The organism is Stutzerimonas sp. S1 (genome assembly GCF_025966695.1).
Lineage (GTDB): Bacteria > Pseudomonadota > Gammaproteobacteria > Pseudomonadales > Pseudomonadaceae > Stutzerimonas.
Map to the genome: position 1 here is coordinate 1 of NZ_JAOEIY010000005.1, position 115,343 is coordinate 115,343.

The 115,343-nt window shown below is 63.2% G+C and carries 93 protein-coding genes, 1 tRNA gene and 1 pseudogene (1 of these 95 running past the window's edge); 49 read left to right on the plus strand and 46 right to left on the minus strand.

Annotated elements, in window-relative coordinates:
- Positions 1–47 precede the first annotated feature (47 nt).
- From N8H22_RS11470 to N8H22_RS11500, 7 genes are all read right to left on the minus strand, one after another.
- Positions 48–269, minus strand: coding sequence for a hypothetical protein (locus tag N8H22_RS11470; RefSeq protein ID WP_264590649.1), 222 nt, complete (start codon positions 267–269; stop codon positions 48–50).
- Between the two features lie 23 nt (positions 270–292).
- Positions 293–520, minus strand: a complete 228-nt coding sequence (locus N8H22_RS11475) for a hypothetical protein (RefSeq protein ID WP_264590650.1) — start codon at positions 518–520, stop codon at positions 293–295.
- Positions 517–693 (minus strand): hypothetical protein, encoded by a 177-nt coding sequence (locus N8H22_RS11480; protein WP_264590651.1) that lies wholly within the window; start codon positions 691–693, stop codon positions 517–519. The genes N8H22_RS11475 and N8H22_RS11480 overlap by 4 nt, the downstream gene beginning before the upstream one ends.
- Positions 694–708: 15 nt before the next feature.
- On the minus strand, positions 709–1,080 hold the full coding sequence (locus N8H22_RS11485) for a hypothetical protein (protein WP_043298734.1): 372 nt from the start codon (positions 1,078–1,080) through the stop codon (positions 709–711).
- Between the two features lie 175 nt (positions 1,081–1,255).
- A complete protein-coding gene (locus N8H22_RS11490; RefSeq protein WP_264590652.1) occupies positions 1,256–1,636 on the minus strand; it encodes a hypothetical protein in 381 nt (126 codons plus the stop codon).
- Between the two features lie 4 nt (positions 1,637–1,640).
- The gene (locus N8H22_RS11495; RefSeq protein WP_264590653.1) at positions 1,641–1,979 is read right to left on the minus strand and encodes a DUF5447 family protein; all 339 of its coding nucleotides are present in this window, start codon (positions 1,977–1,979) and stop codon (positions 1,641–1,643) included.
- A gap of 39 nt (positions 1,980–2,018) precedes the next feature.
- Complete coding sequence (locus tag N8H22_RS11500; protein WP_125881902.1) at positions 2,019–2,234, minus strand: DNA-binding protein; 216 nt, start codon at positions 2,232–2,234, stop codon at positions 2,019–2,021.
- Between the two features lie 134 nt (positions 2,235–2,368).
- Between N8H22_RS11500 and N8H22_RS11505 the strand changes: the two genes are divergently transcribed.
- Together N8H22_RS11505 and N8H22_RS11510 are read left to right on the plus strand one after the other, a co-directional pair.
- Positions 2,369–2,629 (plus strand): DNA-binding protein, encoded by a 261-nt coding sequence (locus tag N8H22_RS11505; protein ID WP_256051866.1) that lies wholly within the window; start codon positions 2,369–2,371, stop codon positions 2,627–2,629.
- A gap of 58 nt (positions 2,630–2,687) precedes the next feature.
- Entirely contained in the window at positions 2,688–3,353 is a 666-nt protein-coding gene (locus tag N8H22_RS11510) for a hypothetical protein (RefSeq protein WP_264590654.1), read from the plus strand.
- A gap of 345 nt (positions 3,354–3,698) precedes the next feature.
- Here the strand turns inward: N8H22_RS11510 and selB are convergent, their stop codons facing one another.
- From selB to N8H22_RS11545, 7 genes are all read right to left on the minus strand, one after another.
- Entirely contained in the window at positions 3,699–5,615 is a 1,917-nt protein-coding gene (gene selB / locus N8H22_RS11515; protein WP_264590655.1) for a selenocysteine-specific translation elongation factor, read from the minus strand.
- Entirely contained in the window at positions 5,612–7,021 is a 1,410-nt protein-coding gene (selA, locus tag N8H22_RS11520) for an L-seryl-tRNA(Sec) selenium transferase (RefSeq protein WP_264590656.1), read from the minus strand. The genes selB and selA overlap by 4 nt, the downstream gene beginning before the upstream one ends.
- Positions 7,018–7,935, minus strand: coding sequence for a formate dehydrogenase accessory protein FdhE (gene fdhE / locus N8H22_RS11525; RefSeq protein WP_264590657.1), 918 nt, complete (start codon positions 7,933–7,935; stop codon positions 7,018–7,020). The genes selA and fdhE overlap by 4 nt, the downstream gene beginning before the upstream one ends.
- A 122-nt stretch (positions 7,936–8,057) precedes the next feature.
- Entirely contained in the window at positions 8,058–8,678 is a 621-nt protein-coding gene (locus N8H22_RS11530; protein ID WP_264590658.1) for a formate dehydrogenase subunit gamma, read from the minus strand.
- Between the two features lie 60 nt (positions 8,679–8,738).
- Positions 8,739–9,674 carry a formate dehydrogenase subunit beta gene (fdxH, locus tag N8H22_RS11535; protein WP_264591024.1) on the minus strand — a complete coding sequence of 312 codons (936 nt, stop codon included), beginning with the start codon at positions 9,672–9,674 and terminating at the stop codon, positions 8,739–8,741.
- Positions 9,674–12,748 (minus strand): formate dehydrogenase-N subunit alpha, encoded by a 3,075-nt coding sequence (gene fdnG / locus N8H22_RS11540; protein ID WP_264590659.1) that lies wholly within the window; start codon positions 12,746–12,748, stop codon positions 9,674–9,676. The genes fdxH and fdnG overlap by 1 nt, the downstream gene beginning before the upstream one ends.
- Positions 12,749–12,926: 178 nt before the next feature.
- Complete coding sequence (locus tag N8H22_RS11545) at positions 12,927–13,763, minus strand: AraC family transcriptional regulator (RefSeq protein ID WP_264590660.1); 837 nt, start codon at positions 13,761–13,763, stop codon at positions 12,927–12,929.
- A gap of 118 nt (positions 13,764–13,881) precedes the next feature.
- On the opposite strand from N8H22_RS11545, the gene N8H22_RS11550 reads away from it, so the two are divergent.
- Positions 13,882–14,310, plus strand: coding sequence for an organic hydroperoxide resistance protein (locus N8H22_RS11550; RefSeq protein WP_264590661.1), 429 nt, complete (start codon positions 13,882–13,884; stop codon positions 14,308–14,310).
- Between the two features lie 38 nt (positions 14,311–14,348).
- The gene (locus N8H22_RS11555; RefSeq protein ID WP_264590662.1) at positions 14,349–15,299 is read left to right on the plus strand and encodes an alpha/beta hydrolase; all 951 of its coding nucleotides are present in this window, start codon (positions 14,349–14,351) and stop codon (positions 15,297–15,299) included.
- Positions 15,300–15,463: 164 nt separating this feature from the next.
- On the opposite strand, the gene N8H22_RS11560 is transcribed toward N8H22_RS11555, so the two are convergent.
- The 3 genes from N8H22_RS11560 to uvrD all read right to left on the minus strand — a co-directional run bounded on the left by N8H22_RS11560 (position 15,464) and on the right by uvrD (position 19,858).
- A complete protein-coding gene (locus N8H22_RS11560) occupies positions 15,464–16,306 on the minus strand; it encodes a TIM44-like domain-containing protein (protein ID WP_264590663.1) in 843 nt (280 codons plus the stop codon).
- A gap of 185 nt (positions 16,307–16,491) precedes the next feature.
- Complete coding sequence (locus N8H22_RS11565; protein ID WP_264590664.1) at positions 16,492–17,595, minus strand: TRAP transporter substrate-binding protein; 1,104 nt, start codon at positions 17,593–17,595, stop codon at positions 16,492–16,494.
- 73 nt (positions 17,596–17,668) lie between these two features.
- Positions 17,669–19,858: a DNA helicase II gene (uvrD, locus tag N8H22_RS11570; protein ID WP_264590665.1), complete on the minus strand. Its 2,190-nt coding sequence runs from the start codon at positions 19,856–19,858 to the stop codon at positions 17,669–17,671.
- A 249-nt stretch (positions 19,859–20,107) separates the two neighbouring features.
- Here uvrD and N8H22_RS11575 point away from each other — a divergent pair, with 249 nt between their 5' ends.
- The 9 genes and pseudogenes from N8H22_RS11575 to N8H22_RS11615 all read left to right on the plus strand — a co-directional run bounded on the left by N8H22_RS11575 (position 20,108) and on the right by N8H22_RS11615 (position 32,150).
- Positions 20,108–22,966 carry a bifunctional diguanylate cyclase/phosphodiesterase gene (locus N8H22_RS11575; protein ID WP_264590666.1) on the plus strand — a complete coding sequence of 953 codons (2,859 nt, stop codon included), beginning with the start codon at positions 20,108–20,110 and terminating at the stop codon, positions 22,964–22,966.
- A 138-nt stretch (positions 22,967–23,104) separates the two neighbouring features.
- Positions 23,105–25,159, plus strand: a pseudogene (locus N8H22_RS11580) (type VI secretion system tip protein VgrG); the annotation flags it as partial.
- 428 nt (positions 25,160–25,587) lie between these two features.
- Positions 25,588–26,013, plus strand: coding sequence for a hypothetical protein (locus tag N8H22_RS11585; RefSeq protein ID WP_264590667.1), 426 nt, complete (start codon positions 25,588–25,590; stop codon positions 26,011–26,013).
- Positions 26,010–26,891: a DUF4123 domain-containing protein gene (locus tag N8H22_RS11590; RefSeq protein WP_264590668.1), complete on the plus strand. Its 882-nt coding sequence runs from the start codon at positions 26,010–26,012 to the stop codon at positions 26,889–26,891. Before N8H22_RS11585 ends, N8H22_RS11590 begins: the two co-directional genes overlap by 4 nt.
- Positions 26,888–27,631 carry a hypothetical protein gene (locus tag N8H22_RS11595; RefSeq protein WP_264590669.1) on the plus strand — a complete coding sequence of 248 codons (744 nt, stop codon included), beginning with the start codon at positions 26,888–26,890 and terminating at the stop codon, positions 27,629–27,631. The genes N8H22_RS11590 and N8H22_RS11595 overlap by 4 nt, the downstream gene beginning before the upstream one ends.
- Before the next feature lie 59 nt (positions 27,632–27,690).
- On the plus strand, positions 27,691–28,428 hold the full coding sequence (locus N8H22_RS11600; RefSeq protein ID WP_264590670.1) for a hypothetical protein: 738 nt from the start codon (positions 27,691–27,693) through the stop codon (positions 28,426–28,428).
- Positions 28,429–28,487: 59 nt separating this feature from the next.
- A complete protein-coding gene (locus N8H22_RS11605) occupies positions 28,488–29,207 on the plus strand; it encodes a hypothetical protein (RefSeq protein ID WP_264590671.1) in 720 nt (239 codons plus the stop codon).
- Between the two features lie 59 nt (positions 29,208–29,266).
- Complete coding sequence (locus N8H22_RS11610) at positions 29,267–29,995, plus strand: hypothetical protein (RefSeq protein WP_264590672.1); 729 nt, start codon at positions 29,267–29,269, stop codon at positions 29,993–29,995.
- Positions 29,955–32,150, plus strand: coding sequence for a lipase family protein (locus N8H22_RS11615; RefSeq protein WP_264590673.1), 2,196 nt, complete (start codon positions 29,955–29,957; stop codon positions 32,148–32,150). The genes N8H22_RS11610 and N8H22_RS11615 overlap by 41 nt, the downstream gene beginning before the upstream one ends.
- A gap of 95 nt (positions 32,151–32,245) precedes the next feature.
- On the opposite strand, the gene yegQ is transcribed toward N8H22_RS11615, so the two are convergent.
- From yegQ to zwf, 8 genes are all read right to left on the minus strand, one after another.
- The gene (gene yegQ / locus N8H22_RS11620) at positions 32,246–33,616 is read right to left on the minus strand and encodes a tRNA 5-hydroxyuridine modification protein YegQ (RefSeq protein WP_264590674.1); all 1,371 of its coding nucleotides are present in this window, start codon (positions 33,614–33,616) and stop codon (positions 32,246–32,248) included.
- 127 nt (positions 33,617–33,743) lie between these two features.
- A complete protein-coding gene (locus N8H22_RS11625) occupies positions 33,744–33,962 on the minus strand; it encodes a YdcH family protein (protein WP_264590675.1) in 219 nt (72 codons plus the stop codon).
- Between the two features lie 178 nt (positions 33,963–34,140).
- Positions 34,141–35,571 (minus strand): aspartate kinase, encoded by a 1,431-nt coding sequence (locus tag N8H22_RS11630; RefSeq protein ID WP_264590676.1) that lies wholly within the window; start codon positions 35,569–35,571, stop codon positions 34,141–34,143.
- 154 nt (positions 35,572–35,725) lie between these two features.
- Positions 35,726–36,634 (minus strand): ectoine hydroxylase, encoded by a 909-nt coding sequence (thpD, locus tag N8H22_RS11635; RefSeq protein WP_264591025.1) that lies wholly within the window; start codon positions 36,632–36,634, stop codon positions 35,726–35,728.
- A 68-nt stretch (positions 36,635–36,702) separates the two neighbouring features.
- Complete coding sequence (locus N8H22_RS11640; RefSeq protein ID WP_264590677.1) at positions 36,703–37,104, minus strand: ectoine synthase; 402 nt, start codon at positions 37,102–37,104, stop codon at positions 36,703–36,705.
- A gap of 15 nt (positions 37,105–37,119) precedes the next feature.
- Positions 37,120–38,397: a diaminobutyrate--2-oxoglutarate transaminase gene (gene ectB, locus N8H22_RS11645; RefSeq protein ID WP_264590678.1), complete on the minus strand. Its 1,278-nt coding sequence runs from the start codon at positions 38,395–38,397 to the stop codon at positions 37,120–37,122.
- Positions 38,394–38,909, minus strand: a complete 516-nt coding sequence (gene ectA, locus N8H22_RS11650) for a diaminobutyrate acetyltransferase (RefSeq protein WP_003297792.1) — start codon at positions 38,907–38,909, stop codon at positions 38,394–38,396. Before ectA ends, ectB begins: the two co-directional genes overlap by 4 nt.
- A gap of 629 nt (positions 38,910–39,538) precedes the next feature.
- On the minus strand, positions 39,539–40,981 hold the full coding sequence (zwf, locus tag N8H22_RS11655) for a glucose-6-phosphate dehydrogenase (RefSeq protein WP_264590679.1): 1,443 nt from the start codon (positions 40,979–40,981) through the stop codon (positions 39,539–39,541).
- A gap of 145 nt (positions 40,982–41,126) precedes the next feature.
- Here zwf and hexR point away from each other — a divergent pair, with 145 nt between their 5' ends.
- Together hexR and N8H22_RS11665 are read left to right on the plus strand one after the other, a co-directional pair.
- Positions 41,127–41,990 carry a transcriptional regulator HexR gene (hexR, locus tag N8H22_RS11660; protein WP_264590680.1) on the plus strand — a complete coding sequence of 288 codons (864 nt, stop codon included), beginning with the start codon at positions 41,127–41,129 and terminating at the stop codon, positions 41,988–41,990.
- 95 nt (positions 41,991–42,085) lie between these two features.
- A complete protein-coding gene (locus N8H22_RS11665) occupies positions 42,086–42,298 on the plus strand; it encodes a hypothetical protein (RefSeq protein ID WP_264590681.1) in 213 nt (70 codons plus the stop codon).
- On the opposite strand, the gene N8H22_RS11670 is transcribed toward N8H22_RS11665, so the two are convergent.
- The gene (locus N8H22_RS11670; protein WP_272890783.1) at positions 42,243–43,202 is read right to left on the minus strand and encodes a LysR family transcriptional regulator; all 960 of its coding nucleotides are present in this window, start codon (positions 43,200–43,202) and stop codon (positions 42,243–42,245) included. The genes N8H22_RS11665 and N8H22_RS11670 overlap by 56 nt on opposite strands.
- Positions 43,203–43,454: 252 nt before the next feature.
- Between N8H22_RS11670 and N8H22_RS11675 the strand changes: the two genes are divergently transcribed.
- From N8H22_RS11675 to N8H22_RS11695, 5 genes are all read left to right on the plus strand, one after another.
- A complete protein-coding gene (locus N8H22_RS11675) occupies positions 43,455–44,870 on the plus strand; it encodes an acetyl-CoA carboxylase biotin carboxylase subunit (protein ID WP_264590682.1) in 1,416 nt (471 codons plus the stop codon).
- A gap of 10 nt (positions 44,871–44,880) precedes the next feature.
- On the plus strand, positions 44,881–46,692 hold the full coding sequence (oadA, locus tag N8H22_RS11680) for a sodium-extruding oxaloacetate decarboxylase subunit alpha (RefSeq protein ID WP_264590683.1): 1,812 nt from the start codon (positions 44,881–44,883) through the stop codon (positions 46,690–46,692).
- A gap of 104 nt (positions 46,693–46,796) precedes the next feature.
- Entirely contained in the window at positions 46,797–47,738 is a 942-nt protein-coding gene (locus tag N8H22_RS11685; protein WP_264590684.1) for a sodium-dependent bicarbonate transport family permease, read from the plus strand.
- A gap of 1 nt (position 47,739) precedes the next feature.
- Positions 47,740–48,042: a transcriptional regulator gene (locus N8H22_RS11690; protein ID WP_237263703.1), complete on the plus strand. Its 303-nt coding sequence runs from the start codon at positions 47,740–47,742 to the stop codon at positions 48,040–48,042.
- 31 nt (positions 48,043–48,073) lie between these two features.
- Positions 48,074–48,772 carry a carbonic anhydrase gene (locus N8H22_RS11695; RefSeq protein WP_264590685.1) on the plus strand — a complete coding sequence of 233 codons (699 nt, stop codon included), beginning with the start codon at positions 48,074–48,076 and terminating at the stop codon, positions 48,770–48,772.
- Positions 48,773–48,776: 4 nt separating this feature from the next.
- Here N8H22_RS11695 and N8H22_RS11700 read toward each other — a convergent pair whose 3' ends face one another.
- A complete protein-coding gene (locus tag N8H22_RS11700; RefSeq protein WP_264590686.1) occupies positions 48,777–49,586 on the minus strand; it encodes a transporter substrate-binding domain-containing protein in 810 nt (269 codons plus the stop codon).
- 314 nt (positions 49,587–49,900) lie between these two features.
- Here N8H22_RS11700 and N8H22_RS11705 point away from each other — a divergent pair, with 314 nt between their 5' ends.
- The 3 genes from N8H22_RS11705 (at position 49,901) to N8H22_RS11715 (ending at position 57,228) form a co-directional block, all read left to right on the plus strand.
- Positions 49,901–52,591 (plus strand): AMP-binding protein, encoded by a 2,691-nt coding sequence (locus N8H22_RS11705; RefSeq protein ID WP_264591027.1) that lies wholly within the window; start codon positions 49,901–49,903, stop codon positions 52,589–52,591.
- 58 nt (positions 52,592–52,649) lie between these two features.
- Entirely contained in the window at positions 52,650–54,596 is a 1,947-nt protein-coding gene (locus tag N8H22_RS11710; RefSeq protein WP_264591028.1) for a sugar phosphate isomerase/epimerase and 4-hydroxyphenylpyruvate domain-containing protein, read from the plus strand.
- A 124-nt stretch (positions 54,597–54,720) separates the two neighbouring features.
- Positions 54,721–57,228, plus strand: coding sequence for an ATP-binding protein (locus N8H22_RS11715; protein WP_264590687.1), 2,508 nt, complete (start codon positions 54,721–54,723; stop codon positions 57,226–57,228).
- A 14-nt stretch (positions 57,229–57,242) separates the two neighbouring features.
- On the opposite strand, the gene N8H22_RS11720 is transcribed toward N8H22_RS11715, so the two are convergent.
- Both N8H22_RS11720 and N8H22_RS11725 read right to left on the minus strand, forming a co-directional pair.
- A complete protein-coding gene (locus tag N8H22_RS11720) occupies positions 57,243–58,235 on the minus strand; it encodes an asparaginase (protein WP_264590688.1) in 993 nt (330 codons plus the stop codon).
- Positions 58,236–58,293: 58 nt separating this feature from the next.
- Complete coding sequence (locus N8H22_RS11725) at positions 58,294–59,730, minus strand: alanine/glycine:cation symporter family protein (protein ID WP_264590689.1); 1,437 nt, start codon at positions 59,728–59,730, stop codon at positions 58,294–58,296.
- 150 nt (positions 59,731–59,880) lie between these two features.
- Between N8H22_RS11725 and N8H22_RS11730 the strand changes: the two genes are divergently transcribed.
- Positions 59,881–60,705 carry a helix-turn-helix transcriptional regulator gene (locus N8H22_RS11730; protein ID WP_264590690.1) on the plus strand — a complete coding sequence of 275 codons (825 nt, stop codon included), beginning with the start codon at positions 59,881–59,883 and terminating at the stop codon, positions 60,703–60,705.
- Between the two features lie 164 nt (positions 60,706–60,869).
- Positions 60,870–62,024: a hypothetical protein gene (locus N8H22_RS11735; RefSeq protein ID WP_264590691.1), complete on the plus strand. Its 1,155-nt coding sequence runs from the start codon at positions 60,870–60,872 to the stop codon at positions 62,022–62,024.
- Between the two features lie 83 nt (positions 62,025–62,107).
- On the opposite strand, the gene N8H22_RS11740 is transcribed toward N8H22_RS11735, so the two are convergent.
- Positions 62,108–63,532 (minus strand): aspartate ammonia-lyase, encoded by a 1,425-nt coding sequence (locus N8H22_RS11740; RefSeq protein WP_264590692.1) that lies wholly within the window; start codon positions 63,530–63,532, stop codon positions 62,108–62,110.
- Positions 63,533–63,704: 172 nt separating this feature from the next.
- On the opposite strand from N8H22_RS11740, the gene N8H22_RS11745 reads away from it, so the two are divergent.
- Positions 63,705–64,628, plus strand: coding sequence for a LysR substrate-binding domain-containing protein (locus tag N8H22_RS11745; RefSeq protein ID WP_264590693.1), 924 nt, complete (start codon positions 63,705–63,707; stop codon positions 64,626–64,628).
- A 69-nt stretch (positions 64,629–64,697) separates the two neighbouring features.
- Here the strand turns inward: N8H22_RS11745 and N8H22_RS11750 are convergent, their stop codons facing one another.
- On the minus strand, positions 64,698–66,083 hold the full coding sequence (locus N8H22_RS11750; RefSeq protein WP_264590694.1) for a hypothetical protein: 1,386 nt from the start codon (positions 66,081–66,083) through the stop codon (positions 64,698–64,700).
- A gap of 356 nt (positions 66,084–66,439) precedes the next feature.
- Between N8H22_RS11750 and purE the strand changes: the two genes are divergently transcribed.
- The 5 genes from purE (at position 66,440) to N8H22_RS11775 (ending at position 69,683) form a co-directional block, all read left to right on the plus strand.
- On the plus strand, positions 66,440–66,928 hold the full coding sequence (purE, locus tag N8H22_RS11755) for a 5-(carboxyamino)imidazole ribonucleotide mutase (protein WP_264590695.1): 489 nt from the start codon (positions 66,440–66,442) through the stop codon (positions 66,926–66,928).
- 60 nt (positions 66,929–66,988) lie between these two features.
- A complete protein-coding gene (locus N8H22_RS11760; protein WP_264590696.1) occupies positions 66,989–68,074 on the plus strand; it encodes a 5-(carboxyamino)imidazole ribonucleotide synthase in 1,086 nt (361 codons plus the stop codon).
- Between the two features lie 85 nt (positions 68,075–68,159).
- Positions 68,160–68,411, plus strand: a complete 252-nt coding sequence (locus N8H22_RS11765) for a GlsB/YeaQ/YmgE family stress response membrane protein (RefSeq protein ID WP_264590697.1) — start codon at positions 68,160–68,162, stop codon at positions 68,409–68,411.
- Between the two features lie 47 nt (positions 68,412–68,458).
- Positions 68,459–68,989 carry a DUF3299 domain-containing protein gene (locus N8H22_RS11770; protein ID WP_264590698.1) on the plus strand — a complete coding sequence of 177 codons (531 nt, stop codon included), beginning with the start codon at positions 68,459–68,461 and terminating at the stop codon, positions 68,987–68,989.
- Between the two features lie 4 nt (positions 68,990–68,993).
- Positions 68,994–69,683: a uracil-DNA glycosylase family protein gene (locus N8H22_RS11775; RefSeq protein WP_264590699.1), complete on the plus strand. Its 690-nt coding sequence runs from the start codon at positions 68,994–68,996 to the stop codon at positions 69,681–69,683.
- 3 nt (positions 69,684–69,686) lie between these two features.
- On the opposite strand, the gene N8H22_RS11780 is transcribed toward N8H22_RS11775, so the two are convergent.
- A complete protein-coding gene (locus tag N8H22_RS11780) occupies positions 69,687–70,694 on the minus strand; it encodes an NAD(P)-dependent alcohol dehydrogenase (protein WP_264590700.1) in 1,008 nt (335 codons plus the stop codon).
- 402 nt (positions 70,695–71,096) lie between these two features.
- On the opposite strand from N8H22_RS11780, the gene glgP reads away from it, so the two are divergent.
- Positions 71,097–73,598 carry an alpha-glucan family phosphorylase gene (glgP, locus tag N8H22_RS11785; RefSeq protein WP_264590701.1) on the plus strand — a complete coding sequence of 834 codons (2,502 nt, stop codon included), beginning with the start codon at positions 71,097–71,099 and terminating at the stop codon, positions 73,596–73,598.
- A gap of 35 nt (positions 73,599–73,633) precedes the next feature.
- Positions 73,634–73,990, plus strand: a complete 357-nt coding sequence (locus tag N8H22_RS11790; protein WP_264590702.1) for a diacylglycerol kinase — start codon at positions 73,634–73,636, stop codon at positions 73,988–73,990.
- A 1-nt stretch (position 73,991) separates the two neighbouring features.
- Here N8H22_RS11790 and N8H22_RS11795 read toward each other — a convergent pair whose 3' ends face one another.
- Both N8H22_RS11795 and N8H22_RS11800 read right to left on the minus strand, forming a co-directional pair.
- The gene (locus tag N8H22_RS11795; RefSeq protein ID WP_264590703.1) at positions 73,992–74,888 is read right to left on the minus strand and encodes a hypothetical protein; all 897 of its coding nucleotides are present in this window, start codon (positions 74,886–74,888) and stop codon (positions 73,992–73,994) included.
- Between the two features lie 132 nt (positions 74,889–75,020).
- Positions 75,021–76,967, minus strand: a complete 1,947-nt coding sequence (locus tag N8H22_RS11800; RefSeq protein ID WP_264590704.1) for a DNA topoisomerase III — start codon at positions 76,965–76,967, stop codon at positions 75,021–75,023.
- 412 nt (positions 76,968–77,379) lie between these two features.
- Here N8H22_RS11800 and N8H22_RS11805 point away from each other — a divergent pair, with 412 nt between their 5' ends.
- The 12 genes from N8H22_RS11805 to N8H22_RS11860 all read left to right on the plus strand — a co-directional run bounded on the left by N8H22_RS11805 (position 77,380) and on the right by N8H22_RS11860 (position 94,345).
- The gene (locus tag N8H22_RS11805) at positions 77,380–78,393 is read left to right on the plus strand and encodes a hypothetical protein (protein ID WP_264590705.1); all 1,014 of its coding nucleotides are present in this window, start codon (positions 77,380–77,382) and stop codon (positions 78,391–78,393) included.
- Between the two features lie 279 nt (positions 78,394–78,672).
- Positions 78,673–78,993 carry a hypothetical protein gene (locus N8H22_RS11810; RefSeq protein ID WP_264590706.1) on the plus strand — a complete coding sequence of 107 codons (321 nt, stop codon included), beginning with the start codon at positions 78,673–78,675 and terminating at the stop codon, positions 78,991–78,993.
- Positions 78,994–79,096: 103 nt separating this feature from the next.
- A complete protein-coding gene (locus tag N8H22_RS11815) occupies positions 79,097–82,378 on the plus strand; it encodes a helicase-related protein (protein WP_264590707.1) in 3,282 nt (1,093 codons plus the stop codon).
- A 32-nt stretch (positions 82,379–82,410) separates the two neighbouring features.
- Complete coding sequence (locus N8H22_RS11820; RefSeq protein ID WP_264590708.1) at positions 82,411–82,944, plus strand: hypothetical protein; 534 nt, start codon at positions 82,411–82,413, stop codon at positions 82,942–82,944.
- Between the two features lie 23 nt (positions 82,945–82,967).
- Positions 82,968–83,735, plus strand: a complete 768-nt coding sequence (locus tag N8H22_RS11825; RefSeq protein ID WP_264590709.1) for a DUF4391 domain-containing protein — start codon at positions 82,968–82,970, stop codon at positions 83,733–83,735.
- A gap of 10 nt (positions 83,736–83,745) precedes the next feature.
- The gene (locus tag N8H22_RS11830; protein ID WP_264590710.1) at positions 83,746–85,695 is read left to right on the plus strand and encodes a site-specific DNA-methyltransferase; all 1,950 of its coding nucleotides are present in this window, start codon (positions 83,746–83,748) and stop codon (positions 85,693–85,695) included.
- Between the two features lie 11 nt (positions 85,696–85,706).
- Positions 85,707–87,389 carry an RNA-binding domain-containing protein gene (locus N8H22_RS11835; RefSeq protein WP_264590711.1) on the plus strand — a complete coding sequence of 561 codons (1,683 nt, stop codon included), beginning with the start codon at positions 85,707–85,709 and terminating at the stop codon, positions 87,387–87,389.
- A 102-nt stretch (positions 87,390–87,491) separates the two neighbouring features.
- Positions 87,492–90,593, plus strand: a complete 3,102-nt coding sequence (locus N8H22_RS11840; RefSeq protein ID WP_264590712.1) for a DEAD/DEAH box helicase family protein — start codon at positions 87,492–87,494, stop codon at positions 90,591–90,593.
- Between the two features lie 225 nt (positions 90,594–90,818).
- Positions 90,819–91,469 (plus strand): conjugative transfer protein MobI(A/C), encoded by a 651-nt coding sequence (gene mobI / locus N8H22_RS11845; RefSeq protein ID WP_264590713.1) that lies wholly within the window; start codon positions 90,819–90,821, stop codon positions 91,467–91,469.
- Between the two features lie 209 nt (positions 91,470–91,678).
- The gene (locus N8H22_RS11850; RefSeq protein WP_264590714.1) at positions 91,679–91,960 is read left to right on the plus strand and encodes a helix-turn-helix domain-containing protein; all 282 of its coding nucleotides are present in this window, start codon (positions 91,679–91,681) and stop codon (positions 91,958–91,960) included.
- The gene (locus N8H22_RS11855; protein WP_264590715.1) at positions 91,950–92,831 is read left to right on the plus strand and encodes a toprim domain-containing protein; all 882 of its coding nucleotides are present in this window, start codon (positions 91,950–91,952) and stop codon (positions 92,829–92,831) included. Before N8H22_RS11850 ends, N8H22_RS11855 begins: the two co-directional genes overlap by 11 nt.
- The gene (locus N8H22_RS11860) at positions 92,828–94,345 is read left to right on the plus strand and encodes a YfjI family protein (protein WP_264590716.1); all 1,518 of its coding nucleotides are present in this window, start codon (positions 92,828–92,830) and stop codon (positions 94,343–94,345) included. The genes N8H22_RS11855 and N8H22_RS11860 overlap by 4 nt, the downstream gene beginning before the upstream one ends.
- A gap of 1,646 nt (positions 94,346–95,991) precedes the next feature.
- Here N8H22_RS11860 and N8H22_RS11865 read toward each other — a convergent pair.
- From N8H22_RS11865 to N8H22_RS11890, 6 genes are all read right to left on the minus strand, one after another.
- Complete coding sequence (locus N8H22_RS11865) at positions 95,992–96,216, minus strand: AlpA family phage regulatory protein (RefSeq protein ID WP_264590717.1); 225 nt, start codon at positions 96,214–96,216, stop codon at positions 95,992–95,994.
- A gap of 132 nt (positions 96,217–96,348) precedes the next feature.
- A complete protein-coding gene (locus tag N8H22_RS11870) occupies positions 96,349–97,668 on the minus strand; it encodes an integrase arm-type DNA-binding domain-containing protein (protein WP_264590718.1) in 1,320 nt (439 codons plus the stop codon).
- 162 nt (positions 97,669–97,830) lie between these two features.
- Positions 97,831–97,906, minus strand: a tRNA-Thr gene (locus tag N8H22_RS11875).
- Between the two features lie 86 nt (positions 97,907–97,992).
- Positions 97,993–99,201 carry an SAM-dependent methyltransferase gene (locus tag N8H22_RS11880; RefSeq protein ID WP_264590719.1) on the minus strand — a complete coding sequence of 403 codons (1,209 nt, stop codon included), beginning with the start codon at positions 99,199–99,201 and terminating at the stop codon, positions 97,993–97,995.
- A gap of 101 nt (positions 99,202–99,302) precedes the next feature.
- Positions 99,303–100,679 carry a TRAP transporter large permease subunit gene (locus N8H22_RS11885; RefSeq protein ID WP_264590720.1) on the minus strand — a complete coding sequence of 459 codons (1,377 nt, stop codon included), beginning with the start codon at positions 100,677–100,679 and terminating at the stop codon, positions 99,303–99,305.
- Positions 100,672–101,220, minus strand: coding sequence for a TRAP transporter small permease subunit (locus tag N8H22_RS11890; RefSeq protein WP_264590721.1), 549 nt, complete (start codon positions 101,218–101,220; stop codon positions 100,672–100,674). Before N8H22_RS11890 ends, N8H22_RS11885 begins: the two co-directional genes overlap by 8 nt.
- Positions 101,221–101,541: 321 nt before the next feature.
- Here N8H22_RS11890 and N8H22_RS11895 point away from each other — a divergent pair, with 321 nt between their 5' ends.
- Positions 101,542–102,648: a TRAP transporter substrate-binding protein gene (locus N8H22_RS11895; protein ID WP_264590722.1), complete on the plus strand. Its 1,107-nt coding sequence runs from the start codon at positions 101,542–101,544 to the stop codon at positions 102,646–102,648.
- 84 nt (positions 102,649–102,732) lie between these two features.
- Here N8H22_RS11895 and N8H22_RS11900 read toward each other — a convergent pair whose 3' ends face one another.
- The 4 genes from N8H22_RS11900 to N8H22_RS11915 all read right to left on the minus strand — a co-directional run bounded on the left by N8H22_RS11900 (position 102,733) and on the right by N8H22_RS11915 (position 110,120).
- Entirely contained in the window at positions 102,733–103,158 is a 426-nt protein-coding gene (locus N8H22_RS11900) for an OsmC family protein (RefSeq protein ID WP_264590723.1), read from the minus strand.
- A 75-nt stretch (positions 103,159–103,233) separates the two neighbouring features.
- The gene (locus tag N8H22_RS11905; protein WP_264590724.1) at positions 103,234–103,545 is read right to left on the minus strand and encodes a DUF2388 domain-containing protein; all 312 of its coding nucleotides are present in this window, start codon (positions 103,543–103,545) and stop codon (positions 103,234–103,236) included.
- A gap of 64 nt (positions 103,546–103,609) precedes the next feature.
- The gene (locus tag N8H22_RS11910; protein WP_264590725.1) at positions 103,610–108,331 is read right to left on the minus strand and encodes a PAS domain S-box protein; all 4,722 of its coding nucleotides are present in this window, start codon (positions 108,329–108,331) and stop codon (positions 103,610–103,612) included.
- A 187-nt stretch (positions 108,332–108,518) separates the two neighbouring features.
- Positions 108,519–110,120, minus strand: a complete 1,602-nt coding sequence (locus tag N8H22_RS11915; RefSeq protein WP_264590726.1) for a L,D-transpeptidase family protein — start codon at positions 110,118–110,120, stop codon at positions 108,519–108,521.
- A 214-nt stretch (positions 110,121–110,334) separates the two neighbouring features.
- On the opposite strand from N8H22_RS11915, the gene N8H22_RS11920 reads away from it, so the two are divergent.
- Complete coding sequence (locus N8H22_RS11920) at positions 110,335–111,048, plus strand: murein L,D-transpeptidase catalytic domain family protein (RefSeq protein WP_264590727.1); 714 nt, start codon at positions 110,335–110,337, stop codon at positions 111,046–111,048.
- Between the two features lie 65 nt (positions 111,049–111,113).
- Here the strand turns inward: N8H22_RS11920 and N8H22_RS11925 are convergent, their stop codons facing one another.
- Both N8H22_RS11925 and N8H22_RS11930 read right to left on the minus strand, forming a co-directional pair.
- Positions 111,114–112,898: a GspE/PulE family protein gene (locus tag N8H22_RS11925; protein ID WP_264590728.1), complete on the minus strand. Its 1,785-nt coding sequence runs from the start codon at positions 112,896–112,898 to the stop codon at positions 111,114–111,116.
- A 111-nt stretch (positions 112,899–113,009) separates the two neighbouring features.
- A complete protein-coding gene (locus N8H22_RS11930) occupies positions 113,010–114,374 on the minus strand; it encodes a CYTH domain-containing protein (protein WP_264590729.1) in 1,365 nt (454 codons plus the stop codon).
- A 112-nt stretch (positions 114,375–114,486) separates the two neighbouring features.
- On the opposite strand from N8H22_RS11930, the gene N8H22_RS11935 reads away from it, so the two are divergent.
- Both N8H22_RS11935 and N8H22_RS11940 read left to right on the plus strand, forming a co-directional pair.
- Positions 114,487–115,164, plus strand: coding sequence for a TIGR00153 family protein (locus tag N8H22_RS11935; RefSeq protein WP_264590730.1), 678 nt, complete (start codon positions 114,487–114,489; stop codon positions 115,162–115,164).
- A gap of 38 nt (positions 115,165–115,202) precedes the next feature.
- On the plus strand, positions 115,203–115,343 hold the beginning of the coding sequence (locus N8H22_RS11940) for an inorganic phosphate transporter (protein WP_264590731.1). 1,125 nt of this gene lie beyond the right edge of the window; 141 of the gene's 1,266 nt are visible here — the first part of the coding sequence; the start codon lies at positions 115,203–115,205; its stop codon lies beyond the right edge, outside the window.

The window sequence follows — 115,343 nt, forward strand, 5'->3', positions numbered from 1 at the left end:
GCTAAGAGAAAGGCCGGCACTAGGCCGGCCCGGGTTGCTGGTGAGCGTTACGAACGCAGGAAGCCGAGGACGACGCGGGCACCCTTGATGCCGGCGTATACCGCTGCCAGCAGGGCTGCGACGGCGAGGACACCGGTGGCGATGGTCGAGAAGTCCACGCCATCGGTAAGGGTGCTGTAATCCCAGCCGGCAGCGTGGGAGGCGGAAGCCGCGATGGCGAAGGGAACGGCCAGGGCCAGATCGCGGGAGATGCGTTTGATGTTGTGCATGGTGGTCACTCCAAATGGGTTTTTCAGGCGTGCTTGATGAAGTCGAGTACGGCCTTACAGCCGATGCCGATCAACAGCACAGTGGTTACGAGCGTGAATCCGATCCCGAACACCTGGGCCAATACCGCGGGGTCCAGTTGGCTCGGGTCGAACTGTTCTGGAAGCTGGACCAAGACCCAGCCCCCGGAACACAGGGGCGCCCCGCCTGCATCGACCGAGACGGCGCCGTCGCAGGTGAGCGCGTAAGTCATTCGCCGGCCTCGAGGTCGGCGGTTTTTTCGGAGGGTTCGCAGTCAGGGCAGACGGCGAAGTGGGGCGGCAGGCTGAGGTCGGGCAGCAGGTCGCTTTGCGGCGCGGGCAGCGCCATGAGCTTGCCCATGTCGTTGCCGCAGCAATCGCAGTACACCCGGTCATCGATCAGCATGGCCGCCCCTCCCGGTTAGTTCGCTTTGGCCGGTTCCGGCTGGGTGCCGGCTGGCTTGGCGGTCGGGGTCGGTTGCTGGGTCGGCTTGGGGGCTTGAGCGGCGGCTGCCTTCACGGGTTCAACATGCAGGACGATAAACTTGCCGGCGTTCTTGGAGCCTCGCTCGATCTCGGTGGTGACGCGGATCGGCTCAAGCACATCGAGGCCTTCGCAGGCGGACCACACTTCGTCCAGGGCTTCTTCGGAGACATTCATCGACAGGATGGAAATGCCGAGGTCACGCTTGCCGTCCGGCTCGTCACCGACAAACAGCTTCACCAGCTTCACGTTGTCGAACTCGACTTTCTCGGCGCTGAGAAATGCAACTTCCATGATCGAACGTGCCATTTGTGTTTCCTCTCTCTAGTTGCGCTTTATTGCGCTGCTTTGCTTTCTGCAGGCCGAGCGATCCCGAACCGGTGAACTCGCAAGTTCGCCGAGGTGATCTGTTACTTGGCCTACCGGTTAAAACGTCGCGTCGTGTGTGTTCTCTAGTTGGTTAACACCAAGGGCTTTGCCCTTGTCATCCCACTCTTGCCGCCGAGGGCTCGGGAGCGCGGGGCGGTGAAGCTGCCCCACACTCACGAGCGGAGGCTGTTTCTGTTCGTGCAGGGTCAAGGGTGCGCTCCGCCCGTGCTTCCGTTCGCCGGATCGGTGAAGCGTGATCCGACGAGCCGGGAGCGCGGCCCTGGACCTGTTCGGCTTCGGCGGGGGCGGCTTGGTCTTGGGTCGTGCATTGCTCGACCAGTTGAGTCGCTGCCGCGAGCCATTGATGGTCGACCGACTCCAGCACCTTGATGATCTGCACAGTTGCCAGCGCGGAGCCGATAGCGAACCCGATGATTGCCGGGGGCGCCCAATGCCAGAGCAGGGCGAGCAGGTAGCGACTGATCGAGCGGCTCATGCCATCACCCCACCAGCTCGAACGGTTTGTGAATCGGCACGTAGGGCGTTGGCTTGCCCGGGTCGTAGATAACGCTCCACCACTTCGCGGGGCGGTCGGGTGGCGTGTGCTTCTCGCAGATAAAGGCCGGCTCCACTGTCCACTCCGAGACCAGAGGCTTCCAGACACCACCGACGCGGCCCATTTGCAGCGTGCGAATCGGCCGCGCAGAGGCGGGGCGGCATTGGGCGCAGCGTGTGGACGGGGAGGGAGCGGGCTTCTCCATTTCGCGTCTGGACCAGCAGACAGAGCAGTCGCAGTCCTGGGCGTGCGGAAGGCGTAGATAGCTGGTCGGCTTCTGCATAGGTCATCCCGTCCCCTGGCTTTCCGTGAGCGGCGCGGATCATTCGTCCCACTCCTTTTCCATGAGCTGCTTAACCAGCAGCGCCACGTTGACCATCACGTACTTGCCGACCTTGTGCGACGGGATGTAGCCGTTGCGAATCCAGCCCCACACCACGTCGTGTTCATCGCCCATGCGAATCCAGTCCGCGAACTGGCGCCACGGCATGACCGGGGGCGCGTTGAGCAGGTCTATCGGCGGTAGGTTTCCTTCCATGTCCTCGGCCTTTGTTGCACTATGTTGGTCTTCTTTGGAGCTAAACATATGGAATAAATCCATATGGACAGTATCCATATCTCATTGGATTATGGCAATAGTCCATACGATTCATTTTGATAATGACTGCCCGAATGCTTGATAGAGCCCTTAAATTGCTTGAGGCGACGAGCCTGAAAGACCTTGCCGAGGTGAACAGCAAGGAATACGTCAGGTGGCAGAGCATCAAGCGTGGGAAAGCGCGTATGAGCGCAGAGGAGATCGAGCAGCTGGGTCTGCTGTACCCAAGCTATCGGTGGTGGCTGATGACCGGGGAAGTCATGCCGGACAAAGGCCAGACCAGCCCCGACTACGACGAGGCCAACCGAAACTTGACCAGTCAAGACGCGGGATAGCGATCACCAAGGAAGTGACTAGGCGCTGGTACGCCCGAAGGACAGGAGAGGGAAGGGAATGAAAGCTAGCAGGGATGATATGCCGGAGTATCTACGCACTAGAAAGAAAGCGGGGCCCTGGCGCTTTTTAGCACTGCTCGGTTTGGGCTCTGCGATGTTCTGGGTGCTGACTTTGATGTTCGGTAAAGAGATCATCATCGACATCAATCAGATCAAGAGCGGCATCAGATTCGCAGACAAGCCTGTATTCGAAGCTGAGCCGGAGCTCCCGCAGGTATCGGCCCTCGAAGAGCGACAAGTTAGCGTTGACCGCAAAGCGATGGCACTTGCCGAGATGCTCTCCGCACAGAAGCAACCTGCTATCCGGCAAACGTCCTTCAACGATCAAAACTATCAGCCGACAGGCGCGATCAACACAATACCGGCCCCGAAGCCGACGCTGTACGCGGCCAACACTCAATCAAAGAGAGTGCCGCACAAGCCAGTGCTACAGACAGACTATTGGACGTGGACGGGCGCCGATAGAAAGAGAACTCAGCGCAAGATCCAATGGCAAACAGTGAACGGCTGGATTCAATATCACACCGTATGCCAGAACGAACGTCGTGGATCAATTGAATACCGAGATTGTCGAAAAGCCGCTAAGGAATACTTCATACATCGCTGCCGCACCGAAAAGCGTAAGGCGTTTTGTGCCGCAGAAAATAACTACAACCCACTATGACCTTTTTTCTGGCTTTTCGGCGGCGTTCTAGCTTTTTGATTTCGTTGGACATGGATGCCCTAATCCTTGGCGCGATGGCAGACTGTCAATTTGCCATATGGAATTCTTTGAGGGTAGGGGCAAGAAGCGTGGTGTCGAAAAAGTGTCGAAATCATAGGCCGAAAATGACCTATAAAGGCTGGAATAGCCAAGCAGTGCACACCTGAATGACCAGCACTTTCCAACATAGGCCCCTGACAACTGAAGCAAAAACAGGATTTGAAGCCCGGCCGCACCACCGGGTGCGATTGCCTTCCGTTGCGAAAGGGATGGTCGTTGACCGATGGATCAACGACCGCTGCCAGCCTACCCGAGCGGCGGCTGCGCCGCCAAGGCGTTGTCGCGTCGGATCTTGCGTTCGTTGCCGAAGCGGCGAGTGAAGCCGATACGGTCGAAGTGTTCGAGCAGCTGGATGCAGCGTTTGCGTCCGAGTTTGATCTGGTCGCGGAAGGCGGCGGCGCGGATCACGCCGCTTTGCGCTTCCAGCTGCAATACATGCCCCGCGAGTTGGCGAATGGTGAACTCGGGGTAGAACAAATCCTTCACCACCTGTTGCAACAGACCGAGGCGTGCCAGTTTGCGCAGCAGCTGGCGCATCTGCGCTTCATCAACGCCAAGGTCGCGGGCCAGGTCGCGGACCCAGGGTGGGTCGAATTGGCCGGCTTCGAGCAGCGGCCACAGGCGTTCCTTCAGTGATTCTTCTGCGTCGCTCAGGCGTACCCGGTGATCGGGACGGTGCAGCCAGGGGCCGCTGGTTTCGATGCTGCCAGCGGCCAGTGCCTGTTCCAGCAGGGCGATGAAAACCGGTCGTTCCAGTTGCGGCAGGGCATAGCGGCGCAGGCGGTCGCGGTCGGGGCCGAGCTCGTCGGGTTGTTCTTCGTGAAAGCGCTGCAGCGCCGCGAGCAGAGTTGCTTCGAGCTCGTTCCAGCCTGCCTGGTCGTAAAGCCGGGGTCCCAACCGGGTGCCGATTTCCACCACGCCTGCCGGCAGCTGCCAACCGTCGCGCGGGCGGTTGAACTGGCGTTCCAGCGCCTGGGGATCGATGCCATTGGCGGCGCTGGCGAGCAGCGGCGGCAATGCCTGCTCCAGGCTCGGCTGGGCGAGGGCGCGAAGTTGCTCCAGTCGTGCAGCACGGCGGCGATTGCGTGGCGGTGCCAAGGGGTCGAGCACGCGACCGCCGCCAAGGGTGCGCTGGGCGGACTGGTCGCGCAGGACGATGCGGTCGCCGTGCACCGCATGGCTCGGTGCATTCAGCAGCAGCTGGGCGAACATGCGTGCACCCGGCGCCAGGCTTTCCCCTTCGAGCAGGGCGATGCGCGCGGTAACGTCCTGGGCGCCGAGGTGCACGTGTACCGGCGTCCAGTGCTTGAGTTCGTGGGCTTCGCCGGGCAGTAGCTGGAAGTCGATGTCGATGCGCTGGGTCGGCGCATGCAGCAGCGGGTTTAGCAGCCAGTCGCCGCGGTGGATTTGCTCCACTGCCAGGCGCTCACCGGCAAGATTCAACGCCACGCGCTGGCCGGCATGGGCTTCGTCCGCTTCGCGGTTCTGCGCGTGCAGGCCGCGGACGCGCACGCGTTTGCCTGCGGGGCTAAGCAGCAGTTCGTCGCCGACGCTCACACACCCGGCGAATGCGGTGCCGGTCACCACCACGCCGGCGCCGGTGACGCTGAAGGCGCGGTCGATGGCCAGGCGGAAATAGCCGCTGTCACCACGGGCGGCGGTGCGTGTGGCCTCGTCGATCAGTGCGCTGCGCAGGGTGTCGATGCCCTCGCCGCTGAGGCTGGAAACCGGATACACCGGCGAGCCCGCGAGCGGGCCGGCACCCAGCAGGTTGGCGATCTCCTGCTCGACTTCGGCGATGCGCGCAGGCTCGACGCGGTCGGTCTTGGTCAGCGCGACCAGCGCCCGGCGGATGCCGAGCAGTTCGACGATCGCCAGGTGTTCGCGGGTCTGCGGCATCACGCCGTCGTCGGCGGCGACCACCAGCAGCACGCAATCGATGCCGCTGGCGCCGGCCAGCATGTTGTGCACGAAGCGCTCATGGCCTGGCACGTCGATGAAGCCCGTGAGGTTGCCTTCACCGAGGTCGGCGTAGAGGTAGCCGAGGTCGATGGTGATGCCGCGTTCGCGCTCCTCGCGGCGGCGGTCGCCCTGTTGGCCGGTGAGGGCGTGCAGCAGTGCGGTCTTGCCATGGTCGATATGGCCGGCGGTCCCGACGATCAACGGGCCAGTTCCTCTTGCAGATGCACCAGTTGCTGAAGGAAGGCCGCTTCGTCGTCGAGCTGGCGCAGGTCGAGCCAGAGGGCGTCGTCGTCGATGCGCCCGAGCACCGGAATCGGCAGGCAGCGCAGGGCTTCTTCCAGCTGGTGCAGGCTGCGGCCGCGCAGGCGCTTGGGCTGCTGCGGACGGATGCACAGCGCGGCGCTGGGCAGGCGGGCCACCGGCTGCGCGCCGCTGCCGATCATGCCCAGAGCATCGGTTACCGCGACTTGCCAGCTCTCGCCGAGCACGGCGGTCAGCGCCGGGGCGATGCGTTCGGCCTGGGCGCGAATGTCCGTCTGCGGGCGGCTGAGCAGGCGCAGGCTGGTGAGGCGTTCGGCCAGGCGGTCGGGGTCGCGGTAGAGGTTGAGCACCGCTTCCAGCGCGGCGAGGGTCAGCTTGTCGACACGCAGGGCGCGCTTGAGCGGGTTCTTCTTGATCTTCTGAATCAGCGCCTTGCTGCCGACGATCAGCCCGGCCTGCGGGCCGCCGAGCAGCTTGTCGCCGCTGAAGGTAACGATGTCGGCACCGTCGCGCAGCGCTTCCTGCACAGTGGGTTCTTTCGGCAGACCCCAGCGCGAGAGGTCGAGCAGGCTGCCGCTGCCCAGGTCTTCCAGCAGCGGCAGGTCGTGGGCATGGGCGATGCGCGCCAGTTCGGCGGTGGCGACGCTGGCGGTGAAGCCCTGCACGCTGTAGTTGCTGGTGTGCACGCGCATCAGCAGGCCCGAGCGGGGGTTGATGGCCGCTTCGTAATCCTTGGCGTGGGTGCGGTTGGTGGTGCCGACTTCATGCAGCTTCACGCCGGCGCGGGCCATGATGTCGGGGATGCGGAAGGCGCCGCCGATCTCGATTAGTTCGCCGCGAGAGATGATGCCTTCCTTGCGCGTGCCGAGGCTGTTCAGTGCCAGCAGCACGGCGGCGGCGTTGTTGTTGACCACGGTGACGGCCTCGGCGCCGGTCAGCTCGCGGATCAGCCCTTCGATGAGATCGTCGCGGTCACCGCGCTTGCCGGTGGCCAAATCGAATTCCAGGTTGAGCGGGTAGCGCGCGGCCAAGGTGATCGCCTCGATCGCCTCCTCCGGCAGCAGCGCGCGACCGAGGTTGGTGTGCAGCACCGTGCCGGTGAGGTTGAACACGCGGCGTACGTGGCTGCGGTGCTGGCTGGCCAGGCGTTCGCCAGCGCGCCCGGCGAGCACCGCTTCGGACAGCTCAAGAGCGGCGAGCTGGCCGTGGCGGGCGGGCTCGCGCAGTTCGTCGAGCAGGTCGCGCAGGGTGCTCAGCAATGCCTGGCGACCGTAGCGCTGCTGCAAAGGCGCACAGGCCGGGTTACGCAGCAGCTTGTCCACCGACGGCAGGTGCGTGCTGCTCATCCTTCGCCTCCCGGTGCGAGGAGCAGGTTGGGCGCCTGGCGTTGGAAGCCCTGTTCGGCCAGCAGCATGTCCAGATCCAGCGTGGCGAGATCGGCCGATAGTGTCTCGCCGTCCGGAGCCAGTTCGAGGTAGAGCTGTTTGAGATAGCCGTTGCAGGTTGGGCAGACCTCAGCCTTGATGCCCAGCGGTGCGCCCTCGAAGTGCATGTAGTCGAGCTTCTTGGTGCTGCGGCAGTGGCTGCATTTCAGGCGTACGTAGTGCCATTCGCTGGAGCACAGCGAGCACACGAGGTAGCGCAGGCCATTGAGTTGTCCGCGATGGCGAATCACACCCGCCATTGGAGGAGCGCCGCAGCAGGGGCAGAGGGTTTGGTCCTCGCGTTCACGCATGTCGGCTGGGTCGATTGCCAGGGCCATGTGGCTCCAGGCCACCTGCAGCGCGGCACCGAGGAAGGGCACCAGCGCGGCCGGCAGGCTGTCGTACTGGCCGCTGATCAGCGCCACAGCCCAGGCCTTGCGCTGGCCGCTGTCGGCGCGACGCAGCTGCTCGATAGCGGCCGCCACGGTTGGATTGTCCGGAACGCCGAAGACGTCCAGCCAGGCTTCGAGCACCGCCAGCCAGGCATCTTCACGAACCAAGGTGTCGGCGGCGAGTGGTGGAACATTATGCGCCAGGCATTCGCGGGTGCGACGGGCATCCAGCGCCGGGAGCGGCGGCGGATTGTCGAGGACCTGTTGCTGGGCTCGGCAGACCCCGGCCAGCAAGCGCAGATAGTCACCGAAGGGATGGTTTTCAGCGAGCTTTTCCAGCCGTTCGGCGCGCAGTACGAACAGTTCGCGCGGGGGATGGGTGAAAAAGGGCGGTTTGCTGGCAGCGGCTTCGATCTGCCCGGGTTCGAGAATGGTGCCTGCCACGCAGGACTCCTTTTCTTATGGTTTTGCGGAACAGCATAGCCCGTGGTGGGGCAGCTGCATGCGTCAAGTGCGTTCCGGCCGGTGGCTGTTCAATCACCGGTCGGAACACTACGACTGGACGTTCACTTGCGCTCGTTGATCTCCCGATACCAGGCAGGGTGGTGCTTGCGCGCCCAGGCGCGGCTCACCGTGCCGTAGAGCATCGAACCCATCGAGCCTTTCAGCCAGATCGCCGCGTAGATATGCACGATGATGCTGACGATCAGTACGAAGGCGGCCGCCGCGTGCAGTACGCTGGCCCAGCGCAGGGTGACGATGCCAAAGGCACTGGCGAAGTATTCGCGCCAGATGACGATGCCGCTGAGCAGCAGTACCAGCATGCAGAGGATCAGCGTCCAGAACAGTACCTTCTGCCCGGCGTTGTAGCGCCCGACCTCTGGTAGCCGGTCCTCGCGGTTATGCACCACGTCGTTGATCTGCTTCAGCCACTGGCGATCCCTTGCCTCGATGCGGTTATGCGAGGCGAAGCGCAGCGCTAGTACCAGGAACAGCACGAACATCGCGACCCCGATGAACGGATGCAGGATGCGCGTCCAGGTACCACCGCCGAACAGCCCGGACAGCCCGAACAGCGCCGGATGGAACAACGCCAGGCCCGACAGTGCGGCAAGCACGAAGAGAATGGCGACCGCCCAGTGATTCGATCGCTGGGACGGTGTGTAGCGTACGATTTCGTTTTTCATCGCTGGCTCCTTGAGCAGTCGGCATCCCGAAAAGCGGCCCTGCAGGCAGGGCCGCGGGCTTCAGGGGCGCGGCTCCTTCGGATCGACCACATGCACCGTCGGATCGACCTGGTGCACAACCGGTTCGCTGAGTTCGCCTTCGGACCCTTCCTCCACCCGCACCGGACCGACGCGCGTGTAATGGAAGAAGCCGGCCAGTACTGCGGCGCCCATGCCGAGCAGAGCCAGCGGTTTGGCGACCCCTTTCCACAGACTGACCAGCGGACTGATGGTCGGCTCGTCGGCGAGGCCGCTGTACAGCGATGGCTGGTCGGCGTGGTGCAGCACGTACATCACATGCGTACCGCCGACGCCGTCAGGGTCGTACAGCCCGGCCTGGTCGAAACCGCGTTCCTTGAGGTCGGCGATGCGCCCGGCGGCATGTTCCTTCATGTCCTCCTTGCTGCCGAAGACGATCGCCCCGGTAGGGCAGGTCTTCACGCAGGCCGGCTCCAGCCCTACCGAGACGCGATCGGAGCAGAGCGTGCATTTGTAGGCTTTCTTGTCCTTCTCCGAGATGCGTGGGATGTCGAACGGGCAGCCGGTAATGCAGTAGCCGCAGCCGATGCACTTGTCCTGATTGAAGTCGACGATGCCGTTGGCGTACTTGATGATCGCCCCGGGCGCCGGGCAAGCCTTGAGGCAGCCCGGGTCGGCGCAGTGCATGCAGCCGTCCTTGCGGATCAGCCATTCGAGGTTGCCGCTGTCGGGGTTCTCGTATTCGGCGAACTTCATCACCGTCCAGGATTCGGCAGTGAGGTCGATCGGGTTGTCGTAGGTCCCGGCGCTGGTGCCGACCTCGTCGCGCAGGTCGTTCCATTCCGAGCACGCTACCTGACAGGCCTTGCAGCCGATGCACTTGGAGGTGTCGATCAGTTTCGCCACTTCGCCGATCTCGCGGATCGACGGCCGCTCGGTGGTCGTAGCGGAGCGGGCAATCACGTCTTGGGTAGCCATCATGCCTTCTCCACGTTGACCAGGAACGACTTGAACTCCGGCGTCTGGGTATTCGCATCACCCACGAACGGCGTCAGGGTGTTGGTTAGATAACCGTTACGCGCCACCCCGGCGAAGCCCCAGTGCAGTGGAATGCCGACGTGGTGCACCGTCTTGCCATCGACGGTCAGCGGTTTGATGCGCTTGGTTACCACCGCCACTGCCTTGATATAGCCGCGATTGGACGACACCTTGACCCGCTCGCCGGCGACGATGCCGAGCTCCTTGGCCAGCGCCTCGCCGATCTCGACGAACTGCTCGGGCTGGGTAATCGCGTTGAGCCGGCAGTGCTTGGTCCAGAAGTGGAAGTGCTCGGTGAGGCGGTAGGTGGTCGCCGCGTAGGGGAATTCCTCCGCGGTGCCGAACAGCTCCATGTCGTTCTTGAATACCCGCGCAGCCGGGTTGCTGACCGCCTGCGGATTGTCCGGGTGCATGGGGTTGCGCCCGATCGGCGTCTCGAACGGCTCATAGTGTTCGGGGAATGGCCCCTCGTTCATCTTGTCCACGGCGAACAGTCGTGCCACGCCTTCCGGGTTCATGATGAACGGGTTCATGCCGGCTTCCGGTGGCGAGTCGACCTTGAAGTCGGGCACGTCGGTGCCGCCCCAGGCTTTGCCGTTCCACCAGACCAGCCGCTTCTTCTCCGGGTCCCACGGCTTGCCGGATACATCCGCCGAGGCGCGGTTATAGAGAATCCGCCGGTTGGCCGGCCAGGACCACGCCCAGCCGAGGGTCTGACCCATGCCGTAAGGATCGGCATTGTCGCGCCGCGCCATCTGATTGCCGGCCTGGGTCCAGGCACCGCTGAAGATCCAGCAACCACAGGCAGTGGAGCCATCGGCGCGCAGCTGGGCGAAGCCGGCCAGCTGTTCGCCGGCCTTGGCCAGCGTTGCGCCGGTAGTCGGATCCGTCACGTCCGCCAGCGCCTTGCCGCTGAATTCGCGGGCGATTTCTTCCGGGCTTGGCTCTTCGGGGCGCAGATAGGACCAGTCGATGTTCAGCAACGGTTCGGCGTAGGCGCCGCCGTCCTTCCGATACATCGCACGCAGACGATGGAACAGCCCGCCCATGATCGCTATGTCGGTACGCGCCTGCCCCGGCGGCTCGGCGGCTTTCCAGTGCCATTGCAGCCAGCGTCCGCTGTTGACCAGCGAGCCGTCCTCCTCGGCGAAGCAGGTGGTCGGCAGACGGAACACGGTGGTCTGGATGCTGGCGGTGTCGACATCGTTGTACTCGCCGGCGTTGCGCCAGAACTCCGAGGTTTCGGTGGCCAGCGGGTCCATGATCACCAGGAACTTCAGCTTGGCCAGGGCCGCGCTGACCTTGGCCTTGTTGGGGAACGAGGCGATCGGGTTGAAGCCCTGGCAGAAGTAACCGTTGACCTGGCCCTGATACATCATGTCGAAGTACTTGAGCACGTCGTAGCCGGGAATATCCAGCTTCGGCAGCCAGTGGAAACCCCAGTCATTCTCGGCGGTGGCGTTCTTGCCGTACCAGGCCTTCATCAGGCTGACGTGGAACTTCTCGTAGTTCTGCCAGTAGGACAGTTGCCCGGGCCGGATCGGCTTGGCGGTGCGCTTGGTGATGTACGCGGCATAGTCCTGTTCCATTTCCTGCGGCACGGTCAGGTAGCCCGGCAGCAGGTTGGACAGCAGGCCGAGGTCGGTCAGGCCCTGGATGTTGGAGTGCCCGCGCAGGGCATTCATGCCGCCGCCGGGCATGCCGATGTTGCCCAGCAGCAGCTGAACCATCGCGCCGGTACGGATCATCTGTGAGCCGATCGAATGCTGGGTCCAGCCCAGCGCGTACATGACGGTCATGGCCTTGCCGGGCGCGGATGTCTCGGCAATGGTCTGCCAGACCTGCAACATCTTGTCCTGCGGTGTGCCGCAGATGTTGCTGACCACTTCCGGGGTGTAGCGGCTGTAGTGCTGCTTGAGCAGCTGGAACACGCAGCGCGGGTGCTGCAGGGTCGGGTCGACCTTGGCGAAGCCCTGCTCGTCCAGTTCGTAGCCCCAGGCCGACTTGTCCGGGTAGCTGCGCTTGTCCGCATCGTAGTCGTTGAACAGGCCGTTCTCGAAGCCGAAGCCTTCTTTGACGATGAAGGAGACGTCGGTGTAGTTGCGCACGTACTCGTGCTGGATCTTGTCGTTTTCCAGCAGGTAGTTGATCAGCCCGCCGAGGAAGGCGATGTCGGTGCCGGTACGGATCGGCGCATAGAGGTCGGCCACCGAGGCCGAACGGGTAAAGCGCGGATCGACCACCACCAGCTTGGCCTTGTTGTGGGCCTTGGCTTCGGTCACCCATTTGAACCCGCACGGATGCGCTTCGGCGGCATTACCGCCCATGATCAGGACCAGGTCCGCATTCTTGATGTCGGACCAGTGGTTGGTCATGGCGCCGCGGCCAAACGTCGGGGCAAGACTTGCCACCGTCGGGCCGTGTCAGACACGTGCTTGGTTATCGAATGCCAGGATGCCGAGTGAGCGTACTACCTTGTGGGTGATGTAGCCGGCCTCGTTGGAGGATGCCGAGGCGGCGAGGAATCCGGTGGTCAGCCAGCGATTGACGATCTGGCCCTTGTCGTTGCGTTCGACGAAATTGGCGTCACGATCTTCCTTGACCAGCTTGGCGATGCGATCGAGGGCTTCGTCCCATTCGATGCGCTTCCACTCGTTGCTGCCGGCTTCGCGGACCTCGGGGTACTTCAGCCGGTTCGGGCTGTGGACGAAGTCCAGCAGACCGGCGCCTTTCGGGCAGAGCGTGCCGCGGTTGACCGGATGATCGGCGTCGCCCTCGATGTGGATGATCTCCTGGGTGACGTTCAGGCCCCCGCTGCCCTGGCTGTACATGATCAGGCCGCAACCGACCGAGCAGTAGGGGCAGGTGTTGCGCGTTTCCCGTGTGTTGGTCAATTTGAAATGCCGGATCGACTCGGCATACGCCGTCGGCGGGGCCATGCCCAATGCCGCCATGCTCGACGCCCCAAGGCCCACACCGCAGACCTTGAAGAACTGTCGACGGTTCATGTCCATCGCTGTTCTCCTTCTTACCAGGCTGGAACGCCGATGCATTGCCGGCGTCTGTTAAGCAGCTTAGCCAAGCTTCAGAAAAGTGAAGGATTAATGCAGCGTTTCGCTGCGCGACTTGGGCAGCGGAGCACCTTGCCCGTCGTGCACCTGGCGATGGGCGGGTAAGAGCCGGTCTTGGTGTTCAGGCGTTGTTCGCCTCGGATAGCTGGCTTTTCCACTCCCGAGGCGAGAGTCCGGCTTGCGCCTTGAACGCGCGGGAGAGCGCGGCTTCGCTGCCGTAGCCAACCTCGGTCGCGATCATCTTCAGGGAGCGTCCGCGGCGCAGGGCTTTCTGCGTCAGCCGCACGCGCCAGCCCTGCAGATACTGTCCCGGCGTGACACCGACCGTCTCGCGGAAGGTTGTGGCGAACGCGCTGCGCGACATCCCGGCAACGCCGGCAAGCTCTTCAAGCGTCCATTCCTTTGCGGGCGCCTCATGCATCGCCACCAGTGCATTGCGCAGGCGAGGATGCGCCAGTCCGGACAGCAGTCCGCCATTCACTTCGCCGCTTTCCATCAATTGGCGCAAGACCTGAATCATCACCACCTCGAGCAGGCGTTCGACCAGCGCCACCCGTCCGCAGCGCTGTTCGAAGGCTTCCTCGAACAGCAGCGAAAGGATCGGCTCGGCACCCCATACCTGGTCCAGCGGCAGGCAGACCAGATCGGCCAGCGCCGAGGCAATCGGGTTACTGGTGCCGCCCTCGAACGCCAGGTTCGCGCAGACCATGTCCACCTCACAGCCGGGCGCGGTGATGAAACGGTGGGTCAGCGGCCGCGGGAACAGCAGCAGGCTCGGTTGCGTGACGTGCAGTGTCTCCCGGCCGTAGCGGACCTCCACCTCACCGCGGCGAATCAGGTGCAGCTGCCCGTGCACGCCATCGCTCTGCAGGGTGTTGATGCCGCACAGCGGCCCGGTATTGAACACCTGGGCACGCATCGGGAAGTGCGTCATCAGTGCGGCTAGCCGGTCGGCCATCTTCGTACTCCTGATCAAGTTATACGGATTTTACGTCACCAATAGTTCTCCTTGGTGAGCAGAATAGTTCTCACCGGGCAACAACGCCCTGGCCTACCAGCAGAACAGGAACGAAGCCATGTCCATCGAGAAGATCCTCTATACCGCTACTGCCACCGCCACAGGCGGCCGCGAAGGCCGCGCCACTTCGTCCAACCAGGCGCTCGACGTGCAGCTGTCCACGCCGCGAGAGCTGGGCGGTGCCGGTGGTGCCGGGACCAACCCCGAGCAGTTGTTCGCCGCCGGTTATTCGGCCTGCTTTCTCGGTGCGCTGAAGTTCGTCGCCGGCAAGCAGAAGGTCGCCCTGCCGGCGGATACCCGCGTCACCGGCAAGGTCGGCATCGGCCAGATTCCCACCGGCTTCGGCATCGAGGCCGAGTTGACCATCAGCGCGCCCGGCATCGCCCGTGACGTGCTGCAGGCGCTGGTCGAGCAGGCTCACGTGGTCTGCCCCTACTCCAACGCCACCCGCGGAAACATCGACGTGACGCTGATCATCGCCGACTGAGCCTGACTGACCACCCTTTCGAACAGGAGACCCATGCCATGAACCTCATTACCCGCACCTTCGCCATCAGTCTGCTGGCCCTCGCGCTGCAACCCACCTTCGCTGCCCAGGCCGCGCAACCGGCGAAGTCCGGCAGCACCGCCGTCGCCGCTCAGACCGCCAGCACCATTACCATCGCCGATGGCGTGCAGCTCTACTACAAGGACTGGGGCCCGAAGGACGGCCCGGTGGTCACCTTCAGCCACGGCTGGCCACTCAGCTCGGATAGCTGGGAGTCGCAGATGCTGTTTCTTGCCTCGCAGGGCTATCGCGTGGTCGCCCATGACCGCCGCGGTCACGGTCGTTCCAGCCAGCCGTGGGAAGGCAACGATATGAATCACTACGCCGACGACTTGGCCGCGGTGATCGAAGCGCTCGACCTGAAGGACGTCACCCTGGTGGGCTTCTCCACTGGTGGCGGCGAGGTGGCCCGCTACATCGGCCGCCACGGCACCAGGCGGGTGAAGAAGGCCGTGCTGGTCAGCGCCGTGCCGCCGATGATGCTGAAGACCGCGGATAACCCGGGCGGCCTGCCGCTGGAAGTGTTCGACGGCATCCGCAAGGCTTCGCTGGAAGACCGCGCGCAGTTGTATCTGGACCTGGCTTCCGGCCCGTTCTACGGCTTCAACCGTCCGGGCGCCAAGGTGTCCCAGGGGCTGATCGACAACTGGCGGGCCCAGGGCATGCAGGCCGGGCACAAGAACACCTACGACTCCATCGCCGCGTTCTCGGCCACCGATTTCCGCGAGGACCTGAAGAAGTTCGACGTGCCGACGCTGGTGATCCACGGCGACGATGACCAGATCGTGCCGCTGGAGAGCTCCGGCAAGGCCTCTGCCGCTCTGATCAAGGACGCGCAACTGATCGTCTATCCCGGTGCGCCGCACGGCCTGACCGACACCCACAAGGAGCGCTTCAATCAGGACCTGCTGGATTTCCTCAGGAAATGATCGGAATGTGTCGTTGCGCCGGCCGCGGTTAGCTCCGCGGCCGGTTTTTTTGCCGCTGCAAAAGTGGTCGTGCCGATGCCGAGGCAGAAACGAAAAACCCCGCCGGGCGGGGTCTTCGTGGCCTGTCCGGAGGCAGGCCGGTGTGGGTTCCGGAACGACGCCGATCAGGCGTTCTGGCGGATACCGGCCACCAGCCAGGGCTGGTTCTCGCCCTGCACACGCTCCATGCGCCAGCTCTCGCTGAAGGGCTCGCCCTGGTCGAAGCGAGAAGTCTTGGCCACGCCGCTGAAGGTCAGAGTCGCGGTGGTCTTCTCGGCGTTGTCGTCGACGCCGTCGAGCTGGATCTGCAGATCGTCGATGTAGGTCGACTGATAGGCATCACCGATCTCGGCGCGTTCCTGCTTGAGGAAACCCAGCAGCTGCGGGGTGACGAACTCGGCGATCTTGTCCATCTCGTTGGCGTCCCAGTGCTGCTGCAGCGAGAGGAAGTGCTCGCGCGCCGCGGCGACGAAGCTCTGCTCGTTGAACCACGCCGGGGCGTTGATCACCGGAGCGGCGGCGGCCGGGGCGGCGCTGCCACCGAAGATGGAGGTCGCGGGTTGCTGCGGCATCTCGCGCTGCATTGGCGCGTGACCGGCCATGGCCGGTTGCTGCTGGCGGCGACGGGCAGCGAGGAAGCGGAACAGCAGGAACGCGATCAGGCCGAAGATCAGGATATCCATGAACTGGATGCCTTCGAAGCCATCGCCCATGAACATCGAGGCGAGCAGGCCGCCGGCGGCCAGACCGGCCAGCGGGCCGAGCCAGCGCGAGGCGCCGCTGGCGGCAGCGGGCGTCTGACGGCCAGCCTGATTCGGTGCGGCCTGGGTCTGCTGGGGCGCCTGGCGGGTCTGGTGGCTGGGCGCCGAGCCGAAGCTCTTGCCGCCGCCAAAGCGCTTGGCGTGGGCGTCCAGCGCGAAGGTCAGGCTGATACACAGCGCCATGAAAATGCTAAGCACACGTTGCATTGAGTGTTCCCGCTTGAATTAAGTGGAGGTACGCGCGCCATCCTGCCGAGCCAGGCAAGGGTTGGCGAGGGGCAGTATGTTACGAGCTTTTGCTTGCGACCGTTGGTCGCGTCCGGTCAGGTCGACCAAGAATCGGCTGGCCCTGATCGGCGCGCGGTCCCCGGCGGCTCCGCGCGCACGGCAGGTCAACGCCAGTTGTACAGTTCCTTCTCGGAAATCTCGTGCATCGGCTTGACCTGCGCCTGGAAGGCTTTCATCGACGCCCAGATGCGGCCGTTCAGTTCGCTTTGCGCGGCCAGCTCGCCGAGCACCAGCTCCGACTGCTCCTGCATGGCGCCGAGCACTTCGTCAGGGAAGCGCTTGAGCTCGACGCCCTGCTGCTTGAGCTGATCCAGCGCCAGAGCGTTGTTGTAGACGTAGTCGTCGAGCATGTCGCGGCTGGCCGCGCGGGTCGCCTCGGTGAGGATCGCCTGCAGATCCTCGGGCAGGGTGTCGAGCGCCTTCTGGTTGACCAGCAGTTCGAGCACCGCCTGCGGCTCCTGCCAGCCCGGGTAGTAGTAGTACTTGGCGGCCTTGTGCAGGCCGAAGGCCAGGTCGTTGTACGGGCTGACCCAGTCGGTGGCGTCGATGGCGCCGGTCTGCAGCGCGGTGAACACCTCGCCGCCAGGCAGGTTCACGGTGGTCGCGCCGAGACGAGTCAGCACTTCGCCGCCGAGGCCCGGCATGCGGATCTTCAGCCCCTTGAGGTCGTCCAGCGAATTGATTTCCTTGTTGTACCAGCCGCCCATCTGCATGCCGGTGTTGCCGACCACCATCGGCTTCACGCCGAAGGGGGCGTAGGCCTCGTCCCAGAACTTCTGGCCTTCGCCCTTGCTCAGCCAGGCGTTCATCTCGATGGCCGACAGGCCGAACGGCACGGAGGTGAAGAACTGCGCGGTGGGCACCTTGCCTTTCCAGTAGTAGGCAGCGCCATGGCCCAGTTCGGCGGTGCCACGGGAGACGGCATCGAACACTTCCAGCGCCGGCACCAGTTCGCCGGCGGCGTAGACCTTGATGGTCAGGCGACCGTCACTCATCACCTTGACCCGCTCGGCCAGGCGTTCGGCGGCGGTGCCCAGGCCCGGGTAGTTCTTCGGCCAGGCGGTAACCATCTTCCAGGTGTAGGTCTTGGCCGGTTCGCTGGCGGCCTGCTGGCCGGAGGTTTCGACTTTGTTGTCGTCATTGCAACCGGCGAGGCCGAGGGTGGCAAGCAAGGCAGCGGCAGCACCGAACAGATGGCGGCGTTTCATGGGGCAATTTCCTTGGAAGATTCTTCTTATAGGAATGGCTTGTTGGTATGACGGGTTGACGTTAGCGTCAGCCTCACAGGGCTTCAAGTTTTGCGTAGCTGAGCATCAGCCACTTGCTGCCCTCGTCCTCGAAGTTCACCTGCACCCGCGCCTGGGCGCCGGAGCCTTCGAAGTTGAGGATGGTGCCTTCGCCGAACAGCGCATGGCGTACGCGCTGACCGAGGTTGAACGGAGTGTCCGGTACGCCGGCACCGTCGAACAGCGACGAGCCGCTCATGCTCTTGCCGCTGAACGAGCGCGTCACGGTGTTGCCCAGCCGCACTTCCTGCACCAGCGCCGGCGGGATTTCGCGGACGAAGCGCGAGATCTTGTTGTAGGTCTCGCTGCCGTAGAGTCGGCGGGTTTCGGCGTAGGTGATTACCAGCTGCTGCATGGCGCGGGTGATGCCGACATAGGCCAGGCGGCGTTCCTCTTCCAGACGACCGGATTCCTCCAGGCTCATCTTGTGCGGGAACAGGCCTTCTTCCATGCCGACCAGGAACACCAGTGGAAACTCCAGGCCCTTGGCGCTGTGCAGGGTCATCAGCTGCACGCTGTCCTCGTGGTCGCCGGCCTGCTGCTCGCCGGCCTCCAGCGAGGCGTGGTCAAGGAAAGCCGCCAGCGGCGACTGGATGTCGTCGTCCTCTTCGCTGTAGCTGTCGAAGGCGCGCGCGGCGGAAACCAGTTCCTCGAGGTTTTCCACCCGCGCCTGGGCCTTCTCGCCTTTCTCGTCGCGGTGATAGGCCAGCAGCCCGGACTGCTCGATGACCAGCTGCGCCATGTTGTGCAACTGCATGCCCTCGACCTTCAGCGCCAGGGTGTCGACCAGCTCGACGAAGGCGTTCAGCGCGCTCGCCGCTCGCCCAGAAACCGCCTTGGTGCCGACCGCCTGATGCAGCGCCGCCCACATCGACAGACCCTGTTCACGTGCCAGCTGGCGCAGTGACTCGACAGTCTTCTCGCCGATGCCGCGGGCCGGCACATTGATCACCCGTTCCAGCGCCGCGTCGTTGTCGCGGGTCTGGATCAGGCGCAGGTAGGCCATGGCGTTCTTGATCTCGGCGCGCTCGAAGAAGCGTTGGCCGCCATAGATGCGGTAAGGAATCTTCTCGCGCAGCAGCGCTTCTTCCAGCACCCGCGACTGGGCGTTGGAGCGGTAGAGGATGGCGATCTCGCTGCGGCTCATGCCGTCGCGGATGGCCTTCTCAATGCTCTCGACCACGTAGCGCGCTTCGTCGTGCTCGTTGAACGCGGCGTACAGGCTGATCGGCTCGCCCTCGCAACCGGAAGTCCAGAGCTCCTTGCCGAGACGGCCCTGGTTGTTGGCGATCAGCGCGTTGGCGGCCTTGAGGATGCAGGCGGTGGAGCGGTAGTTCTGCTCCAGGCGGATGGTTTCGGCATCCGGGAAGTCGGCGCTGAACTGGTGCAGGTTCTCGATCCGCGCGCCGCGCCAGCCGTAGATCGACTGGTCGTCGTCGCCGACCACCATCAGGCTTTCGCCGCCCTTGGCCAGCAGGCGCAACCAGGCGTACTGCACGGCGTTGGTGTCCTGGAATTCGTCCACCAGCACGTGGCGGAAACGCCGCTGGTAGTGCTCGAGCAGGCCCGGGTGGTCGCGCCACAGGTCCAGGGCGCGCAGCAGCAGCTCGGAGAAGTCGATCACCCCCGCGCGGGCGCAGGCTTCCTCGTAGGCTTCGTAGATCTTCAGCTGGGTGGCGAGGAACAGGTCACCGCCGGCCTGGATGTTGCGTGGGCGCAGCCCTTCGTCCTTCTGCGCGTTGATCCACCACTGCGCCTGGCGCGCCGGCCAGCGCTGCTCGTCGAGGCCGAGCTCGCGGATCACCCGCTTGACCAGCCGTTGCTGGTCGTCGGAATCGAGGATCTGGAAGTTCTGCGCCAGCTTCGCTTCCTGCCAGTGCGCGCGCAGCAGGCGGTGGGCCAGGCCGTGGAAGGTGCCGACCCACATGCCCTGCGGATTGACGTGCAGCAGCTGCTCGATGCGCTGGCGCATCTCGGCGGCGGCCTTGTTGGTAAAGGTCACCGAGAGGATCGAGTGCAATGATGCGCGCTCGACCTGGTGCAGCCAGGCGATGCGGTGCACCAGCACGCGGGTCTTGCCCGAGCCGGCGCCAGCCAATACCAGCTGACGGCCAAGCGGCGCGGCCACGGCCTGGCGCTGGGCGTCGTTGAGGGAATTCAGGAGGAGAGAGAGATCGTCATGCATCGCGGCATTCTATTGGAAATGCCCTGCTTGCGCTCGTCCTGTGGTCCTGCCAGCGCGGCTGCCTGCGTCGATCGGACGCGCTGATGTGGGACCAATGGCCGGGTTGACAGCGCGGCCGTTGGTCGGAGAGCGTGCGCGCTGTCGTTTTTTCGGCCGGATCGCCTGTGACGCGATGCTATCAGCATGCCATTATCGCGAAGTTCGGGTCGTCTGACGGCCGTTCTGGGGATCACTACAAGAAAAACAGCCATGACCGATTCTGTCCGAGCCGTTTGCCAGGCCTCGCCAACCGCCATCCCGAGCCGCGAATCCTTGCCGCTCGAGTCGGGTGATGGTGCCGAGCGCACGCGCCTGCTGTACCGTGGCTCACGCATTCCCGCCCTGCTGATGCTCGCTGCCAGCCTGGTATGTGTGCTGCTGTTGTGGCCGGAACATGGCGGCGTCGAACTGGGCGGCTGGTTTCTCTGGATGGCCACGCTCGGGTTGCTGTGGCTGCAACAGGTCAACGCTTTCAACCAGGCGCCGCCTACCGAGCAGGTAGCGCCGCACTGGTACCGACGCTTCCTGCTCGGCAGCGTCGCCTCGGCACTCAGCCTCGCCTATGCGATGGTGGCGCTGGTGCCGCCCGCTGCGTTCTTCGAACAGGCGCTGCTGTACGGCCTGATCGGCTCGGTGGTGATCGTCGCCAGCGTCGGCTATGGCGTCAGCCTGCCGGCGTTCCTCTGTTTCGCCGTGCCCTGCCTGCTGCCGGCCGGCGTGCTTCTGCTCAGTGCCGCGAATCCCTTGCAACAGGGCTGGGGTCTGCTCGCACTGATCGTATTGGCAACCCTCAGCCTGATCGCCTGGCAGATCAGTCGGATCGTCGGCGACGGTCTGGCGCAGCGTCTGCACAAACTGGTGCTGATCGAGCGGCTGGGCAAGTCGGCGCGGCAGGCCGAGCAGCTGAATGCCGAGCTGGCGCGCGAGGTGGAGCAGCGACGCAGCGCCGAGCTGAAGCTGCGCCGTGCCTATGACGGCTTGGAGCAGCGCGTCGCTGAGCGCACCACCGAACTCGCGCGGGTGGCCGATGAGCTGCGCCAGAGCGAGGCGCGTTTGAGCATGGCGCTGGAAGCCAGCGATCTGGGCTTGTGGGACTGGGACCTGGCGCAGGACAAGGTGCATTACTCGCGCCTGGAGGTCGCCTTCGACGTGGATGCCCAGCGCCTGGATGCTTCTGGCCGGCCGCTGCCCGATCTGCATCCGGATGATCTGCCCGGTGTTCGCGCCAAGCTGATTGCGCACCTGAAGGGTGAAACCGAGCTCTACGTCGTCGAATATCGCGCGCTGAAAGACGATGGCAGCCATCTGTGGGTCGAGGATCGCGGCCGGGTGATCCGCCGCGACGCAAACGGGCGTGCGTTGCGGATGATCGGTACTCGGCGCGACATCAGCGACATTCGCCACCAGGCCGAGCAGCAGCGCCTGGCGGCCACGGTGTTCGAAGCGGCCGGCGAAGGCATGGTGATCATGGATTCGCGCTTTCGCATCCTGGCGATCAACGATGCCTGCTGCGCGCTGTCCGGCTATTCGCGCGAGGAGTTGCTCGGCCGCAGTGCGGCGCGCCTGGCCAGCTCGGCGGAATCGCAACGCCAGTACGCCACGCTACGCGAGGCGCTGGCGCGCGATGGTGCCTGGCAGGGCGAGCTGATCGAGGTCCGCAAGAACGGCGAGGTCTATCCGCAATGGGTGCAGCTGCGCGAGGTGCGCGACGCCCTGGGTGGCACCACTCACGTGGTGGGTTTCCTCTCCGATCTGACTGTACGTCGCCAGGCCGAGGAGCGGCTGCGCTACCTGATGCACTACGACAACCTCACCGGGTTGGCCAACCGCAGCCTGCTCAAGGAGCGTCTGCACGCGGCCTGTCAGCGGGCGCAGCAGAGCGGACGCAACCTGGCAGTGCTGTACATCGATCTGGACCGTTTCAAGAACCTCAACGAAAGCCTCGGTCACGAGGCCGCGGATCGTCTGCTCAGCGAGATGTCCCGGCGCCTGACCCAGACCCTGGCCGAAGCCGACACCATCGCGCGGCTGTCCGGCGACGAATTCGTCGTGCTGCTCGAAGGCTACGGCAGTCTGTCCAACCTGGCCCATCTGGGCAGTCGTCTGCTGACACGGATGCGCAAGCCGGTGACGGTCGGCGGCCAGGAACTGGTGATCAGTGCCTCGATCGGGGTCAGCCTGCTGCCGGACAACAGCCGCGAAGCGGCGACCCTGTTGCGTCAGGCCAACCGGGCCATGCAACAGGCCAAGCATCTGGGTGGCGATACCCTACAGTTCTTCACCGACCGCGAGCAGATCTCCAGCTTCGACTACCTGCAGATGGAGAATCAGCTGCGCAAAGCGCTTGCCGAGGGACAGCTGGAAGTCTTCTATCAGCCGCGCCTGAGTCTGCTTGGCGATCGCCTGGAGGCGGCCGAGGCCCTGGTGCGCTGGCGCCATCCACAGCAGGGACTGGTGGCGCCCGGGCGATTCATCCCGCTGGCGGAGGAGACCGGACTGATCATCCCGCTCGGCGAGTTCGTGCTGCGTGAAGCCTGCCGGCAGGCACGCGACTGGCAGCGCAGCGGCCTGGCGGATATCCGCATCTCGGTGAATCTGTCGGTCAAGCAGCTGCGCCAGGGCAACTTCGTCAGCCTGGTGCGTCAGGTGCTGGAGGAGAGCGGCCTGCCGGCGTCGATGCTCGAGCTGGAGCTCACCGAGAGCCAGCTGCTCGACGACATCGACAACGCCATCAGCATCAGTCGCCAGCTGCGCGCGTTGGGGGTCAAGCTGGCGATCGACGATTTCGGCACCGGCTATTCGTCGCTGAGTTACCTAAAGCGCTTCCCGGTGGATTACGTGAAGATCGATCGCTCGTTCATCTGCGAACTGGAGCATTCGGCCGAGGATGCGGCGATCGTCCGCGCGATCATTGCCATGGTCCACAGCCTGGAGCTGCAGGTGGTTGCCGAGGGCGTGGAAACCCAGGCGCAGATGGATTTCCTCAAGGCGCATCAGTGCGACGAAATCCAGGGCTACCTGCTCAGCCCGCCGGTGCCGGCCGAGCAGTTCGCCGAGTTGCTGGGTTAGCCAACGGCGGAAAATCGCGCAGGTTTTGCGCGGCAAGAAGCGTGATTCCGGTCATGCGGTCGTCCCGCCATCATTGAATCGGGCATCGAGGTCGTTCAACCTTCGGCCTTCGCCTGACTCAAGGATGGAGGCCAAGGCATGCTGGATGCCAATCAAGCGCATATCACCCTCGCCGTTGCCGGCGTCGAAACCGACCTGCAAGTGCTCAGTTTCGACGGCCACGAAAAACTCAACCAGCCCTACCGCTTCGACATCGAGGTGGTCAGCGCGCGCACCGATCTCGATCTTGAAACCCTGCTGCATCGCCCGGCGTACCTCGCCTTCGGCCCGGCCGGCAAGGGCGTGCACGGGGTGCTGCAGCGCGTCCGCCAGGGTGAATCGGGCAAGCGACTGACGCGCTATAGCCTCAGCCTGCGCCCGCAGCTGGCCTACCTGGCGCATAGCCACGACCAGCGCATCTTCCAGCATCTCGGCGTGCCGCAGGTCATCGCGCAGGTGCTGGAAGCCCATGGCATCCAGGCCGATGCCTATCGCTTCCAGCTCGGTCACGCGTATCCCCAACGCGACTATTGCGTGCAGTACGACGAGAGCGACCTGCACTTCATCCAGCGACTGTGCGAGGAGGAGGGCATCAGCTTCCACTTCCAGCACAGCGAAGCCGGCCATGTGCTGGTGTTCGGCGACGATCAGACGGTGTTCGCGAAGCTGGCGCCGCTGGCCTACCAGCAGGATTCCGGGCTGGTCGCCGAGCGTGCGGTCGTCAAGCGCTTCGGCGTACGCCTGGAAACCCGCAGCAGCCACGCCAGCCTGCGCGACTACGACTTCGAGCAGCCCAGACTGCGGCTGGAAGCCGGCCATGGCAGCGAGTTCGCGCCGATACTGGAGGCCTACGACTATCCCGGGCGCTTCACCACCCGCGAGCGCGGCAAACACCTGGCCAAACGCAACCTGCAGCGCTTGCGCGCGGACTACGCGCTGGCCGAGGGCGCCAGCGACGCCTATCTGGCGAGCGGTCACTTCCTCGCCCTCACCGACCATCCGCGACCGTCGTGGAACGACCTCTGGCTGCTCACCGAAGTGTTCCATCAGGGCCGACAGCCACAGGTGCTGGAAGAGTCGATCAGCACTGCCACGCCGGAAAGTGGCGACGCCGACTTCCATCAGGGCTATCGCAACCACTTTGCCGCCACGCCGTGGGATGTCTTCTACCGCCCGCCGCGCGAACATCCCAAACCCAAGGTTCTCGGCAGCCAAACCGCCGTGGTCACCGGCCCACGCGGCGAGGAAATCCACTGCGACGAGTACGGCCGGGTGAAGGTCCAGTTCCACTGGGATCGCATCGGTGCGGCCGACGACAAGACCAGCTGCTGGCTGCGCGTCAGCTCCAGCTGGGCCGGTGATCGCTATGGCGGCATCGCCATCCCGCGGGTCGGCATGGAAGTGCTGGTGACCTTCCTCGAAGGCGACCCCGATCAACCGCTGGTGACTGGCTGCCTCTATCACAAGGAACACCAGGTCCCCTACGACCTTCCGGCGAACAAGACCCGCACGGTGTTCAAGACGCTCAGCTCGCCCGGCGGTGGCGGCTACAACGAACTGCGCATCGAAGACCGCAAGGGCGCCGAGCAGATCTACCTCCACGCCCAGCGCGACTGGGACGAGAACATCGAGCACGACCAGAAGATCCGCGTCGGCCACGAACGTCACGACACCGTCGAGGCCAACAGCTACAGCGAATTCAAGGCCGAGGAACACCGCACGACGCACGGCGACCGCAAGAGCGAAATCAGAGCCAGCGATCACCTCACCGTCGGCGACACCCAGCACGTCAGGATCGGCAGCGGACAGTTCATCGAAGCCGGCGATGAGATCCACTACTACGCCGGCTGCAAGGTCGTCATCGACGCCGGCATGGAACTTACCGCCAGCGGTGGCGGCAGCTTCCTCAAGCTCGACCCCAGTGGCGTTACGGTGAGCGGCGCGACGATCAAAATGAACTCGGGTGGCGCACCCGGTAGCGGCTCGGGGCTGAAGGTGCTTGCCTCCGCCCTGCCCAATGCGGCGGACAAGGCCCGCGCCGGCGCCAAGCCGAAACTGGCGTTGGCCAACACCCAGCTGATGATGGCACGCAAGGCGCGGCAGATCGGCGCCAGCCGCTGCCCGATCTGCGAGGCCTGCAGGGACGGCGTTTGTGCAGCGCAACCTGCCGCATCGACTGCGTCGACAACAGCAGTGTTATCCGTTGTTGAGCCTCAAGTACCAACATCCGCGCAACGCGGGCCCGGAAAGTGGGTTACGCAAGAAATTGTCTACGACGGTATGAGTAATTCACTAAAAATGCTCATGAACCGCCTGGGTTCATTTGGCGATGAAGGTCGGGTTTTTGGCTCTGACGGCAAGGATTTCCAAAACACCACCCGCAAAATTATCCAAGTCTGGCGAGCGTTAGACGAGAGTGAAAAGCATCTGGTTGAAAATTCAGCTGTTTACCTCTACGGCCAACAACGCACTGTTACTCAGCGCTATCTGGAGGGCAATGATAGCTGGCAAGTCTCTGGCAAGTCATGGCACTGGCAGCCAGTAACCGCGAACACTGTATATGAGAAAAAAGGCACCAAACCATGAAATTCGCGGAAACAACAAGTAAGCGCAGCATGATTTGTCTCGTTTGGGGGGGCTTGGATGCCTTTTACATCGTTTGGTATTGCATCAATAGCTGGCTGGGCGGACGCACGCCTTATCTCAGCGACCTCAGCTCAACCATCGCATTGCTCGAGCACCAAGGTGGAGTCAACGTTGCCACAGCACTACTCTCTTGGACGCTGCAGCTGTCGATCATCCTTTCATGCTTTATGTTCCTGTTGCGGGCTCGTGGGGTGAAATATCTCGCCTATGGACAGATTCCTTTTCGTTTGTTTTTCCTCATTCCCTCAATTTCGGCACTGTTGCTTGCTGCGCAGTTATTACCAGGACTCAGCGTCGTACTTCTAACGATGATCATAGTTTCCGAAGCCTTGAAAGCCTGGTCTATGTGGAAGTTCGCATGATGGAGGCCGAGCAAGCGACTCACCAGGAAACCTCTTTAGATAAGTGGCTCTCTGACCAGTTTGGTCAACAACGCGAACTGGTGCTGATCATTGATCGTCTCGCAGAGCTGGATCCTGTCCAAATGCTATTCAGGACAGACCTGATGCACGATTACGTCAATCTCTACCACGGAACCGAGTTTGCCGACCTGGCGGATATCGGTCCGTGGCTGGTCGCTTTGAACGAGTTCGACATCGCGCGGATCCAGCCGTTGCTCGATGCGCCCGAGCGCAATTGGGGCTGGTTGGCCAGCGCCGACCGCGTCGAGCTGCCTGTCCTCGCGCAGCATTGGCGCGAACGTATGCAGGTAGATGATCAGGGACAGCGCTCGCTGTACCGATTTCAGGACAACCGGGTCATCGCGCGTCACCTTGCCGAGCTTGCAACGCACCAGCAACCGTTGCTGCTTGGGCCTCTGACGAGCGCTATGTGCTGGGATGGTGAGCGCTGGCGGTGTTTCGATAACCCTCGGCCGGGACAGTACGCCGCACCGTTCGAAGCCGCCTGGTTGGCCCTGCCCGAACCGGACAGCGTCGTGCGGGAAGTCCACCGTCATAACCTGACGCTTTGGCTGTGGCAGAACCATGCGGCGGCCACCGCGCGCCTCGCCGAAACCCGCGTGCTCAGCGATTGGCTGAGTGAGCAGCTGGATAAGGCCGGCGTCTGGGGATGGCGGTCGCTGGAACACCTACAGTTCCTGCTGCGTTATCAGCTCGACCCGGAACTCGCGGACCATCCCGCCTGGATTCCCGAAGAGCGGGAATCGCCTGAAACGCATTTCGCGAGGCTCAGCCAGGTGCTGCTAGCCACTTCTACTGCTCGGGATCAACAGTTATGAATCATTACCTCAAGGCATCCCGCATTCATGTGCTCTCACCGTTGCTGCTGGGACTCTCCCTGAGTGCCTGCAGTGCACTGGGTTCGTTCGGCGGTGAAACCTTTATCTTTGAAGGCGAGTTACCGGCTGATTTCTCGCTCAAGGCGCAAGCGGAATATGACGTCGCCAACGAATGTAACGGCAGTTGGCAGATCAAGACGTTCCAAACGAATTTCGAAAGTACTCCACAACAATACCGTTTCAAAATACCGGTCAACTACCGCTCCGGATTATGCGAAATGCAATTGGCAAAGGTGAAACTGACTATAAACGGACGTTATGGCGAAAAAGAGTGGCAGCAAACCTATGACAACGGGGGATTGATCATAGTCGATAAACTTCCAGAGGGTGCTCCGGCGTTCGGAGTAGATCGGGTTCTTGCCAAGACGGCGGTGTGTTCTTGGTGGTTCCAGCTTAGTAAGGCTAAATCACGACAGGGTCAAATCAGCAAATTGCTCCACTGCAGGGGGGGCGGGGCGTACCTAGTTAGAGACGAGCTACCAGGGGGAAAAGTTAAGCTGTCTTTTCTAGTGAACGCAGAAGAAGAGCCATCACACGATGATACTTGGGTGAAATTCCCGACTGGATGGAAACCGTGTCTGCCGAAGCCAGGCTGGCAGAGCTGCCAGCGGCCCCCGGTCTTTAAAACATTCAAGATGAATGGCCGTGAATGCACGGTCTACCCTAACTGCACTGATTGATTTGCAAAGTGAACGGCTTCAGTTGCGATGTCGGCCGCCATTAGTTTAGTAGGTTAATAATGTCAGATATTTGGCGGGGTTTATGGGTTCTTATGGCTGGTGTATCTCTGAGTGCCTGCAGCGCGCTCGGTTCATTCGGCGGTGAAACCTTCATCCTTGAGGGCGGGTTACCGGCCGATTTCTCGCTCAAGGCGCAAGCGGAATATGACGTCGCCGATGCATGCAATGGCCGCAGCCAAAGCAAGACATACAAGAAGGATTATGAAAGTGCTCCGCATCAGTATCGTTTCCAGATTCCGGTCAACTACCGCTCCGGATTATGCGAAATGCAATTGGCAAAGGTGAAACTGACTATAAACGGACGTTATGGCGAAAAAGAGTGGCAGCAAACCTATGACAACGGGGGATTGGTCATAGTCGATAAACTGCCGCAAGGTGCTTCAGCCTTCCAGACAAACGGGTCGTTTACCAAAACTGCGAAATGTTTGTGGTTGTTTCAGCTAAGTAAGGCGAAATCGCGACAAGGCGAGATTAGCAAGCTTTTGAGTTGCAAGGGGGCAGGAGATCATCTCGTATCCAATCAGCTTGCACAAAAAACCGTACGGTTAAATTTTGAAGTAAGCAAGGAAGAAAAACCGTATATGAGGGGGTATTGGCTAAAGACTATGCGCGGTTGGAAGCCCTGTACTGGACGTTGGGGGACGAGCTCTGAAGAGCTTTGTATGGACCCGCTGCAGTTTCGCACGTTCATGATGAACGGTCGTGAATGCGCCGTTTACCCAAATTGCACTGATTGATTTGCAAAGTGAAAGGCCTCAGTTGCGATGTCGGTCGCCATTAGTTTAGTAGGTTAATAATGTTAGATATTTGGCGGGGTTTATGGATTCTTATAGCTGGTGTATCTCTGAGTGCCTGCAGCGCGTTCGGTTCATTCGGTGGTGAAACCTTCATCCTTGAGGGCGGGTTACCGGCCGATTTCTCGCTCAAGGCGCAAGCGGAGTATGACGTCGCCAACGAATGTAACGGCAGTTGGCAGATCAAGACGTTCCAAACGAATTTCGAAAGTACTCCACAACAATACCGTTTCAAAATACCGGTCAACTACCGTTCCGGATTATGTGAAATGCAACTGGCAAAGGTGAAACTGACTATAAACGGACGTTATGGCGAAAAAGAGTGGCAGCAAACCTATGACAACGGGGGATTGGTCATAGTCGATAAACTTCCAGAGGGTGCTCCGACGTTTGGAGTAGATGGGGTTATCGCTAAGAGCGCTATGTGTACATGGTGGTTTCAGGAGAGCAAGCTCTATTTGGAGATATCCAAACTTCTTAACTGTAGAGGCGCTGGCGCATATCTCGTCAGAGATGAGTTGCCAGGCCGAAGAGTTATGCTCTCTTTTCTAGTGAACGCAGAAGAAGAGCCATCACACAATGATACTTGGGTGAAATTCCCGACTGGATGGAAACCGTGTCTGCCAAAACCAGGCTGGCAGAGCTGCCAGCGGCCCCCGGTCTTTAAAACATTCAAGATGAATGGCCGTGAATGCACGGTTTACCCTAACTGCACTGATTGATTTGCAAAGTGCAAGGCCTCAGTTGCGATGTCGGTCGCCATTAGTTTAGTAGGTTGATAATGTCAGATATTTGGCGGGGTTTATGGGTTCTTATGGCTGGTGTATCTCTGAGTGCCTGCAGCGCGCTCGGTTCATTCGGCGGTGAAACCTTCATCCTTGAGGGCGGGTTACCGGCCGATTTCTCGCTCAAGGCGCAAGCGGAGTATGACGTCGCCGATGCATGCAATGGCCGCAGCCAAAGCAAGACATTCAAGAAGGATTATGAAAGTGCTCCGCATCAGTATCGTTTCAAGATTCCGGTCAACTACCGCTCCGGATTATGCGAAATGCAATTGGCAAAGGTGAAACTGACTATAAACGGACATTATGGCGAAAAAGAGTGGCAGCAAACCTATGACAACGGGGGATTGGTCATAGTCGATAGACTTTCGGACGGTGCTCCGACATTCCAAGCTGATGGGGCTTTTACCAAGAGAGCCAAATGTACATGGACTTTTCAAATAAGCAAACTTTATTTAGAAATTTCTAAACAGCTTAGCTGTAGCGGGGCAGGTGCTTATCTGGTGCGTGAGAATTTACCCGATAAGGTCGTACGCTTGGGATTTGAATTAAGTAGTAAAGAGCATCCTTATCTAAATGGCTATTGGTTAGAAACTTCAACAGGGTGGAAGCCTTGCACTGGGCGCTGGGGAACTCGGTTCGAAGAGCTTTGCACCGAGCCGCCACAGTTTCGCACGTTCAGAATGAATGAACGTGAATGTACTGTTTATCCAAACTGCACAGAGTGATACACGAATGAATGGCTTGGCTAATGCCGTCAGGCTCGAATGCCCATTTCGCAGCGGCGGGATCAGCTTCCGATTAGTAGATGAACACGGAAGCGGTAGACCTTTTTCCGGCCTTTCCTACCAACTTGTGGGCAGCCAGGGACAGGAATGCACGGGTGTATTGGATAGCGAAGGGTACGCCCGAGTAAAGCAGCTTTATTGTGGGCTGATTGTTTTACGGATATCAGCTGCTTATACGGGAAGCGATGAGTGGTACGCGAGGATTTCCCGTCGGGATAAGTTCACGCTTCCCTTGACTGCTCTGCAAGTAGCGGCTGAATCATCTCCGTCTGGCCCTCGCCGTGCTGACGGCGAAACCTATCTAGCGGAAGCACGCGCATCGCAAGAGGATGCGCGTTTTTTTCGAGTGGAAGTTAGTGATTTTTCCGAAACTGCTGGCCATCTACCCGAGGCAGACAAGACATGGCAGCCGCGCCCTCCAGCCATTCCAAAACGAAATGTCGGTTTGCCGGAAGAGCAACCGGGTATCGTGTTAATGGCAGAAAGCACGCATTACGTACTCGAAGTCAAAGCCCTGCGCGCCTATAGCCCACTGTTTTCTAGGGATAAGGAGTTCTGTGCGTTGAACGCCTATCACCTGGCGGTGATGAGTGCCTTTGTCTACGCGCCGTTCAGCAGGGAGCCGGGATCGTTCGAGCGTTATGAATCGTCGCCGCCACCCTACACGGCGCTCGGTAGCATCGGTCATGTGTTGCAGAATCAGCTGGGGCGCCTGGTCAAGCCGACACAATTTAACGCCGCCGGGCCATACCATTTGCTCTGTGAGGAAGTGCCTTATTCCAAGCGCCTGGAAATCATGCCGTACGATCCCGAGCGCTATGTGACGGAGGCGGAGGAGGGCTGGAAGAATCCTGAGGACGTGCACTTTCTCTACGACAAGGATTCCAGTACCCAGGCGTTCATCACCCACAACGACAAGATCGTGCTGATTTCAGTGCGTGGCACCCAAGAGGTGCTCGCCGACACCGGACGTGATCTGGACGCGCGCCAGGTACCCTACGAAGGGAAAGGCCAGGTGCACCGAGGCTTTCATGGCGGCTTCCTGGCGGTGAAGCCTTTTGTCGAGCGCTACTTCGACAGCTTTTATACTGGCGAGCAGACACTCATCGTCTGTGGTCACAGCCTCGGCGGTGCTATCGCCCTGCTGCTGGCAGAATGGCTGCGTTGCCTACCGGCCGGCCCCGATGTCGTTCTCTATACCTTCGGCGCACCTCGCGCCGGCGACCGTGCGTTCGTCCGGGCCGCCCAACCGCTGACCCACCATCGCATCGTCAATCACGACGATCCCATCCCGGCCTTGCCGCTGCCGTGGATGGATGCGGAGTGGAGGCTGGCGTTGCCCGGTACTGCGCTGCTGTTCAGCTCGCCGGTGGCGGGCATCGTGCTGTTGCTCGCAGGACTGGTGAATCTGCACGGCGATCCCTACGAGCATCATGGAGAGCAGCGGCACTTCATGCCGCGCAAGCCGGGTGGCGGAAGCGAGGCAGCCATTCTCTGGCAGCCGGGCTGTGCGCTGATCGACGAGCAGACCTGTGCGCGGTACATGGGTGAGATCGCCCTGGACGGGGATATGCCAGAGCGTGTGCCGCTGTCCGGGGCGCATCACTCCAGCGATAGCGGTTATGCGCGCGCAGCGTTGACGACGCTGCTGCGCTGGCATGACAGCGTCGAAAAACGCCAGGGCGCATTGTTCACCGACAGTGAAGTCCGCGATATCCACGCCCAGGTGAGGAATGTCCGGCAGCTTCTCGAGAGTTGGCAGCCGCGCTCCTTCAACGAGTTCCGCTGGGAGGTCCGGCGCAGCGGCGACATGCGCTTCTATGGCAAGAGCGATCTGGAGCTGCGAGCCATCTACGCCGACGCGCTGCAGAAAGGCGAGCAGCTTCGCAACGAGCAGGAACAGGCTTTGTCGCGGGCGCAGCAGCGTCTGTTGGCTCAAGCCGCGCGTGTGGTTACGCCGCGCAGCGTCCTGGGTGAATTTGCCGGGCGGGCGGACGTGGTCGAACTGTTTGCCCAGTGGCAGACCCTGAAAGAGCACCAGGCGGCGCAGAAGCTGGCGGGAGTCGCTGCCAGACCGACACCCAGCTACGCCTAGCGGCTCGACGCAGTTGGGCGCGCTCGCTGAAGCCGGGCGCGCCGAACACGGTGCCGGAATTATCGGTTCGGCTGGCGATGGCAGTACGTGCCGACTTACCCTCTCGTCGTGCCGCCCTCCAGTTCGCGCATCAGCAGCCCGTAGGCCAGCTCGACGTTCTCGGGCACCGGCAGGTAGACGGTGTGGCCATCGCCCGGCGCGACGTCGATGGCTTCGCCCCGGCTGTTTTCCAGACGCTCCATGCGCAGGTTGAGATTGCCCTGCGGGGTCATCAGCTCCAGCCGGTCGCCGACGGCGAAACGGTTCTTCACCTTCACCTCGGCCAGGCCGTTGCGGCGTTCGCCGGTCAGTTCGCCGACGAACTGCTGGCGCTCGGAGAGCGAGAAGCCGCGCTCGTAGTTCTGGTACTCGTCGTGCACGTGACGGCGCAGGAAGCCTTCGGTGTAGCCGCGGTGCGCCAGCGATTCCAGCGTGTCCATCAGCGACCTGTCGAACGGTCGGCCGGCCAGTGCGTCGTCGATGGCCTTGCGGTAGACCTGTGCGGTGCGCGCCACGTAGTAGTGGCTCTTGGTGCGGCCCTCGATCTTCAGCGAGTGCACGCCCATCTGCACCAGACGCTCGACGTGCTGCACGGCGCGCAGGTCCTTGGAGTTCATGATGTAGGTGCCGTGCTCGTCCTCGGTCGCCTCCATGAATTCGCCGGGGCGCGAGATGTCTTCGAGCAGGAACACCTTGTCGGTCGGTGCGCCGACGCCCAGCGTCGGATTGTCCTGTGTCTCGACTTGCTGCACGGCGATGGGCTCGTAGAGGTGAACCGAGTTGCCCAGTTCATCCTCCTTGGCCTCGTGGGTCTTGTATTCCCAGCGGCAGGCGTTGGTGCAGGTGCCCTGGTTGGGGTCGCGCTTGTTGATGTAGCCCGACAGCAGGCAGCGGCCGGAGTAGGCCATGCACAGCGCGCCGTGGACGAAGACTTCCAGCTCCATGCCCGGCACCTGCTCGCGAATCTCGCCGATCTCCTCCAGCGACAGCTCGCGCGAGAGGATCACTCGGCTGACGCCCTGGCTTTCCCAGAACTTCACCGTGGCCCAGTTCACCGCGTTGGCCTGTACCGAGAGGTGGATGGTCTGCTGCGGGAAATGCTGACGAACCAGCATGATCAGGCCGGGATCGGACATGATCAGCGCGTCCGGCCCCATCGCTACCACTGGCTCCAGATCCTTGATGAAGGTCTTCAACTTGGCATTGTGCGGGGCGATGTTGACCACCACGTAGAACTGCTTGCCCAGCGCATGGGCTTCGTCAATGCCGAGCTTGAGATTGGCGTGGTCGAACTCGTTGTTGCGCACGCGCAGGCTGTAGCGCGGCTGCCCGGCGTACACCGCATCGGCGCCGTAGGCGAAGGCGTAGCGCATGGATTTCAGCGTGCCGGCAGGCGACAGCAGCTCGGTGCGGTTGGGGGTGTGCATGGTGCGGACTCGCAGGGGCGTCGAACAAGCGCGGCATTTTACTGTGCTTGCCCGTTGATTGCGCGTCGTCTGCGATGGGTTGGAAAAAAGAGCTGACGGCGCCCCGCGAGGGCGGGGCGCAGGTGGATCAGGCCGCGGATGCGTCCTTGAGCATCTCGTAGAGGCGATCCTTGAGCTGCAGCTTTTCCTTCTTCAGGTTCTCGACCTCGCTGTCGGTGCCCGGGATGATGCGTGCTTCGATGTTCTTGACCCGTTGATCCAGCTCGTTGTGTTCGTCGAACAGGCGGGCAAAGGTCTTGTTTTCCGCCTTGAGGCGGGTGATTAGGTCACGGTACTCGGGGAACATGGCAACTCCTGCGGCATGGATGAGCGGATGGGCAGGTCAGGCGATCGTACCCGGCTGTCCTCTGTTTCCATGGTGGGCCCGGTGCTTGTCGGCGGTATTGATCGGTGTCAGGCCGGGGCGACGAAAGCCGGACAGCAGAACGCCGGGACGAGCCCGGCGTTTTGGTCTTGTGCCTGGATCAGGCCGCGGCGATCACGTCGCCGTGGTTCTCCGGCTCGATCAGTGCGCGGTGCAACGCAACGATTGCCGCGACGTAGTCTTCCTCGTTCACCACGCACTGCATCTCCACTTGGCGGATCGACTGGTGGATCGCCTGGATGCTGATGCCCGCTTCGGCCAGTGCGGCGACGGTCTTGGCCAGGATGCCCTTGACCTTGAGGTCCGAACCGATCGCCGAAACGATGGCCAGGTTGTGCACGGTGACCTCCGCAGCCGGGTACTGCTCCTCGATCAGCTTGGCCGCGCGGTTGATCAGCTTGCGCGAGCCGGAGGTGTAGTAGGTGATGCTGTTGGCGTCGGAGTCCTTGTTCACCACATAGAGCTTGAGCTGCTTGAGCAGCTTGCTGATTTCCATGTCGTGGCCGATGTCGCCGAGCATGTCCTGGTCGAACACCTCGATGCCGAAGACATCCTTGCGCCCGGCGATGATCTCCACGCAGGGCTTCTCGCTCTTGTAATCCTGGCTGATCAGTGTGCCGCCATGCTCAGGTTCGAAGGCATTCTTGATGCGCAACTCGACACCGGCGCGACGCAGGGTCTTGGCCGCGCGTGGGTGGATCGCTTCCATGCCGAGGTTCGACAGCTGGTCGGCGACGTCGTAGTTGGTGCGGCCGATGGTGACCACCTTGTCGGCACCGACCAGGTTCGGGTCGGCGGAAGAGAGGTGGAATTCCTTGTGAATGATCGCCTCGTGGGCGCCGGTGGCGGCGGCGATCTGAGCGAAGGTGATCTCACTGTAGCCGCGGTCGAAGGTGTTCATCAGGCCTTCGGCGCAGTGCGTGTAGCCGGTGGCGACCACCAGCTCGCGGCTGAGGTCGAAGCCGGCGAAGTGGCTGGCGATCATCTCCTCGAACGGCAGCGGTGCTTCCTGCTGCCAGCCGGTGAGGTCGGCCAGGCGGGCATTGACGCCGCGCTGCTTGAGCGCCAGCACCGAGTTGAAGGCACTGTGCGCTTCACCGAGGGAGGCGAGCATCTCGCGCACCTTCATCAGGTGCTCGGAGAGCTGGAAGTGGCCGTAGGCGCAAAGCTTCTGCAGGCTGTGCATGCACTCGCTGGCATCGTCGATGCGCGAGTTGATGAACTGGTTGGCGGCGTGCAGCTCGTACTCGGAGCTGAACAGCTCGGCGTTCTTGTCCAGCATGCGCTGGCGCACGGTCTCCAGCGCCTCGCGCCAGGCGCCTTCGCTCTGGGCGTCGGCGAAACGCTGGTAGACGCCGGGCTCGCCGGTTTTCTTGTGTTCCAGCAGCAGGTTGGTCATGCCGCTGTAGGCCGAGACGACGAAGATGCGCTGGTACAGCGCGGCGCCTTCCCGGTGGCCGATGAAGATATTGTCGAGGACTTCCTCGAAGCGGCTCATCGACGTGCCGCCGATCTTTTCTACGGTATGCATCTTTATATTGCGTCCGAATCTGGCAGGCCGTTGACGGGCCCGGCGCGGCTGGCGCACCTGTCGATCAACGAGCTGAAGTGAATTCATCCCTGGGCCGGTAATCGGATCGGCCAAGCCGGGGGATCGGGCCCGTCATCAGACGCGCCCGATCGCCTCAGAGATACTGTTGCGGCCGAATGTCCAGCGGCTTGAAGTTCTCGCGTTCGGCGACGAAGGCCGGGCGCGGTTTCTGCTCGCAGAACGGTGGCTGCACGGCATTATCCACGTGGTTGTAGACGTAGAACAGATTGCTCCGCGCGCTCGGCGTGATGTTGCTGTTGGAGCCGTGCATGGTGTTGCAGTCGAAGAACACCACGCTGCCGGCCGGGCCGGTGGCGCAGTCGATGCCGAAGCGGCTGGCGAGCTCGCTCAGGCTGTTCTGGTCGGGCACACCGAACTCCTGCTTGCGCAGGGACTTCTCGTAGTGGTTCTCCGGCGTCGCGCCGACGCAGCGCACGTAGTGCTTGTGCGAGCCGGGCATCAGCATCAGCGGACCGTTGTGCGGCTCGTTGTCGGTCAACAGGATCGAGCAGGACAGGCAGCGCATGCGCGGCATGCCGTCCTCAACGTGCCAGGTCTCGAAATCCGAGTGCCAGTAGAACTCCTTGCCGGTGAAGCCGGGCTTGAAGTTCATCCGCGACTGATGCACGTAAAGGTCGCCGCCGAGGATGAAGCGGGCGATGCCGGCGGTGCGCTGGTCGGCTGCTACACGGGCAAACAGCTCGTTGTCGCTGTGAATGTCGAACACCGAGCGGATCGCGCCGCTGTCGGGTTCCTTGATGGTCTTGCCGGAGCCGGCGACGGCCGGGTCCTGGCGCATGCGCTCGAGTTCGGCGCGGAATACCGCCACTTCATCGGCGCTGAACAGGTTGGGGATGACCAGGTAGCCGTCGCGCTCGAAACGCTCGATCAGCTCCGCCGCTATCGGCGCATTCTCCAGGTCGCTGCGGTAGACGACCGGATCCAGGCGTTCTTGCCAGCTGGGCTGGTCTTCCTGGCGCGAGGGATACAGGTCGGCTTGCATAGGGTTCACGCTTACCTCCTTTTCTGGTGATGGCGGGACGGCGCGGTGGCCGCCCCGGTAAACCGGTATCAGACGGTTTCGGCCTCCAGCGGATAGACGCCGCTCTCGTCGTGCACTTCGCGGCCGTTGAGCGGCGGGTTGAAGACGCAGGCCAGCTTCAAGTCTTCGCTGCCGCCACGCAGCAGGTGCTCGTCATGCTTGTCCAGCACGTACAGCGTGCCCGGCTCGATCTTGTAGATCTTGCCGTCGGCGATGGTCTCGATCTCGCCGTTGCCGCTGATGCAGTACACCGACTCGAAGTGGTTCTGATAGTGGATGTGCGTCTCGCTGCCGGCGTAGATGGTGGTTATGTGGAACGAGAAGCCCACCTTGTCGTCCTTGAGCAGCATGCGCGTGCTGTCCCAGGTGCCGGTCTGGCTGTGGACCTTGCGGTCGGTCTGCTCGCACTCGGCGAGGGTTCTTACGATCATTGTTCGGTCCTCGAATCAGGAAGCTTGGTTTTCGGTCTGCTCGCTCATCACGGCGGCGAAGGCCTTGTCGAGGATGGCGAGCGCCTTGTCGATCTGCTCTTCGCTGATGATCAGCGGGCAGAGACACTTGACCACTTCGCTATGGGCGCCGCTGGTCTCGATTACCAGGCCGTTGTCGAAGGCGTGGCGGCAGACGGCGGCGGCGATATCGCCATCCGGGCAGCTGATGCCGAGCATCATTCCGCGGCCTTTGAGGAACAGCGAATCAGGGCCGTGGCGGCGGATGATGCGTTGCATGCCGTCGGCGATGCGCTTGCCCTTGGCCTTCACGCTGTTGGCGAACTCGTCGTTCTGCCAGAAGTGCTCGACGGCCGCGGCGGCGGTGACGAAGGCGTGGTTGTTGCCGCGGAAGGTGCCGTTGTGCTCGCCCGGCTTCCACTGGTCCAGCTCCTGGCGCAGCAGCACCATGGCGAACGGCAGGCCGTAGCCGGACAGCGACTTGGACAGGGTCACGATGTCCGGCTGGATGCCCATCTCCTCGAAGCTGAAGAAGGTGCCGGTGCGGCCGCAACCGGCCTGGATGTCATCGACGATGAGCAGCATCTCGTGCTTGCGGCAGAGCTTCTCAAGCTTGCGCATCCACTCGGTCGACGCGGTGTTCAGACCGCCTTCGCCCTGAACGACCTCGACGATCACCGCGGCGGGCTTGTCGATGCCGCTGGAAGGGTCGGAGAGCAGCTTGTCCATCATGCCGATGGTGTTGGTCTTGTCGCCGAAGTAGTTGGCGTAGGGCATGCGGCTGACATCGGTGAGGCTGATGCCGGAGCCGCCGCGGTGGTGCTGGTTGCCGGTCGCGGCCAGCGCGCCGATGCTGCAGCCGTGGAAACCGTTGGTGAAGCTGATGATGTTGTTGCGCCCGGTGACCTTGCGCGCCAGCTTCATCGCTGCTTCGACCGCGTTGGTGCCGGTCGGGCCGGTGAACTGCATGCGGTAGTCGCCCATGCCGCGCGGTTCGAGGATCAGACGGTTGAAGGTTTCGAGGAAACGCTCCTTGGCCGCGGTGTACATGTCCAGGCCGTGGGTGATGCCGTCGTTCTCGATGTACTCGAGCAGCGCCTGCTTGAGTACCGGGTGGTTGTGCCCGTAGTTGAGCGTGCCGGCGCCGGCGAGGAAGTCGATGTAGCGCTTGCCGTCCTGGGTGACCAGTTCGGCGCCCTGGGCCTGGTTGAAGACCACGGGGAAGGAACGGCAGTAGCTACGAACCTTGGATTCGTTCAGTTCAAAAGTTTTCATGCGTGCTCCTTGAGCTCTTCTTCTAGATGGGAAACGGTGAACGGGCCGGCGCGGTAGAGCACCTCGTCCTCGTGCTGACCGCCAAAGTGCGCGGCGCGGGAAAACAGCGTGCGCGTGGTGCAGTCGGCACCCAGCCGGTCGAAGGCCCGCTTGAACAGTGCCTGCGACGCCGCGTTGTCCGGGGAAATGGTGGTTTCCATGAAGCGCACGTCGTGCTCACGGGCCACACGGGCCGTCAGCGCCAGCAGCATGCGCAGGGCCAGGCCCTGGCCGCGCATCGAACTGTCGACGGCGACCTGCCAGACGAACAGGGTGTCCGGGCGGGCAGGGGGGCGGTAACCCGAGATGAAACCAACCAGTTCGCCCTGAGCATTCTCGGCGGCGATGGCGGTGTCAGCGAAATCGGAACACTGCAGCAGGTTGCAGTAGACCGAATTGGTATCGAGGGGCTGGCAGCGCGCTACCAGCTGATGGAGGTTGTAACCGTCGCCGTCGGTTGGGCGACGGAGCATTACGGTGGGGAAACTCAAAACAATGCCTTTGGGGTTGTTGATTGAATTCCTTTTTAGGGTAGGCATATCTGGAAAAGTTTCTCAACCCGAACTTCTGAATATGCGAAGTTCAGGGTGCTGCATATATCGCTCGATCCCGCGTAATTACGGTGATTGCGCCGTGGATGTTTCAGTCTGTTTCATTTCGCCAGGCTGGCGATGAAGACTGATAGTTACGGGGAAGTTTCTGGAGTGTCGCGAGAAGTTCGATGGCGGTGATGCGCAGAAGTTCGCCCTGGGTGACCATGGCGTAGCTGCAAGCGGCGTGAATAGTAGGTTTGCTGTGGTTGATCGATGCCCGAGCCGTTCGCTATGCACGCGCTGTTGGGCATGGCGTGCTGCGGATAAGTGTGCAGGGAAGAATCAGGCGGAGAATCGACGCGGAAATAGCACTAAATGGCGGAGTGAACTACCGATGATATTTAGCCGATATGACGTCTGTATGTCGACGAGATCTGGCCACGGCCGAGCTAGTTGCTCGGGATAGTTGCCAGGGTCGCAACGTCATCATCAGCAAAGTCTGCCAATCGGCTCTAACTCGCATTATTCGGGGCTGCAGCGAAGTTCGCGGAAGTTGTTCCGGCGGCACTTCAGTGCCACCAGTTCCGGCCCTGGCGTTCGATGAATTGGTGGGCCTGTTCCGGGCCGTCGCTGCCGGCCGGGTAGGGACGTGGTTTGCGGTAGTGACCATGCCAGCCACGCAGAATCGGGTCGACCCAGCGCCAGGCTGCTTCCACCTCGTCGCGGCGCATGAACAGCGTCGAGTCGCCCTCGATGACATCGAGCAGGAGGCGCTCGTAGGCCTCCCAGCGGCGGCTGCTGCTGAACGCATGCGCGAGGTTCAGATCCAGCTCCACCGGCTCCAGCTGCATGCCCTTGCCGGGGGCCTTGGCCATCAGCTGGAGGCTGATGCATTCCTCCGGCTGCAGACGGATCACCAGACGGTTGGTTTCGCCCTTCTTGAACAGCAGATGCGGCACCGGCTTGAAGGTGATGACGATCTCCGAGCGCTTCTTCGCCATGCGCTTGCCGGTACGCAGGTAGAACGGCACGCCGGCCCAGCGCCAGTTGTCGATCTCGGCCTGCACGGCGACGAAGGTTTCGGTATCGCTGTCATTGTCGATGTTGTTCTCGAAGTAGTAGGCCGGCACGTCATGCCCGCCGATCTCGCCGGCGCCGTACTGACCACGCACCGTCTTGTCCAGCACGTCCATGCCGGTGATCGGCTTGAGCGCTTCGAGCACCTTGACCTTCTCATTGCGCACCGACTCGGCGGTGAAGCGCACCGGCGCCTCCATGGCCACCAGGCAGAGCAGCTGCAGCAAGTGGTTCTGCAGCATGTCGCGCATGGCGCCGGCATGGTCGTAGTAGCTGCCGCGATTCTCCACGCCGAGGGTCTCGGCCACGGTGATCTGCACATGATCGATGTGCCCGGCGCGCCAGATCGGCTCGAACAGCGCATTGGCGAAGCGCAGCGCCATGAGGTTCTGCACGGTCTCCTTGCCCAGGTAATGGTCGATCCGGTAGATGCGTGGCTCGGCAAATACCGCGCCGATCGCCGCGTTGATCGCCTGCGCCGACTCCAGCGAATGACCGATGGGTTTCTCCAGCACGATGCGTGCGTTTTCCCCGGCAAGCCCGGCGCTTTCCAGATTGGAGGCGATGGGCTCGAACAGGTCCGGGGCGGTGGCCAGGTAGTAGACGCGTATGCGGCCCTCGGCATGGCCGATGTGATGGGCCAGGCGGACGAACTCGCCGCGTTGGCTGGCGTCCAGGGTGAAGTAGTCGAGGCGCTCGGCGAAAGCCTGCCAGACCTCGGTGTTGAAGTCGGCGCGCGTCACCTGGGCGCGGCAATGCCGTTCGGCCAGGGCTAGGTAAGCATCACGGTCGAGCTTCTTGCGCGCCAGGGCGAGGATGCGCACATCGCTGTGCAGGCGGCCGTCGCGGTGCAGGTGATAGAGCGCCGGCAGCAGCTTGTGCAGGGCCAGGTCGCCGGTGCCGCCAAACACGAGCATGTCACAGGAAATCGACACGGAATCACTCCTCAGGGCCGGATAATTGGGCGTCAGGGCTGGCCATGTAGTATAACTACCGGCCCACTACAACCCAGCTGGCAGGCCGAGCGAGCATCATGCGCCCGTTGACGGCCGTCAGACGCGATCATAGCGAGTCCTCACCGTGAATCTGCTGCAACACATCGCCCAATCGAGAAGTCTGCTGCGAAAGTCGGAGCTGAAGGTGGCCGACCATGTGCTGCTCGATCCGGCTGCGGTGATGCACAGCTCCATGGCTGATCTCGCCCATGCCGTGGGTGTCAGCGAGCCGACCATCGTGCGCTTCTGCCGTGCCATTGGCTGTCTGGGCTTTCAGGACCTCAAGCTGAAGCTGGCGCAGAGCCTGGCGGCCGGCGCCAGTTTCGGCCAGTTCGCCATCAGTGAGAACGATTCTGTGGCCGACTTTGCCTTGAAGATCTTCGATACGACCCTGCACACCCTGATGGAAGTGCGCGAACGGCTCGACCCGGAGGCGCTGCAGCGCGCCATCACCGCGATGGCCAATGCCGAGCGGGTGGAGTTCTACGGTTTCGGCGCCTCGGGCGCGGTCGCCACCGACGCCCAGCACAAGTTCTTCCGCCTGCTGCTGTCGGCGGCAGCCTATTCCGACCCGCACATGCAGGCGATGTCGGCGGTGACGCTCAAGCCCACCGACGTGGCGATCTGCATCTCGCAGTCCGGGCGCTCCAAGGACCTGCTGATCACCGCTAACGTGGTGCGCGAATCCGGCGCCACGCTGATCACTCTGTGTCCGAGCCAGACGCCGCTGGCGGAGCTGGCCACCATCAACCTGGCCATCGACGTGCAGGAAGACACCGAGATCTACACGCCGCTGACCTCGCGCATTGCCCACCTGGTAGTGATCGACGTGCTGGCGATGGGGGTCGCCATGGCGCGCGGGCCGAGCCTGGTCAACCACCTCAAGAGCGTCAAGCGCAGCCTGCGTAGCCTGCGCCTGTCGCCGAAGACGGTGAAGCACGAGGACTGAGCAGGCGGTTTCATCGCCTGGTCAGCAGGCTGTCTTCATAGCGTCATCTGTCGGTTCGATGCTGGTCTCCCGTTACCTGTTCTGGGAGACCGCTCATGCACCAGTACACCGACGTCCTTCCCCTGTCCGACTCCAAGGCGCGCCGCAAGGAGCAGGACGTGCGCCGCATGCAGTTCCGCCGCGCCATCGAGAGCTATGCCGAGCAGCGCCAGCTGCATGCGCTGCTGGATCCTTTCGCCGAACCCTCGGCGTTCAGTGCGCAGCAGGCTTGGGCGGAGAACCGCCGAAGCGCGCCGCCAGCGCACTGACCTGCGCGCGCTGGTCACGGATGAAGGCGAAGAACGCCTGGGCTACCGGGCTCAGGCGTTTGCCGCGGGCGTAGGCGATGCACCAGCTGCGGTAGAGCGGTAACTCGTCCACCGGCAGCTCGCGCAACAGGCCGTGGGCCAGCTCGAGGGTCACCGCATGGCGCGGCAACAGCGCCACGCCGAGGCCGGCGATCACCGCTTCGCGCAGCGCATCGAGCGAGGCGATCTGCACGGTCTGGGCAAAGTGCGCGCGCTTCTGCTGGAAGTATTCCTCGCACGCCTTGCGCGTGCCCGAGCCGGGTTCGCGCACCAGCAGCGGATAGGCCGCCAGGTCCTGCAACGACAGCCGGCTAGCCCGACACAGCGGATGCTCCGGCGGCGCCACGGCGATGATCGGGTTGTTGAGGAAGGGCAGGAATTCCAGCGCGATTTCCGAGGGCATCAGCGACATGATCACCAGATCGTCGCGGTTGTCCGACAGGCGCTTGATCACCTGTGCTCGGTTCACCACGCTCAGCTGCAGGCTGACTTCCGGGTGCTGACGGCGGAAGGCGGCGAACAGATGCGGTACGAAGTACTTGGCGCTCGATTCCACCGCCAGGTTCAGCTGGCCCTGCAGCGAGCCCTGCAGGTCTGACAGCTGCATGTCGAGGCTGTCGAGACGGGCGAAGATATCGCCGCTGGCGCGCCTGAGCGCCTCGGCTGCTTCGGTCAGGTAGAGCTTCTTGCCGACGTACTCGAACAGTGGCTGCCCCACCAGCTCTTCCAGTTGGCGAATCTGCAGGCTCACTGCCGGCTGGGTCAGCGCCATCTCCTCGGCCGCGCGGCTGTAGGAACGGCTTTCGCAGACGGCGCCGAACACCTGCAGCTGGCGCAGCGTGATGCGCATCAGGGACTTTCGCATCGCGTCTCCTTTGGGGGTGGTCGCGGCCCGTTCAGTCCGCCGAAATTAGCTGTTCAATCGGTCAGCTGCCGACGCGAAGGCCCTGCAGGGCCGGCCGCTCCGGCTATGTATAAGTTTCTCCTTATGGCAAAGCAAACAATTATTCATTTTCGGTAATCGAAGGCCGCGGCGTAGGGTAAAAAACGCTCGCTCAAGGCGGGCATCCTCGACCCCGCCTGTGGGTCGCCTGCTCATCGATCCGAGGAAGACAGCGTGATCAAGAAGCTGCTGATCGCCAACCGCGGGGAAATTGCGGTGCGCATCGTGCGTGCCTGTGCCGAAATGGGCGTCCGCTCGGTGGCGGTATTCTCCGAGGCCGACCGCCATGCGCTGCACGTCAAGCGCGCCGACGAGGCGCATTTCATCGGCGAAGACCCGCTGGCCGGCTATCTGAACCCGCGCAAGCTGGTGAACCTGGCGGTGGAAACCGGCTGCGACGCCCTGCATCCGGGCTACGGGTTCCTCTCCGAGAACGCCGAACTGGCGGAAATCTGCGCCGAGCGCGGAATCAAGTTCGTTGGCCCGAGCGCCGAAGTCATTCGCCGCATGGGCGACAAGACCGAAGCCCGGCGCAGCATGATCAAGGCCGGCGTGCCCTGCACCCCCGGCACCGAAGGCAACGTCAAGGACCTCGCCGAGGCGTTGCGTGAAGCCGAACGCATCGGCTACCCGGTCATGCTCAAGGCCACCTCCGGCGGCGGCGGACGCGGCATCCGGCGCTGCAACTCGCCGGCGGAACTGGAATCGGCCTACCCGCGGGTGATCTCCGAGGCGACCAAGGCCTTCGGCAGCGCCGAGGTGTTCCTCGAGAAATGCATCGTCGAGCCCAAGCACATCGAGGCGCAGGTACTGGCCGATTCGTTCGGCAACACCGTGCACCTGTTCGAGCGCGACTGCTCGATCCAGCGCCGCAATCAGAAGCTGATCGAGATCGCGCCCAGCCCGCAGCTCACGCCTGAGCAGCGCGCCTATATCGGCGACCTCGCAGTGAAGGCGGCCAAGGCGGTGGGTTACGAGAACGCCGGCACCGTGGAGTTCCTGCTCGCCGATGGCGAGGTGTACTTCATGGAGATGAACACCCGCGTGCAGGTGGAGCACACCATCACCGAGGAAATCACCGGCATCGACATCGTCCGCGAGCAGATCCGCATCGCCTCGGGGCTGCCGTTGTCGGTCAAGCAGGAGGACATCCAGCATCGCGGCTATGCCCTGCAGTTCCGCATCAATGCCGAGGACCCGCGCAACAACTTCCTGCCGTGCTTCGGCAAGATCACCCGTTACTACGCGCCCGGCGGCCCGGGCGTGCGCACCGACACGGCGATCTACACCGGCTACACCATCCCGCCGTACTACGACTCCATGTGCCTGAAGCTGGTGGTCTGGGCGCTGACCTGGGAAGAGGCGTTGGCGCGTGGCTCGCGCGCGCTGGACGACATGCGCGTGCAGGGCGTGAAGACCACCGCCACCTACTACCAGCAGATTCTCGCCAACCCGGATTTCCGCAGCGGCCAGTTCAACACCAGCTTCGTCGACAACCATCCGGAGCTGCTGCACTACTCGATCAAACGCAAGCCGGGCGAACTGGCCCTGGCCATCGCCGCTGCCATTGCCGCCCACGCAGGCCTGTGAGGAACGACCCATGACTGCTCAGAAGAAAATCAGCGTTACCGACACCATCCTGCGTGATGCCCACCAGTCGCTGCTGGCGACCCGCATGCGCACCGAAGACATGCTGCCGATCTGCGACAAGCTCGACCGCGTCGGCTACTGGTCGCTGGAAGTCTGGGGCGGCGCCACCTTCGACGCCTGCGTGCGCTTCCTCAAGGAAGACCCCTGGCAGCGTCTGCGCCAGCTCAAGGCCGCACTGCCCAACACCCGCCTGCAGATGCTGCTGCGCGGGCAGAACCTGCTCGGCTACCGCCACTACAGCGACGACGTGGTCGAGGCGTTCGTCGCCAAGGCGGCGGAGAACGGTATCGACGTGTTCCGCATCTTCGACGCGATGAACGACGTGCGTAACCTGGAAACCGCCATCCGCGCAGTGAAGAAGGCCGGCAAGCACGCCCAGGGCACCATCGCCTACACTACCAGCCCGGTGCACACCATCGACGCCTTCGTCGAGCAGGCGCGGCAGATGGCGGCGATGGGCGTCGACTCGATCGCTATCAAGGACATGGCCGGCCTGCTCACGCCGTACGCCACCGGCGCACTGGTCAAGGCGCTGAAGGAGGCGCTGCCGCAGCTGGACGTGGTGGTCCACTCCCACGACACCGCCGGCGTTGCCAGCATGTGCCAGCTCAAGGCCGTGGAAAACGGTGCCGACCGCATCGACACCGCCATCTCGTCGATGGCCTGGGGCACCAGCCACCCGGGCACCGAGTCGATGGTCGCCGCGCTGCGCGATACGCCGTACGACACCGGCCTGGACCTGGAACTGCTGCAGGAGATCGGCCTGTACTTCTACGCGGTGCGCAAGAAGTACCACCAGTTCGAGAGCGAATTCACCGGCGTCGACACCCGCGTGCAGGTCAACCAGGTGCCCGGCGGGATGATTTCCAACCTCGCCAACCAGCTCAAGGAGCAGGGCGCCCTGCATCGCATGGACGAAGTGCTGGCGGAGATCCCCAAGGTGCGCAAGGACCTCGGCTTCCCGCCGCTGGTCACGCCGACCTCGCAGATCGTCGGCACCCAGGCGTTCTTCAACGTGCTCGCCGGCGAGCGCTACAAGACCATCACCACCGAGGTGAAGTACTACCTGCAGGGCCGCTATGGCAAGGCGCCGGCGCCGGTCAACGAGCACCTGCGCTTCCAGGCCATCGGCAGCGAAGAGGTGATCGAGTGTCGCCCGGCGGACCTGCTCAAGCCCGAGCTGGACAAGCTGCGCCAGGAGGTCGGTGCGCTGGCCAAGAGCGAAGAGGACGTGCTGACCTACGCCATGTTCCCCGACATCGGCCGCAAATTCCTCGAAGAGCGCGAAGCCGGCACCCTGCAGCCCGAGGCGCTGCTGCCGATCCCGGGCACTGCCACCAGCATCGCCCAGGAAGGCGTGCCGACCGAATTCGTCATCGACGTGCACGGTGAAAGCTACCGCGTCGACATCACCGGCGTCGGCGTCAAGGCCGAAGGCAAGCGGCACTTCTACCTGTCCATCGACGGCATGCCGGAAGAGGTGGTGTTCGAGCCGCTCAACGAGTTCGTCGGCGGTGGCGGCAGCAAGCGCAAGCAGGCCAGCGCGCCGGGTGACGTCAGCACCACCATGCCGGGCAACGTGGTCGACGTCCTGGTCCAGGTGGGCGATGCCGTCAAGGCCGGCCAGCCGGTGCTGGTCAGCGAGGCGATGAAGATGGAAACCGAGATCCAGGCGCCGATCGCCGGCACCGTCAAGGCGGTGCACGTTGGTAAAGGTGACCGCGTCAATCCTGGCGAAGTCTTGATAGAAATCGAGGCCTGAAACATTCGTGGATGAACCGGGGAGCCCGCGCGGCTCCCTTTTTTCAGGCGCGAATTTTGATCCGCAACGGTGCTCGGGTTCCTTTGCTCTGCCAGGAGAAACAAATGGGTATCGACCCCGTCGTATTGTTCTTCGTCTTCGGCCTGTGCGCCGGGCTGCTCAAGAGCGAACTGAAGCTGCCGCCGGCGCTGTACGACACGCTGTCCATCGTGCTGCTGCTGGCCATCGGTCTGCACGGCGGCGTCGAGCTGGCCGAGCAGGCCAGTGCCGCGTTGCTCGGCCAGTCGCTGCTGGTGCTGGCGTTGGGCATGCTGCTGCCGGTGCTGGCGTTCGGTCTGTTGCGCGGCCTGCGCTTCGACCGCATCAACGCGGCGGCCGTGGCGGCGCACTACGGCTCGGTCAGCGCCGGTACCTTCGCCGTGGTGGTGGCGTACCTGGCCGCCCGCGAGATCTTCTTCGAAAGCTACATGCCGCTATTCGTGGCCATTCTCGAGATTCCGGCGATCCTGGTGGGCATCCTGCTGGCCAAGGGCGTGTCGCGCGATACCCATTGGAAGGCGCTGGGTCGCGAGATCTTTCTCGGCAAGAGCATCATGCTGCTGCTTGGCGGTCTGCTGATCGGCGCGATCGCCGGCAAGGAGGCGATCAAACCGCTGGAGCCGCTGTACACCAGCATGTTCAAGCCGGTGCTGGCGTTCTTCCTGCTGGAGATGGGCCTGATCGCCTCCGGCCAGCTCGCTTCGCTGAAGCGCTACGGCATCAAGCTCGCGGCCTTCGCGCTGGTGATGCCGTTGCTCGGTGCGCTGGTCGGCGCGTTGTTGGCGCGCTTCATGGGCCTGTCGCTGGGCGGCACGGCGATGCTCGCCACGCTGTCGGCGAGCGCCTCGTACATCGCGGTGCCAGCGGCGATGCGCCTGGCGGTGCCGGAGGCCAATCCGTCGCTGTCGCTGACCGCCTCGCTGGGCATCACCTTTCCCTTCAACATCCTGATCGGCATCCCGCTCTATCTGGCGCTGGCCGAGCGACTGATCGCCTGGGGACTCTGAGATGAACGCACACACCCGCACCCTGCTCACGGTGATCTGCGAAGCGGCGCTGGAGCACAAGCTGGAAGCCGATCTGCAGGCACTCGGCGCACCCGGCTGGACCCTGTCCGACGCCCGCGGCAGCGGCAGCCGTGGCGTACGCAGCGCCGAGTGGAACACCGACGGCAATATCCGCCTGGAAGTCATCTGCAGCCGCGAGATCGCCGAGCGCATCGCTGAACACCTGCAGGCCCGTTATTACGAAAACTTCGCGATGGTCTGTTACCTCGCCGAAGTACAAGTGCTGCGTCCGGAGAAATTCTGAGGCGCGCCAATACACCTTGCGAGAGTCGAACATGAGCAATCCACAACGCAACGAAAGTGCCCAGGAGGCGCTCGATCACATCATCGGTGGGGTCAAGCGCTTCCGCGAGGAGATCTATCCCCAGCAGCGCGAGCTGTTCGAGAAGCTCGCCTTCGAGCAGCAGCCACGGGCGATGTTCATCACCTGCGCCGACTCACGGATCATTCCCGAGCTGATCACCCAGAGTTCGCCGGGCGACCTGTTCGTCACCCGCAACGTCGGCAACGTGGTGCCGCCCTACGGGCAGATGCTCGGCGGCGTCTCCACCGCGATCGAGTTCGCCGTGGTGGCGCTCGGCGTGCAGCACATCATCATCTGCGGGCATTCGGACTGCGGCGCGATGAAGGCGGTACTCGACCCGGCACCGCTGCAGCGCATGCCCACGGTGAAGGCCTGGCTGCGCCACGCCGAGGTCGCCCGGCATGTGGTGGAAGAGAACTGCGGCTGCGCCAACGAGCACACCCTAGGCATCCTCACCGAGGAAAACGTGGTCGCCCAGCTCGACCACCTGCGTACCCACCCGTCGGTCGCCGCGCGCCTGGCCAGCGGCCAGCTGTTCATCCACGGCTGGGTCTACAACATCGGCAGCAGCGAGATCCGCGCCTACGACGCGGAGAAGGGCGAGTTCCGCCTGATCGGCGACGGCCCGCTGCCGATGGCGACACCGCGTCCGCGCTACCTGCAGTCCTGAGCCTTCAGCGCGCGGTCGCCAGCGCCTTGCCGCGGTCCTGGATCAGATAGCACAGCTCCGGCGTGTCGCTGCAGCCGGCATAGCCTTCGCCGATCACCTCTTCGAGCGCCCGCTGCAGGCGCTCGACCGCTTCGTCCGGGGTCGACGGGCTGAGCGCCAGGTAGAGCGGCTCGTGGCGAAAATTCAGCACCACCTGCAGTTCATCCTCGCCCACCCCTTGCAGGCGTGCATGGTAGCGCCAGACCGGATCGGCCACGGCCCATAGATCGATCCGGCCGCCGAGCAGCTTGCGCAGGTTTTCCGCGTCGCTGAGGCTGTCGTCGGATTTCATCCCCTGACTCTCGAGATAGAGGCTGACGCTGCCGTGGCTGTGGCCGCCGATCGCATAGCCCTTGGCTTGCTCCAGGTGCGTGAACGCCAGGCCGCGTGCCGGCAAGGCAAGCAGCACGCTGTCGTGATGCGCCAGCGGCCCGACCCACTTGAACAGTGCGGCGTTCTGCTCGGTACGGGCGACCGAGAACAGCCCGTGATTGGCCTGCTGCCGGGTCTGGTCGTAGAGGCGGCTCCAAGGGGCGCGCAGGGTGAGGCTGTAGGCGATGCCGGCGCGCTTGAAGATCTCGCGCACGGTGGCGCTGCTGATGCCTTGCACCTCATCGCCGCGGGCGAAGTTGCTGGCATTCGGGGCCATGTTGAAGGGTGGGAAGTTGTCGCTCTGCAGGGTGATCTCGAAGTTGCTCGGCAACTCGGCGCGGGCGCTGGTGGCGGCCGTCACGAGAAGGGCGAACAGCACGACGGCTGCACGGGGTCTGGCCATGACATCGGCTCCTTGATGCAATTTGTTTTTATTGTTGGCGGCCCAAGGGTAGCCGCCACGCTCGCGCCTCGCTAGCCGTCCGCGACGTGCCAGCCAAGATCCTCTCGCACCGGCGATGGGCTTTGATCGACGAAGTTGTTTGGAAAGCGCTGCGCAGAACGCCTTTTCATTGCTTATGTCGATATCTTCGTCGAAGGCCGGCAACTTTTTCGGCAACTGCTGTCTGAGGAGCCAGTGAGGACAAGCGGCCCCGGCCGAGCCTCAGCCAAGGATAGATAGCAGTGAACTACCCTTTTGACCCGCTCGACTTCACCGTGAAGCCGGCATCCCCTTTGCCCGATGCTGGGCCCGCCGCGAACGCACCGCGCAACCTGTATGCCGTACTGGCGCAGCTGGCCGACGCCGCTGGCGAACGCCCGGCGCTTACCGCCACCCGCTTTGCTCCGCTGGATTACGCGGCCTTGCGCCGCGAGCTCGAGGATGCCCGCCGGCAGCTGCGGCGTGCCGGTTTCGGTCGCCAGGCGAAAATCGGCGTGCTGATTCCGGAGCCCGCGCAGGCGGCCGTCGGCATCCTGAGCGTCGCCTGCTCGGCGGTTGCGGTTCCACTCGACCCGCGCCTCGGGCCAGCGGAGCTGGACCAGTTCCTCGGCCTGTTGCAGTTGGACGCACTACTGATCATCGACGGTGGCCCCGAGGAGGGCTTTCGCGCCGCCGAGCGCCACGGCATTGCGCTGATCGTCGCCGAGCCTCGCGAGGACGGCACGCCGGGCCTGCAGCTGAACGCGCCAGCGGCGGCCATTGCTGCCGCCGACGAGGAACCGGAGGCGGATGCGCCAGCGTTCATCCTGCGCAGTTCCGGCACCACCGCGTTGCCCAAACTGATCCCCTTCAGCCACCGCAACATGCTGGCGGCCGCATATAAGTGGCGAACCTGGTTCCGCCTGACGCCGGATGATCGCTGCCTGTGCGTGTCGGCGCCCTACTACTCGCACGGGCTGAAGGTGACGATCCTGACGCCACTGCTCAGCGGCGGCAGCGTGGCCTTCCCGCTCAGTCCGGCGGCGGTGGATCTGCATGAATGGTTCGAAACCCTGCAGCCGACCTGGTACTCCGCTGGTCCGGCGCTGCACCGGGCAATCCTCGAGGCCACGCACAGCCGTCCCGGTTCGTTCGTCCAGCAGCGGCTGCGCTTCGCCTCCTCCGGCGGCGCGCCGCTGCCGCGCGAGATCATCGAGGGTTTCGAGAAGGCGCTGGGCGTTCCGCTGCTGGAGCATTACGGCTCCAGCGAGGCGGCGCAGATCGCGGTGAACACGCCATTCCCCGGCGGCCACCGGACCGGCACGGTGGGGCGGCCCTGGCCCGATACGGTGCGCATTGTCGACGAGGCCGGCGCGCCGGTTGCGCTCGGGGAGCGTGGCGAGATCCAGCTCTGCGGGCCGACACTGACGGCCGGCTACCTCGGCGATCCAGCGCTCAACCAGGCAGCTTTTCGCGACGGCTGGTTTTGCAGCGGCGACCTCGGCAGTTTCGATGCAGACGGCTTCCTGCGGCTGCATGGGCGTTTGCGCGAGGTGATCAACCGTGGCGGCGAGAAGGTCAGCCTGCAGGAGGTCGACGACGCCCTGTTGCGTCATCCGGCGGTGGCCGAAGCGGCTGCCTTCGCCGTGCCGCATCCACGCCTCGGCCAGGACGTGGCGGCGGCGGTGGTGCTGCGCCCGGGCATGAGCGTGGGCGCGGATGCGCTGCGCGAGTTCCTGCGCGACGAACTGGTCTACTTCAAGATTCCGCGACGCATCCAGCTGCTTACCGAGCTGCCCAGGGGGCTGACCGGCAAGGTGTTGCGTCATCGTCTGAGCGATGACCTGCTGGCGCAGCGGGCCGAGAAGGCAGGCGTCGGTGCGCGGGCGCCGGAGCCGCAGCTGTCACCGCTCGAACGCGACGTGCTGGATGTCTGGCGGCGCCTGCTCAAGACCGAGGCGGTCGGCCCGGACGACAACTTCTTCGACTGCGGCGGCGACTCCCTGCTCGCCACCGAGATGCTCGCCGAGCTCGAGCAACTGCTCGGGCGGATGATTCCCGAGTCGGTGCTGATCGAGGAGACCGCGCGCCAGCTGGCGGCACGCCTGCACGACCTCGCCGGCCAGGTCATCCCAGTGATCGACTTCAACCCGGATCCGCACCGCACCCCGTTGTTCTGGTTCCACGGCGATTTCGCCCAGGGTGGCTACTACATTCGCCGCCTGGCCAAGCTGCTCGGCTCACGGCAGCCGCTGATCGCCATCGCCCCGCACGGGCTGGGCAACGAGCCGATCCCCGAGTCGGTGGAACGGATGGCCCGCGAACGCCTGCCGCTGATCCTCGAACGCCAGGCGCGCGGTCCTTACCGCATCGGCGGCTACTGCAACGGCGCGCTGGTGGCGTTCGAAACCGCGCGCCTGTTGATCGAGGCCGGTGAGGAGGTGGAGATCGTCGCGCTGATCGACCCGCCGACCGCCAACGTGCGGCCTTGGTCGCGCGTCATCCTGCGCAGCGCCGACGTGCTGCTGTCGGAAACGCTGCTGGCGCGCACCTACGAAGCACTGAGCCGCTTCGGCGAGACCAGCAAATGGCCCTATCCCAAGCGCATCGCCAACCTGTTGCACAAACTGGGCAGCAACGGCCTGCTAGCGCTGCGGCGCCGGTTTGGCCAGGCCGCCGCCGCGCCCTCGGCACGGGATCTGGAGGTGCGTGAGCGCTTCCAGCGCTATTCGCTGGCGATGGCGCGTTACCTGCCCGCACGCCTGGCGGCGCCGGTGGTGTATTTCTCCGCCGATTACACCAGTCACGCCTGGCGCAACATGGGCATGCGCTTCGAGAGCTACGACGTGCAGGGTGGCCATCACCGCTGCGTGAAGGACTACACCGCGTCGATCGCCACGCCGCTGCGCGCCCTGCTGGAACAGGCCGATCCGGGCCCACTGGTCAACCTTAGCGAGTCCACTGAACATGATCGCGCCACTCAGTAAGCGGCCCGCGGCCGCGCCGAGCGCCACTGGCCTGACAGCGGCCGCGCGCCCGTGTGGGATGCAGCCGGGCGCGACGCCGGTCTGGCTGCGTCCGAACCAACGAGGCGGGCGCTGGCCGCGGGCGATCTCCACCGTCTCGCTGAGCGGCAGCCTGCCGGAGAAGCTGCGGGCCATCGCTGCCGCCGGATTCGACGGCGTCGAGCTGTTCGAGAGCGACCTGCTGCACTACGCCGGTAGCCCCGGCGAGGTGGGCCGGTTGTGCACGGAACTGGGCCTCGCCGTCTCGCTGTTCGAGCCGTTCCGCGACTTCGAAGGCGGCCCGCGCGAGCGCCTGCAGCGCAATCTCGACCGCGCCGAACGCAAGTTCGATGTGATGCAGGCGCTGGGCACCGATCTGATGCTGGTGTGCAGCAATGTCCAGGCTGATGCATTCAGCGAGCCGGAGATTCTCACTGCCGACCTTGCGCTGCTCGCCGAGCGCGCCAGTGCGCGTGGCCTGCGGATCGGCTACGAGGCGTTGGCCTGGGGGCGGCACGTGCGCACCTGGGGTCAGGCGTGGGCGCTGGTGCGTGGCGCCGACCACCCGGCGCTGGGCATCGTCCTCGACAGCTTCCATACCCTGGCACTGCGTGACGATCCCGCCGGGATTGCCGGGATTCCCGCCGAGAAAATCTTCTTCGTACAGCTGGCCGACGCGCCGATCCTGCCGATGGATGTGCTGCAGTGGAGCCGGCACCATCGCTGCTTACCCGGCCAGGGCGAGTTCGATCTGCCGGGCTTCCTCGCGCCGATCCTGCGCAGCGGCTATCGCGGGCCGCTGTCGCTGGAGATCTTCAATGACGGCTTGCGTGCCGCGCCGCCGCGCGGAACCGCCGCGGACGGCCTGCGCGCGCTGCTCTATCTGGAGGAAAAGACCCGTCAGCACCTGGAACGGGAGGCTGTGCCGATGCCTGCCAGCGGGCTGTTCGCACCGCCGCCCGCGGCCCGCTACGCAGGGATCGAATTCCTCGAATTCGCCGTCGATCAGCCGCACGCCGAACGGCTGGGCAGCTGGCTCGAGCGCCTCGGTTTTGCCCGCGTTGGCGAGCACCGCTCCAAGGCAGTGCACCTCTACCGACAAGGCGGGGTGAACCTCGTACTGAATGCCGAGCCGCAGTCGTTCGCCCACGCTTACTTCGAGGCGCACGGCCCGTCGGTGTGCGCCGTGGCGCTGCAGCTCGATCAGGAGGCACCTGCGCTGGAGCGCGCCTGCGCCTTTCATGGAGAGCCTCATCTCGGGCTGATCGGTCCCGACGAGCGCGAAGTGCCGGCGGTACACGCACCGGACGGCAGCCTGATCTACCTGGTCGAGACGGGGGCGCCTGGGCAGAGTCTCTATGACGCCGACTTCCGGCTCGAGCCGCAGGCGCGCCAGCCGGGCGGACTGCTGCACATCGATCATCTGGCTACCGCACTGCCGGCCGATCGTCTCGCCAGCTGGGTGCTGTTCTATCGCAGCCTGTTCGATTTCGAGGCCGACGCCGAAGTGATCGTGCCGGACCCCTGCGGCCTGATGAGGAGTCGCGTCGTGCACAGCCGCTGCAACCGGCTGCGCCTGTCGCTGAACACCTCGCAGGACTGTGACACGGCGGTCGCCCGCGCGCTGTCGAGCTATCGCGGCGCGGGGGTGCACCATATCGCGTTCGCCTGTGCCGACATCTTCGCCGCGGCACGCCAGGCCTGCGAAGCCGGCGTGCCTCTGCTGCAGATTCCGCGCAATTACTACGACGATCTTGCCGCGCGCTTCGACCTCGACGAGCAGCTGCTGCAGGCGCTGGCGCAGTACAACGTGCTCTATGACCGCGACGCGCAGGGCGGTGAGCTGCTGCACCTCTACACCGAGCCGTTCGAGGGGCGTTTCTGCTTCGAACTGCTGCAGCGGCGCCACGGTTACAGCGGCTATGGCAGCGCCAATATTGCTGTGTGGCTGGCGGCCCTGGCCGGACTTCGCGACGCGGTGGAGTAGACGCGGGCGATCGCCGGGCGTTGCTACGATTGGCGAGGCTGGGCAATCACGGATGGGGTGATATTATCCCGGCGCCTTGCCTATCAGCCTTTTTGCGCTCTGCCCGCGCTCCGCTGGAGCCCCTGTGTCCTCGACGAAAAGCCCGATCGGTCTGCGCCAATGGATCTGGCGCGCCTTCGTTCAGAGTGCCCTCATTCCGCTGGTTCTGGTGGAGACGGTGCTCATCGCCGTCTATCTGCTGACCAACAATGCCATCCGCGATGCGCAGATCGACTACCTGCGCGAAACCGCGCTGGCCGACCTGCAGGCATCCGTCAGCCTGGAAGCGCGGGTCATCGATGCGCAGCTGGAACAGGTCGCCGCAGTGACCGAGCTGTTTCGCAATCTGACCACCCAGGCGCTGCTCGACGACACCACGCCTGCCCCCGCGCGGCCGGCGCTGGCGCTGAATGCCTCCGGCGTACGCTACAGCCCGCGCGATGACGGCGGCGCGGCGGCCTTCTATTCCGGCTCGACCAAGGCCACGCAGCAGGACCTGGCCAAGGTCGCCCGCCTGAACCGACTCGATCCGCTGATGATGGAGCTCAAGGCTCGCTTCCCGCTGATCGCCAGCCTCTATTTCAACAGCTGGGACAGCTACAACCACATCTATCCCTGGTTCTCGACGCCAGACCAGTACCCGCATGACATGGTCATCCCCGACTACAACTTCTATTACCTGGCCAATGCCGAGCACAACCCGTCGCGCGGGGTGGTGTGGACCGACGTCTACCTCGATCCCGCCGGCCACGGCTGGATGATGTCGGCCGTCGCGCCGGTGTATCGCGGCGATTTTCTCGAGGGTGTCAGCGGCATCGACATCACCGTCAGCGGCATCCTGCAGCAGATCGCCCAGCTGCACGTGCCCTGGAACGGCTACGCGCTGCTGGTCAGTCGCGACCTCGGCATCATGGCGTTGCCCAAGCCTGGCGAGGCGGACTTCGGCCTCGCCGAGCTGACCGAGCATTCCTACGACGAGGCCGTGCGCCGCGAGATCTTCAAGCCCGAGGACTTCAAGCTGCAGCAGCGCGCCGAGACCCGTGAACTCGCCGCGGCGATCCGCAGCGCGCCGGCAGGCGTACGCAACATCGTGCTCGGTGGGCGGCCGCAGCTGGTGGCCTGGACCACCGTCGCGCAGACTGGCTGGCACCTGCTGGCGGTGGTGGACGAGGCGCAGGTGTTCGCCCAGACCAACTCGCTGGCCAGCCGCTACCAGCAGATCGGCTACCTGCTGATCGCCGGCCTGGCGCTGTTCTATCTGGTCTTCTTCGCCTTCATGTGGCTGCGTACCCGTCAGCTCAGCCGCGCGCTGCTGACGCCGATCGGTGGCATTTCACGGATGCTGGACGAGCTCGGTCAGGGTCGCTGGCAGCCGCCGCCGACCCGCTCGTCCATTCGCGAGCTCGACGACATGGCCCGTCATACCCTGACCATTGGCAACCAGCTGCAGACCAGCGAGACGCGCCGCCAGCAGACGCAGCGCCGGCTGGAGCTGGTGCTGGACTGCGCTACCGAAAGCCTCTGGGAGTTCGACCTGCAGAACAGTGTGCTGCAGTTGCGCGGGCGCATGCCGGGGCGCTTCGGCCTGCCGGCCGGAGCGCTGACCGGCGAACAGTTCCGCCAGCGCATCCATCCCGAGGACCTGCCGCGGGCGCTGGCGCAGTTGCAGAAAGTCCGACAGGGGGTGTCGCAGCGCTACGACGTCGAATACCGTTTTGCCGATGCGCTCGGCCAGTATCATTGGCTGCTCAGCCGCGGACGGGTGCTCGAACACGACCCGCACAACGGGCTGCCGCGGGTGCTGGCCGGTACGCATGTGGACATCGCCGCGCTCAAGCATGTCGAGGCCGAACTGCGCGCCGCCAGTACGCAGGCACTGGCGGCCAGCGAGGCGAAGACGCGTTTGCTGTCGGGCATCAGCCACGAGCTGCGCACCCCGCTGAACGCCATTCTCGGCTTCGCCCAGCTGATGCGCATGGACTGCGACGAGAACCAGTCCGAGGCGGCGGAATACCTCGACGAGATCCTCATCGCCAGCCGGCATCTGAACCAGATGCTCGGCGACGTGCTCGAGTGGTCCGGACTCCAGGCCGAGGGCCAGCGGCTCGAACTCCAGCCGGTGGCGGTGCGTGAGCTGCTGCGCGAATGCGCCGAGCTGGTTTCGCTGGAAGCACGCCAGCGCGAGCTGCAACTCGAACTGCAGTTGCCCGAGGCCGACCTGCAGGTGTTGGCCGAACCGCGGCGCCTGCGCCAGGTGTTGCTCAACCTGCTGTCCAATGCGATCAAGTACAACGTACCCGGCGGCGGCGTCATCCTGCGGGTGGAGACCAATGCCGAGAGCGTCCGCCTGCTGGTGGAGGACACCGGCCTGGGCATCGATCACGGACAGCAGGCGCAGGTGTTCGAACCCTTCCAGCGGCTGGGGCGGGAGAACAGCGTGATTCAGGGCACCGGCATCGGTCTGTCGCTGTGCCTGGAGTTCGCCCGCCTGATGAACGGGCAAATGGGCCTGCACAGCGAGGCAGGGGTCGGCAGCCGCTTCTGGATCGAGCTGGCGCGGGTGCCGCCCAGGCGGTCAGCCGGCGCCGAGTGAGCCGCCGGTGCCGCTCACTCGGCGCGCTCGCCGCACAGGTCCAGGGCAAACCAGTGCGCCACTTCGGCCGGCGTCAGTCCGGCGCCGAGCAGGGCGAACAGCTTGCCCAGCGCCGCTTCGCGGGTCATGCCGCCACCGCTGAGCAGTCCGCAGGCAGCCAGGCGGCTGCCGGCGCTATACAGGCCGAAATCCACGTGCCCCTGCGGACATTGGCTGATCGCCACCAGCACCACGCCGCGCGCCTGGGCTTCTGCCAGCGCCGCCAGTAATTCGGCATCGTCGGATGGCCCGGTGCCGCTGCCGTAGCATTCCAATACCAGCCCGCGCACCCCGCTGGCGAGCAGCGCCCGTAGCTGCGCGGCCTGCACGCCGGGGAACAGCGGCAGCACGGCAAGCGCCACCGGTTGACGCGGCTGGCGGTAGTCGATGGCGCTGGCAATCGCCGTTGCGCGGGGGCTTTGACGCCGCCGCGGCAGCTCGGTGAAGGCGTCGAGGCTGGCGGTGCCCAGTTTGCTGGCGCGCGTGCCGTGCAGCAGTTTGCCGTGGAAGTACAGCTGCACGCCGGTTACGGCACCGGCCTGCAACGCCTGCAATGCACCGAACAGGTTGTCCCAGGCATCGCTGCCCGGCGCGCCGGCCGGCAGCATGGATCCGGTCAGCAGCACTGGCGCTGCCAGCCCCAGCAGCAGGAAGCTCAGCGCCGCGGCGCTGTAGGCCAGGGTATCGGTGCCGTGCAGCACCAGCACGGCATCGCAGCCGTCCGTTTCGATGCCCTGGCGGATGGCCGTTGCCATCGCCAGCCAGTTGCGCTGGTTCATGTTGGCGCTGTCGATCGGTGGCAGCAGTTCGCGGAACTGCCAGTCCGGCAGCTGCCGTTCGGGCTGCAGCGCCTGCTGCGCGCGCAGCCGCTCAGCGAAGCCGGACGCCGGCATCAGGCCGTCGGCGCTCTGCTGCATACCGATGGTGCCGCCGGTGTACAGCACCAGGATCTTTCTGGAAGCCGGCATGGGATCTCCTCAAACGAAACAGGGGGCTCGCGCCCCCTGTCGAGCAGCGAGCGGGTGCTCAGTGCTGAACGGCTGCGCTGCCGGTGACGCGGGCCTGGTCGCCGGCCTTGACTGGCCAGACGGCAGGATCGAGATCGAGATCGGCGAACTGCCGGGGGTCGAGCACCGGCGACTCTACACCGGCTTCGCGCTGGCTGTCGTAGTCGCGCATCAGCCGCAGGCCGATCTTGAACAACAGCGCCAGGGCGATCAGGTTGCAGATTGCCAGCAGGCCCATGGTGACGTCGGCGAAGGCGAACACCGTGCCCAGGTCCTGGATCGAACCCCACATCACCAGGGCGATCACCAGCAGGCGATACAGCTGCACCGGCCAGCGCTTGCCGGTGAAGAAACCCAGCGCATTCTCGCCGAGGTAGTAGTTGTAGATCAGCGTGGTGAACACGAACAGCAGCAGGGCGACGCTGACGAACACCCGGCCCCATTCACCGACCACCGCGGCCATCGCGGTCTGGGTCAGCACTACGCCGGCGACTTCCGGCGCGCCGGGCTGGTAGACGCCGGACAGCAGGATGATCAGCGCGGTGCAGCTGCACAGCACGATGGTGTCGATGAACACGCTGAGCGACTGCACGATGCCCTGCGCCACCGGATGCCTGACCTCGGCCACCGCCGCCACGTTGGGCGCGCTGCCCAGACCGGCCTCGTTGGAGAACAGGCCGCGCTTGACGCCCATGATGATCGCCGCGCCGATGCCGCCGGCCAAGGCCGGCTCCAGACCGAAGGCGCTGCGCAGGATCAGGCCGAAGGCCTCGGGAATCTGCCCGGCGTTGCTGCCGAGCACGAACACCGCCATGGCGATGTAGGAGAACGCCATGACCGGCACCAGCACGTCGGCGATCCTGGCGATGCGGCGGATGCCGCCGGAGATGATCAGGCCCATCACCACCATCAGAGCGACGCCGCTGATCAGCGTCGGCACGCCGAAGGTGTCGTGCAGCGAGCTGGCCACGGTGTAGGACTGCACCGCGTTGAAGCCGAAGCCGAAAGTCACCAGCAGCAACAGCGAAACCACGATGCCCAGCCAGCGCTGGCCGAGGCCGTGTTCGATGTAGAACGCCGGGCCGCCGCGGTAGCCACCGTCCGGTTCGCGACGCTTGTACAGCTGCGCCAGCGAGCACTCGAAATAGCTGGTGGCCATGCCGACCAGCGCGACGACCCACATCCAGAAGATCGCGCCGGGGCCGCCGAGCATGATCGCCACCGAGACCCCGGCGATGTTGCCGGCACCGACGCGGCCGGCGACGCTGAGCATCAGCGCCTGGAACGAGCTGAGCTGCCCCGGCTGGTGTTTGAAGGCTTCGCCGAAGATGCGGAACATGCTGCCGAAGTAGCGGAACTGGACGAAGCGCGAGGCGACGGTGAAGTACAGACCAAGGCCGATCAGCATGACGATCAGCAGCTTGCTCCAGATGAGGTCGTTGAGAATATCGAGCATGGTGGAAGGTCTCTCTTGTTGTTTTGCGAGTAGACGAAGCGCAGGCGGGGAATGGTTGGCCAGGCGCGGTGGGTATTCAATTGCGCGGGTCGCGGCGAGTTGGCGCGAGTTGATGCTAAACTCGCGTCGCTCGCATCAGCGGAACGACCCATGTACGACCATCTCGGCGACAACCTCAAACTGCTCTGCAGCCACTACCGCTCGATCGCCGAGGTCTGTCGCAAGCTCGGCATCAACCGCGCCCAGTTCAACAAGTACCTCAGCGGGCAGAGCCGGCCGACGGCGCACAACCTCAAGCGCATCTGCGACTTCTTCGGCGTCGAAGGCTACGAACTGGGTCTACCCAGCGAGCAGTTCGCCCAGCTGATCGGCCTGCGCCGCCACGATCAGGAACGCATCGCCGCCAGCGATCCGCTGTTGGAGCTGTTCCAGCCGCTGCGCGACAACGCCAGCAACCAGCTCGCGCGCTACTGCGGCTACTACTTTGAATACGCCAACTGCCTGTCGGTTCCGGGCCACATCCTGCTGTCGCTGGTGCACCTGCGTGAGGATCGCGGCAGCTACGTGTTCGAGCGTCAGGAACGCCAGGAGCTGTCGCGCGCCGACAACCCGCGGGCCGAGGATTGGGTGGCCCGCTGCCGCTACCTTGGCGCCGCCTTCTATCTGCAGGACCGCTTGTTTCTCATCGACTACGAGTCGCTGACCGGCAACGAGATGAGCCAGACCATCCTGATTCCCAGCTTCAAGAGCCGCATCGGCCGCCTCAACGGCCTGAAGACCGGCGTCTCCAGCGGTGACCGCCGAACGCCGGCCTGCACCCGCGTGGTCTGGGAATACCTGGGCAGCGAGATCAACCGCGTCAACGCCTACCGCCAGGTGATGCTCTACGCCGCGGACGACCCGCGCATCGACGACGACATCCGCCAGCGCCTGGCCGGGGCGCAGATTCGCGATGGGTTGTTCGAGATCGAGTAGTAGCCGCCCATGGTTCATGCTCGCGCCAGGATGGCTGTGCGGGAACTGCGGGCGAATCGGCAGGGAATCAGGGGGGGATTAGGCTAACGTGCCGACGTGAAGCCGCTTCGTGAGCCAAGGCTCAGCGTGGCGGTGATTGGGTTGTACGGTATCAGGGATGAAGCATGCGCCTGTTGGTCTTGGTGTTCTTGGGTTTCGCGGTCGCACTATCCATCCGCGATGGTCTTGGACGCGTCACATCTCTCGTTGCGTCCATTCCTGAGCGGGGGCAGCTTGTTCAACGGCTAGTCGAGGTCGAAGGCCTCGATGCCCGATTGTTTTGCAGCTCGCTTCGCTATGGACGGAAAAGCTGTCGTTGGGAAATGGTCCTCCTCGTCGAGGATGGGCGCATCATTCGGTTGTTTCTGAAGCCCCTGCTGCAGTCTGGAGATGAGCGCTATGCGCTGTTACAGCCGGGGGACAAGTTGCGGTTGGGTTTGTCTGGCGATATCGCCTACACCTTGGAACGCGTGAGCGCGGAAAATCCTTTGCCCGGTCTTGCGCCTAGTGTCACGTTGCTTGGCGAGGCCCAACTGCGTGAATGGCGAGCGGACATTGTACGGCGTGGTTACCTGTGGCTCGCGGTGGACTTGGTTGTTCTGTTCTTCGCTTTTCGCACCCTTAAGCGAGTGCATCTGGCCGCAAGTGCTGTTCTATGCCTGTCTTACACCGTGTTGCTTATGGTCGTTTCCGTCTGGGGTTGGCGTCCCGGCCCTCTACCGAAAGAACATGAACTGATCGACCAGCCGATTACCGCCGCAGCGGTTGGTACACGGCTAAGCTGTCGCGCTGCTCGGCTAGGTTCCCGGAGATATTGCGAGCCACAGCAATTCATCGCCGATTCTGATGGAAAGATTTGGCCTATAGCCTATCCGGGCACGTCAGTACTGACACCCGAACGGGGGCGCGACTTACTTCTGGGGACCAGGTTCGATGTTGTCTATCGAATCAAGAACGCTCCCAACGAGAGCAGCGAGCGCAACTGCAGCTTTCGTCAGCACCCGTTGTCGACAGAGCGAAAAATCGTCTGGATGTGCGATGACGATGCGGCTGAGCGATACGTCAGGGCAAGGGATCCTGTAAAGGCTCTGGTTGATCGGCGCCCGGGCATTTCGAAGTTGGATCCCCTGCCCTTTGAATGGACCCGGAGCGCCTATCGCCAAGCTAGGGCAGCTCATAACGACATAGTGTTTTTTGGCATGCTTATCCCGTTGGGTGCGTGGCTGTTCTGGTTTCTCTACCGAAATGGCGTAAGCGTTGGGGTGAAAGGCGGGCGCTGAACCTTTCAGTTGCCGTGGAACAGTCAGGAACCATGGCGCCCGTCACTGCAGCTCATCTACGCGATCAGGATGCGGCTAGATCTTCACACCGCCAACGGCACCAGCCGCGGGGCGATCATGTTTTCCGGGCGCAGGATGTCGGCCAGCGTGGCGTCGTCGAGCAGCTGCTCCTCGCGCACCAGCTCCAGCACGCCGCGGCCGCCGAGCAGGGCCTGGCCGGCGATGCGCGTGGCGTTCTCGTAGCCGATGTAGGGGTTGAGGGCGGTGATGAGGCCGATGGAGTTTTCCATCAGCTCGCGGCAGCGCCCTTCGTTGGCGGTGATGCCGACGATGCAGTGCTCGCGCAGCATGTCGATGGCGCGCTGCAGCAGGCGGATCGAGTCGAACAGCTTGTAGGCGATCAGCGGCTCCATGACGTTGAGCTGCAATTGCCCGGCCTCGGCGGCCATGGTCAGCGCCAGGTCGTTGCCGATGACCTCGAAGGCGACCTGGTTGACTGCCTCGGGAATCACCGGATTGACCTTGCCCGGCATGATCGAGCTGCCCGGCTGGCGCGGCGGCAGGTTGATCTCGTTGATACCGGTGCGCGGGCCGCTGGAGAGCAGGCGCAGGTCGTTGCAGATCTTCGACAGCTTGACCGCGGTGCGCTTGAGCAGGCCGGAGAACAGCACGAAGGCGCCCATGTCCGAAGTGGCCTCGATCAGGTCGGCGGCCGGCTGCAGCGGCTGGCCGCTGATCTCGGCCAGGCGCTGCACGGCGATGGCCTGGTAGCGCGGGTCGGCGTTGATGCCGGTGCCGATGGCGGTGCCGCCGAGGTTGACCTCCACCAGCAGTTGCGGGGCGATGCGGCGCAGGTGGCCGAGATCCTCGCCGAGGGTGTTGGCGAAGGCGTGGAACTCCTGACCGAGGGTCATCGGCACGGCGTCCTGCAGCTGGGTGCGGCCCATCTTCAGTACGTGGGCGAACTCCTCGCCCTTGCCGGCGAACGCCTGGATCAGGCTGTCGAGGCTGGCCAGCAGGGTGTCGTGGCCGAGCAGCAGGCCCAGGCGGATAGCGGTGGGGTAGGCGTCGTTGGTCGACTGCGCCATGTTCACGTCGTTGTTCGGGTGCAGGTAGCGGTACTCGCCCTTGGCGTGGCCCATGTACTCCAGCGCCAGGTTGGCGATCACCTCGTTGGCGTTCATGTTGGTCGAGGTACCGGCGCCGCCCTGAATCATGTCGACCACGAACTGCTCGTGGAACTCGCCGCGGATCAGCCGCGCGCAAGCCTGGCTGATCGCCTGATGCTTGGCCTCGCTCAGCTGGCCCAGCTCGCGGTTGGCGTCGGCGGCGGCCTGCTTGACCATCGCCAGTGCGACCACCAGCTTGGGGTAGTGCGACAGCGTCACGCCGGACAGGCGGAAGTTGTTCACCGCGCGCAGAGTCTGGATGCCGTAGTAGGCATCGGCGGGTACTTCTAGGGGGCCGAGCAGGTCTTTTTCGAGGCGAAAGGATGCAGCAGGGGACATGAGGACTCTCATCCGGGACGTAAGCGGCAGTTGCCGCGACAGGCGCTAACATAAGGGCTGCAGCCGTTCGGCGGCCAATGCCGTTGTGCGCTGTCCCATGCTGGATCGGCATAATGATGGCTGTGACCTCGCTGCGGCGGCGAGCGTTATTGCAGGCGCCCGGGAGGTGGGCATGAACATCGAAACCAAATGGCTGGAAGACCTAGTCGCGCTGGCGGCCACCCGCAGCTTTTCGCAGGCGGCGCAACGGCGCTTCGTCACCCAGCCGGCCTTCAGCCGGCGCATCCGCAGTCTGGAGAGCACGCTCGGGCTGACCTTGGTGAACCGCTCGCGTACCCCGGTGGAGCTGACCGAGGCCGGCCAGCTGTTCCTCGTCACCGCGCGCAGCATGGTCGAGCAGGTCGGTGAAGTGGTGCGCTACCTGCACAACCTCGAAGGCCAGCGCGGCGAGGTGCTGCAGATCGCCGCCGCGCATTCGCTGGCGCTGGGCTTCTTCCCGGCATGGCTGGCGCAACTGCGCCGTGACGGTGTGCCGGTCAACAGCCGGCTGGTGGCGACCAACGTCGGTGAGGCCGTGCATTCGCTGCGCGAGGGCGCCTGCGACCTGATCCTCGCCTACCACGACCCGGAAGCAACGCTGCAGATGGACCCGGAGCTATTCCCCTCGCTGGCGCTGGGGCGCACCGAGATCGTCCCGGTGTGCGCGGTGGATGAGGCCGGCGCGCCGCTGTTCGATCCGGACAGCGGGCAGAGCGTGCCGCTGCTGGCCTACAGCGCCGGCGCCTCGTTGGGCCGTTCGGTGAATGCACTGCTGCGCCAGCGCGGGCTGCGTTCGACCACGGTGTACGAAACGGCCATGGCCGACAGCCTGAAGAGCATGGCGATGCAGAAGCTCGGCCTAGCCTGGGTGCCGCGGCTGAGCGTGACCGCCGAACTGGCGCGCGGCGAACTGGTGATCTGCGGCGGCGAGCACTGGCGCGTGCCGCTGGAGATTCGCCTGTACCGCTGCGCGCTGGTGCGCAAGGCACCGGTGCGGTTGCTCTGGCGCAAGCTGGAAAGCGGTGCCGGGCAGTGCAGCGTCGCAAGCGTTAACTGAGCGCGAAAGGCCGGATCTGCGGAGCAGCAGTCGTCTGCGATGCTCGGGCGGCGGGTCTATACCGCGCCTTCAGCCCCGGCGCCACCAGCGCGAGCGGGACGCAAGTTCCGGCCAGGGTATCGCCTTGTTCTCGCAGCGCACGATGCCGCCAGCGCTCAGACGCAGGGTCCAGCGCTGGGCGATCTCGCCTGGCTCGCCGGGTTGCCGGCAGACCAGCAGCAGGTTGTAGTCGTGCTGCTTTTCGATGGCATGCGCCTGGACGACCGGCGGCAGGCCGTCTTCCTCCTGCCATTCGTAGAGCTGCTGATGGCTGGCCTGGATCAACGCGCAGAGCGGCTCGAAATCCAGGGTCAGGCGCTCCTGAATCTGGTTCTGGGTCAGCGCCGCCTTGTCCAGCAGCAGCCGCGAACGGTAGCAGACGATCTGCCGCTCCTCGTTGGTGGCCCACTTGCCGGAATGCTCGCGCACTGCACGCTGCAGTTCACTCAGCTTGCGGTAGTCGAGCCAGAGCAGCTGCTGGGCCATCACCTTCTGCGTATAGGGCATCAGCAGGCGCAGCTTCCAGCGCGGCTTGCCCTTGCGCAGCCAGCGGGTGGCGGTGTCGATCAGGTCGTCGCGCAACAGGTCGCGAATCGCGTAGATCAGCGCGATGCCCATCAGCAGGGCGAAGGAGAGCTTCTGGCTGGCGTCGCGCACGTTGAACAGGAAGTAGGTGAACAGCGACATGATCAGCATGGTGGACGCCGCCTTCACCAGCTTGCGGGTGCCGGCGCCCAGCTCGATCAGCTGCTGGCGCAGCACCACCGGGTACTCCAGCAGCCGCTGGTAGAGGCTCATGCGGTTCCACACGCGGGTCGGTGGACCTTTGAAGTCACTCTGATAGTCGCGCTCGGCGCGGTAGCGGCGTTCCTGCTGGAGGAATTCCTGAGCCGCCTGTTTCAGCTCGTCATCCAGTGCGTCGTAGCCTTCCAGGGTCATGCTTTCCAGCAGGAACTGCTCGGCCAGCCAGGAAAAGTAGACGTCCAGCTGGCGGAAGTAGCGCGACTGCTTGCTCTGCTGCGGCTCGCCCTTGCGCAGGCGCTGGGCGAAGTTCTGACTCAGGCGCAGCGCGCGCGCCAGCGGCTCGGCGGATGCCTTGCCCTGCAGCTGTTGGCGCAGGCGGTCCAGTGACGCCTGATAACGGAAGAACCAGGCGCCGTGCATGATCTCGTAGTGCGGCGAGAGCAGCGAGAAAGAGGTGTCCAGCTTGCTGGCACGATCCTGGACCGGCAGGCCCAGCAGGCGGAAACGGTGCATCAGCGCGCCGTGGAAGAACTGCTCCTCGCTCAGGGTGCGGCTGGACAAGGTGGTCTCGTGGGGCGTGAACAGGTACAGCTCGACTAGATGCCGGCCCGGCTGGGTCAGGGTTCGGGTCAGTTGCAGGCGAAAATCGCCCTGACGCTTCAACGAGAACACGGCACCTCCACTGGCAATAAGCAGCGAGCATACCAAGCCTGACGGCATCTACTGGCTGTGTGAGAACTTCCGCAGTCGTGAGCCCGACAGCAGGCGCCTGGTCATGGAAACCGTGTGAGCGCCAGCCCGCCTGCGGGAATCGCAACAGCAGCCGTGCACGCCGGTTCGGCTGCGCCCCGGCTGCAGCGGTTAACTGCTGCATGCCGGACAAGCGCAGGTGCCGGCGCGGCGGGGCTTGCGATATACTGCGCGGCCCTCGGTCGGACTGGTTCCGGCCCTTTTTCCTAACGGCCGCGCTGCCCCCAGCGCGGCCGTTGTTCCTGATGCGCCGGCAGGCGCGAGAAAGAGGCACGACGATGACCGCACTGGTAGGCGTGATCATGGGCTCGAAGTCCGATTGGTCCACCCTCAGCCACACCGCCGAGATGCTGGAAAAGCTGGGCATTCCCCATGAAGTGACGGTGGTTTCCGCCCACCGCACCCCGGATCTGCTCTTCCAGTACGCCGAACAGGCCGAAGCCCGCGGGCTGCGCGTGATCATCGCCGGTGCCGGCGGTGCGGCGCATCTGCCGGGCATGTGCGCGGCCAAGACCCATCTGCCGGTGCTTGGCGTGCCGGTGCAGTCGTCGATGCTCTCGGGTGTCGATTCGCTGCTGTCGATCGTGCAGATGCCGGCGGGCGTGCCGGTCGCCACCCTGGCCATCGGCAAGGCCGGGGCGATCAATGCGGCGCTGCTGTCGGCGAGCATCCTCGGCCACGAGTTCCCGGAATATCACGCCGCGCTGAAGACGTTCCGCGACGAGCAGACCCAGAGCGTGCTGGACAACCCCGACCCGCGCGGCTGAGCGGGTTCTACACTTGCCATCGGCGCGCGCGGATGGCCGCCTAACGAAGGGCCGTGAGTTATGAAAATTGGTGTGATCGGTGGCGGCCAGCTGGGCCGCATGCTGGCCTTGGCGGGCACTCCGCTGGGCATGAGCTTCGCCTTCCTCGACCCGGCGCCGGACGCCTGCGCCCAGGCGCTCGGCGAGCACATCCGCGCCGACTACGACGACAAGGAGCACCTGCGCCGGCTGGCCGACGAGGTGGACCTGGTGACGTTCGAGTTCGAGAGCGTGCCGGCCGAGACGGTGGCGTTCCTTTCGCAGTTCGTGCCGGTCTACCCGAGCGCCGAATCGCTGCGCATCGCCCGTGATCGCTGGTTCGAGAAATCCATGTTCAAGGACCTCGGCATTCCCACTCCGGAATTCGCCGACATCCAGTCGCAGGCCGATCTCGACGCCGCGGTGGCCGCCATCGGCCTGCCGGCCGTGCTCAAGACGCGCACCCTGGGCTACGACGGCAAGGGTCAGAAGCTGCTGCGCAAGCCGGCTGACGTCACCGGCGCGTTCGCCGAGCTGGGCAGCGTGCCGTGCATCCTCGAGGGCTTCGTGCCCTTCACCGGCGAAGTTTCGCTGATCGCCGTGCGCGGCCGTGACGGTGAAACCTGCTTCTATCCGCTGGTGCACAACACCCACGAGAGCGGCATCCTGCGGTTGTCGGTGGCCAGCAGCAACCATCCGTTGCAGGCGCTGGCCGAAGACTATGTCGGCCGAGTGCTCAAGCGCCTGGACTACGTCGGCGTGCTGGCCTTCGAGTTCTTCGAGGTGGACGGCGGGTTGAAGGCCAACGAGATCGCGCCGCGCGTGCACAACTCCGGGCACTGGACCATCGAAGGCGCCGAGTGCAGCCAGTTCGAGAACCACCTGCGCGCCGTCGCCGGCCTGCCGCTGGGCTCGACCGCCAAGCTGGGTGAGAGCGCCATGCTCAACTTCATCGGCGAAGTGCCGGAGGTGGCCAAGGTCATCGCCGTCGAGGATTGCCACCTGCACCATTACGGCAAGGCGTTCAAGAGCGGCCGCAAGGTCGGTCACGCCACGCTGCGCTGCCCCGATCGCGCCACGCTGGACCGGCAGATCACTGCGGTCGAGACGCTGATCGAGCGTGCCTGAAGCGCCGGGCCAGCAGGCCCGGTGCGAACCTTCGTGACAGCCTCCGGGTCCATTGGTAGCCACCTTATGAACCTGGAGACTGCACATGGGCATCCTCGGCACCATCCTCATCGGCCTGATCGTAGGCCTCATCGCGCGCTTCCTGAAACCCGGCAACGACAGCATGGGCTGGATCATGACCATCCTGTTGGGCATCGGCGGCTCGGTGCTGGCGACCTACGGCGGCCAGGCGCTCGGGCTATATCAGGCCGGAGAGGGCGCGGGCTTTATCGGTGCGGTGGTCGGTGCGATCATCCTGCTGCTGATCTACGGCGCGCTGACCCGTAGTAAGCACTGATCCGTCGGGCCGCGTCCCGCGGCCCATCCTGCTAACCGGCGCCTGTCATGCCTCGATTGTTCCTGTCCCTGCTGTTGTGCTGTGCCTCCCTCGTCCATGCCGCCCCCGCCGAACTCGACTGGCTGGAGCTGATGCCGGCCGAGGATCGCCAGGCGTTGGAAGAAATGCCCGAGATCGACCACGGTGGTGCGGAAGACCCGGGTTTCAGCGACCAGGGAGGCCTCAAACAGGGCGCTGGGTTGCCGGCGGTGATGTACTCGGCCAAGACGGTGCCGGCGCTGGACGGCAGGCCGGTGCGTCTCGGCGGCTACCCGGTGCCGCTGGAAAGCGATGAGCAGGGGCGCAGCACGCTGTTCTTCCTGGTCCCTTATCCGGGCGCCTGTATCCACGTGCCGCCGCCCCCGCCGAACCAGATCGTGCTGGTGCGTTATCCGCAGGGCATCCAGCTCGACGACATCTACACCCCGCTGTGGGTCGATGGGCCGCTCAGGATCGAGGCCGTGAGCAACGACCTGGCGGACGCCGCCTATGCCATCCAGGCCGAAGCGGTGGAGCCAGTCGACGAAGACGATCTCTGAATCCATGCCGCTCACCGAAGCCCAGCGTCAGGCGTTTCGCCAGCTGGCCGCCGAGACCGCGGGGATCGATGTGGCCGTGTACCGGCAGTTCGGCAAGGACCCGCTGGAGCCGATCATCGGCCTCGGCACTGCCAGCGCGCCACTCTGCTTCTTCGGCCGCGATCCGGGTCGCGAGGAGGTGCGCCACGGCGCGCCCTTCGTTGGCACCGGAGGCCAGTTGGTGCGGCGGCTGCTCCATTGGCATCTGTACGGCACGGAACCGGCGGATTTCGCCGCGGCGCTGACGGCCGGTGAGGGCTTTTTCTGGCTCAACACCGTGCCGTACAAGCCGGTGGGCAACAAGGCCTGGTCGATGGCGGTCAAGCGCCGTTTCCAGCCGTTGCTGCGCCAGCTGCTGGTCGACTACTGGCAGGGCCGGCACGTCATCACGCTCGGTCGAGAGGCGTTTTTCTGGTTTGCGATCGATCAGCCACACGCGCTGCGCCAGCAGCTGGAGCGCTTCTGGCAGCGCGAGGACCGCTTCAGTGCCGACCTTCAGGTACAGCTGCAGGACGCGCAGGGCCAGGTTCGCCTGGTCGTCCTGCACCCGCTGCCGCATCCCTCGCCGCGCAATCGGGCGTGGCTGGCCCGCTTCCCGGCGTTGCTGCAAGCGCGGCTGGCGGCACTCGGAGTCGGTGCGCCGCCGGCGGTGTGAGTTTCAGATATCCAGGCAGATCTTGCCGAAGTGGCGGTTGCTCTCCTGGTAACGGAAGGCGTCGCAGATCTGCTCCAGCGCGAATTGTCGGTCGATCACCGGGCGCAGGCCGTTGGCGTCGATCGCGCGCACCATCTGCTGCTGCTGGCTACGGCTGCCGACCAGCACACCCTGCAGACGCAGCTGCCGGGTCAGCGCGCTGACCAGTGGCAACTCGCCGGCCACGCCGGTGAGGATGCCGATTACGGCGATATGCCCGCCGATGCGCGTGGCGGTCATCGACTGGGCCAGCGTCGCCGGCCCGCCAACCTCGATGACGTGGTCGACGCCACGGCCATCGGTGAGTTCGCGGACGCGCTGGCCCCACTCCGGCGTGCTGCGGTAATTGATCAGCTGATCGGCGCCCAGGTTGCGCAGGCGTTCGAGCTTCTCGTCGCTGGAGGAGGTGGCGATCACCGTCGCGCCGGCCAGCTTGGCGAACTGCAGGGCGAAGATCGACACGCCGCCGCTGCCCTGCACCAGCACGGTCTCGCCGGGCTTGAGCGCGCCGTCGACCATCAGCGCGCGCCAGGCGGTCAGTCCGGCGGTGGTCAGGGTCGCCGCCTCGGCATGGCTCCAGCCCTTCGGTGCGTGGGTGAACGAGGTGGCGCGGGCGGTCACCGTCTCACGCGCGTAGCCGTCGATGCCGTCGCCCGGCACCGTGGCGAAGCCTTCGACCAGCGGCTCGCCGTCCAGCCAGTCGGGGAAGAAGGTGCTGACCACGTGATCGCCGATGGCGAATTCGCGGACGCCGCTGCCGACCGCTATCACCTCGCCGGCGCCGTCAGCCATTGGAATGCGCGGCTCGCTCGGCCCCCACATGCCGCTGACCACGGCGAAGTCGTGATAGTTGAGCGAACTGGCGCGCAGGCGCACGGTGATTTCATCCGCCGCCGGTTCGCGTGCCGGACAGCTGCCGACGATCACCTTGTCGTAGCCGCCGCCGGGTTGTACGTAGATCGCTTTGCTCATGGTTGACTCCTGCCAAGAAAATCCGGGGCGCGTTAGCGTCGACGCTGGCGCCCGCTCACCACGTAGTCTGATTGTTGAATGCGCATGTGAGGTACCGAGTTCAGGGCCCGCGGTGGCCGGTATCGCCCGACGCACCCGGCAGAGTCTGCGACGCCTGAAGAAGAACGGCGTTCCTTCGTTGGTCGCAACTCGCTCCACCTTTCCGCGCGGGCGTGTCGCTCAGCTTGGGCAGCCGGAAGCGGCACTGCGTTCCCCGCGGTTGCGCCCGGGCATCAGCTGCTGGCCAGCGCGTGCTCGGCACTAGCCCGCCCGAGCGTGTCGGCGCTGGCCTGTGCCACACTCAGGCATGTGTCTACCCGCCCGCCGCCGGCAGCGGCCTTTGCTGAAGGAGTTGCTCGATTGGTGCCGCCAAGCCCCGCCGTATCGCCGGATACCCTGCGTGAACTGGCCTTCGATCAGTCGATCCGCTGGAGCAGCCAGAACGACGACATCTGGCAGCTGATCGACGAAGAGCTGTGGGACCTGACCCACAATCCCAGCCTGGTGCTCAGCACCGTGCCGGATTCGACGCTCGACCGTTTGCTCGCCCGTCCGGATTTTCGCCTGCGGGTCGAAGCGATGGCCGCCGCGCAACAGGAGCGCTTCGCGCAGCCGAGCTGGTTCGCCGGCCACCAGGACGGCGGCGTGCTGACCCGCGTGGCCTATTTCTGCATGGAGTACATGCTCAGCGAGGCGTTGCCGATCTACTCGGGCGGCCTCGGCAATGTCGCCGGCGATCAGCTCAAGGCGGCCAGCGATCTCGGGGTACCGGTCACCGCGGTGGGCATGCTCTGGCAGCACGGCTACTTCCGCCAGGGCATTGGCCCGGACGGTCGCCAGCAGGAACTCTATCCGGTCAACGACACCCGGCAGATGCCCATCGAGCCGCTGCATGACGTCGACGGCAACCCGCTGCGCCTGGCGATCCGCCTGCCGGGTGTGATGATCTGGCTGCGCGGCTGGCAGGCGCGGGTCGGTCGTGCGCGGCTGTTGCTGCTCGACAGTAACGATCCGGCCAATCCGCCGGCGGCACGATTGATCACCAGCGAGCTGTACGGCGGCGACAACGAGATGCGCCTGCGCCAGGAGCTGGTGCTGGGCATCGGCGGTTGGCGCCTGCTGGAGGCGGTCGGCCTGGCCCCCGAGGTGCTGCACCTGAATGACGGGCACGCTGCCTTTGCCGTGCTCGAGCGCGCGCGCAGTTACATGGTCGGCCACGGTGTGCCGTTCGCCGTCGCGCTCAGCGCCACCCGCGCCGGCAACCTGTTCACCACCCATACGCCGGTGGAGGCGGGTTTCGACCGCTTTCCTGCGACGCTGGTTGGCAAGTATCTGGAGCATTATGCCGAGCACGAGCTGGGCATTTCCCTGCAGGCGTTGCTGGCACTGGGGCGCAAGGATCCGGGCGACCCGCACGAGCCGTTCAACATGGCCTACCTGGCGACCCGTTGCGCCGGCGCGCTGAATGCAGTCAGCCAGTTGCATGGGCGCACCAGCCGGCACATCTTCCACGAACTGTTCCCGCGCTGGCCGATCGCCGCGGTGCCGGTCGGCCATGTGACCAACGGCGTGCATGTGCCGACCTGGTTGTCGGCCAATGCCGAGGCCCACTGGTATGAACTGCACGGCAGCGCGATCCCCTGGCGGGGTGCCGAAGACGTGTCGGTGGACGGTCTGCTGGCGCGCGTCGACGATCGCTGGCTGTGGCAGATTCGCCAGCATGCCCGCCGCGAACTGCTGGCATTCGTCCGTGGCCATCTGGCACGCAGCCTGGCGGTGCATGGCGCCTCTCCGGTCGCGCTCGAGGCAGCCGGCGCGCAACTGCATCCGGGGCGCCTGACGCTCGGCTTTGCCCGCCGCTTCGCCGCGTACAAGCGGCCGAACCTGTTGCTGCACGATCCCGAGCGGCTGGTGCGCATCCTCACCCATCCGCAGCATCCGGTGCAGCTGGTGCTGGCCGGCAAGGCACATCCGCGCGATCACGCCGGGCAGGCCCTGCTGGGCGAGTGGCAGCGGTTTCTCGCACGCCCCGAGGTGGCCGGGCGCGTGGTCTTCCTCGAGGACTACGACATGCGCCTGGCGCGGCACCTGGTGGAGGGCGTCGACGTCTGGCTGAACACCCCGCGCCGGCCGTGGGAAGCCAGCGGCACCAGCGGCATGAAGGTGCTGGCCAACGGCGGCCTGAACGTCTCGCAGCTCGATGGCTGGTGGGCAGAAGCCTATGCCGCCGATCTCGGCTGGGCTATCGGCGACGGCCTGGAGCACGGGCTGGAGCATGACGCGGTGGATGCCGAACAGCTCTATCGGCTGCTCGAAGAGGAGATTGCACCGAGCTTCTATCAGCGCGATGCCGACGGCATTCCCGCTGCCTGGGTGCAGCGCATGCGTCGCAGCATGAGTGCGCTGGTGGAGCGTTTCTCCGCTGACCGCACGGTGCGCGAGTACACCGAGAGCTACTACCTGCCGGCGGCCAGAACCTATCGCGAACGGCGGGCGAATGGCTCGGCGCTGGCCTACGAACTGGCGCACCGGGTCGCCGCGCTCGGCCGACACTGGCACGAACTGGCATTCCAGCGCGTCGAGCTGCACAAGCAGGATGCCGGTTACCGCGTCGAGGTCGAACTGCGCCTGGGCGGCGTGCATGCCGAGCAGATTCGCGTGCAACTGTTCGCCGAGGCGCGCGCCGAGCTGCCGGCGGTCGCTTACGACCTGCGAGCGAGCGGTCCGGCCGGGCAGGCGCTGCTGTTCACGGGCCAGATCTCCGGCGAGCGTGCCGCGGCGGACTTCACCGCGCGGGTGGTGCCCAGCGACAATCATGGTCTGCGGGTGCCACTGGAACTGCCGCTGATCTGCTGGGAGCACTGACATCGGCGCCCCGGCGGCGACGACAAGGGGAATACATGAAAGGACAACCGTTTCACCGGCGCATGGCCTTCGCGCTGAGCGGTCTGAGACAGGCGTGGCGTCGTGAGCGCAGCCTGCGCACCCATCTCGTGGTGGTGGCCTTGTTGCTGCTGGTCCTGCTACTGACGCGCCCGGCCGCGGTGTGGTGGGCGATTCTGACGCTGACGGCGGGGCTGGTACTGGTGGCGGAGTTGCTCAACAGCGCGCTGGAAACCCTTCTGGATCACCTGCATCCGCAACATCACCGCGAAATCGGTGCGGCGAAGGACATCGCCGCGGCGGCGGTGCTGGTCGCCAGCCTGGTCGCCCTGGGCGTGGCAGTGGCGTTCTTCTTCAGTCTACTGAGCGACTGAGCTAGATCCACGGCTTCTCGGCGACGTTACCCGATTCGCCCCAGAGCATGCTGGGTGGCAGATCGAACAGCGAATAGGCGCCAGACCGCAGGAGCGGCAACGCGCGGCAGGCGGCGAGCATCATGCGCGCCGCCAGCTCGACCTCGTTGAAGCGCGCCTCCAGCAGCAGTGCCGCATGGCTCGGCTCGCCGGCGGCAGCGTGACGTTCCAGCAGTACTCCACGGTTGTCTTCCTCCAGCGCGGCGATGCTGGGCACCGCGAACACCAGCGTCTGCTCGTCCAGGTAGAGCGGGTCGTGACTGATTGCATTCTCCACCATGACAGGGTCGGTGCCGGGCTCCAGCTCGACGTACACATAGCGCTGCGCTGTGCCGTCCTGCGTCTTCAGCTCGGTGGCCAACGCCTTGCGCACGCCGGGCACACGCTCGGCGGCGAGCGTGTGGTGCAGACTCGCACCGGTATGCAGGCTGCTGCGGGTGTGGCCGTGCGGCAGCAGCAGGCCGAACTGGGCGCGAAACAGCGAGAGAATGCCGGGATCACACCCAGCACCGACCACCGCGCGCGCCTTGTACAGCCGCGCCATGCGCTGCATTTCGGCATGCTGTGCAACGAAGGCGTCGCCGTGCAGACGGGCGCACTCCACCAGCGGAATTCGCTGCTGCATCAGCTCTCGCGCGGTCCCGAGTACGTGCTCCACCGGCACGCAGATCAGCGCGGCGTCCACCTCCGGCAGCTCGCGGATATGCTCGACCATGGGCAGATCACCCAGGCTGTCATCCGCCGTGGCGTTGCGCCGCACCACGCCGGCTGGTGCCAAGGCGGGATCGTGCCGCAGGGCCTGAACGCACCGGCGGCCGAGCTGGCCCAGGCCGATCACCGCTATCTGGTATTTCCTCATCGTGAGCGTGCCTGTTCCGCTACGGGGTACTGTCGATAAACCGCGCCCTCCGTAGTCAACGCAACGGGGCCGGCCAACGGCTGTGTATTCCAACTATAGACAGCGCAGCGGCGTGCCACGCGACACGGTGGCTCAGCTCGCGCCCGTCGCGGGCTTGCGGCGCCGCTCAGGCGTGGCCTTGCGAGGTGAGGCTTTGCGCTTTTTCTTCCACGGCGCGCCGCTGCGCGTGGCAGCCGCCGGCGGGCCGCTGATGCTCAGGCGCAGCCCGGCGCAGCGCTCGACCAGCTTGCTCATCCACGCCGACTGCTTGGCGATGAACTCCTCCAGCGGCATCTCGCCGCTCTGCACCATGTCCAGCGCCTGCTCCCAGATCGCCGTGGTGCCAGGGTCGGCGATCGGCCTGGGCACCGCGTCGATCAGGCTGAACGCCGCCGCCGTGGCGGCCAGCGCTTTGCCCTGCTTGGTCAGGTAGCCGCGCTCGAGCAGGCCCTGGATGATCCCGGCGCGGGTCGCCTCGGTGCCGATGCCGGTGGTGTCCTTGAGCTTCTGCTTGAGACGCGGGTCGTCGACCAGCTTGGCGACGTTCTTCATCGCCTTGATCAGGTCGCCTTCGGTGAACGGCTTGGGCGGCTGGGTCTTCAAGTCCTTGAGCGTCACCTCTTTAATCGCGCAGTCCTGGGCCTCGCGCAGTGCCGGCAGCGCTTGTGGCTCGGGCGCCTCGCGACCCCTGGTCGGCGTCAGCGCTTCCGGCAGCGCACGCCGCCAGCCGGGCTCGACGATCACCTTGCCCACCGCGCGCAGCGCCTGGCCGGCGCAGGCGAAGTCGGCCTGGCTGCGGTCATACTCGTGGTTGGGCAGAAACTGCGCCAAGTAACGGGCGCGGATCAGGGTGTAGACGGCACGCTGCTTGCCGACCAGGCTGTCCAGAGGTTTCGCGGCGGCGGTGGGGATGATGCCGTGGTGGGCGCTGACCTTGGCGTCGTTCCACGCCCGCGAGCGGCGCTGCGCGTCGAGGTGCGGTTGCAGGGCGGCCAGCGTCGGGTCGGCCTTGGCCAATGCGGCGAGGATTGCCGGCGCCTCGGCGTGCTGGCTCTGCGGCAGGTAGCCACAATCGCTGCGCGGATAGGTGATGAGCTTGTGCGTCTCGTACAGCGCCTGGGCGATGTCGAGGGTTTCCTGGGCGCCGAGACCGAGCTTCTTCGAGCAGACCTCCTGCAGGGTGCCCAGATCGAACGGCAGCGGCGCTGCTTCGCGCATGCGCTCGGTCTGCAGCTTGATCAGTCGCGCGCTACCGGCGTGGCGCATGGCCTCGGCGGCGGCGCTGGCCAGCTCGGGCTTGAGGCAGCGGCCCTGCTCGTCGCAGGCATCCTCGGATGCACGCCACTGAGCGGTGAAGGACGTACCGCCTCCCAGCAACTGCACGTCGATGGCCCAGAACGGTACTGGCACGAAGTCCGCAATGCTGCGGTCGCGGTCCACCACCAAGCGCAGCGTCGGCGTCTGCACGCGGCCCACCGGCAGTACGCCCTGATAGCCGGACTGGCGGCCAAGCAGGGTGAACAGCCGGCTCATGTTCATGCCGATCAGCCAGTCGGCGCGCGAGCGGCCCAGCGCGGCATGGTAGAGGTTGAAGGTCTCGGCACCGGGCTTGAGCGCCTTGAGCGCCTTGCGGATCGACGCATCGTCCAGCGCCGATAGCCACAGGCGCTGGATCGGCCCGCGATAGCGGCAGTGGTCGAGGAGCTCGCGGGCGATCATCTCGCCTTCGCGGTCGGCGTCGGTGGCGATCACCAGCTCGGAGCACTCGCCAAGCAGACGCTTGACCGCCTTGAACTGGCTGGCGGTCTTCGGCTTGACCAGCATCTTCCAGCGTTCGGGGACGATGGGCAGGTCGGCCAGGCTCCAGCGCTTGTAGCGGGCGTCGTAGGCGTCCGGCGGCGCGGTTTCCAGCAGGTGGCCGATGCACCAGGTCACCGTCACGTCCGCGCCCAGCCAGCAGCCGTCGCCGCGCCGGTTGGCGCCGAGCACTTTGGCGATGTCCTTGGCCTGAGAAGGTTTTTCGCAGAGAAACAGCCGCATGCTAGCCATCAGTCATTGTCGCGATGGGGCGAAGAATGGGCAGAAAGCGGTGCGCTGGCAATCGATATCTGTATATCCATACAGATTTCACGCGACAGCAATCGCAGAAACGAAAAAGGCCCGCATCGCTGCGAGCCTTTGAATTCGTGGTGCCGGCACCAGGAGTCGAACAGTAGGGCTTAAGACCACGTAGATACGGCGATAAAGCCTGTTTATGTCGTTCATGTATACCTAAACGTATACCCATCGGTTGACGCACATCCGTACTCGAAGGACCCGGCGTCCGGATTAGATAACGAGGCTTGAGTGGTGTCATTGTCCCGCTATTAGCATTTGTATATAAGGGCGCGGAACTGTCAATCGAAGTGGCCTAAGGCCTACGTACTGACAAATATGCCAAGGAGGCGATCCGATGAAATGTTTCACCATCATATGTGCACTCGCAGCGGCCATGCTGCTTTCAGGATGTGTCTCCGACCCTTGGATGAAAGACGTTTCGGTGAGGTTGCCGGCGACTTCGTTTGATAACCAAGACGAGCAAATTCGCATTGGCTACCTAGCACGGTATCTGGCGGACGCGGATGCGCGGGCCCGCTTAGAGAGCCGTGTCTTAGAAACGGAGTATGTGCGGCAATGGGATGCAGTTGATCATTCAACATTCACATCCATGTCGGCAGATTTGGCTGTGGGACAGTTTGGCTCGGCAGCAGGTGATGCGTTGGGCGCCTCTGTTCTAGTGCTCGGAATGCTGAGCGGAGACGGAAGCCTGAAGTATATCAGCCAGGCATTTATGCCTGATGAATTCGATGGCAAGCCGTTACGTACCTCTGAAGAGGTACGGGGCGCGCTGATGACAATGATGGATCGCCGCCTGCAGTCGGTTGCTGGAGCGCTGAGCGCCAAGCTTGCTTGCTTCTACGGGTGTGAATCATCAAACCGGATTTACCGCATGGCCCTCGGTGGGCAGGTGTTGGCGAGCCGCTATCCGTACCTGCCGGAGCAATTTCTTGTCGCGGTGAATATCGGTGAAGTTGAAGCTGTTACATCGACCGACCCTATCAGCGCACTGGTCGGTTTCCCTGTGAAGTGGAAGACCCAGCAGGGAAACAGTGCTTCTGTTCGGATGTTCGACAAACCGGCCTTGCTGACTAGGGGGGCTCTCGAAATCGCTAGGGACAGTAATGGGTTTATTAGTCCGTTAGGTTGGCGATCCATGGACCATACGACGATCGGCACGCAAATTATAGCGACGCTTTACGCCTCTCCTCATTTGATCTGGGGCGCGCAGCGTGGGCTTCCGAACCGGATCTTTCACAACGGCCACGCGTACGGCTTCATATCTAATGGGCGCCCAGAGTTCGTTAACAAGCGCCTCTCAGTGCCACTCCTCCCAGTCACCGGGCCCGCACTTGATACGAAGCTATAGTCTCACGACTTGCTAGTTCATCTTGATAGGCCACCATCCGCGTACATGGCTTGTCGGGAGAGACTACATGCGGGATTTTTCATTGCGGCTCAATGAGATTTTGGAGATGGCCGAGCGGACGCCAGGCTTCTTCGAGGTGGAAATAAGCTTTTGCATCAGGCTGCACGAGGGGAACGAGAGTTATTTTCTGCGCCTAGTCTCTGACGCTGATAGCTTGGAAGTGCCAAATCAAGCTTGCTTGGCTTCGCCGTCTATCAATAGCTGGTTCTAGGAGCTGGCATGATTAAGCAGCTATTAAGAGCATGGCTACGGCCTAAAAGTATCAGGGAAGGATATATAACAATCATTTACCCTCAGCGAGGTCGAGGCGTGGTCATCCATGACACGCTTACCAAGGGCTCAACGTACAGCGGGTCCGGCATCGCCTACGCTGAAGAGCTTGAAGAGCTTGAAGAGCTTGAAGAGCTTGAAGAGCTTGAAGAGCTTGAAGAGCTTGAAGTACTCAAACCAATGTTTGAGTTCAACCCGGCGACAGGCCTCCCAATGGTAAGCGATTGCTTTGATGCTGGAGGGAACGCGTTCGGCTTCGGGGATGATTGAGCAGTGGACTGTGAAGACGCAGTCCGAAGCCGACAGTAAAACGTGAAGTTCCTCTTGTTCTTAGTGATAATCCGAGCCTGCTCCGCTTGGATGGTTACGTCTCATGGAACTGATCGACAACATCAACGCGCTGCTCGGCGAGGATCTTAAGGGCCAGCTCAAGCCCGGTGCCAAGCTAAAAATCGCTGCCTCCTGCTTCTCCATCTATGCCTACGTGGCGCTGAAGAAAGAGCTGGAGAGCATCGACTTCCTGGAGTTCGTCTTCACGTCGCCGACCTTCGTACCCAGCGAGGCCAGCGACAAGCTGAAGAAGGAGCAGCGCGAGTACCACATCCCCAAGACCGAGCGCGAACGTAGCCTCACCGGCAGCGAGTTCGAGATTCAGCTGAAGAATCAGCTCACCCAGAAAGCCATCGCCCGCGAGTGCGCCGACTGGATTCGGCGCAAGGCGACCTTCCGCTCCAACCGCGGCCAGGCGCCGATGCAGCCGTTCATCGGGGTGAAACGCCAGGCGAGCGATGCTGTCTACATGCCGGTGCAGGGCTTCACCGCCGTGGACCTGGGCTACCAGAGAGGCAACGCGCTCTCCAACATCGTCACCCGTTTCGACGAGCCATCCCACACGGGCATGTTCCTCAACCTGTTCGAGCAGATCTGGAACGACCCGGACAAGCTGGAAGATGTCACCGCGCGCCTCTGCGACCACATCGCCTCGGTCTATCAGGAGAACGCGCCCGAGCGCATTTACTTCCTGATGCTCTACAACATCTTCCGCGAGTTCTTGGAGGACGTCAGCGAGGACGTGCTGCCCAACGAGCTTACCGGCTACCAGGACACACTGATCTGGCAGAAGCTGTTCAACTTCCAGCGTGATGCGGCGACCGGGCTGATCAACAAGCTGGAAACCTACAACGGCTGCATCCTGGCCGACAGTGTGGGCCTGGGCAAAACCTTCACCGCGCTGGCCGTGATCAAGTACTACGAGCTGCGCAACAAGTCCGTTCTGGTGCTCTGCCCGAAGAAGCTGGCCGACAACTGGCTGAACTACAACCAGAACCTCAAGACCAATATCTTCGCCAAGGACCGCTTCAACTACGACGTGCTGTGTCACACAGACCTCAGCCGTACCCGCGGCACCTCGCTGGGTATTCCGTTGGACCGGGTCAACTGGGGCAATTATGACCTGGTGGTGATCGACGAGTCGCACAACTTCCGCAACAACGACGCCTACAAGGACAAGGAAACCCGCTACCAGCGGCTGATGAACCAGGTCATCCGCCAAGGCGTTAAGACCAAGGTGTTGATGCTCTCTGCCACCCCGGTCAACAACCGCTTCAACGACCTGAAGAACCAGCTGGCCCTGGCTTACGAAGGCGACAGCGAGGCACTGAGCAAGCGCCTGCGCGGTGATCAGGACATCGAGCAGATCTTTCGCCGCGCACAGGCCGCCTTCAACGCCTGGTCCAATCTGCCAGCGGAGAAACGCACCGCCACGGCGATCCTCAATAGCCTCGATTTCGACTTCTTCGAGCTGCTCGACAGCGTGACCATCGCCCGCTCGCGCCGGCACATCGAAACCTTCTACAACACCGCCGACATCGGCCGCTTCCCCGAGCGTCGCAAGCCGCTGTCCTTCCACTGCCCGCTGACCCAGCGCAGTGACGTGATCGGCTTCAACGAGATCTTCGACCAGCTCTCGCTGCTCAAGCTCGCCGTGTATGCGCCGGTCAGCTACATCCTGCCCAGCCGGCTGAAGAAATACGAAGAGCTGTACGACACCCAGACCGAAGGCGGGCGCGGCAAGCTCAAACAGGCCGACCGCGAGAAGAGCCTGCAGGCGCTGATGACCACCAACCTGCTCAAGCGCCTGGAAAGCTCGGTGGAAGCCTTCCGCCTGACCCTGCAAAGCCTGCAGGCCAGCCATCGCAACGCGCTGGAGAAGATCGCCAACTTCCGCAAGACCGGCCTGGAGAGCGGCTTTGCCGACGTCTCGGCGGCCTTCGAGGATGTCGATTTCGACGATGACAGCCTGCCGGTGCCGGGCGACTTCAGCATCGGCAAGAAGATCACCATCAACTTGGCCGACATGGATCTGCCCTCCTGGGAGCAGGACCTGCAGACCGACCTGCTGTACATCGACGAACTGCTCGGCGAGATGCATAAGGTCACCCCGGCCGACGATGCCAAGCTGCAGCACCTGAAAACCCAGATCGCCAGCAAGCTCGCCTCGCCAATCAATCCCGGAAACCGCAAGGTGCTGATCTTCACCGCCTTCGCCGACACCGCCAATTACCTCTACGACAACCTGGCCAGCGACCTGCAGCGCCACCACCAGGTGCATACCGCTAAGGTCACCGGCAGCGATGCGCCCAAGTCGACCCTCGGTACCATGCCCGGCAGCCGGCAGAGCTACGACTTCCAGGGCCTGCTGACCCTGTTCTCGCCGCGCTCCAAGGAAAAGGCCGCGATCTACCCGAACGAGCCGCGGGAGATCGACATCCTGATCGGCACCGACTGCATCTCCGAAGGCCAGAACCTGCAGGACTGCGACTACCTGATCAACTACGACATCCACTGGAACCCGGTGCGCATCATCCAGCGCTTCGGCCGGGTCGACCGGATCGGCTCGCAGAACGCCAGCATCCAGCTGGTCAACTACTGGCCGGACATCAGCCTCGACGAGTACATCAACCTCAAGGAGCGGGTGGAAAACCGCATGATGATCGCCGACGTCACTGCGACCGGCGACGACAACGTGCTCAACGCCCAGGCCAACGATGTGGCCTACCGCAAGGAGCAGCTGCGCCGCCTGCAGGACGAAGTGATCGAGATGGAAGACCTCAAGACCGGCGTCTCCATCACCGATCTCGGCCTCAACGACTTCCGCATGGACCTGCTCAACTACATCAAGCAGCACGGCGAGCTGGACCACCTGCCCAATGGCCTGCATGCCGTAGTGCCGGCGCGCCCCGAGATGGGCCTGCTGCCCGGCGTGATCTTCACCCTGCGCAACCGCAACCATGGGGTGGACATCAACCAGCAGAACCGCCTCTACCCCTACTACCTGATCTACATCGGCACCGATGGCCGGGTCATCAGCGACCATACCGAAGCCAAGCGCCTGCTGGACCTGGCCCGTAGCGCCTGCAAGGGTTACAACCAGCCGATTGCCGAAGCCTACCAACGCTTCAACCAGGCCACCGATGATGGCCGCCAGATGCAGGCCTACTCCAACCTGCTCGATCAGGCCATTCGCGCCATGATCGAGGTGCAGGAAGAGAAGGACATCGACAGCCTGTTCAGTGGCGGCCGGACCACCGCGCTGTGTGACAGCATTACCGGCCTCGACGACTTCGAGATGATCGCTTTCGTCGTGGTCATCTGAACCCTGCTCCTTGCCTTCATGGATGAATCCAGATGAAAAAAACACTCGCCGCAGCCATTCTTTCCGGCCTGTTCGCCTCGGCGGCGACCGCCAGCACCGTGCCGTCCGAAGCGGACATCAAGCGTCAGGCCCTCGCGGTTGCCTACAAGCATGCCGAGAGCATTGGCTGTACGGACCCCGAGTACGTGAATCAGGAATTTATGACCCTGGTGCCCTGGGCGGACTTGTACGACAGGGAGCTGGCCGAGTATGCCGTCATCTGGAACGGTGACATTGGCTGTGCCGGAGGCAGCGGTACGACCGGCGTCCACCTGTCGATCGTCAAGGTTGGCGCAGGCAATACCTTCTATGTGGACCCACACAAGTCGTCGCCGGTGACCGAGTTCGAGTTCTACTCCAGCACGGGTTACGATGCCGTGGTGGCCAATACAGGCGATGTGATCGTCATCGATGGTCGGGACTATGCCGAGAACGATGGCCGCTGCTGCCCGAGCCTGAAGGTGCGTTACACCCTCAAGCGCAATGAGCAAGGGCACTGGAAACTGTTCAACAAGAAAGCCCTCTAGGCCCCTTCGTCGGCATGAGCCCCATGAGCTGCGGACAGCTGTTCAAATTCCCGGAAAAGGCCTGGTTCGACCGGGTGATACCCAAGTCGAAGATCTACGAGCACGCCAAGTCGGACGGAGCCCTGCGTGACACCTTCGTCAGTCAGGTCGAGCAGATCCGCTGGGCCTACAAGCTGGCTCCCGAGACCCTCAATCTGCCGGCGGCCCGTACGGTCCGCGAGATTCAGGTGTTCCAAATCGAGCTGCGCAGCGCAGAGCTGGATCATGCCGTGCTGCGCGCCATCGACAAGGCCATCCCGTTTCCGTTGCTCTTCGAGCTGAGCTACCACGGCCGGGTCAAACTGGCCGCGGCCTGGAAGCGACCGAGCGAAGCCAATAGCAGCCACTGGGTGGTGGGCAACTACTTCGAGAGCCAGTGGCTGCCGCATGACTCGCCCCGCCAGCCGCTGCCCGTGGTGCTGGACATGGCGGCCCTCTACGAGCAGCTGCTGAGCCCATTGGTGGCAGGCCAGAGCCAACCGGAGTCCGTGTCTGTCTCCACCGGAGAAGCGCCTGCCCCGTACTCAACCACAGTGCAGGTCGCTGCTGGCTCGGTCAGCCTCAGCCTGGAGCAGCGTATTGCTCTGGCCGAGCGCATCGCCGCCCAGAGCAAGGAGATCGAGCGGATCAAGGCGCGCCTTGGCCGCGAAAAACAGTTCAACAAGCGCGTAGCCATTAATGCCGAGCTGCGCGATGCCAGACAGGAATTGGAGCGGCTGACCCGTCAGCAGGCCGCTGCCGCACAACATTGAGAGAGACCCGATGGACAAACTGAAAATGCACAGCCCTGACCTGAGTCAGGAAAACATCGCGAAGATTCGCGAGTTTTTTCCTGGTTGCGTGACCGAGGCGCGGGACGACAAGAACGGCAAGCTGCGTCTGGCGGTGGACTTCGACCAGCTCAGGCAGGAGCTGAGTGACCATATTGTGGAGGGACTGCAGGAGCGCTATCGGCTGGATTGGCCGGGGAAGCAGGAGGCGTTGGCTCTGGCTAATATGCCAACAGCAAAGACGCTACGGCCAGAGCCAAGCGAGAGCCTAGAATTTCCTGAAACGAAAAATCTATTCATTGAAGGCGACAACCTCGACGTACTGAAGCTGCTTCAGGAGAACTATCTGGGCGCAGTAAAGATGATCTACATAGACCCGCCGTACAATACGGGCGGGGACTTCATTTATAAGGATACATTCAGAGATGGCGTGCAAGAGTTCTTGATAGCTACAGCTCAAGAGGATGACTCTGGAGACAAGCTTGTTGCAAACAGGGACACAAGCGGGCGCTTTCACTCGGCATGGTTGAGCTTTTTATATTCACGCATACGACTTGCCAGAAATCTACTTCGCGAAGACGGCGTTATTCTTGTTTCGATCAATGACAAGGAGCAAGCGAATCTAAGGAGAATGTGTGATGAAGTGTTTGGCGAGGACGCTTTCATTGCACAAATGATCTGGAACAACGAAGGAAACGTGGACCAACAGAGCAAAATAAAGGGAGTCCACGAGTACATATTAGTCTATTGCAAAGACGGCAAGAAGCTTGTGCGTCCGCGCGTAATCGACCCGAACATCGAAGAAACAAGCAAGCTTTTTAATGACACGATCGAGAACTCTATCACTAAAAACGGCCCTGCAAATCCAGAGTCAACAGTAACTCTTCCTGAGGGTTTTCCCGCAAAATTCGAAAGCGGAAAAATAGATCCGAGAAACGATAAATATCCAAAAATCATTGACCCGATTATCGTAAGAAGTGGACGATTAGTTTCTCCGGCACGAATTAGGAGTGGGTGGAGCTCAAGAAACCTTCTAGATCTCTTCATAAATAATGGCTGCGTACCAATCAAAGACTCTGAGGGAAAAGAGACTTGGTTCGATCTCACTGAAACAGGGGCAATTTATAATTACAAACGGCGGAGTGCCGAGCAGGGGCATGTATTGTCCGTGATCCGTAATGTTGGTACAACGAAGCAGAATAGCAGCATGCTATCGGGCTGGGGGTTGAAATTCTCATATCCCAAGCCGGTTTATCTGATTCAATACCTTGTATCGGTATTTGCAAGCGACGAAAAGAATAGCATTGTCATGGACTTTTTTGCCGGTTCAGCAACAACCGGAGACGCTGTTTTACGCCAAAACGTGCGCGACGGCCTGAATCGACGCTTCATTCTTGCACAGTATCCGGAGCCTTTAAGTGAGGAGCTTGGCTCTGTGCAGAACATCAGATCGATCGCAGACATTGGAAAAGAACGACTGCGGAGGGCTGGTGAGGCAGCCAAAAGCAATGAGTATCACCCAGACTGGAACTGCGATGTCGGCTTCCGCGTGCTCAAGGTCGACACTTCCAATATGAAAGACATCTACTACCGCCCAGATCAGCTGTCGCAGGCCGACCTGTTCGAGTCGGTGGACAACGTCAAACCCGACCGCAGTGCCGAAGATCTGCTGTTCCAGGTGCTGGTGGACTGGGGCGTGGACCTGACCCTGCCGATCCGCCACGAAACCCTGCAGGGCAAGACGGTGTTCTTCGTCGACGACAATGCGCTGGTCGCCTGCTTCGAGCCGGGCATCAGCGAAGACTTGGTCAAGGAGCTGGCCAAGGCCGAACCGCTGCGCGTGGTGTTCCGCGACAACGGCTTCGCCTCCGATGCGCTGAAGATCAACGTCGAGCAGATTTTCCGTCAGCTGTCGCCAAGCACTGAAGTCAGGACGCTTTGAAGGAGGCCGTAATGGATCATCGGGCTTTGCAGGCGCTGCTGGAGTCACTGGTCGAGCGCTGGGAAGGCGAGGTGGTGGAGTTCAAGCGCGCTGGCAATGACTATTCCAGCGACAAGATCGGCCGCTACTTCTCCGCCCTGGCCAACGAGGCGAATCTGCGCAACCAGGATCGGGCCTGGTTGGTGTTCGGCGTGGACAATCGCACCCGTTGGGTGGCGGACGGCGGCACCGACTACCGCCCGCAGCCCGAACGCTTGCACAACCTGAAAATGGAGATTTCCGACTCCACCGAGCCTAGCGTCACACTGCGCGAAATCCATGAGCTGAAGCTGGATGAGGGCCGGGTGCTGCTCTTCGAGATCCCCGCCGCTCCGCTCGGGTTGCCGATTGCCTGGAAGGGGCATTACTACGCCCGTTCCGGGGAAAGCCTGACCCACCTGGGGCTCGACAAACTCGACGAAATTCGCGCCCAAGTAGGCGCTGCGGACTGGTCGGCCCAACTGGTGCCAGGGGCCACCCTGTCACACCTAGACAGCGTAGCTCTGGCCACTGCCCGCCAGTCCTTCGCCAAGAAGTACGCCAACCGTTTCGACCTGGACGAGGTAATGGGCTGGCCGGTTGCCACGTTTCTTGACCGCGCCAAGCTGACCCGTGACGGGCAGATCACTCGGACGACCTTGCTGCTGCTTGGCAAGCTGGAGGCCGCCCACCTGCTGTCACCGCACCCGGCGCAGATGACCTGGAAGCTGGAAGGACCGGAGCGGGCCTATGAGCATTTCGACCCGCCGTTCCTACTTGCCAGCAGCGACTTGTATCGCAGGATTCGTAATATCCAGATCCGTATCCTGCCGGACGACCAGCTACTGGCGGTGGAGCTGGCCAAGTACGACCAGAAGATCGTCCTCGAAGCGCTGCATAACTGCATCGCCCACCAAGATTACAGCCGCAGTGGTCGGATCGTTGTAACGGAGCTTCCCGATCGGCTGGTGCTGGAAAACGAAGGTGGTTTCTTCGAAGGGCAGCCCGACGACTATATCGCCGGTACACGGACGCCACGGCGCTACCGCAATCCCTTTCTGGCTCAGGCGATGGCCGAACTGAACATGATCGACACCATGGGCTACGGCATTCATGACATGCACACCCGCCAAGCTCGGCGCTTCTTTCCCATGCCGGATTACGACCTGAGCGAGCCGCAGATGGTACGGCTGACCATTCATGGCCAGGTGGTAGACCCAGCTTATAGTCGACTGCTCATCCAGAAAACCGATCTACCGCTGGAGGACGTGCTAGCCCTGGACCGGGTGCAGAAAAAACTAGCGATTCCAGATGATGCCGTCGCGCGGCTCAAGCGGGCAGGTCTGATTGAAGGGCGCAAACCTAACTTCCATGTCTCCGCCAGCGTTGCCAAAGCCACTGCCAGCAAAGCGGATTACATCCGCACCCGCGCTCAAGACGACGAGTTCTACGCCAAGCTGCTGACGGACTACCTAGAGCGCTTCGAGCAAGCCAACCGCGCCGAGATCAACCAATTGCTGCTGGACAAGCTCAGCGATGCGCTGACCCCTCAACAGAAATACAACAAGATCAGTAGCTTGCTGACGAAGCTGCGGCGCCGGGGTGTCATCGTGAACACGGGGTCGGATACCGCATCTTGCTGGGAAATTGCAGAGAGCTTCAAAAGAGAAAAATAGAGAGCCTGCAAAGAGATCTGAGTAAAGTCATTAAAAATCAATAGATTACAGTTATTTGTAGGCTCAGCCTGCAGAGAGCTTGCAGAGAAGGTCAGTGGTGAGATGAAACTCAAATTCAAAGTACAGCCCTACCAGACCCATGCTGTCGAGTCCGTGGTGGACTGCTTTGCCGGCCAGCCACTGAACGATGGCCTGACCTATCGCATCGATCCCGGCCAGCAAAGTCAGGCAAATGCTTTCGAGGAGGGCTTCAAAAACGCCGACCTCGCCTTGAGCGAAATGCAGTTGCTGGAGAACATCCAGAAGGTGCAACGCCTGCAGAACTTGCCGGTATCCCAGTCACTGGTCGAGTTCACCACCTTCGACGCCAAGGGCGCCCGCGTGCCGGTCAAGGCGACCTATAAGAAAGAGGCCTTGGCCGCCACACGCATCCACCTGGATGTTGAAATGGAAACCGGCACGGGCAAGACCTATTGCTATATCAAGACCATTTTCGAGCTGAACAAACGCTACGGCTGGTCAAAGTTCATCATCATGGTGCCGTCGATCGCCATCCGCGAAGGGGTGCAGAAGTCTCTGCAGATCACCGCCGACCACTTCACCGAGAGCTACGGCAAGAAGGCGCGCTTTTTCACTTACAACTCCAAGCGGCTGCACGAGCTTGAGAGTTTTTCCTCGGATGCCGGCATCAACGTGATGGTGATGAACATCCAGGCATTCAACGCCCGTGGTGCCGACAATCGCCGCATTTATGACGAGCTGGATGACTTCCAGTCGCGAAAACCCATCGACGTGATCGCCGCCAACCGTCCGATTCTGATTCTGGACGAGCCGCAGAAGATGGAAGGCGCCGCCACCATGGAGGCGTTGCCAAAATTCAGGCCGCTGATGATCCTACGCTACTCGGCCACCCATCGAACGCAGCACAACCGCATTCATCGCCTTGATGCGCTGGATGCCTATAACCAGAAGCTGGTGAAGAAGATCGCCGTGCGCGGCATCCAGACGCGCGGTCAGGCGGGCACCAATAGCTATCTCTACCTGGAAGGCATCGATATCTCCAGCAAGGCACCGGTGGCCCGCATTGAGCTGGAAGTGAAGCTGAAGTCCGGAGAAATCAAGCGCCAGCTGCGCCGGCTGGCGTTCGGCGATGACTTGTTTGCCCTGTCCGGTGAACTGGATCAGTACCGCGACGGTTTCGTCATCAGCCAGATCGACGCCAACACCGACACTGTGGAGTTCACCAACGGCCTGGTTCTGAAGGCTGGGGAGGCCAATGGCGATGTGTCCGAACGCGACATCCGCCGCATTCAGATTCGCGAAACCATCAAGGCTCACCTGGACCGGGAGAAGCAGCTGTTCGCCCAGGGCATCAAGGTACTGTCGTTGTTCTTCATCGACGAGGTGGTGAAATACCGCGATTACAGCCAGGCGGACGAGAAAGGCGAATACGCGCGAACCTTCGAGGAGGAATATCAGCCGCTGAAAGACGAATATCTGTCGGAGCTGGACCTCGATAACCATGCCTATCGTCAGTACCTGTCGGGTATCGACGCGCAGGCCACTCACAACGGCTACTTCTCCATCGACAAGAAAACCAACCGCCTAAAAGACCCGGCCGTAGGGGGCAGGGCGGTCGATTCGGATGATGTGGATGCCTATGACCTGATCCTCAAGGACAAGGAGCGGCTGCTGTCGTTTGCCGAGCCCACGCGGTTCATCTTTTCCCACTCGGCCTTGCGCGAAGGCTGGGACAACCCGAACGTGTTCGTCATGTGCATGCTCAAGCACAGCGACAACAGCATCTCCCGCCGCCAGGAAGTGGGGCGCGGCCTGCGCCTGTGCGTAGACCAGCACGGCGACCGTGTTGATCATCCGGCCGTTGTGCATGAGGTTAACGTGCTAACGGTAATTGCCAGCGAAAGCTATCAGAACTTCGTGGCCGGCCTGCAGCAGGAAATCGTCGAAACTCTCACGGCACGGCCACGCCAGGCCACCGAGAGCTACTTCACCGGCAAGGTGTTGGGCACCGAGCAAGGGCCGGTCGAAGTGACGCCGGCCATGGCCAAGCAGATCTATCGGTACCTGGCGAAAAACGATTACACCGACGATCTGGACCAGATAGCCGAGGCATACCATCAGGCCAAGGCCAATGGCTCGCTGGCATCCTTGCCGGCCGAGCTACAGCTGTATGCAGATCAGGTTTTCGAGCTGATCGACAGCGTCTTCAGCGATGCCCAACTGCCACAAGTGGACGACGGCCGCAAGCCAAAAACCAACCCGCGCAACGCTAACTTCGATAAGAAGGAATTTCAGGAGCTGTGGAGCCGCATCAACCGCAAGGCGGTGTATCGCGTCGAGTTCGACTCGCCCGAGCTGGTGCGTAAGTGCATCAGTGCGCTCGATAGCAAACTGCGCGTTACCCAGCTGCAATACACAGTGCACAAGGGCATTCAGCAGGCCGGTCTGACAGATGAGCAACTGCGCGCCGGGGAGGGCTTCAGGGTGGAGGAGACGGCAACCGACTACGCCGACTCGATCCACTCGACGGTCCGCTATGACCTGCTGGGCAAGGTGGCTGAAGCCACGCAACTGACCCGCAAGACCGCAGCCGAGATCCTACAAGGCATCCAGCCGGCGGTGTTCAAACAGTTCAGCCAGAACCCGGAGCACTTCATCGCGGAGGCATCGCGATTCATCATCGAGCAGAAAGCGACCATGGTGATCGAGCGGCTGGTGTATGACGAGATGGATCAGCAGCACGACGTTGCGATCTTCACCGCCAACCAGGTGAGCCAAGACTTCTCACGAGCGACGGACAAGCTGAACAAGCACGTCTACGACTACGCCATTGTCGATTCTGATATCGAGCGTCGTTTTGTACAGGAGCTGGATACCAGCAACGAGGTGGTGGTGTACGCCAAACTCCCGCGCGGTTTCCTGATCCCGACCCCGGTGGGCGATTACAACCCCGATTGGGCGATTTCTTTTAAGGCGGGTAGTGTCAGGCACATCTACTTCGTCGCCGAGACCAAGGGCAGCATGTCGTCGCTGAAGCTGCGAGAGATTGAGAAGACCAAAATCGAGTGCGCGCGCAGGTTCTTCGATGAGATTAGCCAGCGTGTCACGCAGGACCGTATCAGGTACGACGTGGTGACCGATTACGCACAGCTGATGGACGTTGTGGCGCCTGTAGCCAGCTGAGTGCGGCACTCCTGCCCCGGTCGGGGCGGCTCCCTGACAGCCCCCCGTTCCACATAATTATCTTGGTGGAATGACACCCCCCTGTTCCACTGCCAGGCCCAGTGGAACAGGGGGGTGTCATTCCAGAGTCTGGCGGGGTAATTCATCTTATCGAGTATTTTCACAGCACCGCGATCTCTCTGCCCATTGAATACTGCTTCTCGGTTATTACGAGGGAGAAGCGACATGACTGATGACGATCCTCTGTCTCGGCTTGCAGAGGCTGTTGAGTATTTCCGTGAGCAATCTGAGCTGTTTGAGTCAAGGGGGGCTCCGGGTGAGCCTCCGCAAGCGGTGCCGCTTTCGGCTCTAATCCGGTATGGCAGTTCCGTGGTACGTGTTTGGCTTGATCTGATGGCCGCATCTCTTCAGGCGGAGGCTGTCGAGGTCAAACAGCAGTTCCGTCAAGCCCGGGCTGAATATCAAAAAGAGTCCAGAAAAAACAGAGCATGGACTTACGACGTGCGGGTAAAAAACACACCTAATGGTGCCTATGTGGAGTGGCTGCGCTACAAGAAACGGTACGGAGACGCCTCTTTTTCGGAGGGAATCCGTAGCGAGGGTCGTAAAAAAATTCCTGCGAGGAGTTTCAAACCTTGCTCAGCCATCGAGAAAAGTGCAATTAGTGCCGCAGAAGACGAATTTTTTCCCTTGCGGCAGGCTACGCATTGGTTCTCAACTATGGCCGGTGCTCTGAACGCGCTCTCCCAAATGCGTTTTTCCGATACCCCACAGGATGTGATACCTAGTTATGACCCTCTGGACTGTCGTTTTGGCTGCAGCTGCCCAGAGCCTTGCAACGAATACCTGGATTCTTTGAATATGTCTTGGGGCTAAGCGCCCAAGCCAAGTCACAACTCCAGCATTAAAGACGATGGTGTCCGCATATTTTAAGCGGAAACCATCGTTTTTTTTTGGCTGGACACTTAATTCAGATCAGATCGGAGGCTAATTGCAGAAATCCCTCAATTAGGCGGAACACAGCCAAGTGACTTTATAAAAAACTATGCATGACGGTATACCGCCATACATGAAGGAGTAAATTTATGAAGTCCAAAAACATTCCTAATAACGAGGAGATCCACGCTGAAATTGCCTTGCATCTGCGTTGCGATATCGAGGAGTTGCCGTTCCTGCTGACTCCGGATGAGGTAGCGCACGTCTTGGGAGTAAAACCGATCACCCTGGCTACTTGGCGATCCACTGGCCGTTATAGCCTGGCGTATTTGAAAATCGGCCGCTGTGTGCGCTATCGCGTGAGCGATTTGGCCGCTTTTTTGGTCAGCCGCCGCGGAACGCACACGGGAGAGCTGCGCAATGATTTCTGATCCGGTAGCGCTGTTCCGTGGCGAACTGGTAGGCAAGTTTGGCCAGCTCGATCTGTTGCCCATCCCGGACGGGAAAATTCATCGCTTCCATATTGCCGGAGATCGTGCCGACTCCCGCAACGGTTGGTATGTCCTGCATGCCTCTGGTCTCAACTGCGCCGCCGCCTTCGGCAGCTGGAAAACTGGTGAGCGGCACACTTGGAGCAGTCGAAAAGCTTTCCGCCCCATCGAGACCGGGCAGCTCCGGCAACAACTGGACCAAGCCAGGCACCACCGGGAAGCTGAGCGGTGCCAGCGGCAGCAAGCTGCCGCCCGGTACGCATGCCAGCTGTGGAGCCAGGCTGGACCGGCTGAGCCGCACCACCCGTACCTGGCCAACAAGCGCTGCCAGGCTCATAACCTGCGTCAGCGTGGTGGCGTATTGCTGGTCCCGCTTTACCACGCAGGTGAGTTGGTGAACTTGCAGCGAATCCACGGTGATGGCAACAAGCGGTTCCTGCGAGGGGGGAGGATTACTGGCTGTTATGCCCCGCTTGGAAACCCAGTAGCCGGCAAACCCCTTTATATCTGCGAGGGATGGGCAACAGGGGCGACCTTGCATGAGTCCACCGGTTCAGCGGTGGCCTGCGCCATGAATGCCGGCAACCTGCTGCCGGCTGGCCAGGAACTGCAGCGGCGGTATCCGGATACGGAGCTGATCATCGCAGGTGATGATGATCGCCAAACCAGTGGCAACCCAGGTCGTACCGCTGCAACCGCAGCTGCCAACACGCTCAGCATCGGACTGGTTTTTCCAGCCTGGCCTGAAAACGCTCCGTTGTCGCTTACCGATTTTAACGACTTGCGCCAATGGCGGGAGGTGCGCGCATGAACGAATCGCTGATGACTAAGCCGACCTATCCCGAGCCACTGCGGCTGCTACCTGATCTGGAGGCCGCCGCACCGTTCCCGCTGCATGCCCTAGGCGAGCTGCTGGGAGGAGCCGCTGCCGCCATTGTCGAGGCCGTCCAGGTTCCTGAGGCGCTGGCCGCTCAGTCGATCCTGGCAGCTAGCGCGATGGCCGCCCAGCCCCACGGCAATGCACTGCGCGATGGACAGCCGATTCCCCTGTCGCTGTTTGCCCTGACTATCGCGGAGTCCGGAGACCGAAAATCTCCTGCGGACCGCCTGGCACTACGTTCGCACCATGGCCATCAGAAAGCCCTCCTAGAGGCGTACGTTGAAAAACAGCGGAGATATCGAGATCAACGCGATGCCTATCAGCGTGCCCGCACAGGGATCCTGGAAAGCGGCAACAGCGATCCTGAGGTGGTGGCCACCGAACTGGGCAGGCTTCAGGAGCCCGAGGCGCCGGCCCTGCCATTCATCCTGGCTGAGGAACCCACTCTGGAAGGGCTACAAAAATCGCTGTTGCGGGGGCATTCGTCACAGGGTTTTTTCAGCGACGAAGGGGGTCAGTTTTTCGGTGGGCACGCGAGCAGGCCTGAAAACCTGCTAAAAAGCGTGGCTGGCCTATCAAAGTTATGGGATGGCGCACCGATTATCCGCACCCGCTCTGCTGAAGGGGAAAGCGCATCCAGGATCGGATGCCGACTGAGCGCGCACTTGATGATTCAGCCCATCGTTGCGGAGGGCGTACTGGGCAATCCAATTATGCGAGGTCAGGGATTTCTGGCTCGTTTTCTGATTGCCTGGCCGCAGTCTTTAGCCGGGACCCGTTTCTATCGGAACAGCGACCCGAACTTGGACGTGCGCCTCGTGAGCTATTGGGAACGAATGACACAACTACTGCAATTGGAGCCTCGCGTAAATGACCGGGGCGATTTGGACCCGCCTACGCTCATGATGGACACTCCAGCAAAAGCGGTTTGGATTGAGGCCCACGATGCCATCGAGGCCGGATTGGGGCGGGGTGGTGATCTGCAGGAAATCAAAGCCACCGCCGCGAAGTCGGGTGAACACATTCTGCGTATCGCTGGAGTACTAGCCATTGTTGAAAACACCAGCGTATTGACTAGGCCAATTGTCGAGCGGGCCGCTGTGCTTGTGCGATGGTATCTGGCCGAAGCACTACGTCTGACGAGCCCGGTTGCTGTCGAGCCCCATCTACTGTTGGCGCAGCAACTGCTTGACTGGTTCATCGAAAGGGGGTGGTCAACGTTTGACGCCCGAACGCTGCAACGGGATGGACCACGGTTTGCCAGAAAAAGCGCGAGGCAGCGTGACCTCCTTCTAGCTACGCTAACCCTGCATCGCCAAGTACTGACAAGCGATGGGAAGCACTACCGAGTCAATCCCCTGGCGACAAGTGGCAACGCGGCTTTTGTTTCTACCGAGATGTCGCCAGGTGTCGCCAATGTGTCGCCGGCATCCACCTCCACATGAGAAAGGCGGTCGCCATTGTCGCCGCTGTCGCCAACTCCGTGGATTTAAACTATAGAGCTGCTTGCAAATCTGCCAATGGCAGGTCAACGACGATGCGCTCAATAATGTCGATTTATGGTAACGCAACTTGGCGGGCTGCAATTGAATGCAGCGCGGCCTGCTGATCCGTCGCGCCGAGCACTGGCAGGAACCCCTGCCAGTGCTGCTGGACACACACTATCGACTACGTGCAGGTCAAGGACGATGCGGTGAGCGCGTAGCGATTTCAGCCAGGACAAGTCCCCAGGCCAGGATGCACGCCGGTCACCTGCCTCTCGCTGCTGCGACGTTCGCAGCCCGCACAGCCGTCTGAGACAATCTGTCAGCCTCGCGCGCGCAGAATTTTCTGCGGACTCAGGAATGAATGCCCGCTCCGGCACGGGGCTGGCGACCGGTGGCGTATTCAGCTCGCGCACCTCGCTAATCAGATCCTCAGCCACCGGATCAGCAGCGCAGCCTCGCTCGCTGTGTGCGCTAGATATCGGCTAGCAACGCGCAGGCGTCGGTGTCGTTGCGCCCGGATTGGTTGGTTTGCGCTACCTATTAAGCATCGAAGCGGCGGTCGCGAACGCATCCTGGCCACTTTCCGGTACTGGCCTAATCTCCCGCTTGCGACAACGGCGATTTCGGCGACTCAACAGACAATGCAATTCGGGTGCGTGGCGACGCACTGGCGACAGATGGCGACTGTACTGGTTTCTACCAAGATTCACCCGACATCCCGCGGACGCTGCTTCGAAATATGTAACCACTGTCTGCTTCAGACAACAGAGATAGTCGTTCCGCAGCAACTATTTCAGTTCCAGCAGAGCCCTTGCTACTAATTAAAGAAGAGGTAAATTAAATCTAAATGCAACCGAGGCCGCCGGTTAAGCGGCTGGGCCAGCCGGCGGTGCCGAGTAACACCGGCAGCGCGCCATGGGTTTAAAACCTTACAGGTTTGCCTCCGACCTAGGGGCGCGTATTTCACTTTGCTAGGGGTAATCGTATTGAGCAGATATATCGGCACGCCGAAGATATAGTGACATTTGCAGAAGCGCAGGAAGGCTTCTGCGAAGTTTAATTAACGGTTTATATTCGCCGAAATCAGGGTGCCGACAGTGAATTTATTCGTATGCAGCTTGAAAATTTAGATGGCGAAGGTCGACAACTGACGGTGAAAAAATCGAGATCTAATGAAGATGCTTGGTTTTAAAAGTGAACTGGATAAAACGGTTACTACGCCAGGCCACGCAAGAGAGTCAGCCTGAAGATTTCGGCTATGTCACTATCATCTATCCTGCGGGCAAAGATCCCGTAGTAGCACACGACTTGCTAGGGATAACCACGCCTCTCTCAGAGAACATCCGACAGCGAAAGCTCCAACTCTCTCTCGCATTGCAAGTCATGAAAGCCGACGAGCGCTCTGCGGGCTTGAAAGATGTGGGGGGGGAAATGAAGCACGTCGTCGCTGGGAGCAGATAACTAGTGCGTTCATCAAATAGGTGGACACTATCGCCCTTGGCGCAAGGATCAGGAGTCCGAGGCAGGAGCCGTATGCGTTAGTTTCGCACGTACGGATCTGTGCAGTGGGTGGCAGGTAACTGCCATCCCTACCGCGACCGTGTTCATACGGCGTCCCTTTCTTTCATCTTGGCGAGCAGCCAAGCGTTGACCTCATCAGCTACGTAGTAGCAACGAGCACGACGGTCAATGCCGGACTTGATCGGTTTGGGGAATTCAGGATCGCTTTTTAGCAGTCTGTAAAGCCCGGATCGGCTTTTGCCGAGCATTGTCTGGAGCTTCGATTGAGAGATGAGCATATTGCCTTCGAGGGGAAGCGTAGAGTGCATTTGAGTACGTCTCCATGTGAGTTGACATACTCAATTCTCTACATTTGCGAGCAGGGCTAGGCTTCTCTAATTACAGGAAAGCAGGAATATCACCGCTTGACTCATCGGGAAAGAGCCTTAGTGCAATGCCATCTACAGCACCGCTTGGTTTAGCCTCGACACGTTTTCCGATGCCTGTTCAGGATGTGCAAACTCATACGGAGTAACGAAGCACGAACGGCAGGTGTCTAGGTAGTCGGCCCACCACTGCACCATCAGACGTCGTTCTTGGAGGTGCCTGGCTAAGTGGGTATATGCGCCTCGCACGCGGTTTCGTTCTTCGTGGCCCATTTGGCGCTCAACTGCGTCCTCGGTCCATAGACCGGACTCGACAAGTGCCGAGCAGGCCATTGCTCGAAAACCGTGGCCACACAGCTCCGTCTTCGTGTCATATCCCATGCGACGCAGAGCAGCGTTGATGGTATTTTCGCTCATGGGCTTCCAGAAGTGGCTATCGCCTGGGAAAACCAGATCGAAACGGCCGGTAAGTTCCTGAGTCTTTTTCATCAATTCCACAACCTGGCGGCTGAGCGGAACTAAATATGGAGTTCCCATTTTCGCTCCTCGGGTGGAGAAGCGTACCCCCTCGATGGCGGCACGTTTGCCAGGTATCGTCCAGAGCGCGCGGTCCAGATCAATCTCAGGCCAGCGAGCCAGGCGTAGCTCGCTGGAGCGTACAAAAGACAACAGGCAAAAATGCACAGCGATACGCGTCAGCAAACGTCCCTTGTAACCATCCAACCGCTCTAGTAATTCTGGTATTCGCTCAAACGGAAGGGCAGGTCGGTGTGTTATTTTGCTGGTGATGATTGCTCCATGCAGGTCGTTGGCTGGATTGGATTCAATATGCCCCTGCTGGACGGCCAGACGCATAATGCTTGTCGTGTACTGGCCCAGGCGACTCGCGGTCTCGAGGATGTCTCGTTTTTCTAATTCTCGAAGGGGCTCTAGAAGGTCAAGAGTCTTGAGCTCTCCGATAGGCCTGGCCCCCAGCGTTGGAAAAAGGTGCGTCTCCAGCCGGCGTAGCACGGTGTTTGCGTGATCCGGTTTCCATTTGCGCGCACTGATTGAATGCCATTCCCGCGCGACAGCTTCAAACGTACTTTTTCGAGCCCTTTCTGCATCGAGTTTTGACTGCTTCGCATGTTCGATGGGATCGATGCCGTGCGCTAGTAGCTCTCGGGCTTCGGCTCGGCGGTTGCGGGCTGCTTTCAAGCTGAGGGCGGGGTAAGTGCCGAAGGTGGCCAAGCCAGCTCTGCCATCTGGTCGGGAATATTTGAATCGCCAGACTTTCGTGCCGCTTTTCTTCACCAGGAGATGCAAGCCCTGGCCATCAAACAGGGTGTAGTCAGTCTCGCGGGCTTTCGCCGCCTCACATTTGGGGTCGGTGAGAGGGGTGACCAATCGTGCCATAGGTATACGGGTTCCTATCGAATCCAAAATATACCGACACGTATACCCAACATCGCGAAACATACAAACGCACTCGGGTGCACCCAGAAACAACAAACCCCGCACGAGACGGGGTTTGTTGTCGCTTTCGGATTCACTCAGGAACACAAGAAAGCATGCGATTGGTGCCGGCACCAGGAGTCGAACCCGGGACCTACTGATTACAAGTCAGTTGCTCTACCAGCTGAGCTATACCGGCAAACCGGGCGCCATTATAGCCATTGCGCGCGGCGAGTAAACCGTTCTCTGCCAAGCACTTGCGAGGTTTTTGTGGATTGGACCGAATCACGGGCGTTCGGCGAGCAGCAGCAGGTTGCGCGGCGTGAGCTGGCTGGGGCAGAAACTGCCGAGCCGCACCTCGTAACCGTGCTCTTCCAGCAGTAGGGCGCGATCGAGCAGTAGCCAGAGTTCCAGCGGGCGGCGGAACAGGCCGCGCAGCAGTTCCAGGTTGCGTACCGCCGCCAGGCGTTGCCAGCCGGCGCGCTCGAGCGCGGCCCAGTCTTGCTTGTCCGGCTCGGGCAGTTGCTTGAGCGCGGCGAGGTCGCGGCAGTAGCTGGCGAAGTCCTTTTTCAGCCAGGCAACAGGTAGCGAGGGCGTGGGCAGGTAGTCGTCCCGCTGGCGCAGCTGGCGCTGCAGCAGATCGAAGGCGAGTCGCCAGGCCATCGACTGGTCGCGGTGGCGGCGTTCACGGTTGCCGGCGGTGACCGTTTCGCTCAGCGGCAGGCCGAGGTCATCGCGCGACAATTGCAGTGCGGAAGCTTGGGCGACGCGCGACAGTGGCTGATAGGTCGCGCTCTGGGTGCGGTTGTAGCAGCAAGGCGCAACAGCGAGCTGGCGGATATCGCCGGCGATTGCCAACTGCAGCAGGCGCACATGCAGGTCACCGCAGGCGTGCAGGGCGACCGGCGTATGCTGCGGTTGCAGCTGCACGGCGCAGGTGGTGGCCAGCACATCCTGGCAGCGATGATCGGCGTGGATGCCGAGACGTTTGCTCAGCTGCGCACCGGCTTCGACCAGTGCGGCATCCCACTCCAGGCAGGTCAATGCGCTGCCGTCCTGGGCCAGCTGGCGCCCGAGATGGCCCTTGCCGGCGCACCAGTCCAGCCAGTGCCGCGCAGGCTGGCGAAACTGCAGGTGAGCCGCGAAGGCGCGAATCTGCTGCCATTTGCGTCCGGGTACATCGACCTGCTGACGACTGTCAGGCGCTGGCAGGTCGTGTGCCGGCAGTTCCGCCAGCTCGCACAGGGCCTGGGCTTCTGCAGCCAGCTGCGGGAAAGGCGCCGGGGCCGCGAGCGCGGCAGGGTCGTTGTGCGCGGCCTCGGCGTCGCTCAGCGAGCGGCCGCGCAGCCAGGCGGCCAGCTGCGGGTGGAGGTCTTCCCAGTCCAGGCGGTGCTGGACGAAGGGGCGCGGTCGCCACAACGCCTGGTGTTCGCTGAGGAAGCGATCAAGGGCGAGGAAGTGCTCGGTGAGGGAGGCGTGAGGCTGCATCGACATGGCTGAGGGTCAGGCGAGCGCCGATTGTAGCGATGATCACCGCTGCGCGCTCGCGACCCCACAAAGCAGAACGCCCGTCGGTGACGGGCGTTCTGGATGGCTTATTTGCCGTATACCTGCTCGGGCAGCCAGGTGATGAGGTCCGGCCAGAGGTAGGCGACCACCAGCATGAAAATCTGGATGCCGATGAACGGAATCACGCCCTTGTACATGGTGCTGGTCGGCACGCTGCGTGGCGTGACGCCGCGCAGGTAGAACAGCGAGAAACCGAACGGCGGGGTGAGGAAGGAGGTCTGCAGGTTCAGCGCGAACATCACCCCGAGCCAGACCGGATCCAGGCCCATGGCCAGCAGGATCGGACCGACGATCGGTACCACCACGAAGATGATCTCGATGAAGTCGAGGATGAAGCCGAGCAGGAAGATCACCAGCATCACCACCAGGAAGGCGCCGAGCACCCCGCCAGGCAGCGAGTGCAGTGCGTCCTCGATCAGCGCTTCGCCGCCGAAGCCGCGGAACACCAGGGAAAACAGCGAGGCGCCGATCAGGATCAGGAACACCATCGAGGTGATTTCGGTGGTGCCGAAGGCGACTTCCTTCAGCTGGCTGAAGTTCAGCTGCCGCTTGACGATCGAGAGCAGGGTCGCGCCCAGCGCGCCGATGGCGGCGGCCTCGGTGGGGGTTGCGTAGCCGGTGAGGATCGAGCCCAGCACCGCGGCGATCAGTACTAGCGGCGGCAGCAGTGCCTTGATCAGCGTGCCCCATTCGATCGGCCCGAGTTCTTCCTGCGGCAGGGCCGGCAGCTTCTTCGGCTGGAAGATCGCGACGAGGATCAGATAGAGGATGTACAGGCTGACCAGCACCAGGCCTGGCAGCAACGCGCCGACGAACAGGTCACCCACCGAGACGGTTTTCGGCGAGAAGATGCCCATCTTCAGCTGCGCCTGCTGGAAGGCGCTGGACATCACGTCGCCGAGCAGAACCAAGATGATCGACGGCGGAATGATCTGTCCCAGCGTGCCGGTGGCAGCCAGCGTGCCGGTGGCCACCGCCGGGTCATAGCCGCGACGCAGCATGGTCGGCAAGGCCAGCAGGCCCATGGTCACCACGGTGGCGCCGACGATGCCGGTGGAGGCGGCGAGCAGCGCGCCGACCACGCAGACGGAAATCGCCAGGCCACCACGCAGGGTGCCGAACAGGCGCGACATGGATTCCAGCAGGTCTTCGGCGACCCGGGATTTTTCCAGCATCACCCCCATGAAGACGAACAGCGGTACCGCCAGCATCGTCTGGTTGTTCATGATGCCGAAGATGCGGTTCGGCAACGCGTGCAGGAAGCCGACATCGAAGGTTCCGGTGACCACGCCGACGCCGGCGAACAACAGCGCCATGCCGCCCAGGGTGAAGGCCACCGGGTAACCGGACATCAGGGCGATGCAGATGCTGATGAACAGCGCGATTGCCATGATCTCAGCCATGCTGCACCTCCTCGTCCTGCGGCAGGCGGCCGGCGAGGCGGTAACCGAGCTTGATCAGGTCGGCGATGGCCTGCAGGGCGAGACTGAATACCAGCACCAGGATGATGCTCTTCTGCAGATAGACGAACTTCAGTCCACCGGACTCGTTGGAGCCCTCATGGGTCGCCCAGGAGCTGGCGACGTAATCCCAGCTGTTCCAGGCGAGGAACAGGCATACCGGGATCAGGAACAGCAGATGACCAAGGCCGTCGACCGCGGCCTGCCGGCGGGAAATCAGCTTCTGATAGAAGATGTCGACGCGTACGTGACCGTTACGCTGCAGGGTCCAGGCGGCGGCGCCCATGAAGACCAGGGCATGGGCGTACATGACGGCTTCTTGAAGGGCGATGGCGCCGATACCGAAGCCATAACGCAGCACCACGACGATCGCAGTACCGATTACGAGGAACAGGGTGAGCCAGGCACAAAGCTGGCCGAGACGCTGGTTGAGCGTATCGATAAGGCCAGCCACGCGCAGCAAGGGCGGGGCATTCAGGGACATTGTGAGTCCTTCTTGTGGGTGCCAGGGTTGGCGGAGGTGGGGATTCTTGCAGTACTGGCGCTTTGCAGCAATCGCCATACGACTTTTAGCGAGATGGGCTAGGCTTGGGGCGCTGTAGTCTCTACTGTTAGGCCGCCTCGATTGCGTTGGTGTCGGCTTGAGCGAGCACCCTTGGCAGGCTCAGGGCATCGCGGCAATCGGCTGATCGATGTGGATCGCTCGCTGTTGCGATCTGAGTCATCATGCAGGGCGCGAAGCACAGCAGATCGGCAGCGCGCAGCGTTGCCGTTGCGCAATAAAACAAACAACAAGGAGCACCGCATGAAACGTCGTGACATTCTCGCCGCCGCTGGCGTGGGCCTGGCGGCTACCGCCTTGGTCGGTTGCAATGACAAGAGTGAAAAAACCGCCGCGGGTGAGGGCAAACAGGCCGCCGAGCAGCAGACCTTCAACTGGAAGATGGTCACCTCCTGGCCGAAGAACTTCCCGGGCGTCGGCGTGGGTGCCGAGCGCTTCGCCACCCTGGTCAACGAAATGAGTGGCGGCCGCCTGAAGATCAAGGTCTACGCTGCCGGCGAACTGGTTCCCGCTCTGGAAGTGTTCGACGCGGTTTCGCGCGGCACGGCCGAGATGGGCCACGGCGCGCCATACTACTGGAAGGGCAAGGTCCCGGCCGCACAGTTCTTCTGCGCGCTGCCGTTCGGCCCGAACGCCCAGGAGATGAATGCCTGGTTGCACCGTGGCGGCGGCATGCAGCTGTGGGAAGAGGTGTACAAGCCGTTCGGCGTGCTGCCGATGGCCTGTGGTGCCACCGGTGTGCAGACGGCCGGCTGGTTCAACAAGGAAATCAACTCGGTCGACGACTTCAAGGGTCTGAAGATGCGTACCCCGGGCCTGGGCGGCGAAGTGCTGACCAAGATGGGCGGTACCGTGGTCAACATGCCGGCCGGCGAGATCTTCACCGCGCTGCAGACCGGCGCAATCGACGCCACCGAGTGGATCGGGCCGTACAACGACCTCGCCCTCGGCCTGCACAAGGCTTCCAAGTACTACTACACCCCGGGCTGGCAGGAGCCGAACGTCACCTTCGAGCTGGACGTGAACATCAAGGCCTGGGAAACCCTGCCGGATGATCTGAAGGCGATCGTGCGTGCTGCCGCCCGCGACGTGAACGGCGACATGCTTGACGACTACAACGCCAAGAACATGGAGGCGCTGGAGCAGCTGCGCGAGCAGGGCGTGGAAGTACGCCGCCTGCCGGACGAGGTGCTGGCGCGCCTGAAGGAAGTCGCCGCTGAAGTGGTCGATGCCTCTGCCGCCGCCGATCCGGCTGCGACCAAGGTATGGGAACAGCAGCGTGCCTACCTCAAGCGTCTGTACGAGTACGCCGAGCTTAACGAGAAGGACATCTACAACATCCGCGGCTGATCTTCGGTTCGGATAAAAAAACGCCACTCCGGCAACGGGGTGGCGTTTTTTTTTATGGCCGGCTGCAGATCGCGCACGCGACCTTCAGCTTTCCAGGGCGGCGTTCAGGCTGATCCGCGCGTTGAGTACCTTGGATACCGGACAGCCTTCCTTCGCCTGATTGGCGATCTGCTGAAACTGGGCGTCGTCGGCTCCGGGGATCTTCGCCTTCAGGGTCAGCTCGACGGCGGTAATGCTGAAACCCTCGCCGTCCTTCTCCAGGCTGACGTCAGCTCTGGTTTCGATACGTTCGGCGGTCAGCCCGGCCTGGCCGAGCATCATCGACAGCGCCATGGAAAAGCACCCGGCGTGGGCCGCGCCGATCAGCTCCTCGGGGTTGGTACCGGGAGCGTCCTCGAACCGCGTGTTGAAGCCATAGGGGTTGTCCTTGAGGGCTCCGCTCTGGGTGCTGATGCTGCCTTTGCCATCCTTCAGACCGCCTTGCCAGACGGCCGATGCGCTTTTCTTCATGCCGGTTCCTCCTGCTGTGGGTGAGGGAAAATCGTCGGCGCCGCCGCGCCTCTCGCTAAGCCGAGCAGGGTGGCGCTACTGCGGCGCTTGTTCGCTCGCGAGGATTGCGGTGGCCAGTTCCATGTCGCTGGCCTGCAACTGCGGCTGCTCGGCGCGCAGATGCTTGAGCATGGCTTCCAGGTAGGGGCCGCGAATGGCGCCATTGCTGGCGACGAAGCTGCTGGCATCCTCGCGGGCGGGGATGACCAGCTTGTTGTCCTTGAAGGTCAGGTAGGTCGAGCCGGTCGTCGCGCCCGAGGACAGCAGGTCGCGAACCAGGCCGTCGGCCAGCGCGCTGCCCAGGGGAAGCGCGGCGAGCGCAAGCACCGCCAGTGATTTGTTTCGCATGATCGACGCCTCCGAGTGTTCGTCCATTTCAGAGTCCGGCGGCGCCAGCGGAGTTCCGGCGCGCTTAGCCGTCGCTCTCGATCAGCTGGCGGATGCGCATACCGAGCACGTCGATGTTGAACGGCTTGGCCAGCATGTCCATGCCCGGACCGAGGAAGTCGCCGCGTACCGCGGCATCGGCCGCATAGCCAGTGATGAACAGGACTTTCAGTTCGGGGCGCTGCTGGCGGGCGATGTCCACCAGCTGACGGCCATTGAGGCCGGGCAGGCCGAAATCGCTGACCAGCAGGTCGATGCGTTGCTCGCCCTGCAGGTACGGCAGTGCGCTGGCCGAATCGCAGGCTTCGAGCACCGCATAGCCCAGCTCGTGCAGCACTTCGATCACCAGCATGCGCACGGCGGCCTCGTCCTCGACCACCAATACCGTCTCGCCGCGTTGTGCCTGTGGCACTTCACTGAGCTTCGGTGCGGTTGTCGGCATCTCCAGCGCCACGCGGTTGCGCGGCAGATAGAGGGTGATCAGGGTACCTTCGCCGAGCGTGCTGTCGATGTGCACGTGGCCGCCGGTCTGCTTGGCGAAGCCGTAGACCATCGACAGGCCAAGGCCGGTGCCCTGGCCGATGGGCTTGGTGGTGAAGAACGGATCGAAGGCCTTGGCGATCACCTCGGCGGACATGCCCGCGCCGCTGTCGGCGACGCTGAGCATCACATAGTCGCCCGGTTCCGGACCGTCCGGCTGCTGACTGGCGATCTGCACGCAACGCGTGCGCACGTACAGGTCGCCACCATCGGTCATGGCGTCGCGGGCGTTGATCACCAGGTTGAGCAGAGCGTTTTCCAGCTGGTGCGCATCGGTATAGGCCAGCCAGGCATCGGCCTGTAGCTGGGTGTGCAGGCGAATATGCTCGCCGATGGTACGGCGCAGCATGTCTTCCATCGAGACTACCAGCAGGTTGACGTCGACCGGCTTGGGGTCGAGCGATTGCCGGCGGGCGAAGGCCAGCAGGCGATGGGTCAGCGCCGCGGCGCGGTTGGCCGAAGTCATCGCCGCGTCGATGTAGCGGTTCAGGTCGCCGCTGCGGCCGCTGTCGACGCGGCGCTGGATCAGGTCCAGTGCGCCGAGTACGCCGGTGAGCATGTTGTTGAAATCATGGGCGAGGCCGCCGGTGAGCTGACCGATGGCTTCCATCTTCTGCGCATGCCGCAGCGCTTCTTCGGCGCGCTCGCGCTCGGCCATCTCGATGTGCAGGCGGTTGTTGATTGCCGCCAGTTCGCGGGTGCGCTCGGCGACGCGGCGCTCCAGGCTGTCGTTAAGTTCGCGCAGGGCCTCTTCGGCGGCGACCTGGGCGGTGACGTCGGTGTTGGTACCGAACCACTGAGTGACCTGGCCGAAATCGTCGCGGATCGGCAACGCCCGGGAGAGAAACCAGCGGTAGTTGCCGTCCTTGCCGCGCAGGGGGAAGGTTTCCTCCCAGATCGAGCCAATGGCGAAGGCGCGCTTCATCGAGGCGCTGACCCGCTCGTGATGGTCGGGATGGTTCACCGCGCGCCAGCCGAGCGCGCGCATGGCTTCGAAGGTGGTGCCGGTGTAGTCGTACCAGCGTTTGTTGTACCAGTAGATGCGTCCGCTGGGTTCGGCCATCCAGGCGAACTGGCTGATGTTGTCGGCGAGGGTGCGGAACTGTTCCTCGCTCTCGCGCAGCGCGCGCTCGGCGCGCATGCGCTCATCGGCCGTCCAGGCGCGATCGGCAACCTCGCGGATGAACGAGACTTCGTCATCGAGCCAGGCGCGCGGCTCGCTGTGCAGCAGCATCAGCGCCGCGCTGAGCTGGCCCTGCTCGAACAGCGGCACGCAGACCAGGCTGTGGATCTGCCGTTCGGCGAACAGGCTGGCCTGGGCCGCGGTGCGGGCGTCATGCTGGACGTCGTCGATGACCACCAGATCATTGTTCTGCAGATCGTAGTAAAGGTCGCCGAAGTCAGCGAAATGCACGCGTTCGCTGCTGTCGCCGGAGGCTCCATCACTCCAGTAGCGCTCGACGGTGGCATAGATGCCGCCCGGCTCGATGCTGGCGAACAGCACCCGCGAAACAGTCAGCGTGCTGCCGATGACGCTGACCGCGGCGTGCGCGATGGTCTGGCTGTCGTGCTGTTCGCGCAGCAGGTCGCCCAGCTCGATCAATGCGGTCTGGCGCTGTTCGGCCAGGCGGCGCTCCTTAATCTGCTCCTCGAGCAGCTCGTTCATGCGCAGCATGCGCTGTGCCGCGTTGCGTTCGGCGGTGATCTCGCGCGCGGTGCCGAGGATGCGGACTTCGCCGTTGGCGTCGAGCACGCGTCGCCCACGGTTGGTCAGCCAGAGGAACTGGTTGGTCTGGGTGTCGAAGATCCGGTAGTCGAGGTGGAACTCACCGCCGTCCTTGCCCTGCAGGGCGCGGCCGAGGGCATCCAGCAGCTGCCCGCGATCATCTGGATGCACGCGTGCCAGCACTTCGTCGACGCGCAGGGCCGGCTGCTCTGGACTCAGCCCGGCCATGGCCTTGAGCTGCGCATCCCAGTGCAGGGTGTGGCGGGTGTCGTTGTACTCCCAGACGCCGATCGAGGCGATCTCGTTGGCCAGGCTGATGCGCTGTTCGGCCTCGCGCAGGGCGCGACTGGTACTGGCGCGCTCGTTGGCGGTGCGAATGCGCTCGACCACTTCGCGAACCAGCGCGACATCGGCCTGGTTCCAGCGCCGTGGCTGCTGGCTGGCGAACAGCAGGAACGGGCGGCTGGGCTGCTGCGGGGAAATCGGCAGTGGGGCGAACAGCAGGCTGCGACTGTGCAGGCTGTCGTGCAACTGCCGCGATTGTGCGTCAGTCTCCAGCGGGTCTTCGAGGGCCAGGATGTCGCCTTGCGCCAGGTGTTGCGTCAGAACCTCGGCGATACGACCAAGCGGATGGTGACCCAGGCGGTCTGCACGGCTCGCTGCGCACCACTGCTGGCTGATGACCAGCGTGGTGGCATCGTCCAGATGGCCGCAGGCTATGCAGTCGGTGCGCGTCAGCCGGCCGAGCCGCTCGTCGAGCACGCAGCTGACATCGACATGCGTATCGTCGTCCTGCAGACGGTCGCTAACCTCCAGCAGGAAGGCTTGCAGCGCTTCGCTGTGGGTACGCTCGCTGATGTCGGTGAAGGTGCAGATCGCCCCTTGCAGCACGCCGTCGCGATGAATCGGCGCGACCCGATAGGCCACCGGCAGGCTGCTGCCGTCCTGGCGGAAGAACAGCTCATAGTCGACCTGCCGCGGTTCGCCGGTGATCGCAGTGTGCTGGATCGGGCATTCGTGCACATCGTAGTGGCTGCCATCGGGGTGGCTGTGGTGGATCACCCCGTGCAGCTGGCGGCCAAGCACTTCATCCTGACTGGCGAAGCCGAGCAGGTTGAGGAAGGCCTGGTTGCACAGTGTGACCCGACCTTCGCAGTCGATGGAATAGAACCCTTCGCTCGCCGAGTCGAGCAGCAGACGGGTGAATGCCTCGCTTTCCAGGCGCTGGACTTCCGCGCGCCGCCGACTGTCGATGTCATGTGCGACGCAGACCCAGCGCAGTACGGAGCCGTCGCCACCGTAGAGCGGTGCGCCGTGCAGCTGGAACCAGCGCACGCCGGCATCACTGTCGAGCAACGGCAGATCGAGGCTGAAGGGCAGCTGGCTGCGTACCGCCTGCCGCCACTGCTGCGCCACCTGCATCCGGTCCTCGTCGGCCACCGCAGCGAGCCAGCCTGTGTCGCGTGAGGCTTGCTCGCTGAGTCCGGTGAACTCGCTCCAGTAGCTGTTGCAGAAACTCAGCGCGCCGTCCGCGCTGCACTGCCAGACCACCTGCGGGCTGAGGTTGACCAGGGTGCGGTAGCGCTCCTCGGCCTCGCGGGTCGCCGCCTGCTCGGCGCGCAGCGCCGTCAGGTCGCGCAGGATCTTGATAAAGCCCAGTGGCTGCTCCTGCTCGTGCAGCAGGGTCAGCACGCCGCCGCCCCAGAACTGCGTGCCGTCCTTGCGCCGGTACCAGCGCTGGTGCGCGGTGGAACCGTGCGCCAGGGCCAGTTGCATCGCCCGCTGCATGGCACCCGCGCAGCGATCCTCGTCGGTCAGCAGCTCGTTGCAGGGGTGCCCGAGCATTTCTTCGGCGTCCCAGCCGAGAATGCGCCGGGCGCCTTCGTTCCAGCTGGTGATCTGACCCTGCAGGTCCAGCGAAACGATCGCGTAATCCACGGCGCCATCGATGATCTGCCGATTGCGTGCCTCGTTGTCTCGGGTCCGCCGCAGCTCCAGCTGGGCCATGAGCTGACGCCCGAGCACTTGCAGGTGCCGGGTCTGGCTCGCGCTCAATTCGTGCGGTTGTGCAGCGAGCACGCAGAGCGTGCCTAGCGGCAGGCCTTCGGCGGTACGCAGGATCACGGCGGCATAAAACCGCGCGGGGGCACCGGTTGCCAGGCTAGGCAGTTGGAGACCGACCGGCAGGTCGTCCGCCTGCAGGCTTACCAGATGATCCGGCTGCTCGATGGCCCAGGCACTGACCGAGGCGGCGCGCTCAACCGGACGGCTGTCGACCCCGAGCGCCGCCGGGCACCATTGGCGATCGGCATCGATGAAGTGCAGCGCGGCGGCGGGGGTCGCGCAGAGCTCGGCGGCCAGCGCGATCAGATCGTCGAAGTCTGTTTCGGACACCCCGTCCAGCACAGCATAACGAGCCAAGGCTGCCAGCCGTTCCGCCTCAGTCCATCCCGCTGCTTGTCTGCTGTGGTCGGCGTTCAAGGAAAATTCTGCTCGGCTGTCCATCGCGCTGCCAGCCTTCTACTGGCCTGCTGGTGAGTCGATCCGCGGACGCAATGCAGCCCCCGCGGAGTGGCCAGCAAAAGACTACACCCGCAACGCTTGGTTCAGGCGCCACGGGCGAAAAGCCCGCCGGACGGTAGCGCCGACTGTTGCGAGCGGCTGGTCGTCAGCGGGCCAGGGCCTGGTTCAAGGCCGCCAGCAGTGCGGCATCCTGCTGATAGATGTCCGGCCGATAGAGCGGCTGTCCGGTCTCGTCGGTGTCCGCGGTCCAGTAGGCCATGAGGATCGGCATCGGCCGCGCCAGGCGGAACTCGTGGGTCTTGCCGGTCTCCAGCAGCCCGGCGACTTCCGCGCGCTCGGCGTCGGTCAGCAGCAGATCGACCACCTGCAGCGCGCCTTCGACCCGCACGCAGCCGGAACTGGTGGTGCGTGTGGCCTTGGCGAACAGCTGCTGGCTCGGCGTGTCATGCAGATAGACCGAGAAGGGATTGGCGAAGCGGATCGCCACGCGGCCGAGCGGATTCTCCGGGCCGGCATCCTGGCGCAGGAAGATGCCGTGCGGGCTGCTCCAGTCCACGCTATGCGGGTCGAGGCGGTTGCCCTGAGCGTCCAGGACCCGCAGCCGGCTGCGCTCCAGATAGCCGGGATCCTTGCGGATCAGCGGCAGCTTGTCTTCGCGCAGGATGGTTGGCGGCACCGTCCAGGTCGGATTCAGTGTCAGTCGGGAGATCGTCGATTTCAGCGGCGGAGTACGGCGCGCCTCGCGGCCGACCTGGGTACGCGTTTGCCACTGCACCTGGCATTCCTCGAAATAGATCAGCCGCGCGCCGGCGATATCTACCAGCAGCGAGCGCGGTTCGAGGTCGTGGGCGATCCAGCGCAGGCGTTCGAGGTTGATGCGCAGCTGATCGAGGCGGGCCGCCGGGCTGACGTTGAGCGCCGCGAGCGTGGCGCGGCCAACTACGCCGTCTGGCTCCAGGCCGTGCTGGCGCTGGAAGGCTTCGACCGCCGCGACCAGCGCCGGGTCGAAGCGTTCGGCCTCGCTCGTGTCGCCGCTGGCTGCTGCCGCGCGGCCGAGCAGGCGCGCGCGCAGCAGCGGCACGCGCCGGTCGCGCATCTGCGGCCGCAGTGTCTGGCCGCCGGGAATGGCCAGCCATTGCGGCAAAGGGCTTCGGCGCAGGCGCGCATAGGCGGCGCGCAGGTCGAGGTAATGCTGCAGATCCGGACGCGCCTGGGCGAAGGCGTCAGGCAGGTCCGCGAGGCCGGCGACGGCGATCGCCAGCAGCTGCTGGCGATCATCCCGCACCGGCAGTTCCGGGTTGCGCCACAGCGGCTCAATCTCATCGCGGGGCAGGCGCCCGCGGGCCAGGTCGTGCAGTGCGGTGAGGTAGGCATGGCTGGTCAGCAGGTCGCTGCAGGTGCGGTGCTGCGCGTGGGCGGTGGCGCTCTGGGTCAGCTGACGGATGCGCTCGACATGGTAGTTGGCCGGGGCGAGGCCGTCGTCGGCCAGCTGCTCGAGCTGTTGTAGCAGACTGTCGATCTGCCGGTAGGAGCGCCATACCGTTTCGAAATCCTGCGTCTGGTAGAAGGCGAACAACCGCTCTTGGGCGGCCGGTGTGATTCGCGGAATGAATCCGCTGCAGTGCGCCGGAAGCTGCTCGAGCGCCGCGCGCAGAGGCGCGACAGGCTCGGTGGCGGGGGCGGCGAGTGCCGACAATGGCAGCCATAACAGCCCAGCGGCCAGACGGAATGCATATTTTTTGAACAACGTTTCGCTCCAGAGCCGCTCATCGACTGTTAAACTGCGCGACATTCACTCAGACTGCGATGCCAGAGACGTCGCGTCGACCATAAGAACATACCGTGTCGGGCAAGCTGCAAGCAGCCTGCCCGAGTTGTTGCGCTACTTCTGCGATTGGGTAGCGAGTATAAGGCGCCGGCCAGACAGGAAGTCGGAAGGCCGTGCCCGATGAGGTTTTTTCATGACCCCGCTTTTGCGACGACTCTGCCTGCTGGCAGGCCTGTTCGTGCTGTCGACGCCCACCTGGGCGGCCACTCCCGTCTATCAACCGCTGGTCGACAACCTGGCGCGCGTAGCGCCGACGCTGGATCGTCAGGTGCTGACCCACGCCGTCGCCGCCATGCAGTGTGCGGTGAATAACGGCGCCGCGGCGGCCGACCGGCTCGCGGTGATCGACTTTTCCCGTCCGTCCTCCGAGCGCCGCCTGTGGATTTTCGATCTCGGCAAGCGTTCGTTGTTACTGCGGGACTTCGTCGCCCACGGCCAGAAATCCGGCGATAACCACGCCACGCGCTTCTCCAATGTGGTGGGCAGTCATCAGTCGAGCATCGGCCTGTTCCGCACCGCCGAAAGCTATAGCGGCAAACACGGCTACTCGCTGCGCATGGACGGACTGGAGCCGGGCATCAATGACCGCGCCCGCGAGCGCGCCATCGTGATTCATCCCGCGGCATACGTGAACCCGGCCTGGATTTCCACGCAGGGACGCATCGGCCGCAGCCAGGGCTGTCCGGCGGTCCGCCCGGAAGTCGCACGCATGGTGGTCGATAGCCTCAAGGGTGGGCAATTCATGTTCTCCTGGTATCCCGACCAGAAGTGGCTGCGCTCGTCTGCCTATCTGAACTGCAAGCCGAACCAGGTGGCGAGCATCCTCGCCGCGCGCTCCGACGGCTGATCGTCGCATCATCCGGTGGCTGACGCCGAAGGCGGCGTCGCCACCAGGTCATACTGCCTGCCCCGCTACTTCTGTTCGCTCTGCGGTGTCACCCGCAGCACTTCTTCCATGGTCGTCAGGCCGGCGGCAATCTTCTGCGCACCGGACAGGCGCAGGCTGCGCATGCCGTCCTTGAAGGCCTGGCGGCGCAGGGCGACGAGATCGGTGTCGGCAGTGATCAGCGGCTTGATCGCATCATTGAGCAGCATGATCTCGTAGACGCCTGCGCGCCCGCGGTAGCCGGTGTCGCGGCACTCCGGGCAGCCCACCGCCTGCTGCGCGGCGCTCGGCAGTGGCGCGTTCCAGGGCTTGGTCAGCGCCGCCCAGTCATCGGCATCCAGTTGCGCCGGCGCCTTGCAGTGCGGACACAGCGTGCGCACCAGGCGCTGGGCCATCACGCCGAGAATGGTGGCCTTGAGCAGGTAGTGCGGCACGCCCAGCTCGAGCAGGCGGCTGATGGCGCTGGGTGCATCGTTGGTGTGCAGGGTGGAGAGCACCAGGTGGCCGGTCAGCGCGGCCTGGATGGCCATCTCGGCGGTTTCCAGGTCGCGGATCTCGCCGATCATGATGATGTCCGGGTCCTGGCGCATCAGTGCGCGCACGCCGCTGGCGAAGGTCAGGTCGATGTTGTGCTGCACCTGCATCTGGTTGAAGGCGCCCTCGATCATCTCGATCGGGTCCTCGATGGTGCAGACATTCACCTCAGGCGTCGCCAGCTGCTTGAGCGTGGTGTAGAGCGTGGTGGTCTTGCCCGAGCCGGTCGGTCCGGTGACCAGGATGATGCCGTTGGGCTGGCTGGTCATGCTCTGCCAGCGGCGCAGGTCGTCGGCGGAAAACCCCAGCTGGTCGAAGCCCTTGAGCAGCACCTCGGGGTCGAAGATGCGCATTACCATCTTCTCGCCGAACGCGGTGGGCAGGGTGGACAGGCGCAACTCCACCTCGCCGCCATCCGGGGTCTTGGTCTTGACCCGGCCGTCCTGCGGCTTGCGCTTTTCGGCGACGTTCATCCGCCCCAGGGATTTCAGCCGGCTGACCACCGCCATCGTCACCTGTGGCGGGAACTGGTAGACGTTGTGCAGCACGCCGTCGATGCGAAAGCGCACGGTGCCCTGCTCGCGCCGGGGCTCGATGTGGATGTCGCTGGCGCGCTGCTGGAAGGCGTACTGGAACAGCCAGTCGACGATGTTGACGATGTGCGAATCGTTAGCGTCCGGTTCCTGGTCGCTGGCGCCGAGGTTGAGCAGCTGCTCGAAGTTGCCGACGCCGCTGATCTTCTGCTCCGTGCCGCTGGCCCCGCTGACCGATTTGGCCAGGCGGTAGAACTCCACGGTGAAGCGCTGGATGTCCGCGGGGTTGGCCACCACGCGCTTGATCGGGCGCTTGAGCACGTGGGTCAGGTTGGCTTCCCAGGCATGCACGAAGGGCTGACAGCTGGCGATGGTGACGGCGCTGCTGTCGACGGCCACGGCCAGAATCTTGTGGCGCTGGGCGAACGCGTAGGACATCAGCGGGGTGACGGCGGCGACATCGATCTTCAGCGGATCGATGCGCATATAGGGCTGGCCGGCCAGCTCCGCCAGCCAGATGGTCAGGGTTTCCAGATCGAGCTTCTTGCCGGGACGCTGCAGGTCATCGAGCTGCTGGGCGGCGAGAAATTCCAGCGGGTGCTGCTGGTTGTTCACTGCGCTGCGGCGCACCGTCAGACACTGTTCGGCGCTTTCCTGCGCGACACGCCCGTGGGCGATCAGTTCGCGCAACAGGTCGTTGAGATCGATGAAACGGTCCTGGCCGGGCATATTCAAGACGGACATGGGGCTCCTTCGGAGCGGCGACACAAAGGCCCTAAGCTTGCCGCCAAAACCCCGGCTTGTCTGCCGCCGGGGTTCAACTTTGTGCGAGGGGGCGCGCGCCGGCCCAGCCGGTTACTTTTCCAGCAGCTTCCAGGCCTTGAGCGTCCATACCCGGTGCGCCTGCTCGACACGTAGCTGGCGCGCCTCGTCGTTCAGCGGCTGGCGGGCGAGTTCATGGAGCTTGGCCAGTTCGCCGTAGAGACGGTCGGTTTCCGGCAGCTCCAGCACGCCGCGGGCCAGATGCAGCCAGACCAGCAGACGCTCCATGCGCGGGCTCTGCTCGGCAAGGTCTTCGGGCTGCTGCTGGTAGCGCGGCAATTGCAGGGCCTTGGCCTCTTCTGCCAGCAGGTGCAGCAGCCACTTGCCCAGCTCGGCGGCACCCTGGCGATCGCCACGGGCGTTGCGACCTTCGGTCCAGCTGCGTTGCAGCAGCCACAGCGAGGCTTTCAGCGACAGCAGCCCCCAGCGGGTCTGGCCGAGTTCCTCGGCGAACTGCGTCGGTGCGGCCTTGCGCATGCCTTCATCATCCTGGCCGGCTTCGATGCGCGGGCGCCAATCCTGGATTAGCGCATCAAGCAACTCGCGCAGCTCGCGGCTGCTGGCGCGCGGGGCGGCCTGGCCGAGGCTGCCGAGCAGTGCGCGTAACTCGACGAGCTGCTGCAGCCAGTCGCCGAGCAACTTCCAGCGACCGTTGAAGCGATACTGCTCGGCCAGCCGTTGACTGTTGCCGAGCAGCTGCCAACCGAGGGCGACCACGGCGTCGTCCAGCGGCATCGTCGCATCGAGCTCAGGCGCCGGCAGTTGCAGGCTGTAGCCGTCGGCATCGTACAGGCGGTAGCCGCGTTCGGCCTTGCTGATGTCGCAGGGCATCAGCGGCAGGTCAGCGGCCAGTTCGGCGGCCAGTTCCAGCAGCGCCTCGGGCTCGCCCTGCCGCAGCTCCAGTTCCAGCTCGCAGATTTCCTCGGTCTGCTTGCCGGCAGTCACTTGGCCCAGATCCAGCGCCGCCTCGATGACCACCTTGGCCTTGCCACGGCCCCAGGAGATGTCGGCTTTTTCACGGACGAAGTCGGTGCTGAAGATCGGTTTCAGGGTCTTCTTGTCCAGCGTGGCGAGGCTGGCCGGCCAGCAGTCGTCGCCAAGCTTCTTGGTATCGAGCTTGGCTTTGTCCAGGTACCAGTCCCATTCGTTGCGCTCGGACAGCCCGGCAACGCTCTGGCCGCGGCTCTTCAGTGTCTGGATGAACTGCTCGCCGTCGCGGCGCAGACGCAGGGCGACGCGCGCCTGGGCAAGGTCGCGGGCGGGGGTGTCGTAATACTGGTTGAACAGCTCGTGACGCTGCCAGCCGCTCTTGTTGCGCTTCTTCAGCAGCGGATGCTCGCGCAGCGCGAGCAGGGTGTCGCGGCTGACGCGCAGCTTGATTTCGGTTTCTTTCTGCATGATGCCGAGGGGGTGCCTATAGTTTTTTGATGTTGCAGCCGGATGACACGCGGTAGCGGCTGTAAGAGCGCATCCGTATACTTGCGGCCTCTTTTGAACCGGGGACTTCCCTATGCCAGTCAACCCTTTCGTCAGCCTATTCGGACGCTCGCCTATCGGCCCGATGCAGCAGCACATGGCCAAGTCCCATGAATGTGCCGCCAATCTGGTGCCGCTGTTCCAGGCGGTGATGGCCGAAGACTGGGGCCAGGTCGAGCAGATTCAACAGCAGATGGCCCAGTTGGAAAACGAAGCCGACAAGCTGAAGAAGAGTGTCCGTCAGCATCTGCCCAAGAGTCTATTCTTGCCGGTGCCGCGTTCGGACCTGCTGGATTTGCTGAGTGTACAGGACAAAATCGCCAACCGCGCCAAGGACATCGCCGGCCTGATGCTGGGCCGCTGCATGACCATCCCGGCGGCGCTGCAGCCGCAGATGCTGGCGTACGTGCAGCGCACCGTCGACGCCAGCGCCCAGGCGCTCAAGGCGCTCAAGGAACTGGATTCGCTGCTCGAGACCGGCTTCAGTGGCCGTGAGGCGACGCTGGTCGAGAAGATGGTCGAAGAGCTCGAGGAGATCGAGCGCGAAACCGATCGTATGCAGATTACGGTGCGTCGCGCACTGTTCCACCTGGAAAAGGATTTGCCGGCTGTGGACGTGATCTTCCTCTACAAGATCATTGAATGGATCGGCGACGTCGCCGATCGCGCCGAGCGCGTCGGTAACCGACTGGAACAATTGCTGGCGCGCTGAGGCGCCAGCGTCCTTTCTGGGTTCAACAGGTAATTCTTATGTCTTTTATCGCGGATTACGGCTTCGTACTCCTGGTGCTCGCCTGCACGTTCGGTTTCTTCATGGCCTGGGGCGTAGGCGCCAACGATGTGGCCAACGCCATGGGCACCTCGGTGGGCTCGCGGGCGCTGACCATCAAG

What these genes read in the sequence shown, in the direction of transcription:
- N8H22_RS11470 (WP_264590649.1), bottom strand. Translation starts at nt 269, where the DNA reads ATGCACAACATCAAACGCATCTCCCGCGATCTGGCCCTGGCCGTTCCC.
- N8H22_RS11475 (WP_264590650.1), bottom strand. Translation starts at nt 520, where the DNA reads ATGACTTACGCGCTCACCTGCGACGGCGCCGTCTCGGTCGATGCAGGC.
- N8H22_RS11480 (WP_264590651.1), bottom strand. Translation starts at nt 693, where the DNA reads ATGCTGATCGATGACCGGGTGTACTGCGATTGCTGCGGCAACGACATG.
- N8H22_RS11485 (WP_043298734.1), bottom strand. Translation starts at nt 1,080, where the DNA reads ATGGCACGTTCGATCATGGAAGTTGCATTTCTCAGCGCCGAGAAAGTC.
- N8H22_RS11490 (WP_264590652.1), bottom strand. Translation starts at nt 1,636, where the DNA reads ATGAGCCGCTCGATCAGTCGCTACCTGCTCGCCCTGCTCTGGCATTGG.
- N8H22_RS11495 (WP_264590653.1), bottom strand. Translation starts at nt 1,979, where the DNA reads ATGCAGAAGCCGACCAGCTATCTACGCCTTCCGCACGCCCAGGACTGC.
- N8H22_RS11500 (WP_125881902.1), bottom strand. Translation starts at nt 2,234, where the DNA reads ATGGAAGGAAACCTACCGCCGATAGACCTGCTCAACGCGCCCCCGGTC.
- N8H22_RS11505 (WP_256051866.1), top strand. Translation starts at nt 2,369, where the DNA reads ATGCTTGATAGAGCCCTTAAATTGCTTGAGGCGACGAGCCTGAAAGAC.
- N8H22_RS11510 (WP_264590654.1), top strand. Translation starts at nt 2,688, where the DNA reads ATGAAAGCTAGCAGGGATGATATGCCGGAGTATCTACGCACTAGAAAG.
- selA (WP_264590656.1), bottom strand. Translation starts at nt 7,021, where the DNA reads ATGAGCAGCACGCACCTGCCGTCGGTGGACAAGCTGCTGCGTAACCCG.
- N8H22_RS11530 (WP_264590658.1), bottom strand. Translation starts at nt 8,678, where the DNA reads ATGAAAAACGAAATCGTACGCTACACACCGTCCCAGCGATCGAATCAC.
- fdxH (WP_264591024.1), bottom strand. Translation starts at nt 9,674, where the DNA reads ATGGCTACCCAAGACGTGATTGCCCGCTCCGCTACGACCACCGAGCGG.
- N8H22_RS11545 (WP_264590660.1), bottom strand. Translation starts at nt 13,763, where the DNA reads ATGGCCGACCGGCTAGCCGCACTGATGACGCACTTCCCGATGCGTGCC.
- N8H22_RS11550 (WP_264590661.1), top strand. Translation starts at nt 13,882, where the DNA reads ATGTCCATCGAGAAGATCCTCTATACCGCTACTGCCACCGCCACAGGC.
- N8H22_RS11555 (WP_264590662.1), top strand. Translation starts at nt 14,349, where the DNA reads ATGAACCTCATTACCCGCACCTTCGCCATCAGTCTGCTGGCCCTCGCG.
- N8H22_RS11560 (WP_264590663.1), bottom strand. Translation starts at nt 16,306, where the DNA reads ATGCAACGTGTGCTTAGCATTTTCATGGCGCTGTGTATCAGCCTGACC.
- N8H22_RS11565 (WP_264590664.1), bottom strand. Translation starts at nt 17,595, where the DNA reads ATGAAACGCCGCCATCTGTTCGGTGCTGCCGCTGCCTTGCTTGCCACC.
- uvrD (WP_264590665.1), bottom strand. Translation starts at nt 19,858, where the DNA reads ATGCATGACGATCTCTCTCTCCTCCTGAATTCCCTCAACGACGCCCAG.
- N8H22_RS11575 (WP_264590666.1), top strand. Translation starts at nt 20,108, where the DNA reads ATGACCGATTCTGTCCGAGCCGTTTGCCAGGCCTCGCCAACCGCCATC.
- N8H22_RS11585 (WP_264590667.1), top strand. Translation starts at nt 25,588, where the DNA reads ATGAAATTCGCGGAAACAACAAGTAAGCGCAGCATGATTTGTCTCGTT.
- N8H22_RS11590 (WP_264590668.1), top strand. Translation starts at nt 26,010, where the DNA reads ATGATGGAGGCCGAGCAAGCGACTCACCAGGAAACCTCTTTAGATAAG.
- N8H22_RS11595 (WP_264590669.1), top strand. Translation starts at nt 26,888, where the DNA reads ATGAATCATTACCTCAAGGCATCCCGCATTCATGTGCTCTCACCGTTG.
- N8H22_RS11600 (WP_264590670.1), top strand. Translation starts at nt 27,691, where the DNA reads ATGTCAGATATTTGGCGGGGTTTATGGGTTCTTATGGCTGGTGTATCT.
- N8H22_RS11605 (WP_264590671.1), top strand. Translation starts at nt 28,488, where the DNA reads ATGTTAGATATTTGGCGGGGTTTATGGATTCTTATAGCTGGTGTATCT.
- N8H22_RS11610 (WP_264590672.1), top strand. Translation starts at nt 29,267, where the DNA reads ATGTCAGATATTTGGCGGGGTTTATGGGTTCTTATGGCTGGTGTATCT.
- N8H22_RS11615 (WP_264590673.1), top strand. Translation starts at nt 29,955, where the DNA reads ATGAACGTGAATGTACTGTTTATCCAAACTGCACAGAGTGATACACGA.
- yegQ (WP_264590674.1), bottom strand. Translation starts at nt 33,616, where the DNA reads ATGCACACCCCCAACCGCACCGAGCTGCTGTCGCCTGCCGGCACGCTG.
- N8H22_RS11625 (WP_264590675.1), bottom strand. Translation starts at nt 33,962, where the DNA reads ATGTTCCCCGAGTACCGTGACCTAATCACCCGCCTCAAGGCGGAAAAC.
- N8H22_RS11630 (WP_264590676.1), bottom strand. Translation starts at nt 35,571, where the DNA reads ATGCATACCGTAGAAAAGATCGGCGGCACGTCGATGAGCCGCTTCGAG.
- thpD (WP_264591025.1), bottom strand. Translation starts at nt 36,634, where the DNA reads ATGCAAGCCGACCTGTATCCCTCGCGCCAGGAAGACCAGCCCAGCTGG.
- N8H22_RS11640 (WP_264590677.1), bottom strand. Translation starts at nt 37,104, where the DNA reads ATGATCGTAAGAACCCTCGCCGAGTGCGAGCAGACCGACCGCAAGGTC.
- ectB (WP_264590678.1), bottom strand. Translation starts at nt 38,397, where the DNA reads ATGAAAACTTTTGAACTGAACGAATCCAAGGTTCGTAGCTACTGCCGT.
- ectA (WP_003297792.1), bottom strand. Translation starts at nt 38,909, where the DNA reads ATGCTCCGTCGCCCAACCGACGGCGACGGTTACAACCTCCATCAGCTG.
- N8H22_RS11665 (WP_264590681.1), top strand. Translation starts at nt 42,086, where the DNA reads ATGCACCAGTACACCGACGTCCTTCCCCTGTCCGACTCCAAGGCGCGC.
- N8H22_RS11670 (WP_272890783.1), bottom strand. Translation starts at nt 43,202, where the DNA reads ATGCGAAAGTCCCTGATGCGCATCACGCTGCGCCAGCTGCAGGTGTTC.
- oadA (WP_264590683.1), top strand. Translation starts at nt 44,881, where the DNA reads ATGACTGCTCAGAAGAAAATCAGCGTTACCGACACCATCCTGCGTGAT.
- N8H22_RS11685 (WP_264590684.1), top strand. Translation starts at nt 46,797, where the DNA reads ATGGGTATCGACCCCGTCGTATTGTTCTTCGTCTTCGGCCTGTGCGCC.
- N8H22_RS11690 (WP_237263703.1), top strand. Translation starts at nt 47,740, where the DNA reads ATGAACGCACACACCCGCACCCTGCTCACGGTGATCTGCGAAGCGGCG.
- N8H22_RS11695 (WP_264590685.1), top strand. Translation starts at nt 48,074, where the DNA reads ATGAGCAATCCACAACGCAACGAAAGTGCCCAGGAGGCGCTCGATCAC.
- N8H22_RS11700 (WP_264590686.1), bottom strand. Translation starts at nt 49,586, where the DNA reads ATGGCCAGACCCCGTGCAGCCGTCGTGCTGTTCGCCCTTCTCGTGACG.
- N8H22_RS11710 (WP_264591028.1), top strand. Translation starts at nt 52,650, where the DNA reads ATGCAGCCGGGCGCGACGCCGGTCTGGCTGCGTCCGAACCAACGAGGC.
- N8H22_RS11720 (WP_264590688.1), bottom strand. Translation starts at nt 58,235, where the DNA reads ATGCCGGCTTCCAGAAAGATCCTGGTGCTGTACACCGGCGGCACCATC.
- N8H22_RS11725 (WP_264590689.1), bottom strand. Translation starts at nt 59,730, where the DNA reads ATGCTCGATATTCTCAACGACCTCATCTGGAGCAAGCTGCTGATCGTC.
- N8H22_RS11730 (WP_264590690.1), top strand. Translation starts at nt 59,881, where the DNA reads ATGTACGACCATCTCGGCGACAACCTCAAACTGCTCTGCAGCCACTAC.
- N8H22_RS11735 (WP_264590691.1), top strand. Translation starts at nt 60,870, where the DNA reads ATGCGCCTGTTGGTCTTGGTGTTCTTGGGTTTCGCGGTCGCACTATCC.
- N8H22_RS11740 (WP_264590692.1), bottom strand. Translation starts at nt 63,532, where the DNA reads ATGTCCCCTGCTGCATCCTTTCGCCTCGAAAAAGACCTGCTCGGCCCC.
- N8H22_RS11745 (WP_264590693.1), top strand. Translation starts at nt 63,705, where the DNA reads ATGAACATCGAAACCAAATGGCTGGAAGACCTAGTCGCGCTGGCGGCC.
- purE (WP_264590695.1), top strand. Translation starts at nt 66,440, where the DNA reads ATGACCGCACTGGTAGGCGTGATCATGGGCTCGAAGTCCGATTGGTCC.
- N8H22_RS11760 (WP_264590696.1), top strand. Translation starts at nt 66,989, where the DNA reads ATGAAAATTGGTGTGATCGGTGGCGGCCAGCTGGGCCGCATGCTGGCC.
- N8H22_RS11765 (WP_264590697.1), top strand. Translation starts at nt 68,160, where the DNA reads ATGGGCATCCTCGGCACCATCCTCATCGGCCTGATCGTAGGCCTCATC.
- N8H22_RS11770 (WP_264590698.1), top strand. Translation starts at nt 68,459, where the DNA reads ATGCCTCGATTGTTCCTGTCCCTGCTGTTGTGCTGTGCCTCCCTCGTC.
- N8H22_RS11775 (WP_264590699.1), top strand. Translation starts at nt 68,994, where the DNA reads ATGCCGCTCACCGAAGCCCAGCGTCAGGCGTTTCGCCAGCTGGCCGCC.
- N8H22_RS11780 (WP_264590700.1), bottom strand. Translation starts at nt 70,694, where the DNA reads ATGAGCAAAGCGATCTACGTACAACCCGGCGGCGGCTACGACAAGGTG.
- N8H22_RS11790 (WP_264590702.1), top strand. Translation starts at nt 73,634, where the DNA reads ATGAAAGGACAACCGTTTCACCGGCGCATGGCCTTCGCGCTGAGCGGT.
- N8H22_RS11795 (WP_264590703.1), bottom strand. Translation starts at nt 74,888, where the DNA reads ATGAGGAAATACCAGATAGCGGTGATCGGCCTGGGCCAGCTCGGCCGC.
- N8H22_RS11800 (WP_264590704.1), bottom strand. Translation starts at nt 76,967, where the DNA reads ATGCGGCTGTTTCTCTGCGAAAAACCTTCTCAGGCCAAGGACATCGCC.
- N8H22_RS11805 (WP_264590705.1), top strand. Translation starts at nt 77,380, where the DNA reads ATGAAATGTTTCACCATCATATGTGCACTCGCAGCGGCCATGCTGCTT.
- N8H22_RS11810 (WP_264590706.1), top strand. Translation starts at nt 78,673, where the DNA reads ATGATTAAGCAGCTATTAAGAGCATGGCTACGGCCTAAAAGTATCAGG.
- N8H22_RS11815 (WP_264590707.1), top strand. Translation starts at nt 79,097, where the DNA reads ATGGAACTGATCGACAACATCAACGCGCTGCTCGGCGAGGATCTTAAG.
- N8H22_RS11820 (WP_264590708.1), top strand. Translation starts at nt 82,411, where the DNA reads ATGAAAAAAACACTCGCCGCAGCCATTCTTTCCGGCCTGTTCGCCTCG.
- N8H22_RS11825 (WP_264590709.1), top strand. Translation starts at nt 82,968, where the DNA reads ATGAGCTGCGGACAGCTGTTCAAATTCCCGGAAAAGGCCTGGTTCGAC.
- N8H22_RS11830 (WP_264590710.1), top strand. Translation starts at nt 83,746, where the DNA reads ATGGACAAACTGAAAATGCACAGCCCTGACCTGAGTCAGGAAAACATC.
- N8H22_RS11835 (WP_264590711.1), top strand. Translation starts at nt 85,707, where the DNA reads ATGGATCATCGGGCTTTGCAGGCGCTGCTGGAGTCACTGGTCGAGCGC.
- N8H22_RS11840 (WP_264590712.1), top strand. Translation starts at nt 87,492, where the DNA reads ATGAAACTCAAATTCAAAGTACAGCCCTACCAGACCCATGCTGTCGAG.
- mobI (WP_264590713.1), top strand. Translation starts at nt 90,819, where the DNA reads ATGACTGATGACGATCCTCTGTCTCGGCTTGCAGAGGCTGTTGAGTAT.
- N8H22_RS11850 (WP_264590714.1), top strand. Translation starts at nt 91,679, where the DNA reads ATGAAGTCCAAAAACATTCCTAATAACGAGGAGATCCACGCTGAAATT.
- N8H22_RS11855 (WP_264590715.1), top strand. Translation starts at nt 91,950, where the DNA reads ATGATTTCTGATCCGGTAGCGCTGTTCCGTGGCGAACTGGTAGGCAAG.
- N8H22_RS11860 (WP_264590716.1), top strand. Translation starts at nt 92,828, where the DNA reads ATGAACGAATCGCTGATGACTAAGCCGACCTATCCCGAGCCACTGCGG.
- N8H22_RS11865 (WP_264590717.1), bottom strand. Translation starts at nt 96,216, where the DNA reads ATGCACTCTACGCTTCCCCTCGAAGGCAATATGCTCATCTCTCAATCG.
- N8H22_RS11870 (WP_264590718.1), bottom strand. Translation starts at nt 97,668, where the DNA reads ATGGCACGATTGGTCACCCCTCTCACCGACCCCAAATGTGAGGCGGCG.
- N8H22_RS11880 (WP_264590719.1), bottom strand. Translation starts at nt 99,201, where the DNA reads ATGTCGATGCAGCCTCACGCCTCCCTCACCGAGCACTTCCTCGCCCTT.
- N8H22_RS11885 (WP_264590720.1), bottom strand. Translation starts at nt 100,679, where the DNA reads ATGGCTGAGATCATGGCAATCGCGCTGTTCATCAGCATCTGCATCGCC.
- N8H22_RS11890 (WP_264590721.1), bottom strand. Translation starts at nt 101,220, where the DNA reads ATGTCCCTGAATGCCCCGCCCTTGCTGCGCGTGGCTGGCCTTATCGAT.
- N8H22_RS11895 (WP_264590722.1), top strand. Translation starts at nt 101,542, where the DNA reads ATGAAACGTCGTGACATTCTCGCCGCCGCTGGCGTGGGCCTGGCGGCT.
- N8H22_RS11900 (WP_264590723.1), bottom strand. Translation starts at nt 103,158, where the DNA reads ATGAAGAAAAGCGCATCGGCCGTCTGGCAAGGCGGTCTGAAGGATGGC.
- N8H22_RS11905 (WP_264590724.1), bottom strand. Translation starts at nt 103,545, where the DNA reads ATGCGAAACAAATCACTGGCGGTGCTTGCGCTCGCCGCGCTTCCCCTG.
- N8H22_RS11920 (WP_264590727.1), top strand. Translation starts at nt 110,335, where the DNA reads ATGACCCCGCTTTTGCGACGACTCTGCCTGCTGGCAGGCCTGTTCGTG.
- N8H22_RS11925 (WP_264590728.1), bottom strand. Translation starts at nt 112,898, where the DNA reads ATGTCCGTCTTGAATATGCCCGGCCAGGACCGTTTCATCGATCTCAAC.
- N8H22_RS11930 (WP_264590729.1), bottom strand. Translation starts at nt 114,374, where the DNA reads ATGCAGAAAGAAACCGAAATCAAGCTGCGCGTCAGCCGCGACACCCTG.
- N8H22_RS11935 (WP_264590730.1), top strand. Translation starts at nt 114,487, where the DNA reads ATGCCAGTCAACCCTTTCGTCAGCCTATTCGGACGCTCGCCTATCGGC.